The sequence below is a fragment of the Brevundimonas sp. KH_058 genome (assembly GCF_057838505.1).
Map to the genome: position 1 here is coordinate 2,285,493 of NZ_CM174469.1, position 107,539 is coordinate 2,393,031.

Annotated in this window: 124 protein-coding genes, 2 tRNA genes and 2 riboswitches (2 of these 128 only partly in view); of the genes, 62 read left to right on the plus strand and 64 right to left on the minus strand. The window is 67.0% G+C overall.

Annotated features, from left to right (window positions below; genetic code table 11):
• The 4 genes in view from AC3ISA_RS11075 to AC3ISA_RS11090 are tightly spaced (at most 19 nt apart) and all read right to left on the minus strand, a layout consistent with a single transcriptional unit that may run on beyond the window.
• Positions 1 to 580 carry the 5' portion of a vWA domain-containing protein gene (locus AC3ISA_RS11075; protein ID WP_489177924.1) on the minus strand. 599 nt of this gene lie to the left of the window's left edge, so only the first 580 of its 1,179 coding nucleotides appear in the window; it begins with the start codon at positions 578 to 580; its stop codon lies off the left edge, out of view.
• Positions 580 to 882, minus strand: coding sequence for a HepT-like ribonuclease domain-containing protein (locus AC3ISA_RS11080; RefSeq protein ID WP_372693158.1), 303 nt, complete (start codon positions 880 to 882; stop codon positions 580 to 582). Before AC3ISA_RS11080 ends, AC3ISA_RS11075 begins: the two co-directional genes overlap by 1 nt.
• A 19-nt stretch (positions 883 to 901) precedes the next feature.
• Positions 902 to 1,189: a nucleotidyltransferase family protein gene (locus tag AC3ISA_RS11085; protein WP_489177925.1), complete on the minus strand. Its 288-nt coding sequence runs from the start codon at positions 1,187 to 1,189 to the stop codon at positions 902 to 904.
• A gap of 14 nt (positions 1,190 to 1,203) precedes the next feature.
• Positions 1,204 to 1,731, minus strand: coding sequence for a GNAT family N-acetyltransferase (locus AC3ISA_RS11090; protein ID WP_489177926.1), 528 nt, complete (start codon positions 1,729 to 1,731; stop codon positions 1,204 to 1,206).
• Positions 1,732 to 1,804: 73 nt separating this feature from the next.
• Between AC3ISA_RS11090 and AC3ISA_RS11095 the strand changes: the two genes are divergently transcribed.
• From AC3ISA_RS11095 to dxs, 5 genes are read left to right on the plus strand one after another with little or no spacing between them, the layout of a single operon-like run.
• Complete coding sequence (locus AC3ISA_RS11095; protein WP_489177927.1) at positions 1,805 to 2,725, plus strand: histone deacetylase family protein; 921 nt, start codon at positions 1,805 to 1,807, stop codon at positions 2,723 to 2,725.
• A 41-nt stretch (positions 2,726 to 2,766) separates the two neighbouring features.
• Positions 2,767 to 3,429 (plus strand): histidine phosphatase family protein, encoded by a 663-nt coding sequence (locus tag AC3ISA_RS11100; protein WP_489177928.1) that lies wholly within the window; start codon positions 2,767 to 2,769, stop codon positions 3,427 to 3,429.
• Between the two features lie 48 nt (positions 3,430 to 3,477).
• Positions 3,478 to 3,726, plus strand: coding sequence for an exodeoxyribonuclease VII small subunit (locus AC3ISA_RS11105; RefSeq protein ID WP_489177929.1), 249 nt, complete (start codon positions 3,478 to 3,480; stop codon positions 3,724 to 3,726).
• Positions 3,727 to 3,778: 52 nt separating this feature from the next.
• Entirely contained in the window at positions 3,779 to 4,654 is an 876-nt protein-coding gene (locus AC3ISA_RS11110; protein ID WP_489180100.1) for a polyprenyl synthetase family protein, read from the plus strand.
• 57 nt (positions 4,655 to 4,711) lie between these two features.
• Complete coding sequence (gene dxs, locus AC3ISA_RS11115; protein WP_489180101.1) at positions 4,712 to 6,625, plus strand: 1-deoxy-D-xylulose-5-phosphate synthase; 1,914 nt, start codon at positions 4,712 to 4,714, stop codon at positions 6,623 to 6,625.
• 5 nt (positions 6,626 to 6,630) lie between these two features.
• On the opposite strand, the gene AC3ISA_RS11120 is transcribed toward dxs, so the two are convergent.
• Both AC3ISA_RS11120 and gcvA read right to left on the minus strand, forming a co-directional pair.
• Positions 6,631 to 7,362, minus strand: coding sequence for an NYN domain-containing protein (locus AC3ISA_RS11120; protein WP_489177930.1), 732 nt, complete (start codon positions 7,360 to 7,362; stop codon positions 6,631 to 6,633).
• A gap of 32 nt (positions 7,363 to 7,394) precedes the next feature.
• The gene (gene gcvA / locus AC3ISA_RS11125; RefSeq protein WP_137721116.1) at positions 7,395 to 8,324 is read right to left on the minus strand and encodes a transcriptional regulator GcvA; all 930 of its coding nucleotides are present in this window, start codon (positions 8,322 to 8,324) and stop codon (positions 7,395 to 7,397) included.
• A 124-nt stretch (positions 8,325 to 8,448) separates the two neighbouring features.
• On the opposite strand from gcvA, the gene cysG reads away from it, so the two are divergent.
• From cysG to AC3ISA_RS11150, 5 genes are read left to right on the plus strand one after another with little or no spacing between them, the layout of a single operon-like run.
• Complete coding sequence (gene cysG / locus AC3ISA_RS11130) at positions 8,449 to 9,834, plus strand: siroheme synthase CysG (RefSeq protein WP_489177931.1); 1,386 nt, start codon at positions 8,449 to 8,451, stop codon at positions 9,832 to 9,834.
• Positions 9,831 to 10,106 carry a DUF2849 domain-containing protein gene (locus AC3ISA_RS11135; protein ID WP_489177932.1) on the plus strand — a complete coding sequence of 92 codons (276 nt, stop codon included), beginning with the start codon at positions 9,831 to 9,833 and terminating at the stop codon, positions 10,104 to 10,106. The genes cysG and AC3ISA_RS11135 overlap by 4 nt, the downstream gene beginning before the upstream one ends.
• The gene (locus AC3ISA_RS11140; RefSeq protein WP_489177933.1) at positions 10,106 to 11,773 is read left to right on the plus strand and encodes a nitrite/sulfite reductase; all 1,668 of its coding nucleotides are present in this window, start codon (positions 10,106 to 10,108) and stop codon (positions 11,771 to 11,773) included. Before AC3ISA_RS11135 ends, AC3ISA_RS11140 begins: the two co-directional genes overlap by 1 nt.
• Positions 11,760 to 12,836 carry a phosphoadenylyl-sulfate reductase gene (locus tag AC3ISA_RS11145; protein ID WP_489177934.1) on the plus strand — a complete coding sequence of 359 codons (1,077 nt, stop codon included), beginning with the start codon at positions 11,760 to 11,762 and terminating at the stop codon, positions 12,834 to 12,836. Before AC3ISA_RS11140 ends, AC3ISA_RS11145 begins: the two co-directional genes overlap by 14 nt.
• A 35-nt stretch (positions 12,837 to 12,871) precedes the next feature.
• Positions 12,872 to 13,870, plus strand: coding sequence for a cysteine synthase A (locus AC3ISA_RS11150; RefSeq protein ID WP_489177935.1), 999 nt, complete (start codon positions 12,872 to 12,874; stop codon positions 13,868 to 13,870).
• Between the two features lie 161 nt (positions 13,871 to 14,031).
• On the opposite strand, the gene AC3ISA_RS11155 is transcribed toward AC3ISA_RS11150, so the two are convergent.
• The 7 genes from AC3ISA_RS11155 to flgF form a co-directional block, all read right to left on the minus strand.
• Positions 14,032 to 15,819 carry a DUF885 domain-containing protein gene (locus AC3ISA_RS11155; protein WP_489177936.1) on the minus strand — a complete coding sequence of 596 codons (1,788 nt, stop codon included), beginning with the start codon at positions 15,817 to 15,819 and terminating at the stop codon, positions 14,032 to 14,034.
• Between the two features lie 49 nt (positions 15,820 to 15,868).
• Positions 15,869 to 16,372, minus strand: a complete 504-nt coding sequence (locus AC3ISA_RS11160; protein ID WP_372693145.1) for a hypothetical protein — start codon at positions 16,370 to 16,372, stop codon at positions 15,869 to 15,871.
• Between the two features lie 7 nt (positions 16,373 to 16,379).
• Positions 16,380 to 16,808, minus strand: a complete 429-nt coding sequence (locus AC3ISA_RS11165; RefSeq protein ID WP_489177937.1) for a hypothetical protein — start codon at positions 16,806 to 16,808, stop codon at positions 16,380 to 16,382.
• Between the two features lie 131 nt (positions 16,809 to 16,939).
• Positions 16,940 to 17,662, minus strand: coding sequence for a flagellar basal body L-ring protein FlgH (flgH, locus tag AC3ISA_RS11170; RefSeq protein WP_372693143.1), 723 nt, complete (start codon positions 17,660 to 17,662; stop codon positions 16,940 to 16,942).
• A gap of 12 nt (positions 17,663 to 17,674) precedes the next feature.
• Complete coding sequence (locus tag AC3ISA_RS11175; RefSeq protein WP_489177938.1) at positions 17,675 to 18,292, minus strand: flagella basal body P-ring formation protein FlgA; 618 nt, start codon at positions 18,290 to 18,292, stop codon at positions 17,675 to 17,677.
• Between the two features lie 3 nt (positions 18,293 to 18,295).
• Positions 18,296 to 19,084 carry a flagellar basal-body rod protein FlgG gene (gene flgG / locus AC3ISA_RS11180; protein WP_489177939.1) on the minus strand — a complete coding sequence of 263 codons (789 nt, stop codon included), beginning with the start codon at positions 19,082 to 19,084 and terminating at the stop codon, positions 18,296 to 18,298.
• Positions 19,085 to 19,137: 53 nt separating this feature from the next.
• Complete coding sequence (flgF, locus tag AC3ISA_RS11185; protein WP_372693140.1) at positions 19,138 to 19,878, minus strand: flagellar basal-body rod protein FlgF; 741 nt, start codon at positions 19,876 to 19,878, stop codon at positions 19,138 to 19,140.
• A gap of 180 nt (positions 19,879 to 20,058) precedes the next feature.
• Here flgF and AC3ISA_RS11190 point away from each other — a divergent pair, with 180 nt between their 5' ends.
• The 9 genes from AC3ISA_RS11190 (at position 20,059) to AC3ISA_RS11230 (ending at position 26,945) form a co-directional block, all read left to right on the plus strand.
• Positions 20,059 to 20,736, plus strand: a complete 678-nt coding sequence (locus tag AC3ISA_RS11190) for a flagellar basal body-associated FliL family protein (protein ID WP_372693139.1) — start codon at positions 20,059 to 20,061, stop codon at positions 20,734 to 20,736.
• A gap of 2 nt (positions 20,737 to 20,738) precedes the next feature.
• A complete protein-coding gene (gene fliM / locus AC3ISA_RS11195; RefSeq protein ID WP_372693138.1) occupies positions 20,739 to 21,782 on the plus strand; it encodes a flagellar motor switch protein FliM in 1,044 nt (347 codons plus the stop codon).
• Entirely contained in the window at positions 21,782 to 22,366 is a 585-nt protein-coding gene (locus AC3ISA_RS11200) for a DUF6468 domain-containing protein (protein ID WP_489177940.1), read from the plus strand. The genes fliM and AC3ISA_RS11200 overlap by 1 nt, the downstream gene beginning before the upstream one ends.
• 17 nt (positions 22,367 to 22,383) lie before the next feature.
• Entirely contained in the window at positions 22,384 to 23,295 is a 912-nt protein-coding gene (locus AC3ISA_RS11205; protein WP_372693136.1) for a MotE family protein, read from the plus strand.
• A 314-nt stretch (positions 23,296 to 23,609) separates the two neighbouring features.
• On the plus strand, positions 23,610 to 23,849 hold the full coding sequence (locus tag AC3ISA_RS11210) for a DUF3297 family protein (RefSeq protein ID WP_489177941.1): 240 nt from the start codon (positions 23,610 to 23,612) through the stop codon (positions 23,847 to 23,849).
• A gap of 43 nt (positions 23,850 to 23,892) precedes the next feature.
• Positions 23,893 to 25,329, plus strand: a complete 1,437-nt coding sequence (locus AC3ISA_RS11215) for a M20/M25/M40 family metallo-hydrolase (protein WP_489177942.1) — start codon at positions 23,893 to 23,895, stop codon at positions 25,327 to 25,329.
• Positions 25,330 to 25,376: 47 nt separating this feature from the next.
• A tRNA-Leu gene (locus AC3ISA_RS11220) sits at positions 25,377 to 25,463 on the plus strand.
• Between the two features lie 61 nt (positions 25,464 to 25,524).
• Complete coding sequence (locus AC3ISA_RS11225) at positions 25,525 to 26,565, plus strand: DNA adenine methylase (protein ID WP_489177943.1); 1,041 nt, start codon at positions 25,525 to 25,527, stop codon at positions 26,563 to 26,565.
• Between the two features lie 62 nt (positions 26,566 to 26,627).
• Positions 26,628 to 26,945, plus strand: coding sequence for a hypothetical protein (locus AC3ISA_RS11230; RefSeq protein ID WP_489177944.1), 318 nt, complete (start codon positions 26,628 to 26,630; stop codon positions 26,943 to 26,945).
• Between the two features lie 7 nt (positions 26,946 to 26,952).
• Here the strand turns inward: AC3ISA_RS11230 and rnhB are convergent, their stop codons facing one another.
• Complete coding sequence (gene rnhB / locus AC3ISA_RS11235; protein ID WP_489177945.1) at positions 26,953 to 27,609, minus strand: ribonuclease HII; 657 nt, start codon at positions 27,607 to 27,609, stop codon at positions 26,953 to 26,955.
• Between the two features lie 103 nt (positions 27,610 to 27,712).
• Here rnhB and AC3ISA_RS11240 point away from each other — a divergent pair, with 103 nt between their 5' ends.
• Positions 27,713 to 27,973, plus strand: coding sequence for a hypothetical protein (locus AC3ISA_RS11240; RefSeq protein ID WP_489177946.1), 261 nt, complete (start codon positions 27,713 to 27,715; stop codon positions 27,971 to 27,973).
• On the opposite strand, the gene AC3ISA_RS11245 is transcribed toward AC3ISA_RS11240, so the two are convergent.
• The 6 genes from AC3ISA_RS11245 to AC3ISA_RS11270 form a co-directional block, all read right to left on the minus strand.
• Entirely contained in the window at positions 27,970 to 28,560 is a 591-nt protein-coding gene (locus tag AC3ISA_RS11245; RefSeq protein ID WP_489177947.1) for a DNA-3-methyladenine glycosylase I, read from the minus strand. The genes AC3ISA_RS11240 and AC3ISA_RS11245 overlap by 4 nt on opposite strands.
• 483 nt (positions 28,561 to 29,043) lie before the next feature.
• Positions 29,044 to 29,802, minus strand: a complete 759-nt coding sequence (locus AC3ISA_RS11250; protein WP_489177948.1) for a 3-oxoacyl-ACP reductase — start codon at positions 29,800 to 29,802, stop codon at positions 29,044 to 29,046.
• 7 nt (positions 29,803 to 29,809) lie between these two features.
• A complete protein-coding gene (gene ygfZ / locus AC3ISA_RS11255) occupies positions 29,810 to 30,613 on the minus strand; it encodes a CAF17-like 4Fe-4S cluster assembly/insertion protein YgfZ (RefSeq protein ID WP_489177949.1) in 804 nt (267 codons plus the stop codon).
• Between the two features lie 50 nt (positions 30,614 to 30,663).
• Positions 30,664 to 32,016, minus strand: a complete 1,353-nt coding sequence (locus AC3ISA_RS11260; protein WP_489177950.1) for a hybrid sensor histidine kinase/response regulator — start codon at positions 32,014 to 32,016, stop codon at positions 30,664 to 30,666.
• A gap of 103 nt (positions 32,017 to 32,119) precedes the next feature.
• Positions 32,120 to 32,686, minus strand: coding sequence for a hypothetical protein (locus AC3ISA_RS11265; RefSeq protein ID WP_489177951.1), 567 nt, complete (start codon positions 32,684 to 32,686; stop codon positions 32,120 to 32,122).
• Entirely contained in the window at positions 32,683 to 32,901 is a 219-nt protein-coding gene (locus AC3ISA_RS11270; RefSeq protein WP_489177952.1) for a hypothetical protein, read from the minus strand. Before AC3ISA_RS11270 ends, AC3ISA_RS11265 begins: the two co-directional genes overlap by 4 nt.
• 86 nt (positions 32,902 to 32,987) lie before the next feature.
• Here AC3ISA_RS11270 and AC3ISA_RS11275 point away from each other — a divergent pair, with 86 nt between their 5' ends.
• The 4 genes from AC3ISA_RS11275 to AC3ISA_RS11290 all read left to right on the plus strand — a co-directional run bounded on the left by AC3ISA_RS11275 (position 32,988) and on the right by AC3ISA_RS11290 (position 36,908).
• Entirely contained in the window at positions 32,988 to 33,953 is a 966-nt protein-coding gene (locus tag AC3ISA_RS11275; RefSeq protein WP_489177953.1) for a glycosyltransferase family 9 protein, read from the plus strand.
• A gap of 223 nt (positions 33,954 to 34,176) precedes the next feature.
• Positions 34,177 to 35,508: a dihydroorotase gene (locus AC3ISA_RS11280; RefSeq protein ID WP_489177954.1), complete on the plus strand. Its 1,332-nt coding sequence runs from the start codon at positions 34,177 to 34,179 to the stop codon at positions 35,506 to 35,508.
• A gap of 133 nt (positions 35,509 to 35,641) precedes the next feature.
• Positions 35,642 to 36,409 carry a prephenate dehydrogenase/arogenate dehydrogenase family protein gene (locus AC3ISA_RS11285; RefSeq protein ID WP_489177955.1) on the plus strand — a complete coding sequence of 256 codons (768 nt, stop codon included), beginning with the start codon at positions 35,642 to 35,644 and terminating at the stop codon, positions 36,407 to 36,409.
• Between the two features lie 37 nt (positions 36,410 to 36,446).
• Positions 36,447 to 36,908 (plus strand): hypothetical protein, encoded by a 462-nt coding sequence (locus tag AC3ISA_RS11290; protein ID WP_489177956.1) that lies wholly within the window; start codon positions 36,447 to 36,449, stop codon positions 36,906 to 36,908.
• 14 nt (positions 36,909 to 36,922) lie between these two features.
• Here the strand turns inward: AC3ISA_RS11290 and AC3ISA_RS11295 are convergent, their stop codons facing one another.
• Positions 36,923 to 37,834: an alpha/beta hydrolase gene (locus AC3ISA_RS11295; RefSeq protein ID WP_489177957.1), complete on the minus strand. Its 912-nt coding sequence runs from the start codon at positions 37,832 to 37,834 to the stop codon at positions 36,923 to 36,925.
• Positions 37,835 to 37,916: 82 nt separating this feature from the next.
• Positions 37,917 to 38,234, minus strand: a complete 318-nt coding sequence (erpA, locus tag AC3ISA_RS11300; protein WP_489180102.1) for an iron-sulfur cluster insertion protein ErpA — start codon at positions 38,232 to 38,234, stop codon at positions 37,917 to 37,919.
• A 131-nt stretch (positions 38,235 to 38,365) separates the two neighbouring features.
• Between erpA and AC3ISA_RS11305 the strand changes: the two genes are divergently transcribed.
• From AC3ISA_RS11305 to AC3ISA_RS11330, 6 genes are all read left to right on the plus strand, one after another.
• Positions 38,366 to 39,556 (plus strand): deoxyguanosinetriphosphate triphosphohydrolase, encoded by a 1,191-nt coding sequence (locus tag AC3ISA_RS11305; RefSeq protein ID WP_489177958.1) that lies wholly within the window; start codon positions 38,366 to 38,368, stop codon positions 39,554 to 39,556.
• A 77-nt stretch (positions 39,557 to 39,633) separates the two neighbouring features.
• The gene (locus AC3ISA_RS11310; RefSeq protein ID WP_489177959.1) at positions 39,634 to 40,407 is read left to right on the plus strand and encodes an SPOR domain-containing protein; all 774 of its coding nucleotides are present in this window, start codon (positions 39,634 to 39,636) and stop codon (positions 40,405 to 40,407) included.
• Positions 40,404 to 41,453, plus strand: coding sequence for a beta-N-acetylhexosaminidase (gene nagZ / locus AC3ISA_RS11315; RefSeq protein WP_489177960.1), 1,050 nt, complete (start codon positions 40,404 to 40,406; stop codon positions 41,451 to 41,453). Before AC3ISA_RS11310 ends, nagZ begins: the two co-directional genes overlap by 4 nt.
• Before the next feature lie 53 nt (positions 41,454 to 41,506).
• Positions 41,507 to 42,328, plus strand: coding sequence for a segregation and condensation protein A (locus AC3ISA_RS11320; RefSeq protein WP_489177961.1), 822 nt, complete (start codon positions 41,507 to 41,509; stop codon positions 42,326 to 42,328).
• Between the two features lie 147 nt (positions 42,329 to 42,475).
• On the plus strand, positions 42,476 to 43,147 hold the full coding sequence (gene scpB / locus AC3ISA_RS11325; protein ID WP_372693503.1) for an SMC-Scp complex subunit ScpB: 672 nt from the start codon (positions 42,476 to 42,478) through the stop codon (positions 43,145 to 43,147).
• Between the two features lie 60 nt (positions 43,148 to 43,207).
• Complete coding sequence (locus AC3ISA_RS11330; RefSeq protein WP_489177962.1) at positions 43,208 to 44,803, plus strand: sensor histidine kinase; 1,596 nt, start codon at positions 43,208 to 43,210, stop codon at positions 44,801 to 44,803.
• On the opposite strand, the gene ispH is transcribed toward AC3ISA_RS11330, so the two are convergent.
• Positions 44,800 to 45,786: a 4-hydroxy-3-methylbut-2-enyl diphosphate reductase gene (gene ispH, locus AC3ISA_RS11335; protein ID WP_489177963.1), complete on the minus strand. Its 987-nt coding sequence runs from the start codon at positions 45,784 to 45,786 to the stop codon at positions 44,800 to 44,802. The genes AC3ISA_RS11330 and ispH overlap by 4 nt on opposite strands.
• Before the next feature lie 163 nt (positions 45,787 to 45,949).
• Here ispH and AC3ISA_RS11340 point away from each other — a divergent pair, with 163 nt between their 5' ends.
• The 5 genes from AC3ISA_RS11340 to AC3ISA_RS11360 all read left to right on the plus strand — a co-directional run bounded on the left by AC3ISA_RS11340 (position 45,950) and on the right by AC3ISA_RS11360 (position 48,672).
• Positions 45,950 to 46,393, plus strand: a complete 444-nt coding sequence (locus AC3ISA_RS11340) for an AtpZ/AtpI family protein (protein ID WP_489177964.1) — start codon at positions 45,950 to 45,952, stop codon at positions 46,391 to 46,393.
• Positions 46,394 to 46,398: 5 nt separating this feature from the next.
• Positions 46,399 to 47,190, plus strand: coding sequence for a F0F1 ATP synthase subunit A (locus AC3ISA_RS11345; protein ID WP_489177965.1), 792 nt, complete (start codon positions 46,399 to 46,401; stop codon positions 47,188 to 47,190).
• Between the two features lie 56 nt (positions 47,191 to 47,246).
• Positions 47,247 to 47,471 carry a F0F1 ATP synthase subunit C gene (locus AC3ISA_RS11350; RefSeq protein ID WP_372693499.1) on the plus strand — a complete coding sequence of 75 codons (225 nt, stop codon included), beginning with the start codon at positions 47,247 to 47,249 and terminating at the stop codon, positions 47,469 to 47,471.
• A 75-nt stretch (positions 47,472 to 47,546) separates the two neighbouring features.
• The gene (locus tag AC3ISA_RS11355) at positions 47,547 to 48,152 is read left to right on the plus strand and encodes a F0F1 ATP synthase subunit B family protein (RefSeq protein ID WP_489177966.1); all 606 of its coding nucleotides are present in this window, start codon (positions 47,547 to 47,549) and stop codon (positions 48,150 to 48,152) included.
• 1 nt (position 48,153) lies between these two features.
• Complete coding sequence (locus AC3ISA_RS11360; protein ID WP_489177967.1) at positions 48,154 to 48,672, plus strand: F0F1 ATP synthase subunit B; 519 nt, start codon at positions 48,154 to 48,156, stop codon at positions 48,670 to 48,672.
• 77 nt (positions 48,673 to 48,749) lie between these two features.
• Here AC3ISA_RS11360 and AC3ISA_RS11365 read toward each other — a convergent pair whose 3' ends face one another.
• The 7 genes from AC3ISA_RS11365 to gcvT all read right to left on the minus strand — a co-directional run bounded on the left by AC3ISA_RS11365 (position 48,750) and on the right by gcvT (position 55,670).
• A complete protein-coding gene (locus AC3ISA_RS11365) occupies positions 48,750 to 49,220 on the minus strand; it encodes a DUF6789 family protein (protein ID WP_372693496.1) in 471 nt (156 codons plus the stop codon).
• A gap of 131 nt (positions 49,221 to 49,351) precedes the next feature.
• Positions 49,352 to 49,756: a hypothetical protein gene (locus AC3ISA_RS11370; protein WP_489177968.1), complete on the minus strand. Its 405-nt coding sequence runs from the start codon at positions 49,754 to 49,756 to the stop codon at positions 49,352 to 49,354.
• A gap of 217 nt (positions 49,757 to 49,973) precedes the next feature.
• A complete protein-coding gene (locus tag AC3ISA_RS11375; protein ID WP_489177969.1) occupies positions 49,974 to 50,906 on the minus strand; it encodes an SDR family oxidoreductase in 933 nt (310 codons plus the stop codon).
• A 66-nt stretch (positions 50,907 to 50,972) separates the two neighbouring features.
• Positions 50,973 to 52,541, minus strand: coding sequence for an aminomethyl-transferring glycine dehydrogenase subunit GcvPB (gene gcvPB, locus AC3ISA_RS11380; protein WP_489177970.1), 1,569 nt, complete (start codon positions 52,539 to 52,541; stop codon positions 50,973 to 50,975).
• Between the two features lie 148 nt (positions 52,542 to 52,689).
• A complete protein-coding gene (gene gcvPA, locus AC3ISA_RS11385) occupies positions 52,690 to 54,036 on the minus strand; it encodes an aminomethyl-transferring glycine dehydrogenase subunit GcvPA (RefSeq protein WP_489177971.1) in 1,347 nt (448 codons plus the stop codon).
• Positions 54,037 to 54,178: 142 nt separating this feature from the next.
• Positions 54,179 to 54,544, minus strand: a complete 366-nt coding sequence (gcvH, locus tag AC3ISA_RS11390) for a glycine cleavage system protein GcvH (RefSeq protein WP_205681434.1) — start codon at positions 54,542 to 54,544, stop codon at positions 54,179 to 54,181.
• 10 nt (positions 54,545 to 54,554) lie between these two features.
• Entirely contained in the window at positions 54,555 to 55,670 is a 1,116-nt protein-coding gene (gene gcvT, locus AC3ISA_RS11395) for a glycine cleavage system aminomethyltransferase GcvT (RefSeq protein ID WP_489177972.1), read from the minus strand.
• 55 nt (positions 55,671 to 55,725) lie between these two features.
• Positions 55,726 to 55,811, minus strand: a riboswitch (glycine riboswitch).
• Positions 55,812 to 55,815: 4 nt separating this feature from the next.
• A riboswitch (glycine riboswitch) is annotated at positions 55,816 to 55,913 on the minus strand.
• A gap of 105 nt (positions 55,914 to 56,018) precedes the next feature.
• On the opposite strand from gcvT, the gene AC3ISA_RS11400 reads away from it, so the two are divergent.
• The 3 genes from AC3ISA_RS11400 to pncA all read left to right on the plus strand — a co-directional run bounded on the left by AC3ISA_RS11400 (position 56,019) and on the right by pncA (position 58,868).
• A complete protein-coding gene (locus tag AC3ISA_RS11400) occupies positions 56,019 to 57,056 on the plus strand; it encodes an alpha/beta hydrolase (RefSeq protein WP_489177973.1) in 1,038 nt (345 codons plus the stop codon).
• Positions 57,057 to 57,270: 214 nt separating this feature from the next.
• Complete coding sequence (locus tag AC3ISA_RS11405) at positions 57,271 to 58,236, plus strand: class 1 fructose-bisphosphatase (protein ID WP_489177974.1); 966 nt, start codon at positions 57,271 to 57,273, stop codon at positions 58,234 to 58,236.
• A complete protein-coding gene (gene pncA, locus AC3ISA_RS11410) occupies positions 58,236 to 58,868 on the plus strand; it encodes a bifunctional nicotinamidase/pyrazinamidase (protein ID WP_489177975.1) in 633 nt (210 codons plus the stop codon). The genes AC3ISA_RS11405 and pncA overlap by 1 nt, the downstream gene beginning before the upstream one ends.
• Before the next feature lie 180 nt (positions 58,869 to 59,048).
• Here pncA and AC3ISA_RS11415 read toward each other — a convergent pair whose 3' ends face one another.
• The 10 genes from AC3ISA_RS11415 to xseA all read right to left on the minus strand — a co-directional run bounded on the left by AC3ISA_RS11415 (position 59,049) and on the right by xseA (position 68,276).
• Positions 59,049 to 60,350 (minus strand): Y-family DNA polymerase, encoded by a 1,302-nt coding sequence (locus AC3ISA_RS11415; protein WP_489177976.1) that lies wholly within the window; start codon positions 60,348 to 60,350, stop codon positions 59,049 to 59,051.
• A 209-nt stretch (positions 60,351 to 60,559) separates the two neighbouring features.
• A complete protein-coding gene (locus tag AC3ISA_RS11420) occupies positions 60,560 to 61,570 on the minus strand; it encodes an adenosine deaminase (protein ID WP_489177977.1) in 1,011 nt (336 codons plus the stop codon).
• Positions 61,567 to 61,980: a type II toxin-antitoxin system VapC family toxin gene (locus tag AC3ISA_RS11425; protein ID WP_489177978.1), complete on the minus strand. Its 414-nt coding sequence runs from the start codon at positions 61,978 to 61,980 to the stop codon at positions 61,567 to 61,569. Before AC3ISA_RS11425 ends, AC3ISA_RS11420 begins: the two co-directional genes overlap by 4 nt.
• A 2-nt stretch (positions 61,981 to 61,982) precedes the next feature.
• Complete coding sequence (locus AC3ISA_RS11430) at positions 61,983 to 62,246, minus strand: FitA-like ribbon-helix-helix domain-containing protein (protein WP_489177979.1); 264 nt, start codon at positions 62,244 to 62,246, stop codon at positions 61,983 to 61,985.
• Between the two features lie 35 nt (positions 62,247 to 62,281).
• Positions 62,282 to 64,084, minus strand: coding sequence for an arginine--tRNA ligase (argS, locus tag AC3ISA_RS11435; protein ID WP_489177980.1), 1,803 nt, complete (start codon positions 64,082 to 64,084; stop codon positions 62,282 to 62,284).
• On the minus strand, positions 64,085 to 64,765 hold the full coding sequence (locus AC3ISA_RS11440) for a Tat pathway signal sequence domain protein (RefSeq protein ID WP_372693476.1): 681 nt from the start codon (positions 64,763 to 64,765) through the stop codon (positions 64,085 to 64,087).
• A gap of 108 nt (positions 64,766 to 64,873) precedes the next feature.
• Complete coding sequence (locus tag AC3ISA_RS11445; protein WP_372693475.1) at positions 64,874 to 65,317, minus strand: PaaI family thioesterase; 444 nt, start codon at positions 65,315 to 65,317, stop codon at positions 64,874 to 64,876.
• 75 nt (positions 65,318 to 65,392) lie between these two features.
• A complete protein-coding gene (locus AC3ISA_RS11450; RefSeq protein ID WP_159849999.1) occupies positions 65,393 to 65,959 on the minus strand; it encodes a DUF3035 domain-containing protein in 567 nt (188 codons plus the stop codon).
• A 170-nt stretch (positions 65,960 to 66,129) separates the two neighbouring features.
• Positions 66,130 to 66,615: a signal peptidase II gene (gene lspA, locus AC3ISA_RS11455; protein ID WP_489177981.1), complete on the minus strand. Its 486-nt coding sequence runs from the start codon at positions 66,613 to 66,615 to the stop codon at positions 66,130 to 66,132.
• A 65-nt stretch (positions 66,616 to 66,680) separates the two neighbouring features.
• A complete protein-coding gene (gene xseA / locus AC3ISA_RS11460) occupies positions 66,681 to 68,276 on the minus strand; it encodes an exodeoxyribonuclease VII large subunit (protein ID WP_489177982.1) in 1,596 nt (531 codons plus the stop codon).
• A 64-nt stretch (positions 68,277 to 68,340) separates the two neighbouring features.
• On the opposite strand from xseA, the gene AC3ISA_RS11465 reads away from it, so the two are divergent.
• The 5 genes from AC3ISA_RS11465 (at position 68,341) to AC3ISA_RS11485 (ending at position 70,777) form a co-directional block, all read left to right on the plus strand.
• Complete coding sequence (locus AC3ISA_RS11465; RefSeq protein ID WP_489177983.1) at positions 68,341 to 68,502, plus strand: hypothetical protein; 162 nt, start codon at positions 68,341 to 68,343, stop codon at positions 68,500 to 68,502.
• 16 nt (positions 68,503 to 68,518) lie between these two features.
• On the plus strand, positions 68,519 to 68,950 hold the full coding sequence (locus AC3ISA_RS11470; protein ID WP_489177984.1) for a hypothetical protein: 432 nt from the start codon (positions 68,519 to 68,521) through the stop codon (positions 68,948 to 68,950).
• Between the two features lie 62 nt (positions 68,951 to 69,012).
• Positions 69,013 to 70,287 carry a phosphoribosylamine--glycine ligase gene (gene purD / locus AC3ISA_RS11475; RefSeq protein WP_489177985.1) on the plus strand — a complete coding sequence of 425 codons (1,275 nt, stop codon included), beginning with the start codon at positions 69,013 to 69,015 and terminating at the stop codon, positions 70,285 to 70,287.
• A 32-nt stretch (positions 70,288 to 70,319) separates the two neighbouring features.
• Positions 70,320 to 70,511 (plus strand): CopG family transcriptional regulator, encoded by a 192-nt coding sequence (locus tag AC3ISA_RS11480; protein ID WP_489177986.1) that lies wholly within the window; start codon positions 70,320 to 70,322, stop codon positions 70,509 to 70,511.
• On the plus strand, positions 70,457 to 70,777 hold the full coding sequence (locus AC3ISA_RS11485; RefSeq protein ID WP_489177987.1) for a type II toxin-antitoxin system RelE/ParE family toxin: 321 nt from the start codon (positions 70,457 to 70,459) through the stop codon (positions 70,775 to 70,777). Before AC3ISA_RS11480 ends, AC3ISA_RS11485 begins: the two co-directional genes overlap by 55 nt.
• A gap of 3 nt (positions 70,778 to 70,780) precedes the next feature.
• Here AC3ISA_RS11485 and AC3ISA_RS11490 read toward each other — a convergent pair whose 3' ends face one another.
• On the minus strand, positions 70,781 to 71,431 hold the full coding sequence (locus tag AC3ISA_RS11490; RefSeq protein ID WP_489177988.1) for a murein L,D-transpeptidase catalytic domain family protein: 651 nt from the start codon (positions 71,429 to 71,431) through the stop codon (positions 70,781 to 70,783).
• Positions 71,432 to 71,587: 156 nt separating this feature from the next.
• Here AC3ISA_RS11490 and AC3ISA_RS11495 point away from each other — a divergent pair, with 156 nt between their 5' ends.
• On the plus strand, positions 71,588 to 72,913 hold the full coding sequence (locus tag AC3ISA_RS11495) for a metal-dependent hydrolase family protein (protein WP_489177989.1): 1,326 nt from the start codon (positions 71,588 to 71,590) through the stop codon (positions 72,911 to 72,913).
• On the opposite strand, the gene lpxK is transcribed toward AC3ISA_RS11495, so the two are convergent.
• From lpxK to AC3ISA_RS11515, 4 genes are read right to left on the minus strand one after another with little or no spacing between them, the layout of a single operon-like run.
• Entirely contained in the window at positions 72,898 to 73,914 is a 1,017-nt protein-coding gene (gene lpxK / locus AC3ISA_RS11500) for a tetraacyldisaccharide 4'-kinase (protein WP_489180103.1), read from the minus strand. The genes AC3ISA_RS11495 and lpxK overlap by 16 nt on opposite strands.
• A complete protein-coding gene (locus tag AC3ISA_RS11505) occupies positions 73,911 to 75,203 on the minus strand; it encodes a 3-deoxy-D-manno-octulosonic acid transferase (protein ID WP_489177990.1) in 1,293 nt (430 codons plus the stop codon). Before AC3ISA_RS11505 ends, lpxK begins: the two co-directional genes overlap by 4 nt.
• Positions 75,200 to 75,883 (minus strand): lysophospholipid acyltransferase family protein, encoded by a 684-nt coding sequence (locus AC3ISA_RS11510; protein ID WP_489177991.1) that lies wholly within the window; start codon positions 75,881 to 75,883, stop codon positions 75,200 to 75,202. The genes AC3ISA_RS11505 and AC3ISA_RS11510 overlap by 4 nt, the downstream gene beginning before the upstream one ends.
• Positions 75,880 to 77,709, minus strand: coding sequence for an ABC transporter ATP-binding protein (locus AC3ISA_RS11515; protein WP_489177992.1), 1,830 nt, complete (start codon positions 77,707 to 77,709; stop codon positions 75,880 to 75,882). The genes AC3ISA_RS11510 and AC3ISA_RS11515 overlap by 4 nt, the downstream gene beginning before the upstream one ends.
• Positions 77,710 to 77,789: 80 nt before the next feature.
• Between AC3ISA_RS11515 and AC3ISA_RS11520 the strand changes: the two genes are divergently transcribed.
• Positions 77,790 to 78,455, plus strand: a complete 666-nt coding sequence (locus tag AC3ISA_RS11520; RefSeq protein ID WP_489177993.1) for a fused DSP-PTPase phosphatase/NAD kinase-like protein — start codon at positions 77,790 to 77,792, stop codon at positions 78,453 to 78,455.
• Between the two features lie 6 nt (positions 78,456 to 78,461).
• On the opposite strand, the gene AC3ISA_RS11525 is transcribed toward AC3ISA_RS11520, so the two are convergent.
• The 8 genes from AC3ISA_RS11525 to AC3ISA_RS11560 all read right to left on the minus strand — a co-directional run bounded on the left by AC3ISA_RS11525 (position 78,462) and on the right by AC3ISA_RS11560 (position 85,213).
• Complete coding sequence (locus tag AC3ISA_RS11525) at positions 78,462 to 78,674, minus strand: hypothetical protein (RefSeq protein ID WP_489177994.1); 213 nt, start codon at positions 78,672 to 78,674, stop codon at positions 78,462 to 78,464.
• A gap of 65 nt (positions 78,675 to 78,739) precedes the next feature.
• Positions 78,740 to 78,985, minus strand: a complete 246-nt coding sequence (locus AC3ISA_RS11530; RefSeq protein ID WP_017505336.1) for a DUF4170 domain-containing protein — start codon at positions 78,983 to 78,985, stop codon at positions 78,740 to 78,742.
• 92 nt (positions 78,986 to 79,077) lie between these two features.
• A complete protein-coding gene (locus tag AC3ISA_RS11535; protein ID WP_489177995.1) occupies positions 79,078 to 79,875 on the minus strand; it encodes a 3'(2'),5'-bisphosphate nucleotidase CysQ in 798 nt (265 codons plus the stop codon).
• Positions 79,872 to 81,218: a TldD/PmbA family protein gene (locus AC3ISA_RS11540; RefSeq protein ID WP_489177996.1), complete on the minus strand. Its 1,347-nt coding sequence runs from the start codon at positions 81,216 to 81,218 to the stop codon at positions 79,872 to 79,874. Before AC3ISA_RS11540 ends, AC3ISA_RS11535 begins: the two co-directional genes overlap by 4 nt.
• Before the next feature lie 52 nt (positions 81,219 to 81,270).
• Positions 81,271 to 81,678 (minus strand): MAPEG family protein, encoded by a 408-nt coding sequence (locus tag AC3ISA_RS11545; RefSeq protein ID WP_489177997.1) that lies wholly within the window; start codon positions 81,676 to 81,678, stop codon positions 81,271 to 81,273.
• A gap of 3 nt (positions 81,679 to 81,681) precedes the next feature.
• Entirely contained in the window at positions 81,682 to 83,451 is a 1,770-nt protein-coding gene (locus tag AC3ISA_RS11550) for a M14 family metallopeptidase (RefSeq protein ID WP_489177998.1), read from the minus strand.
• 101 nt (positions 83,452 to 83,552) lie between these two features.
• The gene (locus tag AC3ISA_RS11555; RefSeq protein WP_489177999.1) at positions 83,553 to 84,185 is read right to left on the minus strand and encodes a hypothetical protein; all 633 of its coding nucleotides are present in this window, start codon (positions 84,183 to 84,185) and stop codon (positions 83,553 to 83,555) included.
• A gap of 95 nt (positions 84,186 to 84,280) precedes the next feature.
• Positions 84,281 to 85,213: a DUF3829 domain-containing protein gene (locus tag AC3ISA_RS11560; protein WP_489178000.1), complete on the minus strand. Its 933-nt coding sequence runs from the start codon at positions 85,211 to 85,213 to the stop codon at positions 84,281 to 84,283.
• A 44-nt stretch (positions 85,214 to 85,257) separates the two neighbouring features.
• On the opposite strand from AC3ISA_RS11560, the gene AC3ISA_RS11565 reads away from it, so the two are divergent.
• On the plus strand, positions 85,258 to 85,401 hold the full coding sequence (locus tag AC3ISA_RS11565) for a hypothetical protein (protein ID WP_489178001.1): 144 nt from the start codon (positions 85,258 to 85,260) through the stop codon (positions 85,399 to 85,401).
• Positions 85,402 to 85,440: 39 nt separating this feature from the next.
• A complete protein-coding gene (locus AC3ISA_RS11570; RefSeq protein WP_489178002.1) occupies positions 85,441 to 85,725 on the plus strand; it encodes a hypothetical protein in 285 nt (94 codons plus the stop codon).
• Here the strand turns inward: AC3ISA_RS11570 and AC3ISA_RS11575 are convergent, their stop codons facing one another.
• A complete protein-coding gene (locus AC3ISA_RS11575; RefSeq protein WP_489178003.1) occupies positions 85,726 to 87,255 on the minus strand; it encodes a UbiD family decarboxylase in 1,530 nt (509 codons plus the stop codon).
• A gap of 175 nt (positions 87,256 to 87,430) precedes the next feature.
• On the opposite strand from AC3ISA_RS11575, the gene AC3ISA_RS11580 reads away from it, so the two are divergent.
• Together AC3ISA_RS11580 and AC3ISA_RS11585 are read left to right on the plus strand one after the other, a co-directional pair.
• Positions 87,431 to 87,694, plus strand: a complete 264-nt coding sequence (locus tag AC3ISA_RS11580; RefSeq protein WP_372693452.1) for a hypothetical protein — start codon at positions 87,431 to 87,433, stop codon at positions 87,692 to 87,694.
• A gap of 55 nt (positions 87,695 to 87,749) precedes the next feature.
• Positions 87,750 to 88,124, plus strand: coding sequence for a retroviral-like aspartic protease family protein (locus tag AC3ISA_RS11585; protein ID WP_372693451.1), 375 nt, complete (start codon positions 87,750 to 87,752; stop codon positions 88,122 to 88,124).
• Here AC3ISA_RS11585 and AC3ISA_RS11590 read toward each other — a convergent pair.
• The 7 genes from AC3ISA_RS11590 to folE all read right to left on the minus strand — a co-directional run bounded on the left by AC3ISA_RS11590 (position 88,121) and on the right by folE (position 93,241).
• A complete protein-coding gene (locus tag AC3ISA_RS11590; protein WP_489178004.1) occupies positions 88,121 to 88,777 on the minus strand; it encodes a Pr6Pr family membrane protein in 657 nt (218 codons plus the stop codon). The genes AC3ISA_RS11585 and AC3ISA_RS11590 overlap by 4 nt on opposite strands.
• Before the next feature lie 18 nt (positions 88,778 to 88,795).
• Positions 88,796 to 89,650, minus strand: a complete 855-nt coding sequence (locus AC3ISA_RS11595) for an aldo/keto reductase (RefSeq protein WP_489178005.1) — start codon at positions 89,648 to 89,650, stop codon at positions 88,796 to 88,798.
• A gap of 53 nt (positions 89,651 to 89,703) precedes the next feature.
• Positions 89,704 to 89,913: a hypothetical protein gene (locus AC3ISA_RS11600; RefSeq protein WP_489178006.1), complete on the minus strand. Its 210-nt coding sequence runs from the start codon at positions 89,911 to 89,913 to the stop codon at positions 89,704 to 89,706.
• Entirely contained in the window at positions 89,874 to 90,047 is a 174-nt protein-coding gene (locus tag AC3ISA_RS11605; protein ID WP_489178007.1) for a hypothetical protein, read from the minus strand. Before AC3ISA_RS11605 ends, AC3ISA_RS11600 begins: the two co-directional genes overlap by 40 nt.
• Before the next feature lie 15 nt (positions 90,048 to 90,062).
• On the minus strand, positions 90,063 to 91,880 hold the full coding sequence (locus AC3ISA_RS11610) for a gamma-glutamyltransferase family protein (RefSeq protein ID WP_489178008.1): 1,818 nt from the start codon (positions 91,878 to 91,880) through the stop codon (positions 90,063 to 90,065).
• Between the two features lie 143 nt (positions 91,881 to 92,023).
• Positions 92,024 to 92,458: a biopolymer transporter ExbD gene (locus AC3ISA_RS11615; RefSeq protein ID WP_372693445.1), complete on the minus strand. Its 435-nt coding sequence runs from the start codon at positions 92,456 to 92,458 to the stop codon at positions 92,024 to 92,026.
• Positions 92,459 to 92,626: 168 nt separating this feature from the next.
• Positions 92,627 to 93,241, minus strand: a complete 615-nt coding sequence (folE, locus tag AC3ISA_RS11620; protein WP_489178009.1) for a GTP cyclohydrolase I FolE — start codon at positions 93,239 to 93,241, stop codon at positions 92,627 to 92,629.
• A gap of 107 nt (positions 93,242 to 93,348) precedes the next feature.
• Here folE and cysS point away from each other — a divergent pair, with 107 nt between their 5' ends.
• Complete coding sequence (cysS, locus tag AC3ISA_RS11625) at positions 93,349 to 94,800, plus strand: cysteine--tRNA ligase (protein WP_489178010.1); 1,452 nt, start codon at positions 93,349 to 93,351, stop codon at positions 94,798 to 94,800.
• Positions 94,801 to 95,458: 658 nt separating this feature from the next.
• Here cysS and AC3ISA_RS11630 read toward each other — a convergent pair.
• Positions 95,459 to 96,742, minus strand: a complete 1,284-nt coding sequence (locus tag AC3ISA_RS11630; RefSeq protein ID WP_489178011.1) for a lytic murein transglycosylase — start codon at positions 96,740 to 96,742, stop codon at positions 95,459 to 95,461.
• 192 nt (positions 96,743 to 96,934) lie between these two features.
• Here AC3ISA_RS11630 and AC3ISA_RS11635 point away from each other — a divergent pair.
• The 5 genes from AC3ISA_RS11635 to AC3ISA_RS11655 all read left to right on the plus strand — a co-directional run bounded on the left by AC3ISA_RS11635 (position 96,935) and on the right by AC3ISA_RS11655 (position 98,648).
• Positions 96,935 to 97,011 (plus strand) — tRNA-Ala (locus tag AC3ISA_RS11635).
• A 204-nt stretch (positions 97,012 to 97,215) separates the two neighbouring features.
• On the plus strand, positions 97,216 to 97,341 hold the full coding sequence (gene ykgO / locus AC3ISA_RS11640; protein WP_008263184.1) for a type B 50S ribosomal protein L36: 126 nt from the start codon (positions 97,216 to 97,218) through the stop codon (positions 97,339 to 97,341).
• Positions 97,342 to 97,536: 195 nt separating this feature from the next.
• Positions 97,537 to 97,812 carry a nucleoid-associated protein GapR gene (gene gapR, locus AC3ISA_RS11645; protein WP_135195123.1) on the plus strand — a complete coding sequence of 92 codons (276 nt, stop codon included), beginning with the start codon at positions 97,537 to 97,539 and terminating at the stop codon, positions 97,810 to 97,812.
• 12 nt (positions 97,813 to 97,824) lie between these two features.
• On the plus strand, positions 97,825 to 98,205 hold the full coding sequence (locus tag AC3ISA_RS11650) for a hypothetical protein (protein ID WP_489178012.1): 381 nt from the start codon (positions 97,825 to 97,827) through the stop codon (positions 98,203 to 98,205).
• A 56-nt stretch (positions 98,206 to 98,261) separates the two neighbouring features.
• Entirely contained in the window at positions 98,262 to 98,648 is a 387-nt protein-coding gene (locus tag AC3ISA_RS11655) for a GIY-YIG nuclease family protein (RefSeq protein WP_489178013.1), read from the plus strand.
• 3 nt (positions 98,649 to 98,651) lie between these two features.
• On the opposite strand, the gene AC3ISA_RS11660 is transcribed toward AC3ISA_RS11655, so the two are convergent.
• Both AC3ISA_RS11660 and AC3ISA_RS11665 read right to left on the minus strand, forming a co-directional pair.
• The gene (locus AC3ISA_RS11660) at positions 98,652 to 100,103 is read right to left on the minus strand and encodes a sigma-54-dependent transcriptional regulator (protein WP_159850062.1); all 1,452 of its coding nucleotides are present in this window, start codon (positions 100,101 to 100,103) and stop codon (positions 98,652 to 98,654) included.
• Between the two features lie 105 nt (positions 100,104 to 100,208).
• Positions 100,209 to 101,981, minus strand: coding sequence for an FG-GAP repeat domain-containing protein (locus AC3ISA_RS11665; RefSeq protein WP_489178014.1), 1,773 nt, complete (start codon positions 101,979 to 101,981; stop codon positions 100,209 to 100,211).
• Between the two features lie 97 nt (positions 101,982 to 102,078).
• Here AC3ISA_RS11665 and AC3ISA_RS11670 point away from each other — a divergent pair, with 97 nt between their 5' ends.
• The 7 genes from AC3ISA_RS11670 to AC3ISA_RS11700 form a co-directional block, all read left to right on the plus strand.
• Positions 102,079 to 103,872, plus strand: a complete 1,794-nt coding sequence (locus AC3ISA_RS11670; RefSeq protein WP_489178015.1) for a M3 family oligoendopeptidase — start codon at positions 102,079 to 102,081, stop codon at positions 103,870 to 103,872.
• Between the two features lie 77 nt (positions 103,873 to 103,949).
• Complete coding sequence (locus AC3ISA_RS11675; RefSeq protein WP_489178016.1) at positions 103,950 to 104,222, plus strand: aa3-type cytochrome c oxidase subunit IV; 273 nt, start codon at positions 103,950 to 103,952, stop codon at positions 104,220 to 104,222.
• Between the two features lie 139 nt (positions 104,223 to 104,361).
• Complete coding sequence (locus AC3ISA_RS11680; protein WP_489178017.1) at positions 104,362 to 105,495, plus strand: Re/Si-specific NAD(P)(+) transhydrogenase subunit alpha; 1,134 nt, start codon at positions 104,362 to 104,364, stop codon at positions 105,493 to 105,495.
• A 23-nt stretch (positions 105,496 to 105,518) separates the two neighbouring features.
• On the plus strand, positions 105,519 to 105,731 hold the full coding sequence (locus AC3ISA_RS11685; RefSeq protein WP_489178018.1) for a hypothetical protein: 213 nt from the start codon (positions 105,519 to 105,521) through the stop codon (positions 105,729 to 105,731).
• Positions 105,731 to 106,078, plus strand: a complete 348-nt coding sequence (locus AC3ISA_RS11690) for an NAD(P) transhydrogenase subunit alpha part 2 (protein ID WP_489178019.1) — start codon at positions 105,731 to 105,733, stop codon at positions 106,076 to 106,078. Before AC3ISA_RS11685 ends, AC3ISA_RS11690 begins: the two co-directional genes overlap by 1 nt.
• On the plus strand, positions 106,075 to 106,341 hold the full coding sequence (locus AC3ISA_RS11695) for a hypothetical protein (RefSeq protein WP_488813358.1): 267 nt from the start codon (positions 106,075 to 106,077) through the stop codon (positions 106,339 to 106,341). The genes AC3ISA_RS11690 and AC3ISA_RS11695 overlap by 4 nt, the downstream gene beginning before the upstream one ends.
• 13 nt (positions 106,342 to 106,354) lie before the next feature.
• Positions 106,355 to 107,539, plus strand: the 5' portion of a protein-coding gene (locus tag AC3ISA_RS11700; RefSeq protein WP_489178020.1) for an NAD(P)(+) transhydrogenase (Re/Si-specific) subunit beta. It continues 237 nt past the right edge of the window; 1,185 of the gene's 1,422 nt are visible here — the first part of the coding sequence; its start codon is at positions 106,355 to 106,357; its stop codon lies beyond the right edge, outside the window.

Below are 107,539 nucleotides of genomic sequence, written 5' to 3' on the forward strand. Positions count from 1 at the left end.
GCAGCCGGCGCAGGGCGACCTTGATGTTGCGCGTGCCCAGTTCGACCGTGTCGTCCAGGTTTCTGAACTCGCGCTTCTCCCACACTTTGACCGCCCGGCCGTGCTTGCCCGACCCGCCGATGCGCACCCCCTCGGGATTATAGCCGCCGTGGCCGAACGGGCTGGTCCCGCCCGTGCCGATCCATTTCGACCCGCCGGAATGCCGTTCGTGCTGCTCCTCCAGTCGCTGCTTCAGCGTCTCCATCAGCTTGTCGAACCCGCCGAGCGCCTCGATCTGGGCCTTCTCTTCTTCGGTCAGATATTTCTCGTTCAACAGCCGCAGCCAGTCCTCGGGAATATCGGTCGTCAGGTCCTCGCCCGCCCCGACCGATTCCACCCCCTTGAACACGGTCCCGAACACCTGGTCGAACCGGTCATAGTGTTTCTCGTCCTTGACCAGAACCGCGCGCGACAGGTGATAAAAGGTCTCGATCTCGCGCCCCGCCAGATCGCGATCCATCGCCTCCATCAGATGGAGCCATTCCTTCATCGACACCGGAACCTTGGCGTCGCGCAGGGCGGTGAAGAAGGGTAGGAGCATCAGAGGTTTTCGAGCGCTTGCGCCAAACGGGGAACTTCGATGCTGGCGATGGCCCAGATGACGCTGAAGTCGGTTGATCCGTAATCGTGCGCCAATCGGTGGCGAAGCCCCAACATGCCGCGCCAGTCGATGTCAGGAAGCTTTTCAGTCACTGCGGGTGACAACTTTCCTGCGGCTTCTCCAATGATCAAAAGTCTAAAGGCCGTCGCATCCCGTCGCAGAGAATCGGCTTCGAACGCGTCGGATGAAAGTCCGTCGATGTAGCGCGCAATCAAATCGGTCGATTCGCGAATATCCGCCAAAAGGCCGCGATCTGCGCGGTCAGACCTCAACACAATCCCTCAATGCGGACGCGCGGACGTAGGGATTGCGGAGGCCCTTCGACGTAAGCAGGTCAACCTCCTTGCCGACCTTGTCCGTCAATTCCTCGGCTAGACTATAGAACCGCAGACCCAACGGTTGCGACAAGTCCACCAGCAGATCGACATCGCTGTCCGGCCCCGCCTCATCGCGGGCATAGCTGCCGAACAGGCGCACGTTGACGATGCCCTGCTCTTCGAGCCAAGGCTTCAGGTCGCGCAGTTTTTCCAGCAGTTCGGCGCGGGTCATGCGGGCAACATAGTCTATCCGCGCCGCAAGATGAACTCTCGGTCGCGCCAGGCGCCGACGGGGTAGTCGTATTCACCCGCCTTCTCGAAGCCGTAGGCGGCGTAGAGGCGCTGGGCCTTGTCGTTGCCGCTCCAGACGCCGATCCACAGCGGGCCCTCGGTGTTCGCCTGCATCCAGTCCAGCGACAGGGTCAAAAGCTTCGTACCCAGGCCGAGGCCCTGGGCGGTCTTCGACACATAAAGCCGGCGCAACTCCATATGCGACGGCCTTGCGTCGCGGTGAGGCAAGCCGTTGGGGCCGGCGTTGGCGAAGGCCAGCAGTTCTCCGTCCCGCTCGGCCATCCACCAGGCGCAGCCCGGCCCGGCCAGCTTCTTCAGCGTCGGTTCCACGTTGAAACTGGCGTCCAGGAACGCCTTCAGATCGGCCTCGGGATAGGGGATGCCGAACCCCTCGACGAAGGTGTCGATGAAGGTCTGGCGACCCAGGGCGCCCAGGGCGGCGGCGTCTTCGGGGCAGGCAGGGCGGATCACGATCTCGGTCATGGTTCGGCTCTACAGGGTGGCGTCGCGCGCGTCACCGGCGACAAGGGCGAACGGCAGGCGTATCGTCGTTCCGATGTCCGTGCCGATCTTCACCCATCCGTCCATGCTGTCCCACACGCCGGGCGCGGGCCATCCCGAAAGTCCCGAGCGGCTGAAGGCGGTGCTGGACGCGCTGGACGACGCCGGTCTGGCCCATGATCGGCGGGCGGCGTCCCAGGCCGAGCTCGTGGATCTGGAGCGGGTGCATCCGGCCGCCTATGTCGCCCGCCTGCTGAAGGCGTCCCCCACCCAAGGCATGAATCAGCTGGACGCCGACACCGTCCTGTCGCCCGGCAGCGTCATGGCGGCGCGACTGGCGGCGGGGGCGGCGATCGATGCGGTGAGGGCCATCGCGAGGGGCGAGATGAACCGCGCCTTCGCCGCCGTGCGCCCGCCGGGCCACCATGCCGAGCCGGATCGGGCCATGGGGTTCTGCCTGTTCTCCTCCGTCGCCGTGGCGGCGCGGGTCGCCCAGGCTGAAGGTATGGCGCGGGTGGCGGTGGTCGATTTCGACGTTCACCACGGCAACGGCACCCAGGCGGCGTTCGAGGACGACGACAGCCTGTTCCTGGCCTCGATCCACCAGATGCCGCTCTATCCCGGCACGGGCGCGGCGTCCGAAACCGGCGTCGGCAATATCGTCAACGCCCCGGTGGCGCCCCATGCGGCGCGTGAAAAATGGCGTGCGACCTTCGCCGGCGGACTGATGCCGGCGCTGGAATCGTTCCGGCCGGACCTGATCCTGATCTCGGCCGGCTTCGACGCCCACAGGCGCGATCCGCTGGCGCATCAGTCGCTGGAGGCCGAGGATTTCGCCTGGGCGACGCGTGCAATTCTGGAGGTCGCGCGTCGGACGTGTTCGGGCAAGGTTGTGTCCGCGCTTGAGGGCGGTTACGACCTTGAAGGACTAGGCCGCTCTGCGGTCGCCCACGTCGCCGCGCTCGGGGAGGACTGAGGACGCATAACGCCTTGAAACCAAAGGCCCGTCCGTTTGTCATGTCAGCCCCCGCCCTGTCCCTCGATTCGACCGAACCGTCCGTGTCCCCGCCTGATGCCGCGCCATCCGTCGGCGCGCTTGTGGCCCTGCGGCCCGGCGCCATCATCCTGACGCGCCACGGCGAGCCGGCCCTGTCGCGCAAATGCCTGATCACGGCCCGCCAGTACGGCGAGTGGTGGGCGAAATACGAGATCGGCGGTCTGCTGGCCGGCCAGACGCCCCCGCCCGAACTGGTCGCCGCTGCGCAAGGGGCCGGCGCCATCTACGCCTCCACCCGCCAGCGCGCCCAGGAAACCGCCGCCGCCGCCGCCGCCGGGCGCGAGGTGATGGCCGACGTGATGTTCATCGAGGCGCCCCTGCCGCCGCCGCCGATTCCGGAATGGATCAAGCTGTCGCCCAAATGGTGGGGCGTGGTGTCGCGCTTCTGGTGGCACGCCTTCGACCACCACGACGGCCAGGAAACCCGCGCCCAGGCCGAGGCACGCGCCGATCAGGCGGCGCACAAGCTGATCGCGCGGGCCGAGAGCGGCCAGGACGTGCTGGTCTTCGCCCACGGCTATTTCAACCATATGGTCGGCCGCGCGCTGAAGGCCGATGGCTGGAAACTGGTCCACAACCAGGGCTTCAAATACTGGTCTCAACGGCGCTACGAGAAACGATAGCCGCTTGAGGCGTTGATGCGGCGGTTGCGCCCGATTAGGGTCCGCGTCATGACCGATACTGCCGCCATCCCCGCCGATCTCAGCTTCGAAGACGCCCTGCAGCGGCTGGAGACCATCGTGTCCCGCCTGGAGTCCGGCCAGGCGCCGCTGGAAGAATCCATCGCCCTGTACGAAGAGGGCGCCAAGCTGAAGGCGCATTGCGAAGCGCGGTTGAAGGCGGCCCAGCTGCGTGTCGAGAAGATCGTGGTCGGCACCGACGGCCAGGCCAAGGGCGTCGAGGCGGCGTCGTTCGAATGATCGGTCGCTCTTCGTGAATCGCGTCATCGCCGCCAACTCGCCCGAGCAGGCGGTGATCGACCGCGTGGCCGAGGTCGCGGATCTGGTCACGGTCGCTCTGGATGAACTGCTGCCGCGCGCCGAAGGCCCGGAATCGCGGCTGACCGAGGCGATGCGTTATGCGGCGCTCGGCCCCGGCAAACGGTTGCGGCCGTTCTTTGCGCTGGAGGCCGCGCGCCTGTTCGACATCGACGAACGGTCGGTGCTGCGGGCCGCCTGCGCCCTGGAATGCGTCCACGCCTACAGCCTGGTTCACGACGACCTGCCGTGCATGGACGATGACGACATGCGGCGCGGTCGCCCTACGGTTCACCGCGCCTATGACGAGGCGACGGCGGTGCTGGCGGGTGACGCGCTTCAGACCGCCGCCTTCGACATCATCCTGCACGAAGACACCCACGATGATGCGGCCGTGCGGTGCGAGCTGGCGGCGAGGCTGTCGCTGGCGTCCGGGCCGCGTGGCATGGCGGGCGGTCAGATGATCGATCTGCTGGGCGTGCGCGACGACCTGGGCGGCGTCGCGCGTATGCAGCGACTGAAGACCGGCGCCCTGTTCGCCTATGCCTTTGAAATCCCCTTGATCATCGCCGACGCGTCGATGTCGCAACAGCACGCCCTGATCAGCTTCGCCCACGATGTCGGTCTGGCCTATCAGATCGTCGACGACCTGCTGGACGCCGAAGGCTCGGCCGAGGAGATGGGCAAGGCGGCGGGTGGTAAGGATGCGGCGCTGGGCAAGACCAATTTTGTCACCCTGCTGGGTCTGGAAGCGGCGCGACACAGGGTCGCGCACCTCGCCAACCAGGCCCGCTCGCACCTTGAGCCGTTCGGCGACGAGGCCGAAATCCTCAGGGCCAGCGTGGACTTTGTGCTAAAGCGCCGGTCCTGATACGAAACGTTGATGCGACCTGCGGGTTGATCAATCAGACTTCCAAGGTTTTTTCGGCTGATGCCCGACACCCCGCTTCTCGACACCGTCAAGTTCCCGGCCGACACTCGGGCCTTCGATATCGCCCAGCTCAAGCAGTTGGCGCAGGAGGTGCGCGCCGAGACGATCGATGCGGTGTCCGTCACCGGGGGCCATCTGGGCGCGGGCCTGGGCGTGGTCGAGCTGACCACGGCGCTTCATCACGTGTTCGAGACGCCCAAGGACATCCTGATTTGGGACGTCGGCCATCAGTGCTATCCGCACAAGATCCTGACCGGGCGGCGCGACCGCATCCGCACCCTGCGCCAGGGCGGCGGCCTGTCGGGCTTCACCAAGCGCAGCGAGAGCGAATACGATCCGTTCGGCGCCGCCCACGCCTCGACTTCGATCAGCGCCGCCTTGGGCTTCGCCGCCGCGCGCGATCAGAAGGGCGAGAAGAACCGCGTCGTGGCGGTGATCGGCGACGGCTCCATGTCCGCCGGCATGGCCTATGAGGCGATGAACAACGCTGCGGAGGCGACCAGCGGCCAGCTGATGGTCATCCTGAACGACAACGACATGTCCATCGCGCCACCGGTGGGCGGGATGAGCGCCTATCTGGCCGGCCTGGTGTCGGGCGGGGCCTATCAGAACGTGCGCCGGCTGGGGAAATCCGTCGCCCAACATCTGCCGCGCCCGTTCCGCAAGGCGGCCAAGAAGGCCGAGGAATATGCGCGCGGCATGGTCACCGGCGGCACCTTCTTCGAGGAGCTGGGCTTCTATTACGTCGGCCCTATCGACGGTCACGACATGGACAATCTGGTGCCGATCCTGAAGAAGGCGGCCGCCATTGAGGACCGGCCCGTGCTGGTTCACGTCGTGACGCAAAAGGGCAAGGGCTATGTCCCTGCCGAAAGCAGCGCCGACAAGCTGCATGCCGTGGTCAAGTTCGACGTGGTGTCGGGCAAACAGGCCAAGGCCATCTCCAACACGCCCAGCTACACCAAGGTGTTCGGGACCGAGCTGATCAAACACGCCAAGATCGATCCGTCGATCGTGGCGATCACGGCGGCCATGCCGTCCGGCACGGGGCTGGATCTGTTCGGTCAGGCCTTCCCCGAGCGGACCTATGACGTCGGCATCGCCGAACAGCATGCGGTGACCTTCGCGGCGGGACTGGCGGCGGACGGGATGAAGCCGATCTGCGCCATCTATTCCACCTTCCTGCAACGCGGTTACGACCAGGTGGTCCATGACGTGGCGATCCAGTCGCTGCCCGTGCGGTTCGCGATGGACCGGGCGGGTCTGGTCGGATCGGACGGGGCGACCCACGCCGGATCGTTCGACATCGGCTTCATGGGCGCGCTGCCCGGTATGGTGCTGATGGCTGCGGCCGACGAGGCCGAACTGGCGGCGATGATCTCGACCAGCCTCGCCATCGACGACCGGCCCAGCGCCTTCCGTTATCCGCGCGGCGACGGCGTGGGCGTTGAGATCCCCGAACTGGCCGCTCCGCTGGAGATCGGCAAGGGCCGGATCGTGCGCGAGGGCACCTCGGTCGCCATCCTCAGCCTGGGCACCCGTTTGCAGGAATCGCTGAAGGCGGCGGACATGCTGGCCGCCAAGGGCGTGTCGGCGACGGTGGCGGACGCCCGGTTCGCCAAACCGCTGGACGCCGACCTCATCCTGCGCCTGGCGCGTGAGCACGAAGCGCTGATCACGGTCGAGGAGGGCGCCATGGGCGGCTTCGGCGCCTTCGTGCTGCAACTGCTGGCCGAGAAGGGCGCGCTGGATGGCGGGCTCAAGATCCGCACCCTGAACCTGCCCGACGTCTTCCAGGATCAGGATGCGCCGATGGCCATGTACGCCCAGGCCGGTCTGAACGCCGAACACATCGCCGCCGCCGCGCTTCAGGCTCTGGGCGTGTCAGCCAGTCAGGCCGCCCGCGCGTAACTTTGTCAGGCGCGGTCGCGAATCCGCATCGCGCCGCGTTCGCCGGTCTCCACCTCGAACCGGCCGGTCGCGCGGATCAGGTCCGACAGTTTGGCGTAGCCATAGGTGCGCTGGTCGAAGTCGGGATGGGCGTTGCGCAGCCGATTGCCGATGCCGCCCACCGCCACCCAGCCGTCGCCGTCCTCGTCCATGTCGGCGATGATGGCCGCGATCAGGCGCGCCGCCTCGGACGGCTTGCGCTTGGCTGCGGGCGTCTCGACCACTGGCGACTTGGCGCCGGCATCGACCGCAACCGGCGCGATCAGGTTCTCGGTATAGATGAAACGGGTGCAGGCCTGACGGAAGCTTTCGGGCGTCTTCTGCTCGCCGAACCCATAGACATCGACGCCTTCCTCACGGATGCGGGCCGCCAGTCGGGTGAAATCGGCGTCGGACGACACCAGACAGAAACCGTCGAACCGCCCCGAATGCAGCAGGTCCATCGCATCGATGACCAGGGCGATATCGCCCGAGTTCTTGCCCTTTGTGTTGGCGAAATTCTGCTGGGGCTGGATGGCGAAACGGGCCAGGACCCGCGTCCAGCCGGCGATCTGCGGACTGGCGAAATCGCCGTAGATGCGCCGCGCAGAGGCCTCGCCCAAGGTGGCGATCTCGCTGAACAGCGCCTCTGCAATCCGGGCGGAGGCGTTCTCCGCATCGATCAGGACCGCGAGGCGAGGGGCCTTTTCGTCAGCCATGGCGGATGTCCTTTTCAATATGAGGCCTGAGCCTACAGCTGACCCATTGTATTGTCGTGATCCACGGCCTGTTTCTTCAGCCAGCCGACGAAGGCGGTCGCGCTGGGCGACGGCGGGCGGTCGCGGGGCTGGACGACGTAATAGGCGAACCCCACCGCTTCCGATCCATCGGGGAAGGGCGCCACCAGCCGCCCCGACGCCAGGTCCGCCTGGGCCAGGGTGCGTTTGGCCAGGGCCACGCCGCGTCCCGATATGGCGGCCTCGATCAACAGGCCCGACTGGTTGAAGCGCGAACCGCGACGCGGGTCGGGGTGGCGAATGCCGCGCGCCTTCAGCCACATGGCCCAGTCAGGACGGCTGGGATCGCCGTCGTTGGACATGTCGTGCAGCAGGGTGTGTCCGATCAGGTCCGCCGGCTTGCGGATCGGCTTGTCGCCGTCCATCAGCGACGGGGCGCAGACGGGCAGCACCGTCTCGGTCATCAGCCGATCGACCGTCAGGCCCGGATAGTCGCCGGGGCCATAACGTACCGCCAGATCGACCTTGCCCTCGCTCAGGTCCGCCGGCTCCATGTCGGCCGAGATCCACAGCTCGATCTCGGGATGGGCGGTGTGAAAGTCGTCCATGCGCGGCATCAGCCATTTGGAGGCGAAGCCCGGTGCGACGCTGATCGACACCTGTTTGCGGCGCGGCGGCTCGCGCAGCAGGGCCGAAGCGTCCATCAGCCGTTCGAACCCCTCGCGCAACAGCGGCACGGATGAGCGGCCCAGATCGGTCAGTTGAAGCCCCCGCGCCTCGCGCACGAACAAAGGCCCGCCCACGATGTCCTCCAGCAGACGGATCTGCTGACTGACCGCGCCGGGCGTGACCGACAGTTCGTCGGCGGCGCGCGAGAAGTTCAGATGGCGCGCGGCGGCCTCGAAGGCGCGCAGGGCGTTGAGCGGGAGCAGGGATCGGACCATCGCGGATAGAAATCCTATCAGCGAGACAAAGGCAATCTGGTTTGCGGCTCTGGACGGGGAAGACGAAGGTTCGTGCCCTGCCGTCGTCCATTTTTCCTCTCCCGACGGCCCTGAAAGCAAGACGATGCGTGTATTCCTCGCCTCCATCCCGCTGGAGGCCGCAAAGATCGTGATCATCGGCGGCGGCGAGCCCGCCCTGGCGAAACTGCGACTGTTCCTCAACACGCCGGCCGAGGTAGTGTGGTTTGCGCCCGACGGCGCGCCGCCCAGGATGGAAATCCCGCTGAGCGCGCCGGAGCCGGTCTTGCGCACGCCAGAGGCTGGCGACTTAGCAGGCGCGCGGCTGGTCTTCATGGCGCTGGACGATGCGGACGAACTGACGCGGCTGGGCGCCTTGGCGCGGGCGGCGGGGGCCCAGGTCAATGTGGTCGACAAGCCCCATCTGAGCGACTTCCAGACGCCGGCTCTGATCGACCGGGACGAGGTGGTGATCGGCGTGGCCACCGGCGGATCGGCCCCCATCCTGGCGCGCGACATCCGCACGGCGATCGAGGGCGTGCTGCCCGCCGGGCTTGCCAATGTGGCGCGGCTGGCGCGCGAACTGCGCGACACGGTAAAGGCCAGTGTGCCGGACTTCATGGCGCGCCGCCGGTTTTGGGAAAAGGCCTTCCGCGGTCCGGCCGCGACGTTGGCGGCGGAAGGTCGGACGGCCGAGGCGCGACGCGAGATGCTGCGCCTGCTGAACTCGGCTGCGCCGGAACAGGGCGTGGTCCACATCGTCGGCGCAGGGCCGGGCGATCCTGAACTGCTGACGCTGAAGGCGTTGCGTGTGCTGCAGGACGCCGACGTCATCATCCACGACCGTCTAGTGCCCGAGGCGGTGCTGGAACGGGCGCGCCGTGACGCCAAGCGGCTGTATGTCGGCAAGGCGCGCGGCGAACATTCGGTGCCGCAGGACCAGATCGAGGCCCTGATGATCGAGGAGGCGCGCGCCGGCCACCGGGTCGTGCGGCTGAAGGGCGGCGATCCCTTCGTGTTCGGTCGCGGCGGGGAGGAGCTGGACGCCATGCGGGCGGCGGGAGTGGCGGTCTTCGTGGTGCCGGGCGTGACGGCGGCCCTGGCCTGCGCGGCCTCGGCGGGCATCCCCCTGACCCACCGCGACCACGCCCAGGCGGTGACCTTCGTGACGGCCCAGGCCAAGCCGGGGGGGATCGACGCCGACTGGACGCGGTTGGCCGGGCCGAACCACACCCTGGCCATCTACATGGGATCGGACCGGGCCGAGGAGACGGCGGAAAAGCTGATCGCCGCCGGGCGACTGGGCTCGACCCCCGTCGCCATCGTCGAGAACGGCAGCCGACCGGACGAGCGGGTTCTGACCGGCCGTCTGGATGGGCTGGGCGCCCTGGTGCGCGGCGCCAATCTGACGGGGCCGGCGTTGCTGTTCGTCGGCGAGACGGCGGCCTTCTCGGCGGCCCAGCTGGATGTTCGGGCGGAGTTCGCGGCGTGAAGATCGTCACCGCAAACCGCCTGTCGGACGGCCGCGTCATCTATGCAGGCGTCGACAACCAGCCGGTCGAGCGCATCGACCAGGCCTCGGTGCTGGACGAGGCCACGGCCGAGATCGTGCTGGCCGAAGTCGCCGGACGACCCGATGTCTTCGTCAATCCATACGCCGTCGAGGTGGAGGGCCATACGCCGTCGGGCCGTGATCGGCTGAAGGAGCATATCCGTTCGGCCGGGCCGACGGTGGGCCACAGCGTCGCGGGAGGCGTTGGCTGATGTATCGCTATGACGAGTTCGACCACGCCCTGGTCCGCGAACGGGTCGAGGAGTTTTCCGACCAGGTTGCCCGCCGCGCGTCCGGCGCCCTGACCGAGGATGAGTTCAAGCCGCTGCGGTTGATGAACGGCGTCTATCTGCAGCTCCACGCCTATATGCTGCGTGTCGCCATTCCCTATGGCACGTTCGACAGCCGCCAGATGCGCCGGCTGGGCCATATCGCGCGCACCTATGACAAGGGCTACGGCCATTTCACCACGCGCACGAACATCCAGTACAACTGGCCCTCCCTGACCGATCTGCCGGCTATGCTGCGCGACCTCGCCGAGGTCGAGATGCACGCCATCCAGACCAGCGGCAACTGCATCCGCAACACTACGACCGACGTCTTCGCCGGCGCCGCCGACGACGAGATCGAGGATCCCCGGCCGTGGTGCGAGATCATCCGCCAGTGGTCCACCATCCACCCCGAATTCAGCTTCCTGCCGCGCAAGTTCAAGATCGCGGTGATCGGGGCCGAGAAGGACCGGGCGGCGATCCGCACCCACGATGTCGGCCTGCAGATCGTCAAGGGCGCGGATGGAGGAACCGCCTTCCGCGTCTTCGTCGGCGGCGGGCAGGGGCGTCTGCCGCACATCGCCCAGGAGATCGCGTCGGCCGTTCCCGCGGCGGACCTTCTGGCCTATCTGACCGCTATTTTGCGGGCCTGGAACCTGCTGGGGCGGCGCGACAACATCCACAAGGCGCGGATCAAGATTCTGGTCGCCTCGGTCGGGCTGGAGGCCTTCCGCGAGGAGGTGGACAAGCACTACGCCACCCTGCGCCGTGAGGATCTGCAGATCCCGCAGGATGAGGCCGCGCGCATCCAGGCCTATTTCGCGCCGCCCGCCTTCGAGACCCTGCCCAAGACCAGCGGCCCGTTCGACCGCGCCTTGCTGGCCGATCCCGACTTCGCCCGTTTCGCCCGCAACAACGTCCGCCGTCACCGCCAAGCGGGCTACGCCTCGGTGGTGGTGTCGCTGAAGCCGGTCGGCGGCGTGCCGGGCGACATCACGGCGGATCAGATGGACGCGGTGGCGGACCTTGCCGAGCGCTATTCGTTCGATGAACTGCGCGCCGCCTATGAGCAGAATCTGGTCTTGCCGCATGTGAAGCTGGACGAGGTGCCGGCGCTGTGGCGGGCGCTGCACGACGTGGGCCTGGCGACAGCCAACGCCGACCTGGCGACCGACGTCATCGCCTGCCCGGGGTTGGACTATTGCAGCCTGGCCAACGCCCGGTCGATCCCGGTCGCCCAGGCCCTGTCCAAGCGGCTGGCGGACATGGACTATCAGGAACGTCTGGGTCCGGTTCGCATCAATATGAGCGGCTGCATCAACGCCTGCGGTCACCACCACGTCGGCCACATCGGCGTGCTGGGCGTCGATCGCAAGGGCGAGGAATACTACCAGATCACCGTCGGCGGCTCGCCCGACGAACAGGCCGCCTTGGGCGACATCGTGGGCAAGAGCCTGCCGGCCGACGAGGTCGCGCCGGCGATCCAGCGGACCCTGGACCGCTATCTGCAAATCCGCGCCGACGGCGAGCGGTTCATCGACACGGTGCGCCGCGTCGGCCCCGACCCCTTCCGCGACGCCATCTATGAGACGCTCGATGCAACGGCTTGAAGGCATTCAGAACGGGCTGCGCCTGTCGGTCACCACGCCGCTGGAAGAGGTCGAGGCGGCCGCCGCGAATGAAGACACGCTGGTGCTGGAGTTCGACGCCTTCCGCGACGGGCGCGGCTTTTCGCTGGCGGCCGTGCTGCGCGAGCGGGGCTATGCCGGACGTCTGATCGCGGCTGGCAAGGTGCTGCCGGATCAGGCGCGGCACCTGCGCCGCTCGGGCTTCGACGCGGTGGAACTGGCGCCGGGCGCAGACGCCTCGGCCTGGGACCGGATGGGCCAGGCGTTCAGCGGCGCCTATCAGCCCGCCGTCGATCCCGCGCCGACCATTTGGCAGCGGCGGCGTGCGGCGTCCAACGACCGCGATCTGGACGCGCTGGCCGATCGGCTGAACCGCGAGACAGCGGGCAAGGACGCGTCCGAAATCGTGAAGGCGGCGCTGGACCCGGCGCTGGGTCTGCGGGTCGGCGCCATCTCGTCCTTCGGGGCCGAGTCCGCCGCCTTGCTGCACATCGTCGCTGAGACCAACCCGGACGTGCCGGTGGTCTTCCTGGAGACCGGCCAGCATTTCCTCCAGACCCTGTCGTATCGGACCCAGCTGACCAAGGCCCTGGGCCTGACCGACGTGCGGCTGGTGACACCGGACGCGGGCGAGAAGGCGATGCTGGATGCCCGCGACGACCTTTGGAAGACAAACGCCGACGCCTGCTGCGACCTGAGGAAGGTGCGGCCGCTGGCGCGGGCGACGGCGGGGTTCAACGCCCTGATCACCGGGCGTAAACGCTATCAGGCCGCGACGCGGGCCAAGCTGAAGCCGTTCGAGGTGCTGGACGGGGTGCTGCGGATCAATCCGCTGGCCGACTGGGACGGCGACGACGTCGAGGCCTGGCTGGACGATAACGATCTGCCGCGTCACCCGCTGGTCGAGCAGGGCTATCGCTCCATCGGCTGCTGGCCGTGCACCCGTGCGGTTCAGGATGGGGAAGATACGCGCGCCGGGCGCTGGTCGGGGATGGACAAGGTCGAGTGCGGCATCCACCTAGGCAGGCGTCAGGTCGCGGCCTGATCTCCTGTCGTTCGACCTCGCCTGAAAGCTGAAACGTGTCCGTCACATCGTCCGTCATCGACCTGATCGGCAATACGCCGCTGGTGCGCCTGAACCGCCTGTCCGAAGCGACGGGCTGCGAAATCCTGGGCAAGGCGGAGTTCATGAACCCCGGCGGCTCGATCAAGGACCGCGCGGCCCTGTCGATCGTCCAGGGCGCGCGGGAGTCGGGCGCGCTGAAGCCCGGCGGGACCATCGTCGAGGGCACGGCCGGCAACACCGGCATCGGTCTGGCCCTGGTCGGGGCGGCGCTGGGTCATCCGGTCGTGATCGTCATTCCGCGCACCCAGTCGGAAGAGAAGAAGTCGGCCATCCGGTCGCTGGGCGCGCGCCTGGTCGAGGTGGACGCCGCCCCCTTCTCCAGCCCCAACCATTTCGTCCACTATTCCGGGCGGTTGGCGGCCGAGCTGAACGACAGCGAAGAGGCGGGCGCCATCTGGGCGAACCAGTTCGACAACACCGCGAACCGCGACGCCCACTACAACACCACCGGCCCCGAGATCTGGGCGCAAACGCAGGGTAAGGTGGACGCCTTCGTCTCGGCCGTCGGTTCGGGCGGCACCATCGCCGGTGTCGGCGCCTATCTGCGCGAGAAGAACCCGGACGTGACGATCGCCCTGGCCGACCCGGCCGGAGCGGCCATGTTCAACTGGTTCAACAAGGGCGAGATGAAGGGCGAAGGCTCGTCCATCACCGAGGGCATCGGCGTGGCGCGGATCACCGGCAATCTGGAAGGCTTCCGGCCCGATCACGCCTATCGGATCGAGGATGCGGAGTTCCTGCCGATCCTGTTCGATCTGGTGAAACACGAAGGCCTGTCGTTGGGCGGTTCGGCCGGGGTGAACATCGCCGGCGCCGTGCGGCTGGCGAAGGAGATCGGGCCGGGCAAGACCATCGTGACCTGCCTGTGCGATCCTGGGTCGCGCTACGCGTCCAAACTGTTCAACCCGGAATTTCTGCGGTCGAAGGGTTTGCCGGTCCCGGAGTGGGCATAAGCACATCGTCTCCTCCCCACTTGTGGGGAGGGGGACCGCGAAGCGGTGGAGGGGCGCTTGAAGTCCCACAGGCATTTGCGATGCGGTGCAGAACCCCTCCGTCACGGCGCTGAAGAAGCGCCGCGCCACCTCCCCGCAAAGCGGGGAGGAGACAGGTTTGGTTACTTCGCCTTCTGCTCCGCGATCCAGGCATCCATCCGCTGGTCCAGCAGCGCCAGCGGCAGCGGGCCTTCGACCAGCAGGGCGTCGTGGAAGGTCCGCACGTTGAACTTTGGCCCCAGTTCCCGCTCGGCCCGCGCCCGAATTTCGCGCAAGCGGATCTCGCCGATCTTGTAGGCCGTGGCCTGGCCCGGCCAACCGATATAGCGCTGAAGCTCGGTCTCGATGTTGTGGGGCGCAAGCGCCGAGTTGTCGCGGAAACAGGCGCGGGCCTGTTCCTCGGTCCAGCCCATCCAGTGCAGGCCGGTGTCGGCGACCAGGCGGCAGGCGCGCCACATCTCGTAGGACAGGCGACCGAACCGCTCATAGGGCGTGCGGTAGAAGCCCATCTCCTCGCCCAGATACTCGGCGTAAAGCCCCCAGCCCTCGGTATAGGCGCTGACATTGGCCTGACGCCGGAAATAGGGTTGGCCAGGCGCCTCTTGCTGCAGGGCGATCTGGAGGTGGTGGCCGGGCACGGCCTCGTGCAGGGTCAGGGCCGGCAGCTCATACAGCGGGCGCTGATCCAGCTTGGACGTGTTGACGATGTAGTGGGCGGCGACGCCGTTCTGCATCGAGCCGCCGTTGTAGCGGCCGGTGGTGTAGTTTTCCTCGATCTGTGGCGGCACGGGCTGCACGTCATAGGTCAGGCGGGGCAGGGTGGCGAACAGGGGCGGCAGGCCGCCGTCGGCGCGCTTGGCCATTTCCGACGCCTGTTGCAGCAAGGCCTCGCGGCTGGTCGCATAGAACTGCGGATCGGTGCGCAGGAAGTTCAGGAAGCCGGCGAAGTCGCCTGTCCAGCCGGACGCCTTCATCTCCACATCCATCCGGGCGCGAATGCGGGCGACCTCGTCCAGCCCGATCTGGTGGATCTGGTCCGGCGTCAGGTCGGTGGTCGTGTGGCCGCGCACCAGATAGGCGTAAAGTTCCTTGCCGCCGGGCCGATTGCCGATGCCTGGCTCGGCCGGCGCCTTGGGCAGATAGTCGGTTTCCAGGAAGGCCAGCCAAGCCTGGCGTGCAGGAATGATCACTTCCGAAACCGTCGCCGTCGCCGCTGCGGTCAGACGATCCTTCTCGGCCGGAGACACGGTCGAGGGCAGGGTTGTCAGGGGTTTCAGCAGCGGCTCGGCGTCAGGCTTGATCGCCACATCGTTGCGCGCCAGCGTCAGGGCGCTCTCTGTCACGGACCGGGCCTGGATCAGACCTGTCGCCAGACCGCGCCGGGCGTTGGCCGTCGTCTGGGCGTAGATGGTTCCGAAGCCCCTGATGCGTTTGATATAGGCCTCGGCCTCCGCGACGGAGTTCAGGCGGGTGCTGCCGCCGACATAGAGGGCCCATGTGCCCGGGCCGCCCTCGGCGTCGAAGGCCAGGCGGCTGGTGTCGTAATCCAGCCCTTCAAGGCTGCGGTTCAGGGTGTAGAGCAGGAAGGCGTGGTTGATGCCGCCTGCGTGGGAAAGACTTGCCGGGTCGATGGCGTTCAGCCGCCGCACGAAGTCTTCGATCGGCGCGCGCTGGGCCAGTTCGAATTCGCGCGACAGGTCGGGCACACGACCCATCGCCTCCACATCACCCTCGCCGCTGGCCGAGAAGGGATCGACCGACTTCAGATAGGTCTCATAGTCGGCGATGACGGCGTTCAGCGCGGTGTCGGCCGGTGTCGCTGCGACCTCGGCGGGCGGGGTCTGCGCCACGACGACCAGCGGCGATGCGCTCGCGAGCAAGGCCGCGATGGCCAAATGGGAAAACTTCATAACGCCCCTCCTGTTAGGGGGCGCACGCAAGCCGAGCGTGACCGATGCGTCAACCGCAGACGGTGAAGAACTGCTCGATTCCCGCCTTGGCGCCCGGATGGGCGGCGTAGATATGGCGTTCCTCGTCCGACCAGGAGGCGATCCAGCCCAGGCGGCGGAAGCGCTGGAAGACCGGATCCTTGGTCATGGCTCGGGCGGTCAGCAGTTCGCCGTCGTGCACGCCCGCCGGTTCGGACGAGGCGCGATAGCGTTCGGTGTCGCCGCCCGATTCGAGATGGATTTCGCGGCCGGGCTTTTCGCTGGCCGCCGTCAGCTCCAGCGCGCCGGAGCCGGCCTGGCAGAGCAGGTGCAGTTTGACCTCGTCGCTGTTGGCGACGCCGTAGGCCAGGGTCGCCTCTTGCCCGTCGCGGTTCAGGAACCAGTCGTAGCCGGGCATGGGGGCGGGGGCAGGGCCCGCCTCCTCCAGATTTGCGACCGGGGCGGGCGCGTTGGTGGCGCAGGCCGCCAGGGCGGACACGGCGATCAGGGGCAGGATCAGGCGAGACAGACGCATGGGCTTCCTATCCGGCGCAGCGGTCGGCGAAGCGACGAAGCTTGGCCAGGTGCGGACGTTCGACGGTGATCGTATCGGCGCTGTCTCCGACCGTGATCGTCATACGGCCGTCCGCGACGAAGGCCGAAAAAGCGGGGTGATCAACCGGGATCGCGGTCTCCAGCTTGCCGCCGCGCCCGATGCGGGCCTCGCTGGTGGCGGTCACGCCGCCGGCGGTGATCCGGGCGAAACCAGCCGTCGCGTCGTCGCCATAGACCGCGACCGAGACGGCGCCGGACCCCGGCTGGCATTGCAGGGTGGCGCGCAACTCAGCGGTGTCGGGAATTTCGTTTGCCAGCACCAAGGGGCCGTCGCCTTCGTACAGGCTCCAGGTCCAGCCGGCCGTCGGCGTCGCCTGGATGGCGACCGCCATCACGGCGGAAAGAATAAGCATCATGTGTCAGCCCCCGCCGACAACGCGCATCGTCGCGTCGCCCCCAATGTCGTCAGGCCCGGCCGTAACCGCAATAGACCAGACCACCGCATAAGGGCTGAACGCGGTTATCCGTCAACGGTTCACATGTCGGATCAGAACGGGCTGAACCGCTCGGCTAGAGCCTGAGCCACAGGCGGGGCCTGGACGCGGCTGACGTCGCCGCGACCGCCGTAGGAGATGCGGGCCTCGGCGATCTGGGTGTGGTTGATGGCGTTGGCGGACGAAATGTCCTCGGGCCGCACGATGCCGGCGACGGTCAGTTCGCGGACCTCGCGGTTGGTGCGCACTTCCTGCCGGCCCTGGATCACCAGATTGCCGTTGGCCAGGACGTCCGTGACGACCGCAGCGATTGTCAGCGACACTTTTTCGGCGCGGTTGACCGTGCCGGAGCCCGCCGATTTCAGGTCGCCCTCCATGCCGACCATGGCGGAAGGATCGAAACCGCCGGGGAAGGCGCGTCCCAGGCTGCTTTCCAGGCCGAACAGGTTGGAGACGCCGCTGGTGATAGTGTTGGAGCGCGACCGCTGGGTCGAGTTCTGGGTCTGGGCGCGGTCGTCGATGTCGATCTTGACCGTCAGGATGTCGCCGATATGACGCGCGCGCTGGTCGCCGAAAAAGGTGCGGGCGCCCGTGCGCCACAGGCTGTTGGCGCTGGCGGGAGCGGTCTCGCGCGGCGGCAGATAGGCCTGCTGCGCCGGGATCAGGGCGGCAGGATAGCCGATCGGCGCCAGTTCGGGACCACGCACCGTCTCGGCGACGGTCGAGCAGGCGGCCAGCGGGGCCAGGACGGCGAGGATCAGGATGGCTTTACGCATGACTTGGATTCCCTAGCGGGCGGCGAACTGTTGGGGATTGGCGCGGGCGGCGTCGCCGGCGGGGCCGGCGATGGCCTGGCCGGGACCGGAGGCGACCGCGTCGATGATGCGGTTGGAGGTGGTGTTCATGATGGCGACGGGCTCCCCCAGACCCGCGCTGCGCATGGCCTTGCCCATGACGGCCAGGTTCACGCCGCCGACCTGATAGGTGACGCGGACCATGTCGTTGCGGGCGATGACCTGCGGTGCGGCGCCGGGGCGGTAGGCGGCGCGTGCGACCGGCTGGACGGCGGACTGCGCCACAGGCTGAAACGTCGCGTCCGACGCCGTCTGGACCGGACCGGTGGCGCGACGCACGGCGACGCGGCGCAGGCCGTTGGGATTGCTCCAGTCGAGGCCGGCCTGGCGGGCCAGGGCCTGAAGCTGGCCGGCTTCCAGCACGACCGAGGGGCCGACACGCTCGGCGACGGCGACATTGGCGGCTGCGCCCGCGCCTTCGAACAGATCGCCCAGGGTGACCCGGCCGTCGTCATCGACGGGATTGGCGCGCAGAACGACGGGACCGGCGAAGGCCGCGCCAGAGACGGCGCTGACGGCGGCGGCGAGCAGGAGGGAGCGGATCAGGGTCATGGCTCAGCTCTTCACTTGCGAGGCGACCGACAGCATCTGGTCGGCGGTGCTGATGACCTTGGAGTTCATCTCATAGGCCCGCTGGGCCACGATCAGGGCGCTGATCTCCGACACGGCGTCCACGTTCGAAGACTCCGTATAGGCTTGCAGAACTTGGCCGAAGCCGATGTCGCCGGGCGTGCCGACGATGGCGGGGCCCGAGGCGGCGGTTTCCAGCAGCAGGTTGTCGCCGATGGCTTCCAGGCCGGCTTCGTTGAAGAAGTTGGCCAGTTCGATCTGGCCGACCGTGGTCGGAGCCGTCTGCCCGTCCTGTGTCACCTGGACCAGACCCGTCTTGGAGATCGATAATTTGGTGGTGTTCTGCGGTATGGTGATCGCCGGTTCCAGCAGATAGCCGTCGTCGGTGACGATCTGGCCTTGCGGGCTGACCTGCAGGTTGCCGGCGCGGGTGTAGCCCCGTTCGCCCGAGGGCAGCGTGATCTGGAAATAGCCCTTGCCGTCGATGGCCATGTCGTAGGGGTTGCCGGTCGCCTGAGGCGTGCCCTGTTCGGTGACCCGGTAGACCGCGCCGGCCTTGACGCCTGCGCCGATCTGGATGCCCGTCGGAACCACGGTGCCGGCGGCCGAGGACTGGGCCCCCATGCGTTCGACGTTCTGGTAGAGCAGGTCCTGGAACTCGGCGCGCTGCTTCTTGAAGCCCACCGTGTTCATGTTGGCGATGTTGTTGGAGATGACCTCCACGTTCAGCTGCTGGGCGGCCATGCCCGAGGCGGCGGTGCGAAGTGCGCGCATTGTTTTTCTCCCTATCGCTCGACGCTCGGCGTCTCGCGACTTGAGGGGCTCCCTTAAGCGGCCTTGCCAAGACGCTCGACGGCGCGACGGCTAAGGTCATTGATGTTTTCGATCATGCGCGAAATGCTCTCATAGGCGCGGCTGATCTCGACGAGATTGGTGATTTCCGTCAACGAGTTGACGTTGGACGATTCCAGCGAGCCCTGATGGACCCGGGCGTCCGCCGCCTCGATCGGGCGGGTGTTGGAGTTGTTGCGATACAGGCTGTCGCCGCCTTTTTCGAGCACGCCCAGCGCCTCGAAGCGCACGACCGACAGGCGACCGGTGACCTGGCCCCGTTGGGTGATGGTGCCGTCTTCGCCCACGCTTGGAGCGCCCAGATTGGGATTCAGGACGATATCGGCCCCGCCGCCAAGGACGGCCTGGCCCTGTTTGGTGGTCAAACGCCCTTCCGGGTCCATCGTGAAGGCGCCGTCGCGAGTATAGGCCTCGCCGTTCGCGCCGTCGCGCACACTGAAGAAGGCGCCTTCGCCGGCGATGGCGAAGTCCAGGGCGCGGCCGGTTTGCTGCATCGAGCCCTGGCCGAAGTCGCGGCCCACGCCGTTGTCCAGCACGAAGCTGGCCGAAGGACGGATGGAGTCGTTGCGGGCGCGCTGGCCGATCTCGGTTCCCAACATCAACTGCTCGACCTTGAAGCCGGTCGTGGTGGCGTTGGCGACGTTGTTGGCCACGATGTCCAGTTCGCGGCGCAGCGTCATCTGGCGTGACAGTCCAATATAGGCGGCGTTTTCCACGAGAGGCGTGCTCCTTCGCTCTCGTCCCTCGCAACGGCCGTGCCAACAGGGTTAATCCAGGCGGAATGCGGGTTTGAGCGCCATCGGCACCCAGATGACCAGGCAAATCCTGCCCATTGTAAACGTCGCGTTAACCAAACCCGACGATCCTCGTCATGAGAGAGTCTCCGGGGCGCGCGCATGTTCAAGTTTGGCAAGAAGAAGGGTGATCCCGCCGCGGACGCCAATCTGCCTGCCATGAAGGAGGGCGAGGCGGCCGTCGAAGGCGACGACGCCGCCGCACCCAAGAAAAAGAAGCTGCCGCTGCTGTTCATCATCGCGCCTGTCGCGCTTCTTGTGCTGGGCGGTGGCGGGGCCGCCGCCTTCTTCATGCTGAAGCCCAAGCCCGCAGAGGCGCACGGCGCCGAGGCCGAAGCGGGTCACGGCGAAGAGAAGTCGGACAAGAAGGCTGAGGGCGGCAAGGAAGAAAAGAAGGAAGCCGGCGGTCAAGGCGGCGGCGCCGAGGGCGGCGAGGCGGACCCGTCGCTGGGCGTCATCGCGCCGGGGCCTGACGGCGTCACCTTCTACACCCTGCCGGACATGGTCATGAACATTCAGTCGCCCGACGGTCGGCCGACCTTCCTGAAGCTGAAGCTGACGCTGGAGATGCACGACGCCGAGGTGGCGACGCATCTGCAGGAAGAAATGCCGCGCCTGCAGGACATGTTCACCGGCTTCGTGCGCGAGCTGCGCCCCGAGGACCTGAGCGGTTCAGCCGGCACCTATCAGCTGCGGGCCGAGATCCTGCGCCGCGTCAATCTGATCGCTGCGCCGGGCAAGATCGACGCCGTGCTGATCGAAGAAATGCTGGTGCAATAGGCATGACCGACGCAGCCCAGCTCGACCCGTTCGGTGGTCTCGGCGATCCCGGCGACGCCCTGTCCGAACGCGTCCTGAACCAGGACGAGATCGACAGCCTGCTGGGCTTCGACCTGGGCGACGACGACGGCTCCGAACGCTCGGGCATCCGGGCGATCATCAACTCCGCTCTGGTGTCGTATGAGCGGCTGCCGATGCTGGAGATCGTGTTCGACCGCCTGGTGCGGTTGATGACGACCAGCCTTCGCAACTTCACCTCCGACAACGTCGAAGTCAGCCTGGACAACATCTCGTCGATCCGGTTCGGCGACTATCTGAACTCGATCCCGCTGCCGGCCATCCTGGCCGTGTTCCGGGCCGAGGAGCTGGACAACTATGGCCTGCTGACGGTCGACTCCAACCTGATCTATTCGATCGTGGACGTGCTGCTGGGCGGCCGTCGCGGCACGGCGGCGCTGCGCATCGAAGGCCGACCCTACACCACTATCGAACGCGTGCTGGTGCAGCGGATGGTCGAGGTGGTGCTGAACGACGCCCGCCAGGCGTTCGAGCCCCTGACGCCTGTCCACTTCAACCTGGATCGGCTGGAGACCAATCCGCGCTTCGCCGCCATCGCGCGCCCGGCCAACGCCGCCATCCTGATCAAGCTGCGCATCGACATGGAGGATCGCGGCGGCCGGATCGAACTGCTGCTGCCCTATGCGACGCTGGAGCCGATCCGCAAGATGCTGCTGCAGCAGTTCATGGGCGAGAAGTTCGGCCGCGACAACATCTGGGAAGGCCACTTGGCCACCGAGATATGGACCACCGAGACCGAGGTCCGCGCCGTGCTGGACGAGCAGCAGATGCCGCTCTCGACCGTGCTGAACCTCAAGGTCGGCGATACCCTGATGCTGAACGCGACGCCGGATTCCGAGGTCTCGATCCGCGCCGGCTCCATCCCCCTGACCACCGGCCGCATGGGTCGCAAGGGTCAGCACATCGCCATACGCGTCGAAGGGCCGGTCAATCCCGAAGCCGCCGCCCGCCTGGGAGTGAATGTCTGATGGCCGGAATGATCATGGACGCGGTGCTGATGCTGCTGCTGGTCGCGGCGGTCGGCTATGGCATCAAGCTGGAACGCAAGCTGGCCGCCCTGCGCGCCGGACAACTGGCCTTCGCCCAGGCGGTGAGCGAGCTGAACAACGCCGCCGGTCGGGCCGAGAACGCGCTGGCGACCCTGCGCGCCTCGGGCCAGGAGACAGACCTTCTGCACGACCGCATCATCAAGGCGCGCGAGGTGAAGGCCCAGCTCGAAACCCTGATCGCCCGCGCCCCTGCCGTCGCGCCCGTTCGCGTCGTCGAGAACGAGCCGGTCCGCCGCACGCCCGCCGCCGTCGCCGCCCCTGCCGTGACCGCGACCGAAGACGAGGAACGCGCCGAGCGCATGGCGGCTCTGGCCGAGCGTATCCAGGGTCTGGCCAGCCCCTCGACCAGCCGTCGCGCCGCAGCGAGCACCGCCCCGGCCGGGCGCGACAATGTCGCCGCCATCGTCCAGGCCCTGACGGCCGGACGCTCCGCTAACCATTCCGCCAAACAAAGCCTCAACGCCGCGCGTCGTAATCTCGACGACGACCTGTTCGCCGCCTGAGTTCGGAACCCCATTTCATGGCCCGTCTACCCCGCCTTCTGCCCCTCATCGCCATCGCCATCGGCGGGGTGGTCGCCGTGCGCGCCATAGGCGTTGCGCCCGGCCTGTTCGACGGCGCCAAGGCCTGGGCCGAGGAGGCGGCGCCGGCTGCAGCCGGCGCGCCGATCAAGCCTGCGTTGCCGGGCACCTGCTCCGCCCTGTCGCCCGAGCAACTGGCCCAGCAGGCGGGCATTTCGCCCGCCGAACTGAAGATCATCCAGTCGCTGTCGCAGCGCCGCGCGGCGCTGGACGCTCGCGATCAGGACTTCGCCACCACCCTGCCGTTGATGGTCGCCGCCGAACAGAAACTGGAGGCCAAGATCCAGGCCCTGGCCGCCCTGAAGACCGAGATGAAGCAAATGCTCGGCCAGGTGGACGAGCGTGAGAAGGCCGAGATCGACCGCCTGGTCCAGGTCTATTCCGCCATGCGGCCCAAGGAGGCCGCCCCCGTCATGGCGACGCTGGAGGACCGCGTGCGCCTGCCGGTCGCCGCCGCCATGCGTCCGCGCACCCTGGCCGCCATCATGGCCCAGATGACGGCGCCCCAGGCCAAGGAACTGACCGAGAAGCTGGCCGCCCGCTTCCAGGCCCAGCAGATGGCCGCCCGCGCCGCTGCCGCCGAAGCCACGCCTCCGCCCGCTGCGACGCCCGCCGTCGCGACGCCTGCGCCGACACCGGTTGCTCAGCCGGCCGCCGCGACCGCCACGCCGCCTGCGGTCCGTCCGACGCCCCGCCCGGCCGCCTCTCGTCCTGCTTCCACACCCGCCCGTCGCCCGGCTGCGACGCCTGCACGCCGTCCGGCGACACCCGCCGCCACGCCGCCCGCCGGTCCTCAGGCCTATCAGCCCTCGGCCGCCGCCAACGCCCAGCCGCGCCAAACTGTGCAGTAACGTTAAGTGTGATCCCTGAACGGATGTTTCGTCTCGACAGTGAAAACACTTTGACCAATGATCTTCGAACGCTCCGTCAGAGAGCGACCACATCGAGGATGACGCCATGGTTGGAGAACTGCTTTACGTCGCGCATCGCCTGCGCCGCGCCATCATCCTGGCCGTTCCGACGGCGGGAACCGCGATGATCGCCGCCGTGGCCCAGCACTATCATCTGCTGCCATAAGCACGCCGCCGCCCGGTTTCGGATTGGCATCAGGCGCGCGCGCGTCTATCACCGCGCCTTGCCGAAAATCTGAGCTCGCTCGAAGACCATGTCCGACACGCCTCCCGATCGCCTCTCGGTCGATCCGTCCAATCCGCACCACAATGCCGAGGCGCTGCAACGCGGCGTCGGCATTCGCTTCAAGGGCGAGGAAAAGACCAACGTCGAGGAATACTGCGTCTCAGAGGGCTGGGTGCGTCTGGCCCTGGGCAACCGCGTCGATCGCAAGGGCAAGGCCCTGACCGTCAAACTGCAGGGCACGGTCGAACCCTATTTCCAGAACGACTGAACCTACCTAGGTTCCGGCTCCCACCCGAGTCCGGAGCCTGCCCATGTCCATCCGCCTGCTGACCGCCAGCGCCGTCGCCCTGGGTCTCGTCGCTTTCGCGCCTGTGGCCAACGCCCAGGATGCGGCGACGGTGGAGCAGGCCATCGTCGTGCGTGACGCCGCGATGCGCTCCAACATCGCCATGGACTATGTCACCCAGCTGACGACGCGGTTCGGCGCGCGCCCGGCCGGCTCGCGCTCGGAACAGCAGGCCGCCGCCTGGGCCGCCGACTATCTGCGCGCCAACGGCTTCCAGAACGTGCGGATCGAAGAATTCCCGCTGGTCGGATGGGAGCGGGGCGAAAGCTCGGCCGCCATCGTCGGCGACAACGCCCAGGCCCTGGTCGCTGCCGCCCTGGGCCATTCGCCGGCCACGCCTCGCAACGGCGTCGAGGCCGAGATCGTGCGGTTCTCCACCTTCGAAGACCTGCAAGCCGCGCCTGACGCTGCCGTGCGCGGCAAGATCGTCTATGTCGATCTGGGCCAGATGCATCCGATGCAGGACGGCTCCGGCTATGGGCCCCAGACCCGCGTGCGCGGCGCCGGCCCCGGCGTGGCGGCGGCCAAGGGCGCATCGGCCTTCGTCATGCGTTCGGTCGGTTCTGACGAGGACCGTATGCCCCACACGGGCACGACCCGCTATGTGGACGGCAAACCGACCATCCCCGCCTTCGCCCTGGCCGCGCCCGACGCCGATCAGGTCAGCCGCCTGGTCGCCCTGGGTCAGCCGGTGCGGGTGCGCCTGACCTCGACCGCCCGCACCTACCGGACCACCAGCCAGAACGTGATGGGCGACCTGCCCGGCGCCACGCGGCCGGACGAGATCATCGTCCTGGGCTCGCATATGGACAGCTGGGACCTGGGCACCGGCGCCATCGACGACGGGGCGGGGGGCGCCATCACCGTTGCAGCGGCAAAGGCCATCGCCGACAGCGGCCGCCGCCCGGCCCGCACCCTGCGCGTGATCTTCTTCGGTTCGGAGGAGGTCTCCCAGCCGACGCCCCAGACGGGCAACGGCGGCGGCGTCTATGCGCGCGGCCAGGGCGCGGCGCTGGACAAGCACATCATCGCCGGCGAGAGCGATTTCGGCGCCGACCGCGTCTATGCCCTGCGTCTGCCCGCCGGCGCCCAGGGCTCGGACTTCCAGAAGGCCGCGACCCGCGTCCTCTATCCGATCGGCGTCCTGGCCTCGGACCGGGTCGAGACAGAAGGCGGCGTCGATGTCGGCCCGATGGGACCGCTGGGCGTGCCCTTCTTCGGCCTGGCCCAGGACGGCACGCGCTATTTCGACCTGCACCACACCGCCAACGACACCCTGGACAAGATCGACCCGGCGCAACTGAACCAGAACGTCGCCGCCTGGGCCGGCCTGCTGTGGCTGATCGCCGATTCCGACGTGGATTTCCGGGCGATGAAGCCGGCGACCCCCGCCGCTCGCTAAGCCCGCTTGGCCCCGACGGACAGGCTGGCTATACAGCCGGTCCGGCCGCGGGCGTGGCGAAACTGGTAGACGCAGCAGACTTAAAATCTGCCGGACGAAAGTCCTTGCCGGTTCAAGCCCGGCCGCCCGCACCAACTGGACCTCTCCCTGTCGCGCGCGAAGCGGCTATGGTGGGCGGATGAGTCGCGCCGCGTCATGATCAAATACATCGGCTCCAAGCGCGCCCTGCTGGGCCATGTGACGGGCGCCGTCGCCGGCGTCCTGCCCCAGGGCGGGCGGGTGTGCGATCTGTTTTCGGGCACGGCGCGGGTCGGTCATGCCTTGAAGAAGCAGGGCTTCCAGGTCTGGTCGAACGACTACAACGCCTATGCCCACGCCCTGGCGACTGCCTATGTCCAGGCGGATCGGGAACGGTGGATCGACCGGGTCGAGACGGTGCTGGCCGAGTTGCGGACGGTGACGCCGCAGGCGGGATGGTTCACCCAGGCCTTTTGCCAGGACGCCCGCTACTTCCACCCCGACAACGGCGCCCGCATCGACGCCATGCGTGACCGGATCGAGGCCATGGGGCTGGAGCCCGAGTTGAAGGCCATCGCGCTGGTCAGTTTGATGGAGGCGGCCGACCGGGTGGATTCCACCGCCGGGGTCCAGATGGCCTATATGAAGCAGTGGGCGCCGCGAGCCTTGAAGACGCTGCAGCTGCGGACGCCGGACATGGTTGCGGCGGTGGACAGCGGGCCGTGCCGGGCGACGCAGGGCGATGCGATCGAGATCGCCGAACAGGTCGAGGCCGACCTCGTCTATCTGGACCCGCCCTACAACCAGCATTCCTATCTGGGCAACTATCACTGCTGGGAGAGCCTGGTGCTGTGGGACCGGCCCGAGACCTATGGGATCGCCAACAAGCGGGTGGACGTCAGGACGCGCAAGAGCGCCTTCAACAGCCGGCCCGGCATCGGCCCGGCGCTGCGCACCGTGATCGAACGGGTCAAGGCGCCCAATCTGATCGTCAGCTTCAACGACGAGGGCTATCTGAGCCGGGCCGAACTGGTCGAGATGCTGTCGGCGCGCGGCCATGTCCAGGTGCTGGAGGTGGCGCACCCGCGTTACGTCGGCGCCCGGATCGGCATCCACAATCCCAAGGGCGAGAAGGTGGGTCAGGTGGGGCGGCTGAGGAATATCGAGCACCTGTTCGTGGTCACGGATCGGCCGGTCGAACTGCCTGTGGCCGCATAAGCGCAGCGAAAACAACAGTCGCAAGTTGCGGAACGCGAATCGCGGCGTGTCGTTCTGGGATTATGCAAGCGCGTCCTCACACCTATCCGCCCACCGATCGCACCGACGATTACCGCGTCCGGCCGGCGGCGGAACCGCGTTCGTGGGCGCCGCGTGTCGCCGAGGGCGACTGGGGCTGGGACGCGCCGGCCGCCGAAGCACGGCCGACTTTCACCCACAACGCCGCCCGATACAGCCGCCCGGCCGAGGCGGCGCAACCGGTCGAGCATGTCGATGTGGAACCCGAGCTGAGCCCGCCGCCGCGCTGGATGATGGCGCTGGCCGGCGCCGCCGTCGCCGCCCTGATGGGCGCGCTGCTGGGCGGCTTCATGCACATCTGAAGCGGCGTCAGGCGTCCTGAAGCAGGGCCTTGATCGGCGACCAGCTGCGCCGGTGTGCGGGGCAGGGACCTAATGTTTTCAAGGCGTTCTGGTGGATCGGCGCGTTATAGCCCTTGTGGCTGGCGAAGCCGTAGCCGGGGTATTGGGCGTCCAGATCGATCATCAGCCGATCCCGCGCGGTCTTGGCCAGGATCGAGGCCGCTGCGATGGATAGCGACAGGCCGTCGCCCCCGACCACGGTCTGGATTTCGCACGGCAGTTTGAAGCGGTAGTTGCCGTCGACCAGGGCCGCGACCGGCTGGATCTGCAAGGCCTCGATGGCGCGGCACATGGCCAGGCCGGTGGCGTGCAGGATGTTCAGCTCTTCGATCTCCTCCACCGAGGCGAAGCCGACGCCCCAGGCGATGGCGCGGGCCTTGATCTGGGGCTCCAGCGCGGCGCGGCGCTTTTCCGTCAGGGCCTTTGAATCGTCGATGCCCGGCGGCAGGTCGTCCGGATTCAGGATCACCGCTGCCGCCGAGACGGGGCCGGCCCACGGCCCGCGACCGGCCTCGTCCACGCCGCACACCAGGCCGCCGACGCGCTGGATCAGTGCGACCTCCAGCGACAGGGTCGGGGCGGCGCGGGGGCGGGCGGTCTTCACGCGGGCAGGGGCTTTAGCCATGCGCGGCCATCGCACGAACCTGGGCGTGACGGAAGCACTGAGACTTCCACGACATCGCAGGCAATTGTAACTTGTGCGAATGGTTAAGGTTGCTCACGTCAGTTTGACACTCATTCTGCTTGCAGGGGCGTGTGCCTCTGCGGTCGGTCCTAACCGCAACGATCTGGCGGGCCTTCTGAAAACATCGGCGCGCAATATCAATGCATTGAATTGTTATGATATTCCTGAGGATCAAACCGAGTTTCGTTGCCTCTATCAAAAACGAGATGCCGGTGGCGTTTGGACGCGGCAAGAAGTGATGATCGCGATTGATGGATCGAGGTGGGTTATCATCGACGGTCCCAACGTACCCAGTCAGCCCTAGGTCATTGCTTTAACCTCCTTGTGACGGAAGCAGGTCGTCTGGTGATCGTTGACCATGCCGACGGCCTGCATGAAGGCATAGACGATCACCGGGCCGCAGAAGTTGAAGCCGCGCTTCTTCAGCGCCTTGGCCATGGCGACGGATTGGTCGGTCTGGGTCGGGGCCTGGCGGAAGTCGGCGTAGGTCGTCTGGATCGGTTCGCCATCGACGAAGGACCAGAGCCAGGCGGAGAAGTCCTCGCCGTTTTCGCGCATCTCCAGCCAGATCTGGGCGCCCCGGATGGCCGCGTTGATCTTGGCGCGCGAGCGGATGATGCGGGGGTCGTTGAGCAGGCGCTGGATGTCGTCCTCGCCATAGCGGGCGACGATCTCGGGGTCGAAGCCGTCGAAGGCGTCGCGGATGCCCTCGCGCTTTCTCAGGATGGTGATCCAGGCGAGGCCGGCCTGGAAGCCGTCGAGGACCAGCTTTTCCCACAGGGCGCGCGGATCGCGTTCAGGCACGCCCCATTCGGTGTCGTGATAGGCGATGTAGAGCGGGTCGGTGGCCCCGCACCAGCCGCAGCGGCCTTCGGCGTTTGAGTCGGTCATGGCCGGAGGTTGCCAGTCTGTTCTGGTGAGGGGAAGGGCGGGTTTTCAGACTCGGCGGCGGAAAAACACCGTCTGAATAGTCTCAATTGTCTGAAATCGGTGGTGGGGCGGAATTGCACTGCACCTGCGAAAACAGTGCAAAGTGCAAGAAAGTGCAATTTGGGTCGACTGTGAGAGAGGTCCGATGCGGTCGAGTTTTGCGTCCTCCCTGTCGAAACCGCGCATTGTACAGGCGTTTGGATCAGTGGTCGGACGATTGACGCTGGTGGTGGGTAAGGCTCTGAAATCTGGACGAATGTCCTCAGAGAATAGGATGGAGACCGTCTCCTCCCCACTCGTGGGGAGGGGGACCGCGAAGCGGTGGAGGGGCTTTTGACGTCCCACTGGCGGCGGTGATGAGGCGAAGAGCCCCTCCGTCACGGCGCTGAAGAAGCGCCGCGCCACCTCCCCATCGCTACGCGATAGGGAGGAGACGGTCGTAGTTCAGTCCCGCACCAATCCGCCGTCCACGACCAGGTTCTGGCCCGTCACGGCGCGGCTCCAAGGCGAGGCGAAGAAAAGGACGGCGTCGGCGAATTCTTGCGGGGTGGTGACGCTGCGAAGGGGCGTCATGCCGGCGATGAAGTCGAAGACGGCCTCGGGCGTGGCGGCGCTGGCGTCGGTGGTGCGCAGGAGGCCGCCCGAGACCATGTTGACGGTGATGCCGTCGGGGCCGAGGTCGCCGGCGGCGGTGCGGGTCAGCGACAGCAGGGCGGCCTTGGCGGCGGTGTAGTCGTGATAGGGCACGACCGGGTTCTGGAACAGGTTGGTGCCGATGTTGACGACGCGGCCGAACCGGGCCGCCGCCATGCCGGGGGCGGTCGCCTGGATGGTGTTGAGGGCGCCGCGCACGACGGTCGAGAACTGGGCCGCCAGTTCGTCCCAGCCGATGGCGGTCATCCGGGACCGGGCGTCGCCGTTGAAGCTGTAGTCCAGGGCGTTGTTGACCACTGTGGTGACGGGGGCGCCGAAATGGGCCTGGGCGGAGGTGACCATGGCGTCCACGGCGGCGCGGTCGGTCACGTCGGCCTGGAGGGCGACGGCGCGGTCGCCGATCTCAGCGGCCAGGGCGTTTGCGGCCTCGCCGCTGGCGCGCCAGTTGATGATCACGCGGGCGCCTTCGTTGGCGAAGGCGCGGATGCACGCCGCCCCGACGCCGCGTGCGCCGCCGGTGACGAGGACGATCTGGTCGGCGATCTTCATGGGGGACTCACGCGTTGGAGGAGGGGAGGACGTCCTCGCCCATCCAGGCGGGTTTGCGCAAGCGCACAGGGCGGCCGTCTACGGTCAGGTCGCCGTCGATGCGGTCGATCCGCAGCAAGGCCATGGCAGAACCGTCACGACCGGACAGCACCTCGCCCGCGCGCAGTTCGCCTTTCAGCACCTCGGCGCCGAAAGCGGGGGGCGGGCCGTCGAAGTCGAGCGGCAGCATCCGGTTCTTGATCGTTCCCCGGCGCTTCATGCGCGAGGTCGTCTCCTGGCCGACGAAACAGCCCTTCTGGAAGTCGATGCCGTTCAGCAGGTCGTAGTCGGCCTCAATCGGATAGGTCTTGTCCTGTGGCGCGTCGGCGGTCGGATCTGGCAGGCCGATGGACAGGCGGTGGGCATGGTAGTCGGCCTCGCTGGCGTCGGGGGTCGCATCGCCATAGAAGCGGCCGCCCATCAGCGGGGTGCGCGGGTCGGGGATGAAGCCGGCGACGACCTCCGGCCAGGCGGCGAAGACGGCGCGGTCGTCGGCGGCGACGACGACCTTGGCGCGGAGCTTGTACATCGACAGTCGCTGCAACAGGGCGTCGCGGCGCTCAGTCGCGACATCGAGCAGGACGCCGTCCGCCTGGCCCAGGATGAACAGGTCGAACAGCAGCCGGCCGGGCGGCGACAACAGCGCGCCGAAGCGCAGTTCGCCTTCCGCCAGCGTCTCCACGTCCTGCGTCAGCAGATTGTGCAGGAAGGGTTTCGCGTCCTCGCCCGTAACGGAGATCAGGGCGCGGCTGTCGAGACGGGCGATGGGCATGGCGCCAAGATAGGGCGCGGACGGCGGGTCCAGAAGACGCCGCGCTGAATTTAGGCGACGGCGGCGGCTTCGGGATCGAACAGGGGGTCGAAGTTGCGCCAGTCGCTGGCGCCCCAGGCCGTGACGCGGGTGACCAGATCGACGATGTTCATCGGCTTGGCGATGCAGTCGTCCATGCCGGCCTCTTCGTACTGGATCAGCTGTTCCGGCAGGGTGTTGGCGGTCAGAGCCAGAATGGGCGTGCGGCCGACCAGACCCGGCAGGGCGCGGATGGCGCGGGTGGCATCGACGCCGTCCATGACCGGCATCTGGATGTCCATCAGGATCACGTCCCAGTCGCCGTCGCGGGCGGCCTCGACCCCTTGCGCGCCGTCGTCGGCGGTGGAGCATACGATGCCCTGGGCGGACATGACGGCCATGACCAGGGCGCGGTTGCTGTCGTGATCGTCGACATAGAGGACGCGCAGGGCGGCGGCGTCTTCATTGGCAGGCGCGGGTTCTTCGATGACTGTATCGGGCGTCTGCAGGGGAATGACGTTGTCGGCCGACAGGTCGATCATGTCGTTGACCACGGACAAAAGACGTTGGCCCGCGCCGTTGATCCGGGCGGCGTGGTCGGCGTGTTCCTGTGCCAGGCCGGCCTTGGACAACAGGTCCGAGAAGCCGATGACAGAATTCAGCGGCGTGCGCAGTTCGTGCGACATATCGGTCAGGAACTTCTGACGCGCCTCGGCCATGGCGGTCTTCTGTTCGGCGGCGACGCGGGCCTGTTCGGCCTCGACCCGTTCGGTCACGTCGATCTCGTTCAGCATGACGCCCAGCTGGCCCGTGACGGGATCGATGACCGGGCGGATGTCGAGGTGGTGCCAGCGCAGGCCCTCGCGGGTGATGATCTCGCAGACGTCCGAGGACAGGTCGCCGGACAGGGCCGCCGCCAGCATGGGCTGGGCGCGCTCGGGTTCCGCGAACCGGGCCTCGAAGGGGTGGGTGGTCGAGCCATAGGCCGCGAAGGCCGCCGGGTTTGAGAACAGCGGCCGGCCTTCGCTGTCGAACAGGGAGATCAGGGTGGAGGTGTGACGCAGGGCCTCGACCGCGCGACGCTCTTCGCTCTCGACCTCGATGGAGGCGGCCTCGAACAGCAGGACCGGCGTGCCGTCGTCCAGCCAATGGGTCGAGATGATCGCCGTCACCGTCAACGGCCGGCCGTTCGGATAGAAGGTCCAGTGTTCGGAAAGGGTCTCGCCGTTCGCCGTCTCGCGCGCCAGTCGCTCGGTGCGGGCCAGGACGGCGGGCGACATCTGGCTGAAGTCGCGGGCCAGGAGGGCGTCGAGGCTGTCGGAGCCCCACAGATCCAGGGCGGCGGCGTTCGCATAGACGCCTCGCATGGCGGAGGGATCGAACATCCAGATCGGGCGTCGAAGCGCGTCCCAGGCCTGCATTTCCGGCGTGTCTCTCAAAGCGGCGGCGTTACGGATTTCAGAATAGCGGCAAGGACTTAAGCTTCGGCTAAGCTGTCCGATCATCCTGGGTTGTCACGGCATATCGCGCGACGACGCCATCGGGCTTAAAATCATGCTCGGCCAGCGTATCGAGCGAGCGCAGGACGCGGGCCAGGAAGGCGGCGGGATCGCCGTCCTCGATCGCCGGGCGCAGCCAGTCGGTGACGACGGCGCGGGCCGGATAGGTGCCGACCGGGCCGGGGATGCTGAGGGCGACCTCGATCCCCTCGGCGATCCAGCCGGCGACGGTCATGAAGAAATCCGGCGAGGCCAGGAAGTCGGAGCGCCGCAGGACGTAGAGGGTGATGACCCCGTCCTCGACCCCGTCGGGGCGGACAATGACGCCGCTGCGGTCCGGCCGCCAGTCGTCGGACAGCTCGACCACGCGCCACAGGCAGAACCAGATGCGGCAGGTGTTCGGCCGGATGACGTGGACCGAACAGCCCGCGCCGCCGACGCAATAGGCGCAAAGCTCGCCGGTCGGCTTGGCCAGTTCCGGCAGGTCCAGCGGGATCACCCGGCAGCATTCGACGCAGCCGCCGCAGGTCCGGCCGGGGAGGAGGGGAAGGCTCACCCGGCTGCGCGTTCCAGCTGGGCGATGCGGCGGTCCATGTCGGCGACGACGGTTTCGAGCCGGGCCTTTTCGGACGCCATGTCGATGGGCGTGCCGTCCTCGTAGGAAATGGTCGCGCCCTTGGCGATCAGGTCCAGCCGATAGATGGCCGTGACGCGCTGGGCCTTGAAGCGTTCGAGGGCGGCGGCGGCTGCAGGGTCGGGGGACTGGCTCATGCGCGTCGCTGTAACGCAGGACGCCTGCCTGTGGAAACCTGCGTTTGGCGCTGAACCCCCGATAGAATCCCTGTATCCGTCAACGGATGATCGGGCGGTTTCCCATCCTGTATATCGCCGAGGCGGACGCCGAGGACGCCGTGCTGTCCTCGGGCGTGCTGGCGCATCTGGTCGAGAGCCTGCCGCATGCGACCTTCACCATCGTGGGATCTGCCGCCAGCGCGCCGCTGTTCGCCGATACGCCGCGCCTGACGAAGCTGATCGTGCTGGAGCGCGAGGGCCATTTCGAATGGATCGCCCTGTGGAACCAGGTGCGCGGGACCAAATGGGGCCTGGTCGTGGACATGCGCGGCTCGGACTTGTCGGGCAAGCTGAGGCGACACAAGCGGGCGGTGCGGGGCAAGGATCAGCCGGGCCTGCATGCGGTCGAGGCGGCTGCGGCGGTGCTGAAGCTGGAGCCGGAGGAGATCCCGGCGCCGAAACTGTATGTGTCGGACGAGACTGTGGAGCAGGTTCAGGCGCTGATCCCCACGACCGGTGGAGACGGTCCGATCCTGGCGGTCGGGCCGGGCGTGGAATGGATGGGCAAGCGCTGGCCCGCCGAACGCTACGCCAAGGTGGCGGCCAAGCTGCTGTCTGACGACGGGCCGTTGGCGGGCGGGCGGCTGATGATCGTGGGCGAGGAGATCGACCGCGAGGCGGCGCATACCATCCGCTACGCCGTGCCTCGCGCGCGGGTGATCGAACTGCAAGGCAAGCTGACGCGGTTGCAGACGGTGGCGGCCCTGTCGAAATCGGCGCTGTACGTCGGGGCGGATTCGATCTGGACCCAGCTGGCGGTGGCTTCGGGCGTGCCGGTGGTGGCGGCGTTCGGGCCGTCGGACGAGACCGTGCGCGGGCCGTGGAAGGGCGAGGCCGTGCGGGGGCCGCGCACCTATGAAGAGTTCAGGAAGCTGGATCCGCGCCTGAACCAGGCCATCCAGCATATGATGGACCTGCCGTGGGAGCGGGTGCTGAAGGCATCGATGCGGGCGTTGAAGGGGCGGGGCTGAACCCGATCTCCCTCCCCGTTCGGGGAGGGTGGCCGCAAAGCGGCCGGGTGGGGGCGGCCGGCGATCCTGCGAAGGCCCTGTGCCGTATTGCCTTGCCCTCCCCACCCGGTCTCGCCTGCGGCTCGCCCCCCCCTCCCCGATCGGGGAGGGAGAAGCTTTAGCCGCTTTCGCGAAGGACACTGCATCCGCTAGAACCTCGGAAACATTCGCAGGAGCCCGCCCCATGACCCAGACCTATGACCTGATCGTCCGTGGCGGCGAGGTGGCGAACCATGCGGGGCGCGGGCCGGCGGACATCGGCGTGATCGACGGCAAGATCGCCTTCATCGGCGACCTGTCCCAGGCCTCGGCTGGCGAGACATTCGACGCCACGGGCCTGACCGTCCTGCCCGGCGTGATCGACACCCAGGTCCACTTCCGCGAGCCGGGACTGGAGTGGAAGGAAGACCTGGAGACAGGGTCGCGCGCGGCAGCCCTGGGCGGCGTCGTCGCCGTGTTCGAGATGCCGAACACCAACCCCAACACCACCGACCCCGACACCATGGCCGACAAGCTTGTCCGAGCGAAGGACCGGATGTGGACCGACCACGCCTTCTACGTCGGCGGCACGCACGAGAACGCCGACTATCTGGGCGAACTGGAGCGGCTGCCGGGCTGCTGCGGGGTCAAGGTCTTCATGGGCGCCTCGACCGGCGATCTGCTGATCGCCGACGACGAGGGGGTGCGAAAGGTCCTGTCGAACGTGCGTCGCCGCGCCACCTTCCACTCCGAGGACGAATACCGACTGGTCGAACGTCGCGGCCTGGCCCGCACCGGCGACTGGACCAGCCACCCCGAGGTTCGCGACGCCGAGAGCGCCATCCGCTCGACCCGTCGCCTGGTCGGTCTGGCCAAGGAGACGGGCGCGCGCATCCACGTCCTGCACGTCACGACCCGGGACGAGATGGAATATTTGCGCTTCCACAAGGATGTCGCCACCGTCGAGATCACGCCCCAGCACCTGACCCTGGTCGCGCCCGAGGCCTATGAGCGGCTGGGCAGCTACGCCCAGATGAACCCGCCGATCCGGTCGCAGGAGCATGTGGACGCCCTGTGGCTGTGGGGGATGCAGCAGGGCGTGGCGGACGTGCTGGGGTCCGACCACGCGCCGCATACAAAAGAGGAGAAGGCCAAGCCCTATCCGGCCTCGCCGTCGGGGATGCCGGGGGTGCAGACGCTGGTGCCGCTGATGCTGACCCATGTCGCCAATGGGCGGCTGAGCCTGGAGCGGTTCATCGACCTGACCTCGGCGGGCGCCCAGCGGGTGTTCGGCACGGCCAACAAGGGGCGGATGGCCGTCAGCTATGACGCCGACCTGACCATCGTCGATCTGAAGGCCAAGAAGACCATCACGCATGACCAGCAGGCGACGCGCTGCGGCTGGACGCCGTTCGACGGCGTCGAGGCGACCGGCTGGCCGATGGCGACCATCGTGCGGGGCCGGGTGGTGATGCAGGACGACGAACTGATCGGATCGGCGCACGGGCGGCCGGTGCGGTTCATGGAGACGCTGTGAGGACGCTTCGCTCCGTTCTTCATTTCCACTCCGTCATCCTCGGGCTTGACCCGAGGACCGGAGGGTCCGCCGCATTGCGTCGGCTGCGAGCGCACAGCCCGATCCGCACCCGGTCCTCGGGTCAAGCCCGAGGATGACGGAGGTTGATGGGAAGGCGGTGGGGGTGACGGTGGTGAGGGAAAAGCTCGGCCTGATCGGCTTCGGGGCCTTCGGGCGGCTGACGGCGCGGCATCTGTCGCCCTGGTTCGACATTCTCGCCCATGATCCGGCGGCGACGGACGGCGAGGGCGTTGCGACCCTGACCGACCTGGCGACCGCCGCCGCCTGTCCGACGGTCGTGCTGGCCGTGCCGGTCGAGGCGCTGGAGGCGACGCTGATCGCCATCGGCCCGCATCTGGCGCCCAGCGCCCTGGTCGTCGACGTGGGGTCGGTGAAGGTGAAGCCGGCGCAGACGATGGACGAACTGCTGCCGCCCGGCGTGCGGATCGTCGGGACGCATCCGCTGTTCGGCCCCCAAAGCGGCAAGGACGGGATCGCGGGCCTGCGCATCGCCGTGTGCGAGGTGCGGGGCGCAAAGGACGCCCGCCGCGTCGCCGCCTTCTGCCGCCGCGCGCTGGGGCTGAAGGTCTTTTCAGTCAGCCCCGAGGATCACGACCGCGAGGCCGCCACCGTCCAGGGCCTGACCCATCTGATCGCCCGCGTCCTGATGGCGATGGAACCCCTGCCGACGCGCATGACCACCGCCAGCTTCGACCGGCTGATGCAGGCCGTCGACATGGTCCGCCACGACAGCCCCGCCGTCTTCCGCGCCATCGAACGCGACAACCCGTTCGCGGCCGAGGTGCGGGAGCGGTTCTTTGCCTTGGCGGATGAGGCGCGGGGGAAGGGCAAGAGAAGCTAAGCGTTGCGGATTAAGCGACCGCCGGTATGGTCAAGTCATGCCGCCGATCAAACGAAAGACGAAACGCTCGCTGATCCTTACAGGGGCGTTGATGATTGTCGGCTTGCTGAACTTAAGTTTGACGACGACACGTCCCCCTAGCCCCGCTCTGGCCGACGAGATTGATCGAGCGCTTGAACAAGACCCGTGCATCGGCGCCATCGAAAGATGGCCGGCGCGATACTACGTTTGGCGATCCACCCCGTGGTTCGGAGCCAACGACGGTCGAGCATTTCTCTGGATGTTGAGTGGCCCGTGGCTCGGGTCCGACACCTCGAAGGTCGAGGTTCGACTCTATCAAGGGGCTTGGGAGGGGGACTACCCGCCGGGCCGTCATCTGCTCAGGGCGGACCAAGACAAGCTGTCGCTCGATAGCTCGAACTTCACGTTCGCTGCAGGAACCTACGACGTTCGAACGCGAAAGCTGAGCGACTGGATTTGTGGCCCGAGCAGCGGTTGAGCGGGATATCGCGCTCAGTGCGCCCTGATAAACGCCCCCACATCCTCAGCCACGCCCGGCGCGAGCGGTAGCGTCGGGTCGGCGTAAGTCGCCATATTGGCGGCGCGGTTGGCGGGGGCGGTCTTGAGTAGGTGGTTGACGCCGTCCCAGAGTTTCAGCGTCGCCTTGGGGTCGGCGGCGGCAAGGGCCTGGGCGTCCGTGACGGTGATCTGGAGGTCGGTGGTTCCCTGGCCGATGAAGACCGGGCCGTCATAGGCGGCGAGCAGGGCGGCGGGGCCCAGCGGCAGCCAAGAGATCAGATAGGGCTGGACTGACGGCCGGAACAGAGCCGCCAGCGCAGGCGGCGTGTCGGCGACGGTGCGGCCGGCCTCAAGTTCGGTCAGGGCGGCGAAGGCCTGGGTCTTCATCGGCTCGGGCAAGGTGGCCAGCTGTTCGCGCAGCACCGCGCCCGCCGGGCGGCCAGCGCCGGACAGAAGGATCAGACCGCAAACCTTGTCGTCGTTTTCGACCGCCTTCAGGGCGACCAGGGCGCCCTCGCTGTGGCCAATCAGCCAGGCGCAGGGCAGGCCCGCGCGCGCGGCGGCCTCAGCCGCCCAGGCGCGGGCGTCGGCGGCATAGGCGTCGAACCGCAGATCGGCCTCGGCCGGACCCGCCGCCGTGCTGGCGGCGATGCCGCGCTTGTCGATGCGGACGGTGGCGATCCCCTGTTCCGCCAGACCCTCGGCCAGCAGGCGATAGGTCGAGGCCGCGACGCCCAGCGGGCTGTTCCCATCCCTATCCGTCGGGCCGGAGCCGGGCAGGATGACGGCGACGGCCGTGGCGCTGTCGGGCGCCAGCAGGGTTCCGTGCAAAGGCGCGGGCTGGGCGGGCAGGGCGATCTCGGTCGAGACCGGGCCGGCGAGCAGGGCGAGAGCGAGGCTGAGCATGTGGGTCTCCGCAAGACGGTCAGATAGCGCGACTATCCCATCATGCAGCGCAGGCTCCGGCCCGCAAGGCCAGCCTCAGGCTTCAGATCGAGAAGCTGACGCCGCAGCCGCAGCTGGAGGCGGCGTTGGGGTTGCGGACGACGAACTGGGCGCCGGCCAGTTCGTCGACGTAGGCGATCTCGGAGTTCTTCAGGAAGGGGACCGAGACGGGGTCGATCAGGGCGGCTTGGCCGTCGGCCTGGATGCGCAGGTCGTCGTCCTCTGCGCTCTCGACCAGTTCGAACCGGTATTGGAAGCCCGAACAGCCGCCGCCGTCCACCGCCACGCGCAGCATCAGGGTCTTGCCCTCGGCCGCGCCCAGCTTGGCCAGGCGCTTGGCGGCGCTGGCGGCCAGGACGATGCCCTCCGGCGCACGCGTTGCGACGCTGAAGGCGGGTGTGGACGGTTCTGTGGATTGGACGGTGCTCACGGCTGTCTATATGAGGCGCGCAGGGGCTTTCGCAAAGGCCCGCATGCTTCAAAGTTGATCACTTGAGCCAGACAGACCTCGCGACATACGCCGAACGGGCGAACTTGACCCTGGGCCGCCGCGTGCCCGAGCCGGCCAGCCGGACCCGCACGGCCTTTGCGCGCGACCGCGACCGGATCATCCATGCGACGGCGTTTAGGCGGCTGAAGGAGAAGACCCAGGTCTTCGTGGCGCACGAGGGCGATCATTACCGCACCCGCCTGACCCATTCGCTGGAGGTGGCGCAGATCGCGCGGTCGCTGGCCCATGCGTTGAGGCTGGACGATGATCTGGCCGAGACCATCGCCCTGGCGCACGATCTGGGCCACCCGCCCTTCGCCCATGCCGGCGAGGACGAGCTGGTGGTGCAGATGGCCGGGCATGGCGGTTTCGACCACAACGTCCAGAGCTTCCGCGTCGTGACCGAGCTGGAGAACCGCTATCCGCAGTTCGACGGGCTGAACCTGAGCTGGGAGACGGTCGAGGGGGTCATCAAGCACAACGGCCCGGTGTTGCACCGGTTGGACGAACCGGCCTGGTCGGTGGTGCGGCCGTATGCAGCAGGCGGCGAGGCGGGGTGGGATCTGCGTCTCGGCACCTTCGCGTCGCTGGAGGCGCAATGCGCGGCCGTTGCCGACGACATCGCCTATAACAACCACGACGTGGACGACGGGGTGCAGGCGGGACTGATCACGCTCCAGGACCTGGATCAGGTGCCGCTGATCGGGCCGATGCTGGCGCAGGTGCGCAGCGACTATCCCGACATCGACGACCGGATGCTGAGGATCGAGGCCGTGCGGCGGATGATCGGCGTCATGGTCGAGGACGTGCTGGCCGAGACAGCGCGGCGGCTGGAAGACGACCGGATCGTCACGACCGAGGACGTGCGCACGGCGAAACGAACGATGGTGGATTTCTCGTCAGAGATGCACGCCGATCTGGCGGTGCTGAGGAAGTTTCTGTTCGAACGGATGTATCGCCACTACCGCGTCAACCGCACGCGCAGCCAGGCGCGGCGGGTGCTGTCGCAACTGTTCGAGCTGTTCATGGCCGAGCCGGAGGTGATGCCGCCGGAATGGAGCGAGCCGGCGATGACCCAGGACCGGACGCGGCGGGCGCGGGCGGTCTGCGACTATATCGCCGGGATGACCGACCGTTACGCCATAGAAGTGCACCAGAAACTGTTCAGCCTCGACCTCGCCCTCGATCTGTGATTCGAAAGATGCACGCGGGGGCGTAGAGTGATCGTTCGGCGCGCCGATTCGCGCCCGACAGACGGCGGAGCGCGACCATGTCCTTTGACGACGACAACAAACCGGGCCGGGGCGCCTATACGCCCCCGACCGACGACGACCTGCCGTTCCGTCGCAACAGCTACGACCCGCGCAGCGGCCGCAATGTCGGCTCGGGCGGGGGCAAGGCGCCGCCGGTCACCCTGATCATCAGCGCGGTGGTCCTGCTGCTGCTGATCGTCGCCGTGATCTTCTTCTATCGCTCGGGCATGCGCGCCTCGACCGACGCGCCGCCCGCCGTGGGCCAGCCTGTCGGTGACATGAAGACCGCCGCGCCTATCGACGCCCAGCCGATCGATCCGGCCGCCGGCGTGCGCGTCTATCGCGATGAGGGCGAGACGACCGACGCGCCCGTGACCTTCACTCCGCCGCCCGAGACGCCCCAGCCGCGTCCGGCCGCGCCGCCGACCGCCGCCCCGACCGGCCAGGGTCTGCCGCCCGTGACGGCCGCGACGCCCGCCGCGCCGACGCCGCGTCCGACGACCGCGCCGCCTGTCGCCGCTCCGGCGACCAAGGCTCCGGCCGCTGCGGGCGGTTCGGCCTCGGTGCAGATCGGCGCCTTCTCCTCAACCGAGATCGCGGACCGCGAATACGCCGCCGTCGCCGGCCGGTTCGGCTCGTTCGCCTCGGGCGCCGAAAAGCGCGTGACCGAAGTGACGTCGTCCAGCGGTTCGACGCTGTACCGCACGGCCTTCTCGGGCCTGTCGCGCGAGCGGGCGGTCGCCTTCTGCAACGCGCTGAAGGCGGCGGGCCGGGACTGCATCGTTCGGTGACATCGGCCGCGATCTACGGCTGCGCCGGCCATCGGCTGACGGAGGACGAGCGGGCCTTCTTCACCGAGGCGCGGCCGTGGGGCTTCATCCTGTTCCGGCGCAACATCGACACGCCGGAACAGGTGCGGGCGCTGACCGACGCGCTGCGGGCCGCCATCGGAGACCCTGATGCGCCGATCCTGATCGACCAGGAGGGCGGTCGGGTCCAGCGGATTGGGCCGCCGCACTGGCCCAAATACCCGCCGGGCGACGCCTATCTGAAGGCGGCGAACAATCTGGCGCAGGCGCGCGAACTGGCGCGGCTGGGCGCGCGACTGATGGCGCACGACCTGCGCGAGGTGGGCGTCAACGTGGACCTGCTGCCGGTGCTGGACGTGCCTGTGCCCGGCGCCCACGACATCGTCGGCGACCGCGCCTATGGCCCCGATCCGCAGACCGTGACCCTGCTGGGGCGGGCGGCGGCGGAAGGGTTGCTGGCGGGCGGGGTCCTGCCGTGCATCAAGCACATGCCGGGCCATGGGCGGGCCTTCGCCGACAGCCACAAGGACCTGCCGATGGTCCACGCCAATTTCGAGACGCTGGACGGCTGGGACTTCGCGCCGTTCAAGGCGATGTCGGACATGCCGCTGGCGATGACGGCGCATATCGTCTTCACCGCCGTGGACCGGAAACGGCCGGCGACCCAGTCGAAAAAGGCCGTTAAGATGATGCGCGAGCATCTGGGCTTCTCAGGCCTGATCATGACCGACGACCTGTCGATGCAGGCGCTGAGCGGATCGCTGGGCGAACGGGCGCATCTGTCGCTGAAGGCCGGGTGCGACGTGGTCCTGCATTGCAACGGCGACATGGCCGAGATGCAGGCCGTGGCCGAGGCGACCGGCAGGCTGAAGGGCAAGGCGAAGGCGCGGGCCGAGGCGGCGATGGCGCGGATCGTCCGTGTTCCCGAACCGCTGGATCCCGTGGCGGCGCATGCGCGGTTCTTCCAGGCGATGGGCGGTCGGCTCGATGTCGCCAAGGGGCCGGACGTGGGGGAGGCGCAGGCATGAGCTGCCTGGACCGTCCCGGCCTCAAGCCGCGCGAAGCGCGGTAGGCCAAGGAAATGTCCGAAGCGTTTCAGCCAAATCTGGATTTCACCGCCGTGGCCGAGGTCGAGGATCGAGAGGCGTTCGTCGTCGATCTGGACGGGTATGAAGGGCCGCTGCATGTGCTGTTGGCTCTGGCGCGGAACCAGAAGGTCGATCTGCTGAAACTGTCGATCACCCAGTTGGCGGAACAGTATCTGGCCTTCGTGCACGAGGCGCGGCGTCGGAACTTCGCCCTGGCGGCGGATTACCTCGTGATGGCGTCGTGGCTGGCCTATCTGAAGTCGCGGCTGCTGCTGCCGCGCACCGAGAAGGACAAGGGCGAGGAGCCGCCGGCCGAGGAGATGGCCGCCGCCCTGGCGTTCCGGTTGCAGAAGCTGGAGGCGATGCGCCGCTCGGTCGAGCAGCTGATGGCCCGGCCGCAGTTGAAGCGCGACGTCTTCACGCGCGGCGACCCCGAGGCGACGGTGATCACACCCTCCGACCGGATCGACGCCAGCCTGTACGAACTGATGAGCGCCTATGTGACCCAGCGTCGGCGCGAGGGCGCGCGGCAGTATTCGCCCGGCCAGCGGGTCGAGGCCTTTCCGTTGGAGGCGGCGCGCGACTGGCTGCGCGAGATCATGCCGAAACTGGCCGACTGGACCCCGCTGGAAGATGTCGCGCCGCATCGCGAGGATAAGGACGGCCCCAGCCAGGCCAGCTTTACGGCCTCGACCCTGTCGGCCAGTCTGGAGCTGGTGAAGGAGGGGGCGATGGACATTCGACAGACGCAGGCGTTCGCCGAGCTGTTCCTGAAACGGCGCGGGCAGGGCCAGCCGCTGGAACTGATGGGGTGATGGCTTCACTTTCCGCTCATCCCCGCGAAAGCGGGGACCTAGTGATTTGGGCGCAAAGGTCTGTCATTCCTTCGCCGATGGATGGCCAACGCATTGCCGAGCGACAGGACTGGGTCCCCGCTTTCGCGGGGATGAGCGGATATTTCTATGTCTGACCTCGCCTTCCAACCCGACGAAGCCGAAATCGAGCGGCGGGTCGAGGCCCTGTTGTTCGCGGCGGCCGGGCCGCTGACGGCCGCCGAGATCGCCGCGCGGCTGCCCGAGAACTGCAACGTCGCGCGCGCCATATCGGGCCTGCGCGCCCGTTACGAGGGCCGCGGGGTGGAGCTGGAGTGCGTCGCCGACCGCTGGCGGTTCCGAACCGCGCCGGACCTGGCCTTCATGATGACGCAGGAGCGCGAGGAGCCGCGGCGCCTGTCCAAGGCCGCGCTGGAGACCCTGGCTATCATCGCCTACCACCAGCCTGTCACCCGCGCCGAGATCGAGAGCGTGCGGGGGGTGACCATCTCCAAGGGGACGCTGGACCTGTTGCTGGAGATGGGTTTCGTGCGGTTGCGGGGGCGCAGGCGCACGCCGGGGCGGCCCGTCACCTATGCGACCACGGATCGGTTCCTTGAGCATTTCGGCCTGGCGACCTTGTATGATTTGCCGGGCGTGCAGGAGATGAAGGCGGCGGGCCTCTTGGACCTGTCGCTGCCGGTCGGGTTCGAGGTGCCGGACCCCAGCCGCGCCTCCGAGGCCGACGACGAGGACGGCAGTCTGCCCCTCGACGACGATGCCCCCGAGTTCGCTCAAGATTTTGTCGGTGCGACACGCTGACGTTACGTCACGTTCACGCAGTCTTAGTCAGCGCCCTCTAAGCGAGACGATATGAGTGGCGTGACATCGAAAACGGGTTGGCGGGCGTGGAGCACGTTCAGGATCGCGGTGATCCTGATGTTGGCGTCCATCATCGGCATGGCGGGCGTTCTGGGCACGGTCAGCCAGGGCATCGATGCGCACCAGGCGCGCAAGGAAGAGGCGTTGGTCAAGCTGCGCCTGACGCGCGCACTGGAAATCATCGGCGACAACCTGACCACGGCCTCGGTCTGGGACGAGGCGGTCGATCATATGACGACCGGCGATGTGGCCTGGTACGACCGCACCTTGGGCTCGTTCTACGCTGCGCAGCACAAGCACGAATTCACGCTTGGCTATGACGCCAGCGGCCGGCTGTTCCGCATCAGCACGCAAGGGTCGCCAGAGAGCTTCGAAGCCGGCGATCCGTTCGCCAGGGCGGCCCGGCCTCTGGTCGATCAGTTGCGCGCCGAGGCGGCGGGGCGTGATCGTTCGCTGACAGCGGACGCCGCCGTTCGTCTGAAGGCGGGCTTCGTGCAGGTGGGCGACGCCGTCTATGTGCTTGGCGCGTCCACCGTCGTGCGTCACACCGCGATGGGGCCGACGCCGGCGTCGGATCCGGTGGTGGCGTCGTTCAAGCCTTTCCTGGGTGAATTGGACCTGTTGCGGACGCGACTGGCGCTGGACCGCATCCATTTCCAGCCCGGCGACGCTGAACCGCCCCAGGGCATGATCGGCGTGGATGTGCGTGAGGCTGGGGGCGGATTGTTGGGCCGCGTCGTCTGGGCGCCGGAACGACCGGGCTATCAGATTCTGACCCAGGCAGGACCGCTGTTGCTGGTGCTGTTCGTGGTGCTGATCATCGGCACGGCGTCTCTGCTGTGGAACACGACCGCCGATGTGGGCCGCCTGAAGGCGTCCGAGGTAGCCCTGTCGGCGGCGCTGGAACGGGCCGAGGCGGCGAACCAGGCCAAGACCCGCTTCCTGTCGAACGTCAGCCACGAACTTCGCACGCCGCTGAACGGCGTGCTGGGCATGGCCGAGGTGATCGGCGCCGACATGGTCACGCCGCAGCAGCGCGACCGGCTGGAAATCCTGAAGGCGTCGGGGCGTCAGCAACTGAGGCTGATCGAAGAACTGCTGGACGTGGTGCGGTTGCGCGACGGGGCGGTGACGCTGGAGAGCCGGCCGTTCCGGCCTGACAATCTGCTGCGGCGTGTGGCCAATGATTTCAGCGGCGCGGCCCATGCCAAGGGCTTGAAGATCGACGTCGAGGCCCTTGAGGGCGAATGGCTGGGCGATCCGGTCCATGTCGAAAAACTGATGGCGGCGCTGAGCGACAACGCCGTGCGCTTCACTCGGACGGGCCAGGTCATCCTGAGGGCCGTCGCCGGCGATCAACTGGTGCTGGAGGTCGAAGATACCGGCCCCGGCATGGAACCGGCCGAGGCGGCGCGCCTGTTCGAGGCCTTCACCCAAGGTGACGAGAGCAACACCCGCACCGCCGACGGCCTGGGCCTGGGCCTGACGGCGGCGCATGGCCTGGCTGCGCTGATGGGCGGCAAGATCGAGGTCGTGACCGCGCCCGGCGTCGGCAGCACCTTCCGTGTCGCCCTGCCGCTGGAAGCCGTAGCCTAGGCCGTCAGCAGGCGCGGCAGTTTGAAGGTCACGGTCTCGCGGGCGCCGCCATCCTCGGTCACCGTGGCGTCGAAACGGGCGCGGATGGCGTCGACCAGGGCCTCGATCAGCGGTTCGGGCGCAGAGGCCCCGGCGGTGACGCCGACCGTCTGGACCCCTTCGAACCAGGACCAGTCCACCTGGGACGCATCGTCCACCAGATAGGCGGCTCCGGCCCCGGCTCGCATCGCCACCTCGACCAGCCGGACCGAGTTGGACGAGTTCTTGGACCCGACCACCAGCACCAGCTCGCAGCCTTCGCCCAGCACCTTGACCGCGTCCTGGCGGTTGGTGGTGGCGTAGCAGATGTCTTCCTTGTGCGGGTCGGGCAGTTCGGGGAAGCGGCGCTTCAAGACCTTCAGAATGCCGGCCGTGTCGTCGACCGAAAGGGTGGTCTGGGTCGCATAGGCCAGGGGGGCGTCGCCGGGGCGCTCGAACGATTCGGCGTCGGCCTCGGTCTCGACCAGGCTGATGGCGCCCTGCGGCAACTGACCCAGGGTGCCGATCACCTCGGGGTGGCCCGCATGGCCGATCAGGATGATGTGTTTGCCGGCGGCGTGGTGGCGCTCGGCCTCGACATGGACCTTGGACACCAGGGGGCAGGTGGCGTCCAGAAACACCAGCTCGCGCGCCCGGGCGGTGGCGGGCACCGACTTGGGCACGCCGTGGGCCGAGAAGACGACCGGCCGGTCGTCCGGGCATTCGTCCAGTTCCTTGACGAAGACCGCGCCCATGGCCTTCAGCCGCTCGACGACGTGGCGGTTGTGAACGATCTCATGGCGCACATAGACGGGGGCGCCGAACTTCTCGATGGCGCGCTCTACGATCTGGATCGCCCGGTCCACCCCGGCGCAGAAACCGCGCGGCGTCGCCAACCTCACCGAAATCGGGCGCACCGAAATCGGGCGAAGCGGAGCGGCGGGGGGAGGAACATGCGCATTCATGGCCGTGAACCTAGTCGTTTGCGGCGCTGATCGCCATCGGACCCGTGTCGCGAGGGGCGGGATTCTGTCGTTGCGAACAGCGGCGCATCGTCACGGCTTGTCCACAGGTGGCGAAAGTCTAGGCTCTACAACGGTTTAGAGCGTGATCACGACGCCTTGACCTATGGGCCGCTCACGATTAGTTTCCGCGCCGAATTCAGACCCGTCCGGACGTCGTTCGGCGCTGAGCATTTCAGGCATGTCCCCAATGACGGAATCGCGCGAAGAGGCGATCAAACGCCTCAACGAAAGCGCATCCTCGCTGGAGACGCGCACCGCTCAGCAGGAGCATGCGCATCTGGCCGCCCAGAAGGTGACCAGTGAGGCCTACAAGATCATCGCCGATCTGATCGGCGGCGTTCTGGTGGGGCTGGGGTTGGGTTTTCTTGCGGATCGGTTCCTTGGAACCACCCCGTGGGGCATCATCTGCGGAATCCTTTTGGGCTTCGCACTATCGATTTACATGGCGCGTCGCACAGCTAACCGGCTGATGGCGCAGGCGAAGGCGGCGGGGATCGAGGCGAAGCCTATCCCGTTCGAGGAAGCCGACGAAGACGAGGACCGATAAGGCCCATGGCCGATCCGATTCATCAGTTTACAGTCACGCCCCTTCAGGGTCTGGACTTCGGCACGGTCAACCTGCCGCTCGTCGGCGAGACCAGCCTTGCCTTCACCAATTCGCATATGGCGATGACGATCGCCTTCGTGCTGGTCGTCGGCTTCCTGACCCTGGTCACGTCGAACGCAAAGATCGTTCCTGGCCGCCTTCAGGCGACGGGCGAACAATTGTTCGGTTTGATCGACGGGGTTACCGACTCGATCATCGGTCATGAGGGTCGCAAATATTTCCCGTTCATCCTGACCATCTTCATGCTGGTCCTGGGCATGAACCTGTTGGGTCTGTTCCTGACCTTCACGGCGACGTCCCAACTGGCGGTCACCGCGACCTTCGCCCTGATCACCATACTGCTGGTCATCGGCATCGGCTTCGCCAAGCATGGCTTGGGCTTCTTCAAGTTGTTCGCCCCGTCGGGCATTCCGCTGGCGGTCATGTTCTTGGTCGTGCCGATCGAGTTCGTCTCGTTCCTGCTGCGCCCGATCACCCTGGCCCTTCGTCTGTTCGGCAACATGCTGGGCGGCCACATCGCGCTGAAGATTTTCGCTGGCTTCGTCGTGTCTATGGGCGGCCTCGCCGCCGCCGGTGGTCTGGGCCTGCTGGGCCTGCCGGTCGCCGCCCTATCTCTGGGCATGGTGGTCGGATTGACTGCGCTGGAGTTCCTCGTGGCCTTCCTTCAGGCCTTCGTTTTCGCCGTTCTGGCCAGCATCTATCTCAACGATGTGGTCAACCTGGGTCATGGCCACTAAGGCCGCGACCCAGTCCTGAAAAACCAACCAACCTAAAGACGGAATAGGAAATCATCATGGAAGCTGAATCCTTCAAATACTTCGGTATCGGCCTGGCCACCCTGGGCATGCTCGGCTCGGCCATCGGCGTGGGCAACATCTTCGGCAACTTCCTGGCGGGCGCCCTGCGCAATCCTTCGGCTGCCGCCGGCCAAGTCGGCAACCTGTTCGTCGGCGCCGCTCTGGTCGAAGCCCTGGGCATCCTGTCCTTCGTTCTGGGTATCCTGGCCTGGTTGGGCTGATCGCCTGATACTGCTACCGGCGGCGGCGCGGCCTGATGGTCCGCGCCGCCGCGACTGTTTTCACGACGGATGAACATGGCCGCCCACTCCTCAGCATCGCCGCCGGTCCTTTCGGTGGAAGAAGCCGCCGACGTCGCGGTTCAAACCGGACATATGCCCGAGAATACGGCCCATGCCGTTTCCGAGCATGAAGCCGGAGGCTTGCCGCAGTTCGAGACCCAGCATTGGGTCGGGCAGATCGCCTATCTGCTGCTCCTGTTCGTCGTCCTTTACCTCCTGGTCGCCAAAATCTTCGCCCCGCGTATGCGCAAGGTGATGGACGAGCGCGCCGACACGATTTCCACTGCCGTCGCGACGGCCCGTCAAGTTCAGGCCGAAGCCGCCGAGCAGGCCGCAGTCGCTCAGGCCGAAGTCGCCAAGGCCCGCGCCGACGCACGCGCCACAGCCGCCGCCGCCAAGGCTAGAGTGACTGAAGAGGCCAATGCCCGTCAGGCCGCTGAAGAAGCTGTGGTGAACGCCCGCATCGCTGAAGCGGAAACCTCCATCGGCAAGACGCGCGACGCCGCCATGGCCAATGTTACGACTATCGCCCACGACGCGGCGACCGCCATGGTCGAGCGTCTGACCGGCAAGGCGCCGAGCGCCGCCGACATCGCCGCTGCGCTCAAGGGAGCCGCTTGATATGCCCGCCTTCCTCGAATTCGGCCATTTCTACAGCCTGTCCAACCCTGAACTATGGGTCGGCGTCGGTCTGCTGATCTTCCTCGGCATCCTGGTCGCCGCCGGCGTGCCCAAGATCGCCGCCAAGGCCTTGGACGCCAAGGCCGCCAAGATCCAGGCCGACCTGGACGAGGCCGCTCGCTTGCGCGCCGAGGCCGAGGCTCTGCTGGCCCAAATCCGCAAGGAGAAGGCCGAGGCCGAGGCCCAGGCCGCCGAAATGATGGCCCAGGCGGAAGCCGACGCCCGTCGTCTGGAAGTCGAAACCAAGGCCAAGCTGGAAGAGACCCTGGCCCGTCGCCAGAAGATGGCCGAGACTCGCATCGCTCAGGCTGAAGCTCAGGCCTCGGCTGAGGTGAAGGCCGCCGCTGCAGATTTGGCCGCCAAGACCGCCGAACAGATTCTGACTGCCCGCATCGCCAGCGGCGCCAAGGATCCGCTGCTGGACAGCGCCATCGCCCAGATCGGCGATCGCCTGAACTGATCGGCGTGACGCTGAATGAAACAAGGCCCCCGACGTCGCCGTCGGGGGCCTTTTTCTTGGACGGTGGAGAGCCGCAGTCAGTGGGCGTGTGCGCCGCCGATCATCGGGGCGCCCATCCGCCTGTCGCGCGCCACCAGCCGGGCATAGACATTGCCCAGCACGATGCCGAACACGGCGTGGGTGATCAGCAGCCAGGCGAAGGTGCCGAAGCCGGCGCCGGCCGTAAAGGTCCGGTAGTTTCCGAACATGACGATGGCGGCCATCATCAACACCCAGGCGCCGACGGCGAAGACGATGCCCTTGGTTTCGGGCGTATCGGTCGGCAGTCGGGGACAGAGGGTCGCAAACAGCGGCCCCAGGATGAAGATACCGCTGATCAGGTGGATTACCCAACCGACGGCCAAGTTCCCCGGCATGCCGATCATGCTGGCGATGACCCCCTGGAAGGGATCGAACCAGTTGAGGAACATATTGGGTATTTCGAGCAGTGACGCGGCCATGGTCGCCGCAAACCCGGCGATCAGACCCTTTTGTACGCGTGACATCATGACCTTAGCGCCTCCCAACGCATGAGTGGTTCTCTGATAACGCGCAGACAGGATACGCCTGACTGGGGAGGGGCGTGTTCACGTTGCCGTGGTTAGCGGTTGCAGCAACGCAACCGCGAGATGGCCGCTAACTAGCGGAACAGCTTGCGGAAATAGCGCCGCATCTGCTTGCGGCCGCGCGACAGGCGACGACCGGACCGCTTTACCACGACCTTTTCGGCGCGCAGGGCCTGTTGCCAGAAGACCGGCGCGAACTCGGGCTTCTTCCGCATCAGGCGGCGGAACGGATAGAACCATTTCGGCCGCGCATACTGGGCGCGGATGAACTGACGCTTGGCCCAGAACGAGCTTTTCAGGATCAGCATCAGGCCTACGGCGATGACGGGAATGCCGCCGGGGCCAGGCAGGGGCGCGATCAGAATGCCCAGCAGCACCACGAAGAAACCGCCGACCATCAGCGCCCAGCGTTTCACCACGCGCAGCATGCGGCTGCGCGGTTTCGAAGGCTGGACGAAGAGAACGGGGAGTGTGGTCACGGATGCGCCAGATGGGGAGGGCCAAATAAGGGGGAGGAGCCGTCATGACAACGGTCGCCACAGCCGCCCGATCCCTCGTCGGGAAAGGAAAGGGCGACCGTGACGACCTTGCCACAACCCTCTTAATGCCCTGCGTCGATGGCGGATCGGTGTCCGGCGAATGAAGCTTTGGTCATGAACCCCAGTGGTTCGCCGGCTGTGGCCGACGCGACACGGATCAGCCGTAGTGGATGCCGGTCAGCCGCTCGGATTCGGCCCAGAGCCGGCGTGCGACATCGGCGTCGCGGGCCTGGGGCTTGATGACCGCCACGCCCGGCGGGCCCTTCATCTCCTGAAACCCCGTAGGGCCGTAATAGGCGGCTGGGGCCACGTTCGGCAGGGTCGCAGCCATGAGGATCGGCAGGGCGCCGTCAGCGGCGGAATGGCTGAGCACACCCTCCAGCAGCCGCGCGCCGCGTGCGAACAGGCCGGGTTTTCCGGCATGGCCGTTGGCGATCAGGTCCGTGCGGGCGAAGCCAGGGTGGGCGGCTACGCTTGTCAGGCGCCAGCCCTGGGCGTCGCTGCGGCGCTGGAGTTCGATGGCGAACATCAGCATGGCCAGCTTGGACTGCTGATAGACTGACCAGGGGCTGTAGTGGGTCTGATAGTTCAGGTCGTCCAGCCGGATATGACCGCTGCGGTGCGCGACGCTGGACAGCTGCACGACACGGGCCCCCACTTGCCTTGAATGGGCCGCCGTCAGCAGGGGCAGCAACCGGCCGGTCAGGGCGAAATGGGACAGGTAGTTGGTCCCTAACTGCATCTCGAAGCCATCGACGGTCGTCTGACGTGTCGGCAGGGCCATGATGCCGGCGTTGTTGACCAGGATGTCGATGGGCCGTCCGGCCGCCAGATGCCGATCGGCGAAGGCGGCCACGGACGCCAGGTCGCCGAGGTCGAGCAGGTCGAATCGGACATGGGCGGCTGGATGACGCGCGCGGATCAACCGCTCGGCCTCGGCGCCTTTGTTCGGATTGCGGGCCGCCAGCACCACTTCGGCGCCCTTGCCGGCCAGCACCAGCGCGGTTTCCAGTCCCAGACCGCCGGTCGCGCCGGTTACGATGGCCAGTTTGCCGGAAAGGTCGGGGATGTCGTTGGTGGTCCAAGTCATCAACATGACCTAGTGCGAGATCGAGGCCGCGTCAGCCCCTTCCCAAAGGAAGGGGCGACTTGCAGATTACGCCGCCTGGTTCGACCCTGCCGGGGCCGACCAGCGCAGGACCGGCGAGCGGGCGGCGCGGGTTTCGTCCAGACGTTTCAGCGGGGCATGGAAGGGCGCGCCCTTGAAGCGGTCGACGTCGCCGGCTTTCGCCGCCTCTGCCAGCAGGCGCATGGCGTGGATGAAGCGGTCCAGTTCGGCCTTGGATTCGGTTTCCGTCGGCTCGATCAGCATGGCGCCGTGGACGACCAGCGGGAAATACATGGTCATCGGGTGGAAACCCTCGTCGATCATCGCCTTGGCGAAGTCGAGCGTGGTGATGTCCGTGCCCTTCAGCCACTCGTCGTCGAACAGGGCCTCGTGCATGCAGGGGCCGTCGGGGAAGGCCGCGCTCATCAAATCACCGAGCCGGGTCTTGATGTAGTTGGCGTTCAGCACCGCATCCTCGGCCACCTGACGCAGGCCGTCGGCGCCGTGCGACATCATATAGGACAGGGCGCGCACATACATGCCCATCTGGCCCTGGAAGGCGCACAGGCGGCCGAAGGCCTGAACGGCCTCGTCTTCCTCGCGCTCGATCAGGCGATAGCCGTGGTCGTCGTGCACGACCCAGGGGGCCGGGGCGAAGGGGGCCAGGGCCTCCGACAGCACCACCGGACCTGCACCCGGACCGCCGCCGCCGTGGGGCGTCGAGAAGGTCTTGTGCAGGTTGATGTGCATGGCGTCGACGCCGAGATCGCCGGGACGAACCCGGCCGACGATGGCGTTGAAGTTGGCGCCGTCGCAGTAGAAGTAGGCGCCGGCCTCGTGCGTCAGGCGGCTGATCTCCAGAATGTCGCGCTCGAACAGGCCGCAGGTGTTGGGGTTGGTCACCATGATGGCGGCGACGTCGTCGCCCAGCTTGGACGCCAGGTCGGCGACGTCCACGCGGCCGTCCTCGGTCTGGGCGACCTCGACGACCGAATAGCCGACGAAGGCGGCCGTGGCCGGGTTGGTGCCGTGGGCGGATGTCGGCACCAGAACCTTGCGACGCTTCTCATGCTGGCCCGAGGCTTCGTGCGCAGCGCGGATGGCCATCAGGCCGCACAGTTCGCCGTGCGCGCCTGCTTTCGGAGAAAGCGCGACGGCGGGCATGCCGGTCAGCGTCTTCAGCCAGTGGGCCAAAGTGTCCATCAGCTCCAGCGCGCCCTGCACCGTCGAGATCGGCTGCAGCGGGTGGATGTCCGAGAAGCCGGCCAAGCGGGCCATCTTCTCGTTCAGGCGCGGGTTGTGCTTCATCGTGCACGAGCCCAGCGGATAGATGGCCAGGTCGATGGCATGGTTCTTCTGCGACAGGCGGACGTAGTGGCGCATCGTCTCGGGCTCGCTGAGACCCGGCAGGCCGATCGGATCCTTGCGAACCAGATCGCCCAGGTCGGAGCCGTCCGTCTTGGGTTCCGGCAGATCGACGCCGGTCTTGCCCCAGCCGTCGCCCTCGAAAATCAGGGCTTCGTTCTGCAACAGGCCCCGGCCGCCGGTCAGGGTGGCGGGTTTGGTCTTGACTTCGTTGGGGGCGGTCGGGCGGCCGACGGTGTTCATGGTGCTCATTTGATTTCACCGCTCATCCCCGCGAAAGCGGGGACCCAGTTCTTTGGGCGATAGATTTCGCCGATGATCGAAGCCGCATGTCCCAGACCCGTCGTGTGAAAGGACTGGGTCCCCGCTTTCGCGGGGATGAGCGGAAGAAAGGTGATGCTCATCCGGCCAAAACCTTGCTCAGGCTCTTGGCCAAAATCTGGATGTCGGCGTCCAGGGTCGTCTCGGTCGCGGCGACCAGCAGGACGTCGTCCATACCGGCGTCGGGGGCCAGGCGGCTGTAGGGCACGCCGGCCAGGATGTGATGGCCGGCCAGCGCATCCACGACCTCGGCCGCGTTCCTGGGCAGGCGCACCGCGAACTCGTTGAAGAAGCGGTCTGTCAGGATTTCGACGCCGGGGATGGCGGCCAGGGCGTCGCGCGTGGCGACAGCCTTCTCGTGGTTCAGCAGGGCCAGTTTGCGCAGGCCCGTCTCGCCCAACAGGCTCATGTGAATGGTGAAGGCCAGGGTGCAGAGGCCCGAGTTGGTGCAGATGTTCGACGTCGCCTTGTCGCGGCGGATATGCTGCTCGCGCGTCGACAGGGTCAGGACGAAGCCGCGCTCTCCGTCGGCGTCCACCGTCTCGCCGGTCAGGCGGCCGGGCATCTGGCGGATCAGCTTCTCGCGCGTGGCGAACAGGCCGACATAGGGGCCGCCGAAGTTCAGGGCGTTGCCGATCGACTGGCCCTCGGCCGCGACGATATCGGCGCCCATTTCGCCGGGCGATTTCAGCAGGCCCATCGACACGGCCTCGGTGACCACGACGATCAGCAGGGCGCCGGCCGCGTGGGCGGCCTCGGCGATCTTGGTCACATCCGTCGCCGTGCCGAAGACGTTCGGGGTCTGGACGACGACGCAGGCGGTGTCGGGACCGATCTGGTCGATCACGGCGGCCTCGGCGTCCACGGCGGCGGGCAGGGCCAGGGTCTCGACGCCGACGGCGTGAACCACGGTCTCGGTCGCCTTGACGTAGTGCGGGTGCACGCCGCCACTGATCACCGCCTTGTTGCGACGGGTCACGCGGGTCGCCATCAGCACGCCCTCGGCCATGGCGGTCGAGCCGTCATAGAGGCTGGCGTTGGCCACCGGCATGCCGGTCAGGTTCGCGACCTGGGTCTGGAACTCGTACAGATACTGCAGGGTGCCTTGCGCGATTTCCGGCTGATAGGGGGTGTAGCTGGTCAGGAACTCGGACCGCTGAATCACGTGATCCACCGTCGCCGGGACGTGGTGCTTGTAGGCCCCTGCGCCGCAGAAGAAGGGCACCGCGCCGGCCGTGGCGTTCTTGGCGGCCATGGCGGACAGGGCGCGCTCGACCTCCATCTCGCCGGCCACGCGGGGCAGGTCCACAGGGCCGTCCAGCCGCGCCGATTGCGGCACGTCCACGAACAGGTCGTCGATGGATTTCGCGCCGATGGCGGCGAGCATCGCCGTGCGGTCGTCGGGCGTCAGGGGGAGATAACGCATTTTCTAATCCGCTCATCCCCGCGAAAGCGGGGACCTAGTGCTTTGGGCGACCGATGTGGCCGGTGATGTTTCCGCTCATCCCAGCACTGTTCTCGCGAAAGAACTGGGTCCCCGCTTTCGCGGGGATGAGCGGAAGTGGAAATCAGAGGGTGGCGAGAAAGGCGTCGTAGGCGGCCTGGTCCATCAGGGCGTCCAGTTGCGAGGCGTCCGAGACCTTGATCTTGGCGAACCAACCGTCGGCTTCGGCGGCCGAGTTGACGGTTTCCGGGGCGGTCGACAGGGCGTCGTTGGCCTCGACAACTTCGCCCGAGACGGGGGCGTAGACGTCGGAGGCGGCCTTGACGCTCTCGACCACGGCGAAGCTGTCGCCCTTCGAGACGGTCTTGCCGACCTCAGGCACCTCGACGAATACCACGTCGCCCAGGGCGTCGGCGGCGTGTTTGGAGATGCCGACGGTGGCGATGTCGCCGTCCAGGCTGACCCACTCGTGATCCTTGGTGAACTTCATGATCTGATCCTCAGACGGTCTTGGGTTTGCGGTAATACCGTTGCGCCACGAAGGGCATGGCGACGACTTCGGCGGCGGCGGTCTTGCCGCGCACGATGACCTTCAGGTCGGCGCCCAGCTCGGAAAAAGTGGGAGGCACGAAGCCCATGGCGATGTTCTGGCCCAAGGTGGGGGAGGGGCCGCCCGAGGTGACCTTGCCGATAACGTTGCCATCGGCGTCGGCGATCTCGGCGCCTTCGCGGGCGGGGGCGCCTTCCTTGACGATCAGGCCGATGCGCACGCGCGAGGGACCGTCGCCCAGTTCCTTCAGGATGCGGTCGGCGCCGTTGAAGTCGGCGCGCTCCTTGCGCGACTTGGACAGGGCGAAGGTCAGGGCGCCTTCCACCGGGCTGGTCGTCGGGTCGATGTCGTGGCCGTGCAGCGGCAGGCCGGCTTCCAGACGCAAGCTGTCGCGGGCGCCCAGGCCGATCGGCTTGACGCGGGCGTCTTCCAGGATCGTGTTCCAAACGCGCTCGGCCTGGTCCGCCGGGACCGAAATCTCATAGCCGTCCTCGCCGGTGTAGCCGGATCGCGAGACATAGCAGTCGGCGCCGAACAGCATCAGGCGGGCGCATTCCATGAAGCCCATTTCGGCCAGGATCGGTTCGTGCGCCGCCATGACCTCGGCGGCTTCCGGCCCCTGGATGGCGATCAGGGCGCGGTCCAGAACCGTCAGCTTGGCGTCGCCTTCCAGATTCGCGTCCCAGAAGGCGAAGTCCTCGTCCTTGTTGCCGGCGTTGACGACGACGAACAGGCCGTCGTGATCGGGGCGGCCGGCCATCAGGTCGTCGATGATGCCGCCGTCCTTGTTCAGCAGCAGCGAATATTTCTGTTTGCCGGCCTTCAGGATCGCATAGTCGCCGGGCACGAAACGCTCGAACTGGGCAGTCGCATCCTCGCCGGTGATCTTGCACTGGCCCATGTGCGACACGTCGAACAGGCCGGCGTGTTCGCGGGTCCAGCGGTGCTCGGCCAGGACGCCTTCATATTGAACCGGCATGTCATAGCCGCCGAAGCCCACCATGCGGGCCCCCAGCGCGCGGTGCGCGGCGTTCAGAGCGGTCGTCTTCAGGGTCTGGTCAGTCATGGTTCAGGCTTTCACGGTCGCGTGTTGTGGCGGAGCTCCGCCGTCCTCGCGCCCCCGCTGTCCTGAAGCCTGAGAGATTCCGGCGACCAAATCATGTCGCCTTGCTCCGTCGGCGCGCCCATCGAGAGCGACTTTCCAGCGTCCGTATGCTGTCGCGGTCCGTTTGCCTGAGCGTTTCCGGGGCGGTTGCGCCTTCGGCGTCGAGGCCTGTTTCCAGACTCCGAACTCTCCCGCGAGAGCGCTCGACCTAAGGCATCGACTCTGGCCCCAAGTCAAGCGGTCGGGGAACAAGGATGCGTGGGGCGGGTTGTCGTGAGGAGCCCCCACTCGAAACCCAGGAATCCAAAAATGTCGATTATAGACAAGCTGTTCGGCGACAACGACAAGCCGCGTGACACCCCCGCCAAGGCCGACGGCCCCATGCAGAAGGTGCTGGACGAACTGGCGTCTCTAGGCGGCAAGCCGATCGAGACCTTGTCGCCGGCCGAGGCCCGCCAGCAACCGACCCCGACCGACGCGGTGAAATCCCTGCTGCGCAAGGACGGCAAGGACCCCAGCGACGATCTGGGCGTCAAGACGACCGACATCACCATCCCCGGCGCCGCCGGCCCTATCCAGGCCCGCATCTACAAGCCGCACGACCATTCCGAGGACAAGCTGCATCCGGTCGTGGTCTATTTCCACGGCGGCGGCTTCGTGATCGCCGATCTGGACGTCTATGACGGCGGCCCGCGCGGCGTGTCCAAGATGGCCGACGTGATCGTGGTCTCGGTCCATTATCGTCAGGCCCCGGAACACCATTTCCCGGCCGCCCACGACGACGCCCTGGCCGCCTATCGCTGGGTGCTGGACAACGCCCAGAGCTTCCACGGCGACCCGCAGAAGGTGGCGGTGATGGGCGAGAGCGCCGGCGGTAACCTGGCCATCGGCGTGTCGATGATGGCGCGCGATGCTGGCGTGACCCTGCCGGTGCATCAGGTGCTGGTCTATCCGGTCGCCGGCGTGGACATGGACAATGAGTCCTACGTCGAGAACGCCGACGCCAAGCCGCTGAACAAGCCGATGATGAAGTGGTTCGTGAAGCACATCTTCGCCAACGAGGCCGACGCCCAGGATCCGCGCATCAACATCGTCGAAAAGGCGAACCTGGCCGGCCTGCCGTCCTCGACCGTGATCTGCGCCGAGATCGACCCCCTGCGCACCGAAGGCGAACTGCTGGCCGAAAAGCTGGAGCAGGCCGGCGTCGACGTGCGCCACAAGACCTTCCACGGTTCGACGCACGAGTTCTTCGGCATGGCGACGGTCGTGCCGGACGCGGCGGCGGCCCAGACCTTCGCCGCACATGAGCTGAAGCGGGCGTTCGGCACGGCGATTCTGCCGATCTGACGTCCCTTCTCCCGTTGGGAGAAGGTGGCCCGAAGGGCCGGATGAGGGTCGGATCGTGGGCCAGTTCGCACCGTCCGACCCTCACCCTTTCGCCTTGCGGATCGCCTGCGGCTCTCCGAGGCTCAAGCCCTCTCCCAATGGGAGAGGGTTTCTGTCTTGCGGTGTGGCGTTTCGCCCGCCAAGAACGGGCGACCTTCAGAACCGGATCGACCGCATGACCCGCACCCGCCTCGACGCCCACATCGCCGCCCTGGACGCGCCCGAGGGTCTGAAGACGGTTCTGACTGTCGTCGCCGCCACCTGCGCGGACATCAGCAAGGTCGTCGCCGGCGGCGCTCTCGCGGGGGCTCTGGGCGCCTCGGGCCAGATCAACGTGCAGGACGAGGAGCAGAAGAAGCTCGACGTCATGACCAACGACATGCTGACCGACGCGCTGCTGGCCAGCCCCGCCGTCGCCGGCGTCGCGTCGGAAGAGATGGACGAGGTCCAGCCCGCCTCGAATCCGGCCGGCGAATATCTGGTCCTGTTCGACCCGCTGGATGGTTCGTCCAACATCGACATCAACGCCCCCGTCGGCACCATCGTCTCGGTGCTGAAGTCCGCGACCGCGACGCCGACCGAGGCCGATTTCATGCAACCCGGCCGCAATCAGGTCGCCGCCCTCTATGCCGTCTATGGACCGCAGACCATGCTGGTGCTGACGACCGGAGCGGGCGTGAAGGGCTTCACCCTGTCGAACGACGGCGACTGGCTGCTGACCCACGACGACATCTCCATCTCGCCGGACACTAGGGAGTTCGCCATCAACATGTCGAACCTGCGCCACTGGTCCGAGCCGGTGCAGACCTATGTCGGCGACCTGTTGAAGGGCGAGGACGGGCCTCGGGCTAAGAACTTCAACATGCGCTGGGTCGCCGCGATGGTCGCGGATGTCCACCGCATCCTGATGCGCGGCGGGGTCTTCCTCTATCCGTGGGACAGGCGGGAGCCGAACAAGCCCGGCAAGCTGCGCCTGATGTACGAGGGCAATCCGATGGCCTTCCTGGTCGAACAGGCCGGCGGCAAGGCGACGACGGACGGACAGCAGGCGATCCTGGACGTGCAGCCCGAGCATCTGCACCAACGTATCCCGGTCGCGCTGGGCTCGGCCAACGAGATCGACGCCTACGCGGGCGTCTGATGAAGATCGCCGCGACAGACGCGCTTCTGGTCATCGACCCGCAGAACGACTTCTGCGAGGGCGGCAGCCTTGCGGTCGCGGGCGGGGCGGCGATCATGCCGCTGATCAACCGGCTGGCCGAGCGGTTCGATCGGGTGGTCGTGACCCAGGACTGGCACACGCCGGACCAGATTTCGTTTGCCTCCAACCACCCCGGCGCGGCGCCCTTCACCGAGATCGAAGTCGGTTACGGTCGCCAGATGCTGTGGCCGGATCATTGCATTCAGGGATCGCCCGGCGCCGTCTTCCATCCCGATGTCGCCCCGACGGTCGAGAAGGCCCTGGCCGTGATCCGCAAGGGCTATAATCCGGCGGTCGATTCCTATTCCGGCTTCTTCGAGAACGATCACCGCACCCCCACCGGCCTGGGCGGCCTGTTGCGTGAACTGGGCGTGACCCGCGTCTTCCTCGCGGGCCTGGCGTTCGACTACTGCGTCCGCTTCACCGCCGAGGACGCGGTTCGGCTGGGCTTTGAGACCGTTGTGATTTCGGACGCCAGCCGCGCTATCGCCCCGCCGACCGAAGCGACGGCGCGGGACAGTTTCCAAGCGCTGGGGGTGGTGGAGATCGAGGCGGCATCACTCTTCGGCTGATCTCTTTTTTCGTCATCCTCCGGCGCGAAGCGACCGGGGGACCCAGCGGCGCCGAAGGCGATGCGTCCGCCGCACCACCGTCGAACAGCGAACGCTCGACAGGTTCGCGCTAACGCGCGCCGCTGGGTCCCCCGGTCTGCGCCGCAAGCGGCTTGCCGGAGGATGACGAAAGGGGACAATCTACTCCCAGAAATCCTCCGCCTCCGGGATGCGAGTGAAGGCGATCTTGGCGCCGATATATTCGGGCAGACCCGCCTTGGGGCCGATGCTGACGGTGTCCTTGCCGTAGCGGCGGTTCAGCGCGTCCAGCGCCTGGGACAGGCGCAGGGACGGGGCCTCGCCGCCTTGGTCCGGGCCGGTATCGAACAGGTCCGTCTCGAAGGCGTCGCGGGATTTCAGCCCATGAACCCCGACCCCGACATAGCTCAGCCGCCCGGCCTCCAGTTCAGGCTCGACCTTGCGCCACAGGCTGTCCAGCGCGGTCAGCAGGGCGAAGGTGTCCTGCGTCGGCGCGACGGCGCAACTCATCGCCGCCGTCTCCCAGCCACGCCGGCCGCTTCTCGGCGTGGTCTTCGGCCCCATGTCCAGATGCAGGGTCAGGCTCGCCCCGGTCAGACCCATCCGCCGCAGTCGCGCCCCGCATTTGACCACCAGCCGCCGCGCCACGGCGCGCGCCTTGTCCGGGGTCCGCATGGCCTGGGCCAGGACGTGGCTGTGACTGATGGAGGCGGGCGGCTTCTCCGGCGTCGGTTCGCTGTCCAGGCCGTGCAGGCCGCGCCAGATGCGTTCGCCCTCGATGCTGTTCCAGACTGCGCGGGCCTGTTTCGCGCTCATGGCCCACAGGCCGGCGGTGTCCGTGACGCCCGCCGCCTCCAGCCGCAGTCGCATACGCGATCCTATGCCCGGATATTTCGACAGCGGCAGGTCCAGCAACGCGCCGGGCAGTTCGTTCGCCCTCAGGATCGTCAGCCCGGCGGGCTTCTTCATGCCACAGGCGGTCTTGGCCAAAAACCGCGACGGCGCCAGTCCAATGGACGACCGCAGACAGTCGCCGACATTCTCCAGAATGCCCGCCTGTATCCTTCGGGCCAAGGCGACGGCGTTCGCCTCCAGACGCTCCGGGCCGATCAATTCGCACGCACATTCATCGATGGAGCCGATTTTCCACACCGGAATATGGCGGTCGATCTCGGCCATGATTTTCTTGTGGATGTCGACATAGAGGTCCGGCCGCGCCTCGGCGACGATCAGGCCTGGGCACAGTTTGCGCGCCTCCGACACCCGCATCCCGGTATGGACACCCCAGGCCTTGCTCTCATAGCTGGCGGCGATGGCGCCGGTGTATTCGCTCTCGGCGGGCCGGACGATGACGGGCTTGCCGCGCCAGTCCGGGTTCATCTGCTGTTCGACGCTGGCGAAGAAGGCGTTCAGATCGACGAACAGCCAGCGGAGATTTGCGGGGTCTTCGTTCGCCTGCTCCATGATTGGAACGTATCAGGAACATTTGGCGCCGTGAAGCGATCCAGCACTATCTTTCGTCATCTTCCGGCAAGCCGCTTGCGGCGCAGACTGGGGGAGCCAGCGACGCCGAAGGCGATATGAAAGCAGAGTCGGTGACAGGTTCGCGCTCTCGCGCGCCGCTGGCTCCCCCGGTTCCGCTTCGCGGCCCGGAGGATGACGGAAGGAGAAACTTAGGCCGCCGCGTAGGCTTCCACTTCGGCAATGAACGCCGCCTTCTCCGCCTCGCCCAGGAACGACCCCTCGAAACTGTTTCGCGCGAGCAGGGTCACCTGCTCGCGTGTCAGACCGACCGCCGCCGCCAGCCGGCTGTAGTTGTCGTTCACGTATCCGCCGAAATAGGACGGATCGTCCGAGTTCAGGGTGACGTGCAGGCCCCGGCGCAGCATCTCGGGCACGGGGTGATCCTTCAGGTCGTCAACGACGCACAGTTTCAGGTTCGACAGCGGGCAGACGGTCAGGGTCATCTGCTCGCGCGCCAGCCGCTCGACCAGGGCCTCGTCCTCCATCGAGCGATTGCCGTGGTCCATCCGGTCGATGTTCAACAGGTCCAGCGCCTCGTGCACATAGGCGGGCGGACCTTCCTCGCCGGCGTGGGCGCACAGTTTCAGGCCCAGGTCGCGGGCTGCGGCGAAGACGCGCTGGAATTTGGACGGCGGATGACCAACCTCCGACGAATCCAGCCCCACGCCGATGAAATGATGCAGATAGGGTTTTGCCGCCTCCAGGGTCGCGAAGGCCTCGTCTTCGGTCAGGTGGCGCAGGAAGCTGAGGATCAGGCCGCTGCTGACGCCCAGCTCGGCCTTGGCCCGGTCCATGCCCGCGATCAGCCCCTCGACCACCACGCCGAAGGGCACGCCCCGGTCGGTATGGGTCTGGGGGTCGAAGAAAATCTCGGCGTGACGCACATTGTCGGCGGCGGCGCGCTGGAAATAGGCGAAGGCCAGATCCTCGAAATCCCGGCGCGTCAGCAGGACTGCGGCGCCTGCATAATAGATGTCCAGAAAGTCCTGCAGGTTCGAGAAATCATAGGCCGCCCGAACGGCCTCGACGCTGTCGTAAGGAATGGCGACGCCGTTCCGCTGCGCCAGTTCGAACATCAGCTCGGGCTCCAAGCTGCCCTCGATGTGCAAGTGCAGTTCAGCCTTGGGCAGGCCGGCGATATAGGCGTTGAGGTCAGTCATTGGCTTGCCGAGTCGAGCAGGCGTACGTCCGCTTTTGAAACCCCTGAGCCTTGTGTCTTGCGCAGGAAACGTCCGTCTTGGGTGAAAAGTGGAGCGCTCTGACTTTCCGCCAGAGCGAGATAGAAGCAATCGTAGGCGGGATGATCCAGGGCGACGGCCAGTTCAAAAGCGCGATCGGCTAGCTCTCGCCCCGCCATCAGGCTGATGCCGAGATTCGGCAGGGTTTCGAGAGCGATCTCAGCCTCTGCGACCAGGATGCGGCTTAGTTTGACGTTCTTCCAAAGCGCGTTGATGCATTCGCTGATGATAAGATCGGGTGCGACGCAGACCTCTGTCGCTATGAGCGTCCTGGCGACCGGGCTTTCGGCCTCTGGCAAAAGAGCGGTGATGACGACGCTGGCGTCGATCACAATCACCGTTTGTCTCGATCTTCGCGGATCAAATCAACGGAGGACGGCAGCAGTTCACCGCCTCTGCGGGCGAGGATCGAGGCGCGCAGGGCGTCGGCGCGTCTCAGCCATTCGTCCTTGCCCACCCCGCCGAACACCTGCTCCAGCGCCGCACGATGCTCGGCCTCGGCAGAACGGCCGTTCTGGACGGCGCGCACCTTGATTCGCCGTGCGATTTCATCAGGCACATTGCGGACATGAAGGTTGGCAGGCATGGCGATCTCCATCTGCTAGCAAATATAGCATGCGGAGCGATCGACCGCTACATCCGCTCCGGCGTGTCGATTCCCAGCAGGTTCAGCGCGATTTCCAGCTGGCGCAGCGCCGTCGCCGACAGGGCCAGGCGCGAACGCTTGGTCGCCTCATCCGGCGCGATCAGCACCGGGCAGGCGGCGTAGAATTTCGAAAAGGACTGCGCCACGCGATAGGCGTGCTCGGCCACCAGGTGCGGCATCCGCTTGTCGTAGGCGTCGGACACGGCGGTGTTGAAGGCGTCCAGCGTCAGGGCCAGGTCGCGCTCGGCCGGTTCGGCGATGACGATGGCTCCGGGCGTCAGCTCCTGTTCGGCGCCCTTGCGCAGCAGGGATTTGATCCGCACCGACTGGTACAGCAGATAGGGGCCCGTCTTGCCCTCGAAGCTCATGAAGCGGTCGAGGTCGAAGACGTAGCTGGTGGTCCGCGCGTTCGACAGGTCGGCGAACTTCAGGGCGGCGATGGCCACCTTGTGCGCGATGGCCTCGAACTCGGCCGGCGACAGGTCGTCGCCCAGCTTGGCTTCGTGCAACCGTTCGCGCGCCTTGTCCGTCGCCTGGTCGATCAGGTCGCGCAGCTTCAGCACGCCTCCCGCGCGGGTCTTGAAGGGCTTGCCGTCCTGGCCGTTCATGGTGCCGAAGCCGAGATGCTCCAGCGCGTCCTCAACGGCATAACCGGCCAAGTAGGCGGCGCGAAACACCTGTTCGAAATGCTCGGCCTGGCGTTCGTCGACGACATAGAGGGCCAGGTCGGGCGACAGAGCCTTCTTGCGATCCAGGATCGTGGCCAGGTCGGTCGTGCCGTACATGGCCGAGCCTTCCGAGCTGATGACCAGCAGGGGCGGGGGAGACGGGGCCTCGATCACCGAGCCGTCGGCCAGCTTCTTCTTGCGCGTCTCGCCGGGCTTGGCCACGTGAACCACCTGGGCGCCGTCGTCCTCGACCAGCAGGCCGGTCGCCTTCAGATGCGCCAGCATTTCGGGCATCTGAGGGTCGGCGTCGCTCTCGCCGTTCCAAAGGTCGAAATCGACCGAAAGGTCGCCGTATTCGCGTTTCAGCGCCTCGCGGCTGACGGCTACGAAATGTTGCCACAGCGCGCGATAGCCGGGGCGGCCGTTCTGCAGTTCCGCCGTCGCCTTGCGGGCGCGGTCGCGGAAGGCGGGGTCTTCCTTGGCCTTGCCGGCGGCCAGTGGATACAGCCGGTCCAGGTCGGCCAGGGTCACGGGGCTGTCGGCCGGGAAGGGACCATCGCCGTCGGCCATGAAGGCGTCCACGACACCCTCGTCGCCGCAGGCCGTGATCAGCAGCCCCATCTGGAAACCCCAGTCGCCGAAGTGGGCGTCGCCGGTGACGTGATCGCCGCGGAAACGGAACAGCCGCTTCAGGCTCTCGCCGATGATGGCGCTGCGCAGGTGGCCGACGTGCATCGGCTTGGCCACGTTCGGCCCGCCGAAGTCGATGACCACCTTGCGCGGGTTGGACACGACAGCGGCGCCGGCGTGGTCGGCGTCGGCCGCGACCTCGGCGGCGCGTTCGGCCAGAAGGGCGTCGGCGAGCTTCAGGTTGATGAAGCCGGGGCCGGCCACCTCGACCGAGGTGAAGCGCGGATCGGCGGTCAGGCGGTCGGCGATCCGGGTCGCCAGCTCGCGCGGATTGGCCTTCAGCGCCTTGGCGGCGGCCAGGGCGCCGTTGGATTGAAAGTCGGCCAGGTCGGGACGGTCGGACGGGGTGACGCGCGCCAGGGCCGCATCCACGCCTTCGGCGGCGAAGGCGGCGGCGACCGCTTCGCTAAGGACGGTCTTCAGATCAGCCATTTATTCGCTCGGTGCGGCGGCAGGGGCGGGGGCGGCCGGCGTCGCGCCGGCGTTGACGCGGAAGCGGCTGCCGGAGCGGTTGAACTCGGCCATTTCCGGCGTCACGTCGAAACCGACCAGGATCTCGAAGTTGCCGCCGCTGGTGTCCACGCCTGCGCGCGGGATGACGATGGTGCGTTCCTCGTTGACCGAGGCCGTCTGTTGACCCGCGAAGTTCACCGGCAGGTCGAAATATTCCTTGGACAGGATGGCGTTGTTCCGCTCGGTCACCGCGATCCAGTAGCGATAGGTGCGCTGGTCGCCGGTCGCCTGAGGCCCACGCCCCAGGTTGAACAGCACATTCATATCGACGCGAATCGGATCGGCCTCGCGGTATACGCAGTCCGACGAAATGCCTTCGATCTCGCCGGTATAGCCGACGTTGGAAATGGCGGCGCGCCCCCCCTCCAGTTCGACGTAGCGAGCCGCCTCGTAGAGGATCTTCACATAGGGGCATGGGCCGGCGTTGGCGCGGCGGCGCAAGGGCGCGATGCGCGGCGCACGGCTGGGGGCGGCTTGCTCGCCCGACGCCGGCCGCTGCTGTCCGCCGCGCTGGCGTTGAGACATCTGGGCCTCGGCGGCGACGGGCAGGACGGAGGCCGCAATCGAGAGGGCGGCCAGGGCGGTGAACACGCGACGCATCAGCTTATTTTTCCGACAGCGAGAGAGGGCGCACGATGATCGGCGGCCGATCATCAACGCTCGCCGCTGATAGCGGCTAAAGCGAGGCGCGGCAAACCTTCGCTGCGCTTAGCGGTCCATGACCAGACAGGTCGAGGTCGCGGTCGCATACAGCCGGCCGTCCAGCCCGCGCAGATCGGCCTCGGCGAAGGCGGCGCGGCGACCGGCCTGGACGATCCGCCCTTCGGCCCGCACCGGCGTCCCTGCGCTCAGCGCCTTGTGAAAGACGGTCTTCAGCTCAAGCGTCGTATAGGTCTGGCCTGGTCGCAGCGTCGAATGGACCACGCAGCCGCAGGCGGAATCGAGAACCGTCGCGATCCAGCCGCCGTGAACCGTGCCCAGCGGATTGTAGACGGCGGCGGTGGGGATGGCTTCGAACACCACGCGGCCTTCCTCGACCTCGGTCAATTCGAAACCGACGGTGCGGGCGATGGGCGCGATAAAACCGCCGTTCAGGCCCAGGCGAAGCTGCTCGACCCCGGACAGGGCGGCGATGTCGTTTGGTTCGGTCATGCAAACGGCTCCTGATCAAGTCCGTTTACAATAAGGACGGACGCCGCCGTGGCAAGCGTCCGTCGGCTTCCGGTCCTACAGGCCGGGCAGCTTGAAACCGCCGCTGCGGCGCGGCTGGATCGTGATGGCCTGCTGGCCGCCGGTCAGGGCCTGGAGGCGTGCGGCCTCGGTCGTGGCGTCGATGGTCTTCTGGCCTTCGGCGGTCTGACGCGTGGTGGGGGCCTGGGTCGAGGCGTCGTCCTTGCGCCAGAACATCAGGCGGTTGGCGAAGCTTTCGTCCTTGTGCGCCAGGTCGCCGAACTCGTCATCGACGACGTAGCGGGCCAGGGGATCGGCCTGTTCGCCGCCGGCCTGGGCCACAAGGACCTGCTCGCCCGGCGTGCGGGTGACGGCCTGGCGCTGACCCAGAAGGATCTGGCGCGCAGCGCTTTCGGGGGCCAGTTCCTGCGGGCGCGGCTGGCCCGGTGCGGGCGGACGCAGGCCGTACTCGGGCGGAATGCTGAGCGGGGCGGTGGAGACGGTGACGAACTCGTCCGGCACGACCTTGGTCAGGCCAATGCCCTGCTTCAGGCTGCCACAGGCCGAGACGGCCAGTGCGGAGGAGGCGACGAGGGTCAGGACGGCGACACTGCGGATACGCATGGTTTCAGGCTCTGGTCGGCTGATGCACGAAACGCCGCAAGGGCGTTGTTGGCATAGTGAAGACGGGGTGATTACGACTTTTCGGGGGCTACGCCAACCTCGGAGCCTGATCGGCCGAGGCGGCGATCCCGCCGAGGCCGTGAATCAGGCTCGAAAAATGGAAAGCCGCTTCAGGCTTTCGCGGGCTTGTCGGAGATCAGGCTGTCCAGAATCAGCAGGACTACGCCGATGGTGATGGCGCTGTCGGCGACGTTGAACACCCAGGGGAAGACGCCCGTGCCCGAGAAGTCGATGAAGTCGACCACATAGCCGAAGCGGATACGGTCGATCACATTGCCCAGGGCGCCGCCCATGACGAAACCGATGGCGGTGATCAGCAGGCGACGGTTCGACTGGGTCGCCCACCAGGCCAGGCCCGCCGAGACGACGATGGAGAAGATCGCCAGGCCCCAGCGCGCTTCGCCGCCGCCGAACAGGCCGAAGCTGACGCCGGTGTTCTCGACCCAGCTGAAGTTCAGGATTGGCGGCAGGACGGGGACGCGCCCGACCTCGTGCAGCATCACGCCGCTGATGATCCAGGCCTTGGTCAACTGATCCAGGACGATGATCAGAAGGGCGAACACATAGGCGGTGACGGCGAGGCGCGTGATCTTCATGCGGCGCGGTTAGCAGGAAGCGGCGCCGGGGCGAAGCGGAAAACGGCGCCCCGGAACAGGTCGCTCTAGAACAGACTGCCCTGACCGGCCGCAGGCGGCTTGGGCTTGGCGATCGGACGCGGCACCGCCGGGCGGGGTTCGCCGCCGTCGATGACAGCAGGCTGCGCCCCGTCGCCGAACACCAGCCGAACCGCCTGACCGGCCTCCAGCGCCTTGGCCGAAGTGATCCAGCCGCCGTCCGAATCTTCGACACGGGCGAATCCGGGCTTGGGTCGTCCGGGATCCAGCGTCGTCAGCGCTCGCGACAGGGCCGCCAGACGGTCGGCGTCTCGCTCCAGCCGACGTGGCATGACGCCGTCCAGCCGTGCGCCGACGGCCGCAAGCCGGGCCTCGCGCTGATCCAGCCGTCGGTGCAGCGGCTCGGGCGACAGGCGGGCCGAGACCTGCAACAGCCGCCGTTCGCCGCGCGCCACGCCCGCCTGAAGCGCCGCGCCCAGCCGGTCGCCCGCGCCGCGCAGCCGGTCCTGGCCGCGCTCGATCCGGGTCCGCAGCAGGGCCGGGCTCAGCTTGCCGCCTGTCACCGCCAGATGCCGCTCGTGCAGGGCGACGTTGCGTTGCAGCCCCGAGCCCAGCCGGCTCGACACATGGTCCAGCCGCTGTTGCGCCAAGGCCAGCAGATCCTCCGGCCGCGCCGGCAGGCCACGCGCCACGGCCCGCAGGCGCGTGCGCCGATCCTCGATCAGCCGCCCGCCCGCCTGGACCATGCGCCGATCCATGTCGGCGACGGCGTATCTTAGGTCCGCCAGAACCGGCGTCGCCATCTCGGCCGCGCCGGTCGGCGTCGGCGCGCGTCGGTCCGACACGAAGTCGATCAGGGTCGTATCCGTCTCGTGCCCCACGGCCGAGATGATCGGGATGCGCGCCGCCGCCACCGTCCGCGCCAGGCCCTCGTCGTTGAAGCACCACAGGTCCTCGACCGACCCGCCGCCGCGCGCGACGATCAGCAGGTCCGGTCGCGGAATCGGCCCGTCCGGCGCCATGGCGTCGAATCCGCGAATGGCGTTCGACACCTGGCCGCTGGCCGCCTCGCCCTGGACCACCACCGGCCACACGATCACCCGGCAGGGCCAGCGTTCGGCGATCCGGTGCAGCACGTCGCGGATCACGGCGCCGGTCGGGCTGGTGATCACGCCGATTGTCGCGGGGAAGGCGGGCAGGGCCTTCTTGCGGCCCGGCTCGAACAGGCCGTCCTCACGCAGGCGAAGCTTCAGCCGCTCCAACTGGGCCAACAGGGCGCCGGCCCCGGCCGCCTCCATGCTCTCGATCACGATCTGATAGGACGACCGGGCCGGATAGGAGGTGATCTTTCCGGTGACGATGACCTCCAGCCCGGCCTCGGGTTGGACGCCCAAGCCGCGCGCCGATCCCTTCCACACCACGCCGTCGATGGCCGACTTGTCGTCCTTCAGCGTCAGATAGATGTGGCCCGAGGCGTGGCGGTTGACCTTGGAGATCTCGCCCCTCAGCCGCACATGGCCGAACCGGTCCTCCAGCGTGCGCTTCAGCGCGAACGACAGCTCCGAGATCGACAGGGGCGGATTGTTGTCGCGCGGGGCAGGGGCCTCGGCCGGTCCCTCGAACACATAGGAGTCGTCGCTCATCCAACCATCTTAGCCTGCGTCGATCCGCGCGGGAACGCCGCGCGCGTCGCGCCGTTCGACTTTCATGGCCGCCGACCCGCAAGGAACCGATCCGTCCGACCAGGACCCGCATGAGCGCAATCTGTCGCGCCGTGCTGGAGGCGGCGGCGCCATGAGCCCGTGGCTGATCATCGGCTGCATCATCCTGCTGGGGCTGGGCGTCTATGTCGTCTCGGCCCTGCTCTGAACCGCAAGGAATCCGTATGAACCGTCTCGTCCCGCTCGCCGCCGTCCTTTGCCTGACCGGCGCCGTCGCCGCCTGTTCGGATCGCGACGACGATGTCGTCCAGGCTCCCGCGCCGGGGGCGGCTCCGGTCGCCCTGCCGGATCAGCAGGCCGACACGGCGGCGACGACCGCAGCCCTGGCCTTCGGCATGACCCGCGATCAACTGGAGGACGCCGACCTGTATTCGCGCGCCAACGTCGATCTGGGCGATGTCGAAACACTGGTGCTGGACGCCTCGGGCGCCCTGACCCATCTGGTCGTCGAACTGGACGGGCCGGGCGACATCAAGGTGCAGGTTCCGGTCGCCGACGTGGCGCCGATCGACCGCAACGGCGACAAGGATCTGGTGACGGATCTGACGCCGGGCCAGCTTCAGGCCCTGCCGGCCTGGACGCCGCCCGCACGCTGAATTCGGCGTTAAGTCTGACGGGTGCTTGACCGGCCGGCGCCGGCCGGTCATTGCCCGGTCTCATGAACATTCTTCTCGTCGGATCGGGCGGCCGCGAACACGCCCTGGCCTGGAAGATCGCCCAGTCACCGCTGGTCACGCGCTTGGTCGCCGCGCCCGGCAACCCCGGCATCGAGAAGCTGTGCGAGCTTCGCGCCGTCAAAATCGACGACTCCGACGGCCTGGCCGCCCTTGCGCGCGAGATCAAGGCTGACCTGGTCGTGGTCGGGCCCGAGGTGGCTCTGGCCGCCGGCCTGGCCGACCGCCTGGCCTCGGCCGGCATCCCCTGTTTCGGCCCCACCGCCAAGGCGGCGCAGCTGGAAACCTCGAAGGCCTTTTCCAAGGCCTTCCTCGAACGCCATGAAATCCCCACCGCCGGTTACGGCGTCTATGACACGGTCAAGGACGCCAAGGCCGCGCTGGACGTGTTCAAGCCGCCCTACGTCATCAAGGCGGACGGCCTGGCCGCCGGCAAGGGCGTGGCCATCAGTCCCGACCGTCCCGACGCCGAGGCCGAGATCGAGCGGATGCTGGGCGGCCGGTTCGGCGCGGCCGGCGCCCGCGTCGTGATCGAGGAATTCATGGACGGCGAGGAGGGCTCGCTGTTCGCCCTGTGCGACGGCCAGCGCGCCCTGTTGTTCGGCGGCGCCCAGGACCACAAGCGCGCCTTCGACGGCGACCTGGGGCCGAACACCGGCGGCATGGGCGCCTATTCGCCCGCCCCCGTCTTCACGCCTGATCTGGTGCAGCAGGCCGACGACCTGATCGTCCAGCCGACCATCAAGAAGATGGCCGAGGAAGGCGCGCCCTATCGCGGCGTCCTCTATGCCGGTCTGATGGCGACCGAGGACGGGCCTAAGGTGGTCGAGTTCAACGCCCGCTTCGGCGACCCGGAATGTCAGGTGCTTATGATGCGGATGGCGGGCGATATCGTCCCCTATCTGCTGGGCTGCGCGCGCGGCGACGTCTCGGGCCTGGCGTCGCCGGCCTTCAAGTCTCAGACGGTGATCTGCGTGGTCATGGCCGCCAAGGGCTATCCCGACAGCCCGCTGGAAGGTTCGATCATCCGCGGCGCTGATCAGGACTTCGGCCCCCACGTCCAGGTCTTCCACGCCGGGACCAAGCGCCGCGACGACGGGTTGCTGGCCGCCTCTGGCGGTCGCGTCCTGAACGTCTGCGCCGAGGGTGATGACATCGCCCAGGCCCGCGAGCGCGCCTATGCTGCCATCAAGAAGATCGACTGGCCCGGCGGCTTCAACCGCTCCGACATCGGCTGGCGCGCGCTGGAGCGGGGCTGACCGTATCGGCAGGGTGTGATAGGGTCTCGCCCATGGCTGATCCTGCAATCGATTACGATGACGAAGATCTGTTTTCGACGCCTGACGACGCGGCGGACGAGGCGGCGACCTTGCGGGGTCTGGCGGACGCAGCGGCAGGACGGGTCGTCGATAATGAAACCGTCATGCGATGGGTCGAATCCTGGTCGGCAGCCAATCCTTTGCCCCGGCCCAAATGCGGCTAGTCGTCTGGACGGATCAGGCGCTGAGCGACCTTGAGGATATCAGCCTCTACATCGCCGACTTCAACCCAGCCGCAGCGGCCCGCTTCTTCATTAGATTGAAGGCGGCTGCCGAGAGTCTCGCGCATTTTGCCGACAGAGGACGACCGGCAATCCACGGAACGCGCGAACTGACTCTCGTGAAGCCCTATCTGATCCGATACGCGATCTTGCCTGATCGGGTGGAGGTCGTCACCATCCGGCACTCCGCCCGACGGCCCGAGCGCTAAGCCTTAAGCCGCTGCGAACAGCAGCCGGCCTTCGCCCATGCGTTCGCGCAAGCCGGGCAGGTCGGTGTGGGCGACGGAGAAACAGCCGTAGCTGCGGCCCAGCTTGCCTTCACGCGCCAGGAAGTCCGGGTCGGCATAGTCGGCGCCGTGGATAATGATGGCCCGCTCCCGCGCCTTGTCGTTGGAGTATTCCAGTCCGTCCAGCAGGACGTTCGGCCCCTGCTGCGCGCCCCAGTTGGCGCCGGCGGTGGCGTAGGCCCCGACCGAGGACATGTTCGAATCCGGCGTGTTCGAGAACCTCTGGGCGAACCCAGTATGGCTGGGGTCCGAGCCGCGACCGTGGCAGGTGCGCAGGACCTTGACCTCGCCGGCGACCAGATCGACTTCGTACAGGCGCTCTTCGCCCGAGAATTTCTTGAAATCGACCAGATACATCCGGTCGCGCAGCGGCAGGTGGCGGTGATGGGTGTCCAGCGCCGTCATGGCGCGCTCCATCAGTTCCTTGCGCACATGACCGCGCGGATCCAGCGGCGGGGGCGTCAGGGCGGTGGTCTCGATGGTCGGCAATCCGACCTGAGGCATCGCGATCGGGGCTCCGGTCTGAGCCGTGGTCAGCGGCGCCGTGGCGCTTGCGCTGGCGCATCCCGCCAGCATGGCCGATCCACCCAGAATTAGCCCTCGTCTCGATAGCCGCATGCGACGCCCTCGTTGCGGTTGGTCTTGAGGCGTGTTTGTTTCAGTTGGTTACGGGCGAGGCAACCTGAGCCTTGTGGGGCATTTTTGCGGCCAACGTGTCGCGGGGAGAAAACGATGAAGCGTTTCGGAATCGCATTGGCGGCGCTGATGGCGTCGGCCTTGAGCGCCCACGCCCAGCAAAGCCCCACAGGCGTTGGGGTTTCGTCCCAACCCACGACAACGTTCGTCGAGGCCGGAAGGTTGCTGGCCGACCCGTCGAACGGCGTTGTGCAGCGCGATAAAACTCTCGTGATCAGAGGGAACCAGGTCGTCGAAGTGCGCGACGGCTTTGTCGGCGACGCCTCTCAAGGCAAGATCGTTGACCTGCGACAGGCCTTCGTCCTGCCCGGACTGATCGACAGCCACGTCCACCTGACCAGCCAGCAGAACCCGAATGGGCGGCTGGAACAGGTCACCCTGTCCGATGCGGACAAGGCCATGGTCGGCGCACGCTACGCGCGCCGCACCCTGATGGCCGGCTTCACGACGGTCGCCGATCTGGGCGCCTCGAACGAAGCCATCTTCGCGCTGAGGAATGCGGTGAAGACCGGCGACGTGCCGGGACCGCGCATTATCGCGGCGGGATCGTCGGTGTCGATCCACGGCGGGCACGGGGACATCAACGGCTATCGCGAGGACGTCATGCACCTGCTGTCGTCCGAGAGCATCTGTTCAGGGCCTGAGGACTGCATGCGCGCCGTCCGCACCCAGGTTCGCGCGGGCGCCGACATTATCAAGATCACCGCGACGGGCGGCGTCCTGTCCAACACCGCCGCCGGCCTGAACCAGCAGTTCAGCGATCCCGAGCTGTCCGCCATCGTCGAGAGCGCCCACCGCATGGGCCGTCAGGTCACCGCCCACGCCCACGGCGTCGATGGCATCAACGCCTTTTTGCGAGCGGGTGGCGATTCCATCGAACACGGCACCTATCTGGACGACCAGTCGATCCGTCTGTTCAAGTCGAACGGCGCCTGGCTGATCCCGACCCTGCTGGCCGGCGATTTCGTGGCCCGCGTCGCGTCTGGCCCGAACAACTTCTTCACCCCGGCCCAGACCGCCAAGGCGCTGGAGGCCGGTCCCAAGATGCTGGACATGGCGCGCCGCGCACATGAGGGCGGGGTCAAGATCGCTTTCGGCACCGACAGCGGTGTCTCGGCCCATGGCGACAACGCCCAGGAGTTCGCGCTTCTGGTCCGCGCCGGCCTGACGCCGCTGGAGGCCATCCAGGCCGCCACCGTCGGCGCCGCCGAACACCTGCGGATTTCGAACGAGGCCGGAAAGATCGCGCCGGGCATGCCCGCCGATATCGTGGCCGTCTTGGGCGATCCGCTGACGGACGTGACCGAGCTGGAGCGGATGAGGTTCGTGATGAAGTCCGGCGTGGTCTATCGCGCCGACTGAATCCGCTTCGTCAGGAAGGCGGCGAAAGCCGCCTCATCCTCGAACCGGGCGACGACCGGCCAGGCCGTGACATGAGCGCGCTGGTCTGGCGTCAGCCGGACCCAATCCTTTTCCGTGGTGACCAGGCCGGCGTCGTAAACCCCCGCCCGGTCAGTCAGGAACTTCATGTCGGCGGCGCTATAGGCCGCGTGGTCGGGGAAGGGAACGAAGTCCGCCAGGTCGCAGCCCGCCGCCTTCAGCGACCGCTCGACCTTCCACGGCTTGGCGATGCCGGCGAACCCGACCTGAGGCCCGGACGGCGGCGGCCCTTCGGGCGTCAGGCGCGCGACGAAGACAGGCAGGGCGCCGAACACCGCCAGCAGTTCGGGATCGGCCTCGTCCACATCGGTCGGCAGCATGACCACCACGGCGTCGGCGCGCGCCAACCCCGCCTTGAACGGCTCGCGCATCGGGCCGGAGGGAAAGACCGACCCGTCCCCGAACGGCCATTCGTCGCCCCGCGTCTCGCCGTCCACGACGATCAGGCTGACGGTCTTCCTCAGCGCCGGGTTCTGGTGGCCGTCGTCCAGCACCAGGGCCTGCGCCCCGCCTGCGACCGCCGCCTGGGCGCCCGCCACCCGATCCCGCGCGATCCAGGTCGGCGATCCCTGCGCCAGCATCAGAGGCTCGTCCCCGACATCCTCGGCCGTATGAATTTCAGGATCGACCCGCACAGGACCTTCCAGCCGACCGCCATAGCCACGCGACAGCCCTTGCGCCTCTATCCCCGCCGCGCGCAGCAGCCGCAGGGTCTCGCGCGCCACTGGCGTCTTGCCCGATCCGCCCACCGTCAGATTGCCGATAGAGATCACCGTGCAGCCGGGGTCGACCGGCACCGTCTTGACGATCCGACGCGCCGTCACGCCGGCCCAGATCCAGCCCAGCGGCTTCAGCACGGTGCGCGTCATCCGGGCGTGGTTGCTATCGCGCACATACCACCAGCGCGGCGTATTCAGCTTCATCGCCGGGCCTGCCTCTGCGGCATTATCGGCGACAGCAGCGCCCACAACCGCTCCAGCCCGCCCCCGGCCTCGACTGCCGCGCGTCGTCCGCGCTCGCCCATGGCCTTGGCCGCGTTCAGATCGCTCAGCAGCGGTTCGATCACGCCCGGCAGGTCCGACGGCGCCTGAACCAGAACCAGCCCGCCCGCCTCCGACAGGGCCGCAGTCACCGGCGCCCAGTTGGACGCATCCGGCCCCGTGATCGTCGGCTTGCCCAGTCGCGCCGGCTCCAGCGGATTGTGCCCCCCGACCGGCGGCAGGCCCAGGGCGGGCGCAAACGACCCGCCCATCACCACGACATCGGCCAGCCGCAGGAACAGGCCCATCTCGTTCAGCGTATCGGCCAGATAGATGTCGGTGTCCGGCCCGATGGTCTCGCCACGCGAACGCATGGCGAAGGCGTATCCGTCGCGCTGGAGGGCCTGGGCGATGTGCGTCCCCCGCTCGGGATGGCGCGGCGCCAGGATCAGGCAAACGCGGTCGCCCAGCTTGTCCAACGCCCGCACGATGGCGACTTCCTCGCCCTCATGGGTGCTGGCGGCGACGATCACCGGCCGGTCGCCGATGGCGGCGGACAGACGGCTGAAGGCCGCCGGGTCATGCGGCAAAGGCTCGCCCGACAGCTTCAGGTTCACCAGGCCGTCGATCCGGGCGCCCAGGCGCTCCAACCGCTGGGCCGAGACCGCATCCTGGGGCAGGACCAGATCGAAGGCGCCGGTCAACGCCCGCGCCGAGGCCGGAAACCGCGCCCAGCCCTCGACCGTCTTTTCGGTGATGCGCGCGCTGACCAGGGCCAGTTTCACGTCCCGCCGTTTCGCCTCCAGCAACAGGTTCGGCCACAGCTCGCTCTCGACGAAGACCGCAAGGGCTGGCCGCCAATGGTCCAGGAACCGATCGACCACGCCCGGCGCATCGACCGGTGCATATTGGTGGATCACGCCCACGGGCAGCCGTTCGGCCAGGATGTGGGCGGAGGTCACGGTGCTGGAGGTGACCAGCACGGTCAGGTCCGGCCGCGCTTTGACCAACCGCTCGACCACAGGCAGCAGCGACAGGCTCTCGCCCACGCTGACGCCGTGCAACCAGACCAGATCGCCGTCCGGGCGCTCCGTTCGGGTGAAGCCCATCCGCTCGTCCACCCGCACGGGGTCTTCCTTGCCTCGTCGCGCGCGCGCATCCAGCAGGCGCGGCGCCAACGGCTCCAGCGCGCGGGTCGCCAGCCGATAGGCGATCAGCGGCGGCGGCGTCACGGTTTGAGGCCCGTGATCGCATCGGCCCGCGCCTCGACGGCGTTCAGCCGGGCGGCCCAGTCCTGGCGAACCTGTTCCAGGTCGTCGACGGTCGGAAAGTCGGCGACGTCCCAGACGATGGCCCCCTTGGCGAAAGGCAGGGGCAGGATGGCCCGGTCCCAGCTTTTCAGCCGAATCGCCGGACTGCACGACATGCCGATGAACAGGGTCGGCGCCTTGGAAATCTTGGCCATCATCGGCAGGCCCTCGGCCATCTGGCGCGCCGGGCCGCGCGGGCCGTCCGGCGTGATGGCCAGGGCGCCGATCTTCAACTGACGCAGGCCCGCCCGCAGCGCCTGCGATCCGCCCTTGTCCCGGTCCGCCTTGTCCTTGTTCGACGACGAACCCCGAATGGCGGGAAAGCCCTGGCGCGCCACGGCCTTCGCGATGAACTGACCGTCGGCTGACAGCGAGATCAGCGCCTTGGCCGGTTGCGCCCGGTTCAGCGGCCAGCAGGCCGGCGACAGGCCGATCCGCGAATGCCAGAAGGCGCACAGAACGCCCCCGCCCTTGGCCCAGACCCCTTCGGCCACGCCCTGGTTCTCATGGGTCCAGCGCATGGTGGCGAAGCAGAACTGCATCCAGTGGGCCATTATGAAGGACAGGCTGGCCTGGACGGCCGGAATGCGCAGCGGCCTCACGCGACGGTCTCGACCGTGGGCTGAACGCCGTCCAGCGACTGCTGGCGGGCCAGGCGCGAATAGAGGCCGCCTTGGGCGACCAGGGCGTCGTGCGACCCTTCCTCGACCACCCGGCCGGCCTCGATAACATAGATGCGGTCGGCGTTCCTGACGGTCGACAGGCGGTGGGCGATCATCAGGGTGGCGCGGCCTTTCATCAGTCGTTCCAGCGCCGTCTGGACCAGGGCCTCGCTCTCGGTGTCCAGCGCGCTGGTCGCCTCGTCCAGCAGCAGGATCGGCGCGTCCTTGACGAAGGCGCGGGCGATGGCGATCCGCTGGCGCTGACCGCCCGATAGGCGCAGGCCTGCCTCGCCCGCACGGGTGTCGTACCCTTGCGGCAGGGCGGTGATAAAGTCATGGGCGGCGGCCGACCGCGCGGCCTCCTCGATCTGGGCCTGGGTGGCGCCCGGCCGGCCATAGGCGATGTTGGCGGCGATGGTGTCATCGAACAGGAAGGGCTCCTGCGTCACCAGGGCGATATGGTCGCGCAGGTCGTGAATGCGCAGGGACCGCACGTCGGCGCCGTTGATCGTCACCGCCCCGCCCGTCACGTCATAGAAGCGCGGCAACAGGCTCAGGATCGTGCTCTTGCCCCCGCCCGACGGCCCGACCAGGGCCACCGTCTCGCCCGGCGCGACCCGCAACGACACCGCGTCCAGCGTCGGCGCCCCGCCGGGAGCATAGGCGAACGATACCTGGTCCAGCACCACCTCCACCGGGCCGATCGGCAGGGCCGCCGCGTCGGGCGCCTCGCGAATCTCGGCCTCAATGTCCAGGGCGCCGAACAGACGACGTGCAGCGGTGAAGCCCTCGCTCATCACCGTCGCCAGATTGGTCACCTGACGCAGGGCCTGACCGGCCGCCAGCAACATGGCGATGAAGGCGGCGAAACCGCCCACCGTCATCTCGCCCGACTGCGCCCGCCAGCCCGCATAGGCCATGACGGCGGCGACGACGATATAGGCGACCAGATCGCTGGACGGGCCGGCGAAGGCGCGGGCGTTGGCGCCCTTGATGACGTGACGCTGGCGACGGGCGACCACCTCGGCGACGCGGTCCTGTTCGGCCGCCTCGCGGTTCTCGATCTTGATCAGGCGAACCCCGTCCAGGTTCTCCATCAGGGCAGTGGACAGGTTCTCGGTCTCGGCCATGGCGCCGACGGCGGCCTTGCGTGTCTTGCGCCCGAACCGGCGCAGCACCAGCGCCACCAGCGGCACGCCAAGCAGCACCACCATGGTCAGCTGCCAGTCGATGAACCCCATGTAGATCAGCACCGCGATCAGGGTCAGCAGGTTCTGGGTGTAGTTGACCACGCCCGAGGTGAAGGCCTCGCGCACCATATTGGCGTCGAACAGCACCGACGAGACGAAGCCGCCCGAATGCTGGCTGCGCAACCGGGCAAGGTCGGCGCGGATCATGGCCCCGAACAGGCGGATCTGGATGTCGCCGACGATGGTGTGGCCCAGCCGATTGACCAAAGCCGCCTGGCCCAGCGCGGCCAGGGTTCGCGCTATCGCCACCGCCAGTATGGCCGCCGGAATCCCGATCACCGCCTTGTGGGCGGGGAAGCTGAAGACGCCGAAGATGCTGATCGGCTTGGTTCCGCCCAGGAACAGACCGTTCACCGCCGGCTCCAGCAGCTTCAGCAGCGCCGCCGTCAGCAGGCCCGTCGCCGCCGCGCAAAGCACCGACAGGATCAGCGACCCCTTGTGCCTGGACAGGTAGTCGCGCCAAATCCGCGCCAGCAGGGCGCGCAGGGGCATGGACTCGGAGGCGGGGGCGATCATCGGCTCTCGGTCGGACGGCTTGCGGTTCAAGTCAAGCCGGGACAGGTGACGCGGCGGCTGCGGATCGCTATCTGGCGGGCATGGCGCGCTTCGACCTCTCGACCGCGATGGGCCGTTTTCGGGCGCATTGGCATTATTTCTGGGTGGACCACGCGTTTTTGCGTGTGGTCTTTTCCAACGCCCACTGGCTGGGGCCGGACCTGGTGCGCACCAACCAGCCCTCGCCGCGCCAGCTGGCCTATTGGAAATCGAAGGGCGTCAAGACGGTCATCAACCTGCGCGGCGAACGCGATGAGGGCTATTACTGGCTGGAGCGCGAGGCCTGCGAGCGGCTGGGCCTGACCCTGATCGACGCCCCGCTCGATTCGCGCGACCCGCCCGAGAAGGTGCGCATCCACCGCGCGCGCGAGCTCTTCAGAACGATCCAGTATCCGGTGCTGATCCACTGCAAGTCCGGCGCGGATCGGGCGGGAATGATGGCGGTCTTCTATCGCCACTTCCACCTAGGCGAGCCGATCTCGGTCGCCATGAAACAGCTGTCCAAGAAATATCTGCACTCGCGCGAGGGGCTTACGGGCGTGCTGGATTATACGCTGGAGAAATACGTCGCCGAGATCGAACCTCTAGGGATCAGCTTCATCGACTGGGTCGACAGCCCCGACTACGATCCCCAGGCCATTCGCGCCGAGTTCAAGGCCGGCTGGTGGGGCACGCTGGTGACCGACAAGCTGCTGCGTCGGGAGTAGAAGGGCTCAGCCCCAGGGGCCAGCCTTAGGTTCCTCGCCGCCTTCGCCATTCGCGCGCGCCTCGGCCGCCAGTTCGGCGTCGCGGCGGGCCTTGCGTTCGGCCTCCCAACGCTTGAACCAGCGCGCGTAGTTCATCTTGTCGCGCAGCGAAAAGCAGAACAGCCCCAGCACCGCCAGCAGGCTGACCAGTTGAAAGGTCTGTTGCGGTTCCAGGTTCATGATCGTCCTCGCATCCACGCCCAACGTCTGGATCGGGGAGCCGGTTCGGCTCCCCGATGTCGCACTTAGGCCGCGTCGCCGCGCGGGTCGATCAGCTTGTGGGCGTGCAGGATGAAATAGCGCATGTGGGCGTTGTCCACGGTGGCCTGGGCGCGCGCCTTCCAGGCCTTCTTGGCCTCGTCATAGCTGCCGAAGGCGCCGACGAATTCGACCTGCGACAGGTCGCGGAAGGTCGGCTCGCCCAGGTGACGAAGCTCGCCGCCGATCACGATGTGCAGAAGTTGCGGCGGGACGGCGTTCTGGTCGGTCATCGAAAATCCTGAAGGCTGGGGAGAGCTTTCCGCGCGGCATAGGCCGAGAACGCCCTCGGATCAATGTGGGGCGGGGTTTTTCCGCCCCCGGCCTAGGTCGATAAAGGCACGTTTTTACAGCGCCGCACGATCATCGGCTGGATGATCGGGGCCGCGCAGACCAGGCTGGCCTGGCGCGGATCGGGCCGGTTGAAGGCCCATGGCCGCCCCTGGTGATCGCTGACCTTGGCGCCCGCCTCTTGGGCGATCAGCCAGCCGGCGGCGACGTCCCAGTCCCATTTCGGCGTCAGGGCCAGGGCGGCGTCGAAGGCCCCGGCGGCGACCAGCGCCATCCGATAGGCCAGGGCGTTGCGCTTGGAGAACCGCATCGGCGGCCAGGGTTCGTCGTCGAACCAGGGCGCTTCGATCAGTCGCGCATCGCCCAGGATCGAGGCGTCCTCCAGCGTATCTACATCCGAGGCGTGGATCGGCCGGCCGTTGCGCCGGGCGCCGCCGCCGCGCACAGCGACATAGGTCTCGTCCACCTCGGGCGCGTGGATGACGGCGGCGACGACCTCGCCGTCCTCGACCACGGCGATGGGCACGCACCACCACGGCGTCCGCTTCATATAGGCGACAGTGCCGTCGATGGGATCGACGATGAAGATGCGCCGTTTCGTCAGCCGCTCGGCCGAATCCGCCGTCTCTTCCGACAGCCAGCCATAGTCGGGCCGCGCCGACAGCAGCCGGTCCTTCAGCATGGCGTCCACCTTCAGGTCGCCGCTGGTGACAGGCGATCCGCCGACCTTGGACTCGATCTTCAGCCCCGCCTCGCGTTCGGCGATGGCCAGCGCCCCGGCGTCGATGGCCGCCTGGCGGATCAGTTCGAGGTCGGCGTTCAGGTCGATCATTTGCCCGCTATGGCCACCGCGTCGAACATCAGGCTGGGCACATTGAACCCGCCCCGGAATTCCAGGTCCGACCCGCGCTCGATGCGCAGATACAGGTCCGTCAGCTTGCCGGCGACCGTGACCTCGCTGACCGGATAGGCGACTGCGCCGTTCTCGAACCAGAAGCCGGATACCCCGGCGGACCAGTCGCCGGTGTTTGCGTTCAGCGACGGCCCGAACATCGAGGTGACCAGCAAACCGGTCCCGGCGTCCGCCATCAGGCCCGCCAGATCCCGCTCGCCCGGCTCCATGTGCAGATTGTGTGTCGAGACGCCGGACGGCCCGGCCAGACCGCGCGACGCATGGCCGGTCGATTCCAGGCCCAGCTGACGGGCGGCGGCGCTGTTCAACAGCCAGGTATTCAGCACCCCATCCTCGAACAGGGCGCGCTTCTCGACCGCCACCCCTTCGTCGTCGAACGGGGTCGATCCCATGCCGCGCGGGCGGAACGGATCGTCGATCAGGGTGACGCCGGGCGCGAACACCCGCTGGCCCATCCGGTCCTTCAGGAAGGAGGTCCCGCGTGCGATGGATGGGCCGGAAATGGCGCCGATGGCCGGCGACACGATCTGGCCCGCCATGCGGTTGTCGAAGATCACCGGGGCGGTGGTCGAGGCGATCTTGCGCGGTCCCACGCGGGCCACCGCGCGCTCGCCGGCGGTTCGCCCGATCCGTTCGGCGCCCGGCAGGTCGGACAGGTGACGGGTCGACCGGCTCTCGCCGCCGCGCTCCATCGCCCCGTCCTTTTCGGCGATGACGCCGACCCCCAGCGAGAAGGCCGAACCCTCATAGGCGCCGTCGAATCCGTGCGAGGTCACCAGCCGCCAGCGGGTGGACGACCACGACGCATGTCCGCCCTCCGACCGCGCGACGCCCGTCACCGCCAGGGCCGCGGCCTCGGTCTCGGCCGACACCTGCTCCAGAACCTGGGCGCTGCGTTCGGTGGGATCGAACAGGTCCAGATCGACGAACGGCCCGCGCGCCAGCCGATCCTCGGGGGCGAAACCGGCATGGGGGTCTTCCGGCGCCAGACGCGCCATGGCCACGACCCGTTCGACCAGTCGCGCCTGCGTCGCCGGCGACAGGTCCGATGCCGAAACCGACGCCTGGCGCTGGCCCACAAAGACCCTCAGGCCCAGGTCGCGCGATTCCTCGCGTTCGACGTCTTCCAGCTTGCCGTTGCGCACCCCGACCGACAGGGACCGGCGATCGGCGCTGACCGCCTCGGCGGCGTCGGCGCCGGCCTTCAGCGCGGCCTGGACGATGTCGTTGAGAAGATCGGCGGAAACGGAGGCTTCAGTCATGCCCCGATATGGCGGACGCCTTGCTGCACCGCAACCTGTCGCGTCCCTGGCGTCAGACCACCGCGAAGGCGATCAGACCCACCGCGGCCGTCAACAGGGCCACCCAGGTCAGCAACATGCCGATCACCCGCCCCAGCGACGGCCCGGTCTGAAACAGCAGGCCCAGCGCATGGATCACTCGCCCGGCCAGCAGGGTCGCACCCACCCCATGCACCATCCAGGCCGGCGCGCCGACGGCAGCCAGCAGCAGCATGGCGATCATTCCGGGCGTCGCATATTCCACCAGATTGCCGAAGGCCCGGCTGGCGGCCAGCAAGTCTGCGTTTCCGCCGTCACCCAACGACACCATGTGCTTGCGCCGTCCGCTGACCACGACGCCCGACAGCACCAGCATCATCAGGATCAGCAGACCGCTCCACAGGGCGGCGGCCTGGACGGCGTACATCAGCGGCGTGGTCATCGATCAGTCCTCACGCCCGACGGGATAGAGCAAATAATGGTCGTCATAGAAGGGCGTGCGTTCGTAGAACCAGGCTAGGCGCGCCTGCGGATCGGCCGCGAACGTCGCATCGGACGCCACCTTCGCCTCGAACTCGGCCTTCAGCGCGGGGTCGGCCGCCATCATCTTGTCCGCCAGCGGCGCGATGGCGTAGGCCTCGATATATTCGACCCGGCTCATGACCTCGGGGAACATGCCCCAGGCGAAGAAGCTCTCGCTCGACTGCGGCTCCAGCAGCAACACGACGATGTCGCCCAGCGGCTGATCCGTCGGCACCCGAACCGAGCCGACGGGCCAGGTCCAGTCGCGGCGCTCGACCTCGACCGTCTTGACCGAGGCCTGGACGTGACCCTCGTTGGTCCGCGTCGCCAGCTTGGGTTCGACCAGGCGCAGCATCGACAGGTTCACAGTGCGCGGCGCCTCGACCGTCTCCATCGCGATCCCGTGCGTCTTCAACCGCTCGATGATGTCGGTGCGATAGCCCGGCGCCCAATAGGCCGTCGGCCGCGTCAGGGTCAGGGTCGGTTTGGAGCCATAGAAGGGCATCTGCCATAGGTCGGGATCGGGCCGGCCCAGCCAGCGGATTTCCTTCCGGCCCGAGGCGGCGCTGTCGTACATCTCGTACAGTATGCCCTTGAACGGCCGGGTGGATGACGGCGTCTCCTCGGCCTCGAAGTTGGCGGGGATCTGCGCCGGGCGCAGGGCCTTGTCCTGCTCGGTCGCGGCCCTCAGACCCGCGCCCTGATCGGCCAGCAGCCGCATCGCCTCCTCGATGAAGACATAGGTTCCCAGCACCCGCTGCTCGTGCGGCTTCAGGCTGTGGTTCTCGATCAATATGGTGGGCACATGGGCCGCCGAGCCCCATCCGTTCGAAAACCGCTCGCCCAGGCCGCCGTCCGACAGGCCCTTTTTCGGCTCGTCGTCATCCATGCCGAACACCAGTTCGCCTGGGATGTGCCCCTCGCGCTCCAGCGCCGCATTCATCGCCGGCTTGAACACCGAATCCAGCCAGGCCGAGCCGTTCGGCGAGCGGCTGAATGCCCCGTCCTCGCCGTTGAAGCCGTAGGTGACGTCGTACTGGTAATCCATGCCGTCGGTGACATGGACGTCGACATACAGGTCCGGCCGGTATTTCAGGATCAGGCCGCGCACGGCCCGCATCTCGGGCTGGTCCAGCTTCAGATAGTCGCGGTTCAGGTTCTGGTTGGTCGCCGTATTGCGCCAGCCCTGGATGCGCGGCCCGCGCTGGTTGGGGCGGGAATAGGCGCTAGCCCGCTCGTGCCCATCGACGCTCAGGATCGGGATCAGGATCAGGTTGATCCGGTCGAGCAGGGCGTCCTTGCCGTAAAACGCGATGTCGCGCAGCAGCATCATGCCCGCGTCCTTGCCGTCGATCTCGCCGGGGTGGATGCCGGCCTGGATCATCAGGACGGGCTTGGCCAGATCGAAGGCGGCCCCGTCCTTGGACGCCATCACCGCATAGATCGGTCGTCCCTCGGGCGAGACGCCGAACTGTTCGATGCGGATCAGGTCGCTGGCCTGATCCAGACGGTCGAACCAGGCGCGGGTATCGACGTAGTTGGGGCTGAAATCATGGCCCGGATCGGACTCGAACGCCGTGACCCACGGATCGTTGGCGTCGCGCAACAGGGCCTTTGACGCTCCGTCCCAGGCCGGCGCGGGTGGCAGGAAGGCCTGGTCCCAAGGGGCGGTGTTTGGGATCGTCTGGGACATGGCGGGGCTCACGCTACAGGCAAGGGCGGCAAGGAAGGCCGAAACCAGAAGAGGGGACTGCATGGCCTTTCGTGAGCCGATTGCCGTGCGCTGACAAGGTTTCAACCGCCGCCGCCCAGCGCGGGCGCCCACCCGCCGGCCTTGAGCAGCAGGGTAGCCGAGTTCCCCATCTGCCAAAGACTGTATAGCAGCACGACGATCAGGGCTCCGACCGCCACCTTGCGCCAGGGTGCGAACGCCGCCGTCGCGGTGCCGATCACGAAGATGGAGACGCCCACCCACAGGCGCACCGAACTGGCGACCTGGGCGAAGCCGGGATTGAGCTGGGCCAGGATGATCACGATCACGGCGACAATCAGATTGGCCGCCAGGATACAGCCGAACACCAGCCGCCGGTTGGCCCAGAAATGGTCGTCCAGGTTCATCCGCTCCTGGCCGCCCTCGGCAGACACGCGCGGAAAGGTCACGCTGGCGGCGACATAGAAGGTCGCGGCGATGCTGAGCGAGATCAGCAGCACGAAGGTGTTGAACGGCGCGCCCCGGAAGATGACCCAGGCCTGATTCCAGAAGGTGGCGATGTCGATGGCCACGAACAGGGCCAGCATCGGCGTCAGCCAGCCGAACCGGATCCGCTGTTTCTCATGCAGCACCCGCGCGAACCCGCCCACCAGTTCGGCGACCGACAGGCCCAGCAGCAGGCCATAGAAACTGAAGAAGAATTCGAATGCGCTCACAGCCATCCCCCGATGTCAGGGGGCGATAGCTAGACCGTTTGACGCCGCATCGCCAGTCGCTAGCGATGCGGCGCCCTTTCTTCAGGCGGACTGGGTCAGGCGGGCATTTCGACGTCGTTCATCCGGTCGATGGCGCTGTTGTAGTCGCTCACGATGCTTTCGCGCTCATAGTCGCTTTTGCTCTGCTTGTAGTCGCGCCACGAGCCGATCATCGAGTCGAGACGGTCCGCAATGGAGCTGAACTCCGACTTGTTCTCATTATCTGCGGGCAAGCCAGTTTCCGCAGTACGCAGCTTGGCGGCTGCGGCCACGAACTCGGGCAACAGGCGGTCGGCCTCGGCTGTATTATCCTCGATGACGGCGGTGGTGAAGAGATCGGCCTTCTGCATGGCGTCGATCAGGCTGGCTTCGGCGGGGTGGCCTGACTTGGTCAAGGCCTCGATCTTGGCCGCATTGCTGGCGCGCTGATAATCGCTCAGGGCCGCATCCAATTCGCTGATCCCCGCGATCGCGCCCTGATAGGCCGTCATCAGCGCGGCGTGGGCCGCCTTGCCCTTGGCCAGGCCGTCTTCGCGATAGGCGCGGGATTCATAATAGGGGTCCAGCGTCTTCCACTGGGCCAACAGGGCCTCCAGTTGCGGCAGCAGCTTGTCCACTGCTGCATCGGTGCGTCGGCTCTGGTTGCCGCCTGACAGCGCCTTGCCTTCCTTCAGCTTCTCGATCGCCGTTTCCAGCGTGGTGATGTTCTCGGGGAAGGAGATCGAGCTGGTCGTGCTGGCGTTCGGGATATCCAGCTTCTGATAGCTGTCGAAGTTTTCCGGCACGCCCCAGTGCTCGTCGATCAGCTTGTTGAAGCCTTCGGTATAGAGGCCTTGCTTCTGCTGCGTGGCCTCGTTGCCCGTCGCGGCGCTCACCGACTGAGGTTTCCCATCGGCCCCGCCCTTGGCGTCGCCCTGTCCGCAGGCCGCAAGGCCCATCGTCATCGCGCAGACCAAGGCCATGGCGCTTACAGCTGTCCGAGACTTCATGTGATTTTCCCTTCCTGGGCCGGCCAAGGTTCAGCTTGGCCGGAGTGGACAAGGACAACGTCACGGCCAAGGTTGGGTTCGCAGAAAACCGCCAATTAACTGCGAATAAATCGCAAGTTATTGACCTGCCAAAGCTTTCAGGCGGCCAGAAATTCGCCTTTGGATTGTTGGGAGCCAATCAAGCTTGACCGCATTGCTTCCCCATCGCCGTCAGCTTCGGACCCGTCATGCACCAGATCATCGCCATCGCCGTAACCCTCGTCGTCGCCCTGCTGCTCAACGGCGTCGCCGCCGCCCAGATGGTCTCGGTCGGCTATTGGGGCGGGGCGCTCGGTGCGCTTTTCGTGGGTCCGGTGATCGTCTTCTACGCGGTTCACACCCTCGTCTATTTCGTCGTGCGGCTGATACGCGGCAAGGACCGCTTGCGGTCCTATACCCGGTCGCGGATCAACTATGTCGGCGCCGTCGTGGCGATCCTGGGCGTGCTCGGCGCGGCGGCCGGCCCCGTCTGACTACTTCCAGATCGGGGCGCTGTCACCGGGCAGGCCCAGCCGGTCCCACATATCCGACACCCGATCGATCACGGCGTCATCCATGCGGATTTCCTCGCCCCATTCGCGTTTGGTCTCGGGCGCCCATTTGTCGGTGGCGTCCAGACCGATCTTGGAGCCCAGGCCGCTCTCGGGGCTGGCGAAGTCCAGATAGTCGATGGGCGTCGACTCGATCACGGTGATGTCGCGCGCCGGGTCCATCTTGGTCGAGATGGCCCACATGACGTCCTTCCAGTCGCGGGCGTCGATGTCGTCGTCCACGACGATGACCCATTTGGTGTACATGAACTGGCGCAGATAGCTCCAGACGCCCAGCATCACCCGCTTGGCGTGGCCCGGATAGGCCTTCTTCATCGACACCACGGCGATCCGGTAGCTGCACCCCTCGGGCGGCAGCCAGAAGTCGGTGATCTCCGGAAACTGCTGGCGCAGCAGGGGAATGAAGACCTCGTTCAAGGCCTCGCCCAGCACCGACGGCTCATCCGGCGGACGGCCGGTGAAGGTGGTCAGATAGATGGGGTCACGGCGCATGGTGATGGCGCTGACCTGAAACACCGGGAACTTCTCGACCGAGTTGTAATAGCCGGTGTGGTCGCCGTATGGGCCTTCGTCCTCGAACTCGTCCAGCAGGACGTGGCCTTCCAGCACGATCTCGGCCTGGGCCGGCACCATCAGCGGCACGGTCTTGCAGGGCACAAGCTCGGCCTTGGCGCCCCGCATCAGGCCGGCGAACTGATACTCCGACAAGGTGTCCGGCACCGGTGTCACCGCCGCCAGGATCGTGCCCGGATCGGCCCCCAGCACCACGGCGCAGGGCAGGGGTTCGCGCTTTCCGGCCTTCTTGTGCCGGGCATAGTGTTGCGCCCCGCCGCGGTGGGCCAGCCAGCGCATGATGGCCTTGTCCTTGCCCAGCACCTGCATCCGATAGATGCCCAGGTTGAAGTCGTCCTCGCGGTCGTCCGACGGCCCCTTGGTCACGACCAGGCCCCAGGTGATCAGGGGCGCCGGCTCACCGGGCCAGCACGACTGGACGGGCAGGGCGGTCAGGTCGATCTGGTCGCCCTTAAGCACCACCTCCTGCACCGGCGCCTTCTTCACCGTCTTGGGCCGCATCGACATGACGGTCTGCATCAGCGGCAGCATCTCCATCGCATCGCCCAGGCCGCGCGGCGGCGTCGGGTTCCTCAGGAAGGCCAGCAGCTCGCCGACCTCGCGCAGCTCGCCCGCCGTCGTCCGGTCCTTGCCCTCCAGCGTCACCCCCATGGCGACCCGCTTCACCGTGCCGAACAGATTGGCCAGGCAGGGAATGGGGCTGATCGTGCCGTCGGGCATGACCGGCTTTTCGAACAGCACCGCCGGCCCGCCGTTCCGCAGCAACCGGGTCTGGATCTCGGTCATCTCCAGCACGGTGGAGACGGGTTCGGACACCCGCACCAACTCGCCCTTGGCTTCCAGCTGGTCGATGAAGTCACGCAGGGATTTGTAGGCCATGTGATCCGCCTAAAGCCCTGCGCAGGGCCTGTCACGTGGTTCGGCCAAGCGTTCATCCACAGAATGGTTAACGCGGGTTAACCCAAGGCTAGGCGACTCGCGTAATCTTCCACACGAGAAACAAACTTCCGTGTGAAGTTTTGGATCGATATGTCGCTCAAGTACGAGAAATTCGATGACCGTTCTGCATGACGACATCGCCTCGTTCGAAAGGATGAAAGGCGAGTTGGAAGCCGACCATCCCAGCGCCTGGGTCGTCTTCCGCAATGGAGCCTACGTCGACGCCTACGCCGATTTTGAAGCGGCGGCCTCGGCCGCAGTCGAGCGATTTGATGCCGGGCCTTATCTGATCCGGCAGCTCGGTGCCCCGGCTGCGGTGCAGTTGACGGGTGGTATGATCTTCACGCCTGCCCATGCTCTCGACACAGGCCGGCTTTAGGCGCGGCGCGAACGGTCGAAGTCCGACCGACCTGCTGGTCGAGTTGGGGCCGACCTTGCGTGTCGATATCGGACTGAAGGCGCGCGTGGGGACGGATGGCAAACCCGATCTGGCGCATAAACAGGTCAAAGCTCTGATCGATACGGGCGCCGGCGGCGACTGCATAGACGACGATCTGGCGAAAATGCTTGGTCTGCCCATCACCGACGAGGGCGAGATAAGCGGCGTCGGCGGTCGTCACCGGGCCTACATTTATACCGCTAGGGTCTATGTGCCGGGATTGGACCGTTTGCTGTTTCAGCCCTTCACCGGCGTGCGGCTGCAGGCGGGCGATCAATGGCACAAGCTGATCCTGGGCCGTACTTTTCTGCGCCAACACCGTCTGGTCTATGACGGCGCTTCTGGTCAGGTGGAGATAAGGGCGGCTTAGCCTTCAGACTTCATAACGGCTGCGCGTCCCATCACCCGATCCAGCCCCACCAGCGCCAGTCCCACCACCAGGAACAGACCCAGCATGGCTGCGGCCCAGAAGCCGGTCTTGGCCCAGCCCAGCGCCGGCACGTTCATGAACCAGTAGGGCCACCAGCCTGAAGCGAAGCCGTGGATCAACGTCCAGCCGGTATAGATCACCGGAAACGCCAACCACTTCACCGGATCGCGCCACCGCAACAGACCCTTGGGCGTGAACATCAGCCAGTCCAGCACCACCGCGATCGGCATCACATAGTGCAGCAGACCGTTGGCCAGCCACGCCAGCCCCTGCGGGTCCCAGACGTGCGACAGCAGGAAATGATAGGTCAGGCCGACTACGGCGATATACATGGCCAGGGCTGTCCGGACGCCCTCGCTGGCCGCCCATCGCCCCAACCGGCTTTCAGGCCGAACCAGCGGCGCCGTCAGGGCCAGCGCCGCCAGGACATTGGTCAGTATGGTGAAATAGCTGAAGAAGTTGACGGTCAGGCCTGGCATCGCCCCCAGCGGCTCAGGCCCAACCATCAGAATATATTGAAGCGCCAGCGCGGCCCAGCCGACGACCGCGAAGGTCGAACGCCACAGCCTGGGCCGGTCTCTTGCACGCAGCACGGGCGCCTCCGTCGTAGATCAGGCGCCAGTCTTGTCCCATTCGAACGCCGGGTCCAGCCAGTCGCCCAGTCTTTCGCCGCGATCCAGCGCATCCATCCGCTGCATCTCCTCGTCCGTCAGGGCGAAGTCGAAGATGTCGAAGTTCTCGCGCGCCCGGCTTTCCTTTGTCGTGCGTGGAATGGCGATGATGCCATGCTGGATCAACCAGCGCAGGGTGATCTGCCCATTGGTCTTGCCGTGCGCCGCCGCGATCTCGGAAATGGTGGCGTCGTCGGCGATCTTGCCCTGGGCCAGCGGCGACCAGGCGGTGATCGACGACCCCAGTTCGGCCGCCGTCGCGACCAGTTGATCGATGCCGAGATAGGGATGGTGCTCGACCTGATCGGTCAGTAGCCGCGCCTTGGACAGGCCCTGCGCCTGACGGAACTCCTTGGACGGGAAGTTGGACAGGCCAATCGACTTGGTCAGCCCCCGATCCCTGGCGGCGTTCAGGGCGCCCAGCGTCTCCTCGAACGAAGGCGTCGTCTTGGGCCAGTGCAGCAGCAACAGGTTCGGCGTCGTGCCCAGGCTGGCCGCCGATTCCTCGGCCTGTTTCAGCAGGGCGTCATGGGTGAAATGCTCGACCCAGATCTTGGTCGTCAGAAACAAATCCTCGCGCGCCACGCTCCCAGAATCGAGAAAGTCGCGAATGCCTTCGCCCACCGCCTGCTCGTTCTTGTAGATCCAGGCCGTGTCGATATGGCGATACCCGATCCGCAACGCCTCGGCGACCATGCGCCGCGCATCGTCCGGCTCCAGCTGCCAGGTGCCGAAACCGAGCAGGGGGATTTCCACGTCATCGACGGTGATCGTGGGTTGGTCGCCATAGGCCATGGGGCGCGCCTTCGCTGCGTTCAGGGAGCGTGTAATTAGGCGCCCGACCGCGTTCAGGTAAGACGCGGATGCTGTTTCGACAGACTTTTCGGCGCGACCCTGCGCCAGCGCCTGTCCAGCGCCGCCCTCAACCAGACGGGATCGACCGTCGCGATCCGCGCCAGGACGATGGGATGGTCGCGATAGTGGTCGGTGAAATGAAAGGTCGCCGGGTCCATCTCGATCAGCAGGTCACGCTCATCCAGATTGTCCAGATGCACCACGATGCTGTCGTCCAGCCGGGGCCGCAGACAGGTGAAGAACTTCCCGCCACCTTGTACGACGCCTCGCCATAGGACACGCCATCCTCGACGCCCGGAAACGACAGCAGCAGGGCGCGGACCTCGTCGTGGGTCATGTCAGTAGCCCAACCTCAATAAGCCAGGGCGATCCCGTCCTTGCGCATCTCGGTCGCCGCGCCATAGGTCCAGCGGCCGCCGGGGTTCTGCTGCATCATCACGTTCTGATAGCCGCCGAAGCCGCCGTCCGGTTCGCCCAGGGTCCAGCCCATGGCGCGCAGCTGGGCCTTGGTCGCCTCGGGCACGCCGCTCTCCAGATGCAGGACGCCGGTCCCCTCCTGCGGCTGGCCGGTCGGTTCGGATGAGCCATAGTGCTGCCAGCGCGGGGCGTCGCCCGCCGCCTGAGGCTCCAGCCCATAGTCGACCATGTTGATGATGATCTGGGCCTGGCCTTGGGGCTGCATGGCGCCGCCCATGACGCCGAACGCCATCCAGGGCTCCCCGTCCTTGACCGCGAAACCGGGGATGATGGTCTGGAACGGCCGCTTGCCCGGCGCATAGAGGTTGGGGTGGCCGTCGGTCAGGGCGAACAGTTCGCCCCGATCCTGGAACATGAAGCCCAGCGGCTCCGACCCATTGTCGGCCGCCAGGCCCGAGCCCATGCCGCGATAGTTGGACTGGATCCAGCTGACCATCATCCCGTCGGCGTCTGCGACGCTGAAATAGGTCGTGTCGCCATGGTGCGGGGCGTCGCCTGGCATGACGCGGTCCATGACCCGGTCGGGCCGGATCAGCCTGGCGCGTTCGGCGGCGTAGGCCTTGGAGTTCAGCCATTCGACCGGGGTCTTGGAGAAGCGGTCGTCGGCGAACCAGCGCGCCCGGTCCTCGAACGCCAGCCGCTTGGCCTCGGCCTGGACGTGCAGCGAGGCGGCGGACTGGAAGCCCATGGATTTCAGATCGAACTGCTCGCAGATGTTCAGGATTTGATTGGTGCTCAGGCCTTGCGTGTTCGGACCCAGTCCGAAGACGTCCACGCCGCGATAGTTGGTCTGGATCGGCTCGACCCATTCGGTGTGGTGGGCGGCCAGGTCGGCACGGGTCATCCAGCCGCCGATTCGCTTGAAATAGGCCTCGATCTGATCGGCGATCGTCCCCTCGTAGAAGGCGTCGCGCCCGCCCTCGGCGATCATCCGAAGGGTCTTGCCCAGATAGGGGTTGGCGAAGACCTCGCCCACCTTGGGTGTCGCGCCGCCTGCGGCCCAGATGCGCTTTCTGTTGTCGTTCTCCTCGATCGGGATCTGGCCTCGGTCGAAGGCTGCCATGTTGCGTTCCAGGTAGTAGGCGATGACCTGGGGCACGGGCACGCCCTGTTCGCACAGTTCGGCGACCGGCAGCAGCACATCCTTCCACGGCAGTTTCCCATAGCGCTGATGTGCGCTCCACCAGGCGTCCACCGTGCCCGGCACGTTGACCGTCACCGCACCGTATCGGGGCAGGTAGCCGTCGATGGCCTTGGAGCGCGCCGTCTCCAGGCTCAAGGCCCGCGGACTGGCGCCCGATCCGTTCAGGCCGACAACCTTCTTCTGTTTCGGATCCCACAGCATACAGTAAGCGTCGCCGCCGATGCCGTTGGCCACCGGCTCCAGGAAACCTAAAGCAGCATTGATGGCGATGGCCGCGTCGATGGCTGATCCGCCGCGTCTCAGGGTGTCGATGCCGATCAGGCTGGCCGCCGGATGCGCCGTCGCCGCCGCCCCGTTCGCGCCCCAGACCGTGGAGCGCCCCATGAATTTCGGCCCGCTGATCCGGTCGCCGATGCCGACGCCGGCATAGGGATCAACCGGGCGAGCAGGGGCGGGCGGGACGGAGGCCGGCGCGGGCTGCTGCGCCTGGGCTGCGGTCGTGGCCAGCATCCCGACGGGCAGGGCGGACAGGAAGGTGCGACGACGCATGGGCGAACTCCTCGAACAACCGATGCGGCATCAAGGGGGTGTCACGTCGATCCGGCAAGCCCCTATCTCACAGATCATGGCCGCAAAGAAAAAGGCCGCGTTCCTCTCGGAACGCGGCCAAAATTCTTGAACGGACGAACGTCCTATTCGATGTCTTCGTTCAGCAGACCGACCTTGAAGAAGCCGTTCTCCTGCATCTTGTTCATGACTTCCATGAACTGCGAGTATTTTACTTCCGGCTGAGCGCGGACGAAGACGCGCTCTTCCTGGCAGGAACCGCCGCCCAGGGCCGTGCAGACATCAGCCGCCAGGTTGTCGATCGAGGTTTGGTTCTCGGCGATGAACAGCTGACCGGTGTCCTGGATGGTGATGTACACCGGTTCCTTTTCCTCGGTCGGATTGGTGGGCGGCTGTGCCGGCGGCAGGTCCAGACGGATCGAGACGGTCGCCATCGGCGCGGCGACCATGAAGATGATCATGAGCACCAGCAGAATGTCGATGAACGGCGTGATGTTGATATCCGCCGTCTGTTCGATCGTGTGCTTGTCCCCACCGGAACCGCCGATCTTCGCAGCCATGCTCGTCTCCGTTACTCGCCGGCTGCAATCCGCGCCGACATTTCCCTATGGATCGCCCGAAGGCTTGTTCGGTTCTTGGCGTCCCGATGCGGGCTTGTAAAGCGGTTCTAAACGATCTGCCGTTCCCGAACGTCAATTATACGCGACAGTCGTCCCCGAGTTCGGGCTTCAGGCCTTGGCCAGCTTCAAAAAACGGTCCGCCAGGGCAGGATCGTCCTTGAAGGCGCCGGTGAAGCGGGTCGTGATGGTCGAAACGTGCCGATGGTGCACCCCGCGCGTGGTCATGCATTGATGCTCGGCGTCCACCAGCACCGCCACGCCGCGCGGCTGCAGGTGCGATTCGATGGCGTCGATGATGTCGTTGGTCAGGGTTTCCTGGTTCTGCAGGCGCCGCGCATAGATCTCGACCACCCGCGCCAGCTTGGAGATGCCGACCACCTTCTCGCCGGGCAGATAGGCGACATAGGCCTTGCCCAGGAAGGGGGCCATGTGGTGCTCGCAATGGCTCTCCACCTCGATGTCGCGCAGGATGACCATGTCGTCATACCCGGTCACGTCCTCGAAGGTGCGCGACAGCTCCTTGCCCGCATCGGCGTCATAGCCGTCGAACCATTCGCCGTAAGCGTCCACCACCCGCTTGGGCGTGTCGATCAGGCCGGGACGGTTCGGATTGTCGCCGGCCCAGGCGATCAGGGTCCGCACGGCCTCCAGCGCCTGTTCGCGCGACGGGCGTTGAACTGTGTCGTCGCTGACGAGGACGGGCTTGGCGGGGATGACGCTCATGAACTCGATCCGTTGAGGCAGGCGCCTCTATAAACGATAGACTATATGTCAGGCCGCTATATGGGACGGACCCTCCGTCCTGCAAGAAAACGAAGTCCACCTCTCCTATGCCGCTGCACATCCACGACACCCTGCGCCGTGAAAAGCGCCTGTTCGAACCGCGCGATCCGAACCGGGTGACCCTCTATGTCTGCGGCCCGACGGTCTATGACTACGCCCATATCGGCAACGCCCGCCCGCCGGTGGTGTTCGACGTCCTGGTGCGGCTGCTGCGCCGGACCTACGGAGCGGACAAGGTCATCTACGCCCGCAACGTCACCGACGTGGACGACAAGATCAACCAGAAGGCCGCCCGCGAGGGCGTGCCGATCGGCGATGTCACGGCCCGCTACGAGGCCGCCTATCTCGCCGACATGGGCCTGCTGAACGTCAGTCCGCCCGACCTGGCCCCCCACGTCACCGACTATATCCCCGCCATCGTCGATCAGATCCAGGCCATCGTCGACGCCGGCTGCGCCTATGCGGCGGAGGGCCACGTCCTGTTCGATGTCTCGTCCTACAAGGCCTACGGCGCCCTGTCGGGCCGGAACCTGGACGACATGATCGCCGGCGCCCGCGTCGAGGTCGCCCCGTACAAGAAGAACCCCCACGACTTCGTCCTGTGGAAACCCGCCAAGCCGGACGAGCCGTCCTGGCCGTCGCCCTGGGGCGAGGGGCGTCCCGGCTGGCATATCGAATGCTCGGCCATGATTGAACAGACCCTGGGCCTGCCCATCGACATCCACGGCGGCGGCATCGACCTGGTCTTCCCCCATCACGAGAACGAGATCGCCCAGGGCGTCTGCGCCCACGGCCATGCCCATGACGATCAGGCGCACGACGAATACGCCCGCTACTGGATGCACAACGGCTTCCTGACCGTGGACGCCGAGAAGATGTCCAAGTCCATCGGCAACGTCCTGCTGCTGCACGACCTGGTCCAGGCCATGCCGGGCGAGGTGGTCCGCTGGGCGCTTCTGTCGGCCCACTATCGCCAGCCGCTGGACTGGAACCAGGGGTTGCTGGACCAGAGCCGCAAGAACCTCGACCGGATTTATGGCGTCCTGCGCGACGCCGACGCAGCTTTGGCCGACTTCGACGAGGCCTCACTGGACGAGGCAGAGCTGGAACTGGCCGAGAACGCCCTGGACCCTGTGCTGGAGGCGCTTGAGGACGATCTCAACACGCCGGGCGCCATCGCCCAGTTGTTCGGTCTCGGAAACGCTCTGCGCGACCTGCTGAACGACGCCGAGGCCGACATCAACGAGGTCGCCATGGCCCGCTGGAGCCTTGCAGAGGCCGCCGGCCTGCTCGGCGTTCTGTCTCTGACGCCGGACGCCTGGTTCGAGGGCGGCGATCCCGCTCTGAAGGCCGAGGTCGAGGCTCTGCTGAAGCAACGCACCGCCGCCCGCGCCGCCAAGGACTGGCCCGAGGCCGACCGCATCCGCGACCGCCTGAACGCCCTGAACGTCGTCGTCATGGACGGCCCCGAAGGCGCCACCTGGCGGATGAAGGGCTAGGGTGTCCCTTCTCCCCTCGGGGGAGAAGGTGGCTCGCGGAGCGAGACGGATGAGGGGGTTGGTTCCGCAGCCTCTTCCTCACCGTTTCGAGGCGGACAGAAACCCCTCATCCGAGGCCTCCGGCCCCACCTTCTCCCTCAAGGGGAGAAGGAACGCATAGCGCCGATTTGGCCCCAGCCATCACAATGACGCTGGTTCATTCCCAGCGAATCCAACCGCTTGCCGATTTATGTCCCCCTTCTCCCATCCCCCTTCCGAAACGCGCGTATTCTGAACCCGTCCCGTCGCCCGGAGGGCTCGCTTGGCCTGCGACCTTGCGGCGGCGGGAGCGGATGGAACGGGAGCGATGGTGAAACTCCATCGCGCCGGCATCGACTCATGGAGCGGTGTCGGAGGGTCGAGGGGGATACTCGATCGCACTCGGGACGGGGTTTCGCAGACTCCGCCGACCCGTCGCAGGCTTATGGGGTTAGGCGATAAGACCGCCACCGCTCGACGCCCCGAGCTTGCAGGCCAACCATCCGCGCGGAGCGTCAACCCTTCGTCGAAACGGTAACACCAAAACCAAACTCCGGGCGAAGGCCCGGCGCTCCGCCCAGCCCTCCATCCCTCCGCCCGTGAAAGGCAGGAGCGCCGAATCATGCCCGGATTTACAGCCTCAGCCCGCCCGGCGGATCAGGTCGTCCGCCAGCGTCGGCGTCAGATAGCCGTCGGCGATCCGACCCGTCGCCACCTGCCAGCGGCGCAGGGCCGCGCGGGTGTTGGACCCGATCACGCCGTCGACGCCTTGCGTATCGTAACCCAGTTGCGTCAGCGCCCGCTGCGCCCCGATCCGCTGCTCGCGCGACATCGACGGATCGTTTGGCCAGGCCTTGGTCAGGGCCGGCTTGCCCATGATCCCGTCCGCCGTCAGGCCGATGGCCAGGGCGTAGCTGACCGAGTTGTTATAGCGGCGGATCACATAATGGTTCGGCAGGGCCAGGAAGGCCGGACCGTTCGCGCCCTGCGGCAGCAGGATGGTCGCCTCTTCCAGGGCCTCGGCCCCGTTCGGCGTGCCGCCCTGGGCCAGGCGCACGCCCTTGGCCGCCCAATAGGCCCAGTTGTGTTTCGGGCCTTCCGCCTCGGCATAGTCGAAGCCGGAGGGCAGGGTGATCTCATAGCCCCAGCCCTGGCCGCGCTTCCACCCGGCCTGGGCCAGCAGGTTGGCGGCGGACGCCAGGGCGTCGGCGTCGTCGGCCCAGATGTCGACCTTGCCGTCGCCGTCCTGATCCACGCCCAGACGCAAATAGTTGTCGGGCATGAACTGGGTCTGGCCCATGGCCCCGGCCCAGCTGCCCTTCAGGCCCGCGCGCTCGCGGCGGCCGTCCACGACGATGTCCAGCGCATCCTTCAACTGGCCCTCGGCCCAATCCCGCCTGCGACCGTCATAGGCCAGAGTCGCCAGCGAGCGGATGACGTCATAGTCGCCCTGGACTTGCCCGAAGGCGCTTTCCTGCGCCCAGACCCCGACCAGGATTTCGCTGGGCACGCCGAAACGCTGCACCACCGACCACGGCACCCGGTCGATGCGCTGCTTGGCCTGGGCGATTCGCACCGGGGTCACGGCGTTCTGGATATAGGCGCCGGCGGGTTTGGAGAATTCCGGCTGGTTTCGGTCCAGGCGGATCACCGTCGGATCGGGCGCAAGGCCGTCCAGTTCGCGGGCGTAGTCGGCGCGGCGGGCGCCGCCCTTGCGCGCCAGGAACCCCTGTTTCCAACCCTCGAATCCTTGCTGGTCATAGGCGGCCAGCGGCGGCGTCTGCGGCGCGGGGGCAGGGGACGTGACGGGCGCGCCCGGTTGCGGCTGGGGCTGCGGCGTCGGCAGAGCCACCTGCGGCTCGGGCAACATGGGGGCGCAGGCCGAGACGCAGCCGATGAGGAGAAGGCGATAGGAAAAGCGCATGAGATTCAAACTAAAGCCCCCGAGGTCAGACGTGAAATGACATCCGCGCGAATGTCCTTTTCACGGCCATAAAGCGCTTGTGAGGCGAAAGCGTTGCCTTGCTTCTCCCGGCTCGGGTGCAATGCACTGTATTAACCACCTTTATATTGGACGACTTAAGCGTGTGTAGCGTAATGACGCACAAGCTCTGACGGCCTGATGGCGGAGTGGCGACGCGGCGGGCGTGCAACCCCGTAAACCCTCCGTTCGACTCGGAGGTCAGGCCTCCATCCTTTTTTGAGCGTGCTATCGCCCTTCGGGCTACTTGAGCACGTGAGAGGAAATGCGTCGCCAGGCAGGCTGGGCCTAGGTTCTATGCGGTTTTGGCCTTTGGCGGGTTGACCTTACGAACCCCTCTCTCTATACGACCGCCCTCCGCCGCGATCCGACCGGGTCAGCGGCTTTCTTATTGGTTTCTCTCAGGACGTCCGACCATGAAGGTCCGTAGCTCGCTCAAGTCCCTGAAGACCCGCCACCGCGACTGCAAGGTCGTGCGTCGCAAGGGCGTCGTCTTCGTCATCAACAAGACCGACCCGCGCTTCAAGGCGAAGCAGGGCTAAGCAGCGTTTGCAGCACGTCGCCTCGGCGGCGCGCGCACGCTGCGTCGCGCTCAAGTCGCCCGAAGGGCGATAGCGCAGTTGAAAGACGATGATCCACAGGCTGCGGATTTCTGTCCGCGGCCTTTTTCGTGTTCGCGGTTGAGTCGCACCTGTCGGCATGGTTAGCGTCCGCGCCTGATTTCTGGAGTATCCCTCATGGCTGACGACGCGTCCTTCGACGGTGGTCCCGACATTCTCAACGCGACGGCCCAGGGCCGTCTGCGCACCATCATCGAACGCCTGGAGCGCCTCGAAGAGGACAAGCAGGCCGTCATGACCGACATGAAAGAGGTCTTCGCCGAGGCCAAGGGCGAGGGCTACGACGTCAAGATCCTGCGCAAGGTCATCCGCATCAGAAAGCAGGACAAGGCCAAGCGCCAGGAAGAAGACGCCATCCTGGACCTCTACCTGTCGGCGCTCGGCGAGATCTGAGGCTGACCCGGCTTGAAGCGCACTCCCTTCAAGCCAGGAGGCGGGCTGTCGCGATCAGGCAGTCCGAAAGGCGATGGCTTCGTCCAGAAGCCTACCCCGAGTCCATTTGAGCAACAGCGCGAAGCCGCCAAACGCGCTGCTCTCAACGCTTTGAAACGCGCCCGCCGCTCTGCAGAGAAGGCGGGCGTTTCGCTGTCCGAATGGGAGGGCGAGTTCATCGACTCGGTCAGCGACCGCGTCAAGATCCACGGCCGCGCCTTCGCCGACCCCGAAAAGGGCGCGCCGGGCCAGGCCCTCTCGGCCATGCAGGGTCGCAAGCTGAAAGAGATCACCGCCAAGGCCAACGGCGAAGAGCCGAAACGCCGGTGGGGCAGGAAGCCGAAAGAACCATAACCGTTCGTCATCCTCGGGCTTGACCCGAGGATCGGGCCATCCACAACTCAGCGTTTATGAGCGAGCGCCGACCTTTCATTGCCACCTATATCCAAGCCAGCCGACCGTACGGCGTCCTTTACATCGGCATGACGTCGAATCTCTTCGAACGCGGCCATCAGCACAGGACAGGGGCTTTCGAAGGTTTCGCCAGTCGCTACGGCTGCGGGATGCTGGTCTGGTACGAGCAGTTCGAATTGGTCACGACCGCAATCCGCCGGGAAAAAGCGTTGAAGCGCTGGAATCGCATCTGGAAGCTGGAACTGATCGAACGGACGAACCCTGGGTGGGTCGATCTCTATCCCAGCCTGTGCGGCTGGACGCCTGATCCTCGGGTCAAGCCCGAGGATGACGAAGAGGGGAGTGTGGCGGCGTTTCTGAAACGGCTGGAATCAGGCGGGTAAGCCTCAGCCGGCTTCCTTCAACTGACCTTCCAGGCCCTGTTCGCGGACCTTGCGATACAGGGTCGAGCGGCCGATCCCGAGGCGGCGTGCGATCTCGCTCATGTGGCCGGCATAGACCTCGATGGCGTGCTGGATCAGGTCGCGTTCGATGTCTTCCAGCGTCCGCAGATGCCCGCGGTCGTCCAGGATGCGGATCGGCTGGTCCGCCTGGCTGGCGTGATCGGCCTGGGCGCTGGCGGCCGTGGCGGCATACAGGGGCTGGGCGTCCGGCATGGGGGCGGCGACGCCCGAGACGGCGGGGAAATCGTGCGGCTGCAGGAAGGGCGCATCGGCCAGGACGATGGCGCGGAACACCGCATTCTCAAGCTGGCGCACATTGCCGGGCCAGTCGAACCCTTGCAGCAGGGCCAGGGTCTCGGGCGCGCAGCCGGCGATCCGCTTGCCTTCCTCGGCGTTGAAGCGGGCGATGAAATGATCGACCAGGGGCGCGATGTCCTCGCGTCGCTCACGCAGCGACGGGGCCTCGATCGGGAAGACGTTCAGGCGATAGAACAGGTCCTCGCGGAAGGCGCCGTCCTTGACCTGTTGGGCCGGGTCGCGATTGGTCGCCGAGACGATGCGGACGTCGATCTTGACCGGCCGCTTGCCGCCGACAGGGTCGATCTCGCCTTCCTGAAGCGCGCGCAGCAGCTTGACCTGCATATCCAGCGGCAGTTCGCCGATTTCGTCCAGGAACAGGGTGCCGCCGTCCGCCTCTCGGAACTTGCCCAGCGTCTTGTCCACAGCGCCGGTGAAGGCGCCCTTCTCGTGCCCGAACAGGATGGACTCGATCAGATTGGCGGGCAGGGCGCCGCAGTTGACGGCGATGAAGGGCTTGCCGGCCCGGTCGCTGGCGCCGTGCAGGGCGCGAGCGATGACCTCCTTGCCGACGCCGCTCTCGCCGGTGATCAGGACGGGGATGGACGACTTGGCGGCCCGGGCGCCCAGCGCCTTGACCATCCGCATCGGCGCGCTGTCGCCCACGATGTCGTCGAAACTGGTGCGGCCCTGGACGCGCTTGGTCAGGCGTCCGACCTCTGCCGTCAGCCGCTTCATCTGCATGGCGTTGCGGACCCCGACCAGCAGGCGTTCCGGCCCGACCGGCTTGACGAAGAAGTCCTGGGCCCCGGCCTGCATGGCCTTGACCACCATGTCGATGCCGCCGTTGGCCGTCAGCACGATGACCGGCTCGTTGATGCCGGCGCTGCGCAGCTCGGCCAGGCACTCCAGCCCCGACATCTCGGGCATGACCATGTCCAGCAGGATCAGGTCGGCCCCGCCGCCGCGCACCATCCGGTCGATGGCCTCGCCACCGCTGGCGGCATGGACCACGGCGTTGCCGTCCCGCTCCAGCACGGCCTGGATCAGCCGGCGCTGGGTCGGATCGTCGTCAACGACCAGAATGGTCTTGGCCATGAAAGCCCCTGTGCTTTGCCCATCCACAACGCGGATGACCCGTTTCGGGACGATTTCTAGGCCGTCGAGGTGAAAATCGGGTGATGGGGCATGGTGTCTGCGTCGTTAACGACCGCTGGGATTGTCGCACCGAATTTCGGGAGACGCCTGCAGTTTCTGGCCGCCGACGATCAGGTCCGGCAGAGCGGCCGGAGCCGTGGTCACGCCTGTCGAAAGGGCTCCGTGCAGGGCCTCGGTATTGCGGCTGCATGCGGCCTGATACTGCCCGACTTTGCGCCACTGCCCGTCGTCGTCATTCTGCTCGAATGCCAGGACCGTCCGAGCCATCGCAACCAGCAAGTCTTCTCGGCCGTCGCCGTTCAGATCCAGCGTCCGAACGGTGCACGGACTGGCCACGGAGCAGCCGAACAGGACATCGGCCTGGCTTTCGATCTGCATTTGGAAGCTGGCGGGAATGGTCTGGCCAGCAACGGCTTGCAGCCGAACGGCCGCCGCGCGATCCCGACGCGCCTTGGGCGTGTCGCCGGATCGGTAGGTTCTGGCCTTGGCCGCGCGGGCCAGGCGTGCGGTCTCGGCATCGCTGGATCGCGTCAATGTCTCCAGCGCGGCTGTCCCGACCTTGCCACTCTCGAACCTCAGGAAATCATAGTCGAAGTCTCGCGCCGAGACCGCGCCGCGTTCCAGCCGCGCGATCTGATCCTTCACCGACATCCGCGCGGGATCGGCCAGGGGGCTGAACAGGGCCAGGATGACCAGCACCGACAGGACGGCGGCGACGACATTGGTCCGCTCCAGCGACTTCATCCAGCAGCCCGGCTTCACCGCCGCCAGCAGATAGCCCGCCCCATAGACCGCACCGACCAGGGCGCAGGCGGCGGCGATGATCCGGTCGGGCGTCAGGCCGTGCTGGCCGATCCGCAGGCCCAGCCCCCATAGGGCCAGGATGACCAGGGGCGCGATCAACACCGAGGCGATGCGCACGCCGTATTTCAGCACGACCGGCGGCAGATTGTCGGGCCGACCGTCCTGATAGGCCGTGTTGATCAGCACGATCAGGGCGGCGGCGGCCGACAGGACCAGGGCCGTGGCGCTGCGTGTCTCCCACAGGCCGTCCAGTCCAGTGAAAGGCAGGGCCGCCAGGAAACCGCCGACCAGCACGGTGATCACCAGCAGCAGCCAGGACAACAGCATCAGGGCCACTGTCCGCACGCCCCGGATCAGGCCGTCGCGCACGTCGGTCAGCTGGACCGCCGTGGCGAAGATCAGGACCGTGACGGGGATGGAAAACCAGGCTTCGCGCAGGATGTCCTGCAGGAAGCTGAGGCCGATCATCTTGAACAGGGCCGCGCCCAGATGCAGCAGCACCCAAAAGGCGCCGGTGAAGCCCAGCGACAGGGCCAGTTGCACCCCGGCCTTCCAGGCCACGTCGAAATACTCGGGATAGTCGACGATCCAGCGCCGCTCGCGGACCGCCGGGACGATCAGGTGATGGGCGATGAACAGGGCCGCCGCGCCGAACGCCAGGACCGGGAAGCTGAGGAAGGGCGCCTGACGGAAGGTGTCCGCCGCCTGACGCGCCACGTCGTGCGCCCCCAGCAAGGCCAGAACCACCGCAGCCACGCCCGTCCACAGGGCCAGGGCCAGCGGCTTGATCCGCCCCGCCGCCGCCAGCACGACCACGGGACCATAGCCCGCCGCCAGGGCCAGGGCGCCGAACAGGGCCGGCTGGGTCTCGGGCCAAACATTCTTGTCGGCCGCCAGATACAGCAGATAAAGCGCCAGGCCTTGGACCAAACCGGTCGCCAACCGAATCGCGAACAGACCGGACGTCCCGCCCAGGCCTGTGCGGCCGGTATCTTGATGCGTCGTCTCGGTCATTCACATGTCTCCAAAACGCAGGATTGCACGGCCGGCATCGTCGAGAAAGCGTGGCGGAAGGTTGCAGCCGTCGTCCGACATCCCCAGAACAGGGATCATGAACGCTCCCTTCAAGACGCCCAGCACCGAAGCCCCGCTGTGGGACCTGACCGACCTCTACGCCTCGCGCGACGACGCCAAGGTCGCGGCCGACCTGGAAAAGGCGCGGGGTCTGGTGGATTCGCTGAATGGCTTGAAGGGGAAGCTGGCCGCCGAACAGGACGCCGCCAGCCTGGGGGCCGTGCTGGACCGGGCCATCCACCTGTATGAGCAGGCGTCGGACGTGCTGGGCGCGCTGGGCGCCTACGCCTTCCTGTCGGCCTCGACCGCGCGCGACGATGCGACGGCCCAGGGGTTCGAGGCGGATGTCCGCGAGAAGATCACCGCCATCGCCACCCCCACCGTCTGGCTGACGCTGGAGATCAACCAGATCGACGATGCGGCGCTGGAGGCGGCCCTGACAGCCCACGACGGCGCGGCGCGCTGGCGGCCGTGGCTGCGTCGGGTGCGAGCCATGAAACCGCATGAACTGTCGGCCGAGCTGGAGACCTTCATCGCCGAGCGCGGCCCGATCACCGCCCAATGGCCGCGCCTGTTCGACGAGCAACTGGCCGCCCTGCGCGCCAAGGCCGGGAATGAAGATCTGACCTTGGCCGAGGCGCTGAACCGCCTGTCGGACGCCAAACCCGCGCGTCGCAAGGCCGCCGCCGAGGGCCTGTCGGAGGCCTTGGCCGCCCGCGCCCCGACCCTGGCCCTGGTGCTGAACACCGTCGCCGCCGACAAGGCGATGGAGGATCGCTGGCGCGGCTTCAAACGCCCCGCCGACAGCCGCCACCTGGGCAACGAGGTTGACGGCGAGGCCGTGGACGCGATGGCCGAGGCCGTCGCCGCCGCCTATCCGCGCCTGTCGCATCGCTATTATGCGCTGAAGGCCAAGGCGATGGGCAAGGCGCGGCTGGATCACTGGGACCGCAACGCCCCAATCGAGACCACTGCGCCGCGCGCCTTCACCTGGACCCAGGGGCGCGAGATCGTGCTGGACAGTTTCTCGGACCTGGGCGGCGACTTTGCCGACCGGGCGGGCGGCTTCTTCGACAAGCCGTGGATCGACGGCCGGGCGCGGGCGGGAAAACAGTCCGGCGCCTACGCCCACCCCGTCACCGCCGACCGCCACCCCTATGTCTTCCTGAACTGGATGGGCGAGCGGCGCGATGTCCTGACCCTGGCGCACGAACTGGGGCATGGCGTTCACCAAACCCTGGCGGCGGATCAGGGCACGCTTCTGGCCGACACGCCGCTGACCCTGGCCGAAACCGCGTCCATCTTCGCCGAGGGCCTGACCTTCGACCGCCTCTTGGCGACGGCGCCCAAGTCGGAGCAGCGCGGACTGCTGGCCGGCCGGATCGAGGATGGGCTGAACACCGTCGTGCGCCAGATCGCCTTCCACCGTTTCGAGACCCGATTCCACGACGAGCGCCTGCAGGGCGAGGTGTCGCAGCAGCGCATCAACCAGCTGTGGCTGGAGGAGATGGCCGCCTCGCTGGGGCCGTCGGTCAAGTTGAACCCCGGCTATGAACACTGGTGGGCCTACGTCAGCCACTTCGTCCATTCGCCCTTTTATGTTTACGCCTACGCCTTCGGCGACCTGCTGGTGGCGGCCCTGATGGAGGCGCGGCGCAACGATCCGAAGGGCTTCACGCCGCTGTATCGCGAACTGTTGGCCGGCGGCGGATCGCGCACCTATGTCGAGGCGTTGAAGCCGTTCGGCCTGGACCCGCGCGACCCGGCCTTCTGGAGCGTGGGCTGCCAGAGGCTGGAACGTCTGGTGGATCAGTTCGAGGCGCTGGGCTGATACGATAGCTGACTGCGGGCTTGAGCGGGGCGGGCGCCTCGGTGTAAGTCCGCGATAACGACGAGGGGATTTAACGCATGGCCGACCTGCACGACACCGCCAACGCACCTGCCGACGCCGATGCGCAAGCCTATCTGCGCGGCCATATGGAAGTGCGCGAGCAGCTCTCGACCTACAGCCTGTTCCTGAACCTGGCCAAGTGGGGCAGCCTGGCCATCGCCGTCCTGCTGCTGTTCCTGACCCTGTGGTTCCATCCGGGCGGCAGCTTCATCGCCGCCGTCATCGGCGCGGTCGTCCTGGGCGGCGCTGGCTTCATGGCGCTGAAGTCCAAGCCGGGCGCCGCGCACTGATCCTTCGATTGGTTGCAGCATTTCCCGCTGCGGCGGTCTGAAATCGCGCGACTTCTCCAAGCTTTGGCATAACCGTGCTTTGACGGCCTGCGCCGGAACGGCCTAACCTTCGTTCAACGAAAAGAACGAGGGGATTCGCTTGGCCGTCGCTATCGCCGTCACAAGAGAACGCCGCGAAGGCGAGACGCGCTGCGCCGTCACGCCCGAGACCGTGAAGAAGCTGATCGCCCTGGGCGCGACCGTTACGGTCGAGGCCGGGACCGGCCTGGGCTCCTCCATTCCCGACGCCGACTACACAGCCGCCGGCGCAACGGTGAAGCCGGACACCCGCGCCGTGCTGGACGGCGCCGACATCGTGCTGAAGGTGCGCGGCCCCACGGCCCAGGAGACCAGCGCGCTCAAGCCTGGCGCCATCGTCGTCGCCATGCTGGACGGTTATCGCGACAAGGCCACGGTCGAGGCCCTGACCGGCGCCAACGCCACCGCCTTCGCCATGGAGTTCGTGCCTCGCATCACCCGCGCCCAGGTCATGGACGTGCTGTCGTCCCAGGCCAACCTGGCCGGATACCGGGCGGTGATCGAGGCGGCCTATGCCTTCGGCAAGGGCTTCCCGATGATGATGACGGCGGCCGGCACGGTCGCCCCGGCAAAGGTCTTCATCATGGGCGTCGGCGTCGCCGGGCTTCAGGCCATCGCCACCGCGCGGCGTCTGGGCGCCGTCGTCACCGCCACCGACGTGCGGCCCGCCACCAAGGAACAGGTCGAGAGCCTGGGCGCCAAATTCCTGGCCGTCGAGGACGAGGAGTTCAAGAACGCCCAGACCGCCGGCGGCTACGCCAAGCCCATGTCGGCAGAATATCAAGCGAAGCAGGCCGAACTGACCGCGACCCATGTGCTCAAGCAGGACATCGTCATCACGACGGCCCTGATTCCGGGCCGGGCCGCGCCGGTGCTGCTGACCGCCGCCCATGTCGCCTCGATGAAGCCCGGCTCGGTCATCGTCGACCTGGCGGTCGAGGCGGGCGGCAATGTCGAAGGCTCCAAGCTGAACGAGGTCGTGACCACCGCGAACGGCGTCACCATCGTCGGCTGGGCCAACCTGCCCGGCCGCATCGCCGCCGACGCCAGCGCCCTCTACGCCCGCAACCTGTCGGCCTTCGTCGGGCTGATGCTCAAGGACGGGGCGCTGTCGGTCGATCTGGAGGATGAGATCCTCAAAGCGGCGGTGGTCACCAACGCCGGGGCCGTGGTGCATGAAGGGGTGAGGGGATGATTTCGCCGAGAGCCAGAAATATCTTGAGGAAGTTCGCCTTGCTCGCGCTTTTGGTCGGACCTGTGGTCCACATAGGCTTGATCCTCATCTTGGGCATTTCTCGCCGCTATTCGGAGGGGACTATGGTCTTGAGCGTGATGAGCGAAATTCCTGCGGTTCTGTCCAACATGGCAATCGCGGGCATTCTGATCGTTGCGTTGAGCGTCGATGAACGTATCGAATCCAGAGGGGCATAATGGAACACGTCGATCCCACCGTCTTCCGCCTGGCCATCTTCGTGCTGGCGATCTTCGTCGGCTATTACGTCGTCTGGAGCGTGACGCCGGCCCTGCACACGCCGTTGATGGCTGTGACCAACGCCATTTCCAGCGTCATCATCGTCGGCGGCCTGATCGCGGCGGCAGCGGTGTCGGGTGACGCGACCGGCCCCAGCGCCTGGATCGCCAAGGGCGCAGGCGTCGTCGCCGTCACCCTGGCTAGCGTCAACATCTTTGGCGGCTTCATGGTCACACGGCGGATGCTGGCCATGTACAAGAAGAAGGAGCGGCCGGCGCCTAAGCCTGCTCCCGAGGCGTCTTCGTGACGGACGCCGCGCAGATCGCCATCACCGGCTCCTGGGTCGCCACCGGCATCGGCTTCGGCCTGTGGCTGTACGGCTGGTTCGGAACCAAGGTGCCGATCAAGCGCCAGCGGTTGCACGACTGCGGCATCGCCCTGGTCTTTTCGGCCATCCTGGTTCGGGTCGTGACCCAGGACCGGCCGTTGGGCGTCTTCGAATGGGCCCTGTTCTTCATCGGCCCGCTGTTCATCGCCGCCGCCCTGTGGCGGCTGGCGCGCACGTCTTGAGGGGAGGGGCGTGATGAACGCATCGCTGGCCGCATTGGCCTATCTGGTTTCGGGCGTCCTGTTCATCCTGTCGCTGCGCGGCCTGTCCAGTCCCGAGACCAGCCGCCAGGGCAACACCTTCGGCATGATCGGCATGGCCCTGGCCATTGGCGTGACCCTGCTGACGCTGGGCACGACGGGGGCTTTGGACACCGTGACCCTGGCCCTGATCGCCGGCGGCGTCATCGTCGGCGGCGGGACCGGCGCCCTGATCGCCAAGCGCGTCGCCATGACCGACATGCCGCAACTGGTCGCCGCCTTCCACAGCCTGGTCGGCATGGCCGCCTGCCTGGTCGCCATCGGGGCGATCTATGCGCCCGAGGCCTTCGGAATCCTGACCGACGACGGGACGGGCATCAAGATCCTGTCGATCATCGAACTCAGCCTCGGCGTCGCCATCGGGGCCATCACCTTCACCGGTTCGGTCATCGCCTTCGCCAAGCTGAACGGCAATATGAGCGGAGCGCCGATCATCCTGCCGGCGCGGCACCTGATCAATGTGGGCCTGGCGCTGGGCCTGGTCTTGCTGATCGGCATTCTGATCGGCACCAACGGCGCGGCGACCTGGGCCTTCTGGGGCGTCTTCCTGATCGCCCTGATTCTGGGCGCGACCCTGATCATTCCCATCGGCGGCGCGGACATGCCGGTCGTCGTCTCGATGCTGAACTCCTATTCCGGCTGGGCGGCGGCGGCCCTGGGTTTCACGCTGGAAAATATCGCCCTGATCATCACCGGCGCCCTGGTCGGGTCGTCGGGCGCGATCCTCAGCTACATCATGTGCAAGGGCATGAACCGCAGCTTCATCTCGGTCATCCTGGGCGGGTTCGGCGGCGGCGACGCGTCGGCCGGTCCCGCCGGCGCCAAGGAAACGCGCCCGGTCAAACAAGGCTCGGCAGAGGACGCCGCCTTCATCATGAAGAACGCGTCCAAGGTCATCATCGTCCCCGGCTACGGCATGGCGGTGGCCCAGGCCCAGCATGCGCTGCGCGAAATGGCCGACAAGCTGAAGGAGGAAGGCGTCGAGGTGAAATACGCCATCCACCCCGTCGCCGGCCGGATGCCGGGCCACATGAACGTCCTGCTGGCCGAGGCCAACGTCCCCTATGACGAGGTGTTCGAGCTGGAAGACATCAACGCCGAGTTCGCCACCGCCGACGTC

What these genes read in the sequence shown, in the direction of transcription:
- AC3ISA_RS11085 (WP_489177925.1), bottom strand. Translation starts at nt 1,189, where the DNA reads ATGACCCGCGCCGAACTGCTGGAAAAACTGCGCGACCTGAAGCCTTGG.
- AC3ISA_RS11090 (WP_489177926.1), bottom strand. Translation starts at nt 1,731, where the DNA reads ATGACCGAGATCGTGATCCGCCCTGCCTGCCCCGAAGACGCCGCCGCC.
- AC3ISA_RS11095 (WP_489177927.1), top strand. Translation starts at nt 1,805, where the DNA reads ATGTCCGTGCCGATCTTCACCCATCCGTCCATGCTGTCCCACACGCCG.
- AC3ISA_RS11100 (WP_489177928.1), top strand. Translation starts at nt 2,767, where the DNA reads ATGTCAGCCCCCGCCCTGTCCCTCGATTCGACCGAACCGTCCGTGTCC.
- AC3ISA_RS11105 (WP_489177929.1), top strand. Translation starts at nt 3,478, where the DNA reads ATGACCGATACTGCCGCCATCCCCGCCGATCTCAGCTTCGAAGACGCC.
- AC3ISA_RS11120 (WP_489177930.1), bottom strand. Translation starts at nt 7,362, where the DNA reads ATGGCTGACGAAAAGGCCCCTCGCCTCGCGGTCCTGATCGATGCGGAG.
- gcvA (WP_137721116.1), bottom strand. Translation starts at nt 8,324, where the DNA reads ATGGTCCGATCCCTGCTCCCGCTCAACGCCCTGCGCGCCTTCGAGGCC.
- cysG (WP_489177931.1), top strand. Translation starts at nt 8,449, where the DNA reads ATGCGTGTATTCCTCGCCTCCATCCCGCTGGAGGCCGCAAAGATCGTG.
- AC3ISA_RS11140 (WP_489177933.1), top strand. Translation starts at nt 10,106, where the DNA reads ATGTATCGCTATGACGAGTTCGACCACGCCCTGGTCCGCGAACGGGTC.
- AC3ISA_RS11145 (WP_489177934.1), top strand. Translation starts at nt 11,760, where the DNA reads ATGCAACGGCTTGAAGGCATTCAGAACGGGCTGCGCCTGTCGGTCACC.
- AC3ISA_RS11155 (WP_489177936.1), bottom strand. Translation starts at nt 15,819, where the DNA reads ATGAAGTTTTCCCATTTGGCCATCGCGGCCTTGCTCGCGAGCGCATCG.
- AC3ISA_RS11160 (WP_372693145.1), bottom strand. Translation starts at nt 16,372, where the DNA reads ATGCGTCTGTCTCGCCTGATCCTGCCCCTGATCGCCGTGTCCGCCCTG.
- AC3ISA_RS11165 (WP_489177937.1), bottom strand. Translation starts at nt 16,808, where the DNA reads ATGATGCTTATTCTTTCCGCCGTGATGGCGGTCGCCATCCAGGCGACG.
- flgH (WP_372693143.1), bottom strand. Translation starts at nt 17,662, where the DNA reads ATGCGTAAAGCCATCCTGATCCTCGCCGTCCTGGCCCCGCTGGCCGCC.
- AC3ISA_RS11175 (WP_489177938.1), bottom strand. Translation starts at nt 18,292, where the DNA reads ATGACCCTGATCCGCTCCCTCCTGCTCGCCGCCGCCGTCAGCGCCGTC.
- flgG (WP_489177939.1), bottom strand. Translation starts at nt 19,084, where the DNA reads ATGCGCGCACTTCGCACCGCCGCCTCGGGCATGGCCGCCCAGCAGCTG.
- AC3ISA_RS11190 (WP_372693139.1), top strand. Translation starts at nt 20,059, where the DNA reads ATGTTCAAGTTTGGCAAGAAGAAGGGTGATCCCGCCGCGGACGCCAAT.
- fliM (WP_372693138.1), top strand. Translation starts at nt 20,739, where the DNA reads ATGACCGACGCAGCCCAGCTCGACCCGTTCGGTGGTCTCGGCGATCCC.
- AC3ISA_RS11200 (WP_489177940.1), top strand. Translation starts at nt 21,782, where the DNA reads ATGGCCGGAATGATCATGGACGCGGTGCTGATGCTGCTGCTGGTCGCG.
- AC3ISA_RS11205 (WP_372693136.1), top strand. Translation starts at nt 22,384, where the DNA reads ATGGCCCGTCTACCCCGCCTTCTGCCCCTCATCGCCATCGCCATCGGC.
- AC3ISA_RS11210 (WP_489177941.1), top strand. Translation starts at nt 23,610, where the DNA reads ATGTCCGACACGCCTCCCGATCGCCTCTCGGTCGATCCGTCCAATCCG.
- AC3ISA_RS11215 (WP_489177942.1), top strand. Translation starts at nt 23,893, where the DNA reads ATGTCCATCCGCCTGCTGACCGCCAGCGCCGTCGCCCTGGGTCTCGTC.
- AC3ISA_RS11225 (WP_489177943.1), top strand. Translation starts at nt 25,525, where the DNA reads ATGATCAAATACATCGGCTCCAAGCGCGCCCTGCTGGGCCATGTGACG.
- AC3ISA_RS11230 (WP_489177944.1), top strand. Translation starts at nt 26,628, where the DNA reads ATGCAAGCGCGTCCTCACACCTATCCGCCCACCGATCGCACCGACGAT.
- rnhB (WP_489177945.1), bottom strand. Translation starts at nt 27,609, where the DNA reads ATGGCTAAAGCCCCTGCCCGCGTGAAGACCGCCCGCCCCCGCGCCGCC.
- AC3ISA_RS11245 (WP_489177947.1), bottom strand. Translation starts at nt 28,560, where the DNA reads ATGACCGACTCAAACGCCGAAGGCCGCTGCGGCTGGTGCGGGGCCACC.
- AC3ISA_RS11250 (WP_489177948.1), bottom strand. Translation starts at nt 29,802, where the DNA reads ATGAAGATCGCCGACCAGATCGTCCTCGTCACCGGCGGCGCACGCGGC.
- ygfZ (WP_489177949.1), bottom strand. Translation starts at nt 30,613, where the DNA reads ATGCCCATCGCCCGTCTCGACAGCCGCGCCCTGATCTCCGTTACGGGC.
- AC3ISA_RS11260 (WP_489177950.1), bottom strand. Translation starts at nt 32,016, where the DNA reads ATGTTCGATCCCTCCGCCATGCGAGGCGTCTATGCGAACGCCGCCGCC.
- AC3ISA_RS11270 (WP_489177952.1), bottom strand. Translation starts at nt 32,901, where the DNA reads ATGAGCCAGTCCCCCGACCCTGCAGCCGCCGCCGCCCTCGAACGCTTC.
- AC3ISA_RS11275 (WP_489177953.1), top strand. Translation starts at nt 32,988, where the DNA reads ATGATCGGGCGGTTTCCCATCCTGTATATCGCCGAGGCGGACGCCGAG.
- AC3ISA_RS11280 (WP_489177954.1), top strand. Translation starts at nt 34,177, where the DNA reads ATGACCCAGACCTATGACCTGATCGTCCGTGGCGGCGAGGTGGCGAAC.
- AC3ISA_RS11285 (WP_489177955.1), top strand. Translation starts at nt 35,642, where the DNA reads ATGACGGAGGTTGATGGGAAGGCGGTGGGGGTGACGGTGGTGAGGGAA.
- AC3ISA_RS11290 (WP_489177956.1), top strand. Translation starts at nt 36,447, where the DNA reads ATGCCGCCGATCAAACGAAAGACGAAACGCTCGCTGATCCTTACAGGG.
- AC3ISA_RS11295 (WP_489177957.1), bottom strand. Translation starts at nt 37,834, where the DNA reads ATGCTCAGCCTCGCTCTCGCCCTGCTCGCCGGCCCGGTCTCGACCGAG.
- AC3ISA_RS11310 (WP_489177959.1), top strand. Translation starts at nt 39,634, where the DNA reads ATGTCCTTTGACGACGACAACAAACCGGGCCGGGGCGCCTATACGCCC.
- AC3ISA_RS11320 (WP_489177961.1), top strand. Translation starts at nt 41,507, where the DNA reads ATGTCCGAAGCGTTTCAGCCAAATCTGGATTTCACCGCCGTGGCCGAG.
- scpB (WP_372693503.1), top strand. Translation starts at nt 42,476, where the DNA reads ATGTCTGACCTCGCCTTCCAACCCGACGAAGCCGAAATCGAGCGGCGG.
- ispH (WP_489177963.1), bottom strand. Translation starts at nt 45,786, where the DNA reads ATGAATGCGCATGTTCCTCCCCCCGCCGCTCCGCTTCGCCCGATTTCG.
- AC3ISA_RS11340 (WP_489177964.1), top strand. Translation starts at nt 45,950, where the DNA reads ATGGGCCGCTCACGATTAGTTTCCGCGCCGAATTCAGACCCGTCCGGA.
- AC3ISA_RS11345 (WP_489177965.1), top strand. Translation starts at nt 46,399, where the DNA reads ATGGCCGATCCGATTCATCAGTTTACAGTCACGCCCCTTCAGGGTCTG.
- AC3ISA_RS11350 (WP_372693499.1), top strand. Translation starts at nt 47,247, where the DNA reads ATGGAAGCTGAATCCTTCAAATACTTCGGTATCGGCCTGGCCACCCTG.
- AC3ISA_RS11355 (WP_489177966.1), top strand. Translation starts at nt 47,547, where the DNA reads ATGGCCGCCCACTCCTCAGCATCGCCGCCGGTCCTTTCGGTGGAAGAA.
- AC3ISA_RS11360 (WP_489177967.1), top strand. Translation starts at nt 48,154, where the DNA reads ATGCCCGCCTTCCTCGAATTCGGCCATTTCTACAGCCTGTCCAACCCT.
- AC3ISA_RS11365 (WP_372693496.1), bottom strand. Translation starts at nt 49,220, where the DNA reads ATGATGTCACGCGTACAAAAGGGTCTGATCGCCGGGTTTGCGGCGACC.
- AC3ISA_RS11375 (WP_489177969.1), bottom strand. Translation starts at nt 50,906, where the DNA reads ATGACTTGGACCACCAACGACATCCCCGACCTTTCCGGCAAACTGGCC.
- gcvPB (WP_489177970.1), bottom strand. Translation starts at nt 52,541, where the DNA reads ATGAGCACCATGAACACCGTCGGCCGCCCGACCGCCCCCAACGAAGTC.
- gcvPA (WP_489177971.1), bottom strand. Translation starts at nt 54,036, where the DNA reads ATGCGTTATCTCCCCCTGACGCCCGACGACCGCACGGCGATGCTCGCC.
- gcvH (WP_205681434.1), bottom strand. Translation starts at nt 54,544, where the DNA reads ATGAAGTTCACCAAGGATCACGAGTGGGTCAGCCTGGACGGCGACATC.
- gcvT (WP_489177972.1), bottom strand. Translation starts at nt 55,670, where the DNA reads ATGACTGACCAGACCCTGAAGACGACCGCTCTGAACGCCGCGCACCGC.
- AC3ISA_RS11400 (WP_489177973.1), top strand. Translation starts at nt 56,019, where the DNA reads ATGTCGATTATAGACAAGCTGTTCGGCGACAACGACAAGCCGCGTGAC.
- AC3ISA_RS11405 (WP_489177974.1), top strand. Translation starts at nt 57,271, where the DNA reads ATGACCCGCACCCGCCTCGACGCCCACATCGCCGCCCTGGACGCGCCC.
- pncA (WP_489177975.1), top strand. Translation starts at nt 58,236, where the DNA reads ATGAAGATCGCCGCGACAGACGCGCTTCTGGTCATCGACCCGCAGAAC.
- AC3ISA_RS11415 (WP_489177976.1), bottom strand. Translation starts at nt 60,350, where the DNA reads ATGGAGCAGGCGAACGAAGACCCCGCAAATCTCCGCTGGCTGTTCGTC.
- AC3ISA_RS11420 (WP_489177977.1), bottom strand. Translation starts at nt 61,570, where the DNA reads ATGACTGACCTCAACGCCTATATCGCCGGCCTGCCCAAGGCTGAACTG.
- AC3ISA_RS11430 (WP_489177979.1), bottom strand. Translation starts at nt 62,246, where the DNA reads ATGGAGATCGCCATGCCTGCCAACCTTCATGTCCGCAATGTGCCTGAT.
- argS (WP_489177980.1), bottom strand. Translation starts at nt 64,084, where the DNA reads ATGGCTGATCTGAAGACCGTCCTTAGCGAAGCGGTCGCCGCCGCCTTC.
- AC3ISA_RS11440 (WP_372693476.1), bottom strand. Translation starts at nt 64,765, where the DNA reads ATGCGTCGCGTGTTCACCGCCCTGGCCGCCCTCTCGATTGCGGCCTCC.
- AC3ISA_RS11445 (WP_372693475.1), bottom strand. Translation starts at nt 65,317, where the DNA reads ATGACCGAACCAAACGACATCGCCGCCCTGTCCGGGGTCGAGCAGCTT.
- AC3ISA_RS11450 (WP_159849999.1), bottom strand. Translation starts at nt 65,959, where the DNA reads ATGCGTATCCGCAGTGTCGCCGTCCTGACCCTCGTCGCCTCCTCCGCA.
- lspA (WP_489177981.1), bottom strand. Translation starts at nt 66,615, where the DNA reads ATGAAGATCACGCGCCTCGCCGTCACCGCCTATGTGTTCGCCCTTCTG.
- xseA (WP_489177982.1), bottom strand. Translation starts at nt 68,276, where the DNA reads ATGAGCGACGACTCCTATGTGTTCGAGGGACCGGCCGAGGCCCCTGCC.
- AC3ISA_RS11465 (WP_489177983.1), top strand. Translation starts at nt 68,341, where the DNA reads ATGGCCGCCGACCCGCAAGGAACCGATCCGTCCGACCAGGACCCGCAT.
- AC3ISA_RS11470 (WP_489177984.1), top strand. Translation starts at nt 68,519, where the DNA reads ATGAACCGTCTCGTCCCGCTCGCCGCCGTCCTTTGCCTGACCGGCGCC.
- purD (WP_489177985.1), top strand. Translation starts at nt 69,013, where the DNA reads ATGAACATTCTTCTCGTCGGATCGGGCGGCCGCGAACACGCCCTGGCC.
- AC3ISA_RS11480 (WP_489177986.1), top strand. Translation starts at nt 70,320, where the DNA reads ATGGCTGATCCTGCAATCGATTACGATGACGAAGATCTGTTTTCGACG.
- AC3ISA_RS11485 (WP_489177987.1), top strand. Translation starts at nt 70,457, where the DNA reads ATGGGTCGAATCCTGGTCGGCAGCCAATCCTTTGCCCCGGCCCAAATG.
- AC3ISA_RS11490 (WP_489177988.1), bottom strand. Translation starts at nt 71,431, where the DNA reads ATGCTGGCGGGATGCGCCAGCGCAAGCGCCACGGCGCCGCTGACCACG.
- AC3ISA_RS11495 (WP_489177989.1), top strand. Translation starts at nt 71,588, where the DNA reads ATGAAGCGTTTCGGAATCGCATTGGCGGCGCTGATGGCGTCGGCCTTG.
- lpxK (WP_489180103.1), bottom strand. Translation starts at nt 73,914, where the DNA reads ATGAAGCTGAATACGCCGCGCTGGTGGTATGTGCGCGATAGCAACCAC.
- AC3ISA_RS11515 (WP_489177992.1), bottom strand. Translation starts at nt 77,709, where the DNA reads ATGATCGCCCCCGCCTCCGAGTCCATGCCCCTGCGCGCCCTGCTGGCG.
- AC3ISA_RS11520 (WP_489177993.1), top strand. Translation starts at nt 77,790, where the DNA reads ATGGCGCGCTTCGACCTCTCGACCGCGATGGGCCGTTTTCGGGCGCAT.
- AC3ISA_RS11525 (WP_489177994.1), bottom strand. Translation starts at nt 78,674, where the DNA reads ATGAACCTGGAACCGCAACAGACCTTTCAACTGGTCAGCCTGCTGGCG.
- AC3ISA_RS11530 (WP_017505336.1), bottom strand. Translation starts at nt 78,985, where the DNA reads ATGACCGACCAGAACGCCGTCCCGCCGCAACTTCTGCACATCGTGATC.
- AC3ISA_RS11535 (WP_489177995.1), bottom strand. Translation starts at nt 79,875, where the DNA reads ATGATCGACCTGAACGCCGACCTCGAACTGATCCGCCAGGCGGCCATC.
- AC3ISA_RS11540 (WP_489177996.1), bottom strand. Translation starts at nt 81,218, where the DNA reads ATGACTGAAGCCTCCGTTTCCGCCGATCTTCTCAACGACATCGTCCAG.
- AC3ISA_RS11545 (WP_489177997.1), bottom strand. Translation starts at nt 81,678, where the DNA reads ATGACCACGCCGCTGATGTACGCCGTCCAGGCCGCCGCCCTGTGGAGC.
- AC3ISA_RS11550 (WP_489177998.1), bottom strand. Translation starts at nt 83,451, where the DNA reads ATGTCCCAGACGATCCCAAACACCGCCCCTTGGGACCAGGCCTTCCTG.
- AC3ISA_RS11560 (WP_489178000.1), bottom strand. Translation starts at nt 85,213, where the DNA reads ATGAAGTCTCGGACAGCTGTAAGCGCCATGGCCTTGGTCTGCGCGATG.
- AC3ISA_RS11570 (WP_489178002.1), top strand. Translation starts at nt 85,441, where the DNA reads ATGCACCAGATCATCGCCATCGCCGTAACCCTCGTCGTCGCCCTGCTG.
- AC3ISA_RS11575 (WP_489178003.1), bottom strand. Translation starts at nt 87,255, where the DNA reads ATGGCCTACAAATCCCTGCGTGACTTCATCGACCAGCTGGAAGCCAAG.
- AC3ISA_RS11580 (WP_372693452.1), top strand. Translation starts at nt 87,431, where the DNA reads ATGACCGTTCTGCATGACGACATCGCCTCGTTCGAAAGGATGAAAGGC.
- AC3ISA_RS11595 (WP_489178005.1), bottom strand. Translation starts at nt 89,650, where the DNA reads ATGGCCTATGGCGACCAACCCACGATCACCGTCGATGACGTGGAAATC.
- AC3ISA_RS11605 (WP_489178007.1), bottom strand. Translation starts at nt 90,047, where the DNA reads ATGACCCACGACGAGGTCCGCGCCCTGCTGCTGTCGTTTCCGGGCGTC.
- AC3ISA_RS11610 (WP_489178008.1), bottom strand. Translation starts at nt 91,880, where the DNA reads ATGCGTCGTCGCACCTTCCTGTCCGCCCTGCCCGTCGGGATGCTGGCC.
- AC3ISA_RS11615 (WP_372693445.1), bottom strand. Translation starts at nt 92,458, where the DNA reads ATGGCTGCGAAGATCGGCGGTTCCGGTGGGGACAAGCACACGATCGAA.
- folE (WP_489178009.1), bottom strand. Translation starts at nt 93,241, where the DNA reads ATGAGCGTCATCCCCGCCAAGCCCGTCCTCGTCAGCGACGACACAGTT.
- cysS (WP_489178010.1), top strand. Translation starts at nt 93,349, where the DNA reads ATGCCGCTGCACATCCACGACACCCTGCGCCGTGAAAAGCGCCTGTTC.
- AC3ISA_RS11630 (WP_489178011.1), bottom strand. Translation starts at nt 96,742, where the DNA reads ATGCGCTTTTCCTATCGCCTTCTCCTCATCGGCTGCGTCTCGGCCTGC.
- ykgO (WP_008263184.1), top strand. Translation starts at nt 97,216, where the DNA reads ATGAAGGTCCGTAGCTCGCTCAAGTCCCTGAAGACCCGCCACCGCGAC.
- gapR (WP_135195123.1), top strand. Translation starts at nt 97,537, where the DNA reads ATGGCTGACGACGCGTCCTTCGACGGTGGTCCCGACATTCTCAACGCG.
- AC3ISA_RS11655 (WP_489178013.1), top strand. Translation starts at nt 98,262, where the DNA reads ATGAGCGAGCGCCGACCTTTCATTGCCACCTATATCCAAGCCAGCCGA.
- AC3ISA_RS11660 (WP_159850062.1), bottom strand. Translation starts at nt 100,103, where the DNA reads ATGGCCAAGACCATTCTGGTCGTTGACGACGATCCGACCCAGCGCCGG.
- AC3ISA_RS11665 (WP_489178014.1), bottom strand. Translation starts at nt 101,981, where the DNA reads ATGACCGAGACGACGCATCAAGATACCGGCCGCACAGGCCTGGGCGGG.
- AC3ISA_RS11670 (WP_489178015.1), top strand. Translation starts at nt 102,079, where the DNA reads ATGAACGCTCCCTTCAAGACGCCCAGCACCGAAGCCCCGCTGTGGGAC.
- AC3ISA_RS11675 (WP_489178016.1), top strand. Translation starts at nt 103,950, where the DNA reads ATGGCCGACCTGCACGACACCGCCAACGCACCTGCCGACGCCGATGCG.
- AC3ISA_RS11690 (WP_489178019.1), top strand. Translation starts at nt 105,731, where the DNA reads ATGGAACACGTCGATCCCACCGTCTTCCGCCTGGCCATCTTCGTGCTG.